Genomic DNA, 86753 nt, shown 5'->3' on the forward strand with positions numbered 1-86753 from the left:
TCTACAGCTCGACGTCTGCGAGCAGTTACAGTACAGTGTTAATATAGTGTTCTGTCAACGGAATGGCGATCACGGCTTGCTCGACATCGGCGTACTTGGGGAGCGTCAAGTGTGAACACTAGACGACGCCCGCCTCCTGTGCACGCATCGAAGGATCCCAGGCCCACCGAGCCGGGCTGTGAACATAGGCGATTACCGGCGCGTTGGTGGCGAACACCGCCTGCGTTGCAAACGCATGATGGCTGACTATGACGGCGTCGAGATCCTGCAGATCCAGACCACGGAAGGCGCGGGGTATCAGCGGAGTCAGCGGGGCGTACGAGCGCCTCGACAGCAGGCCGTAGTACCGGTCCACCCACGTGGTCCGCGGGGCCTTCGAAAGGCCACTCGGTACGCCGCTGGGCCGCGCAAGCGCCGCGAAGACCTCTGCGCTCGGCCACTGTTTTGCCAGCTGCTCGACGACGTGCTCCGAACCGGCGACCTCGGTGAAGCGCTCGTGCACAAGGGCAATACGTTTTTGGGGCATACTTCGCCTTTCGCGCTACAGGTATCGCGGCACTTCGAAGGAGGGTGGCAGCGGCGCCGGGCTGTGCACAGCGCGGCGTGCCGCCCGCCAGGAGCTCCTCAGCCAGCGCTTCTTGAACAGAAAGGTCAACGGAGGCAACACCTCGGGTGCTTCACGCCGAGCGGCGGCGAAGTCGAAAGCAGCTCGCGCATGCGGACCACGGCGGAGGCTCTGCGCGACGCCGAACCAGTACGCATAATCCCCTAGCTTCTTGGTCGCCATCGCCGCCAAGTCGTCGGCGGCCGGCAGCGCGGCGCCGCCTTGTGAAAAGAAGGATTCGAAGGCCTTTTCGTGCTCTTCGAAATCGCGGATCGGCTGTCGGGCAAACGCAGTCGTCAGCTGCGCCTCGTGCATCCGGCGGATACCCAACACCCGGTTGGTGCTTGCGACGTCGCCGAACATCGCCAACCGCAGGTACATCTCGAAATCGAAGGTACGAACCAGGCTCTGCGTGAAATGCCCGGCACGCTTCTGCGCCGACGTGCGCGCTATCACAGCGGGGGCGCCGATATCGCAGAACGAGTCCCAGCATGTTCTCCGGATGAATTCCCTGCCCTTGGTGATCTTCCAACGCGTGGTTGTCGCATCGCATCGACCCGGATCGAGAAGTCCGTCGACCAGTCTGCTTTCCACCCCGTAGAGAAACGACGCCTCACGATGTTCATCCAGGAAAGCGGTGCCAAGCGCAAGCGCTCCGGCGGCAAGCAGATCGTCGGCATCGAGAAGCACGAAGTAGTCGGCTTCCGCCCAATCGACGGCGCGATTGCACGAGTGGTGCATACCGCGATTGCGGTCGTTGAATATCAGAGACACCCTGTCGTCGTCGGCAGCAAGCTCGCGTGCGATATCCCGACTGTCGTCAGTCGACGCGTTGTCGATGATCAGCAGTCGTAGCCCGTCGACGTCCTGGGAAAGCACGCTCATGGCGCTATCGCGGAGGAACGATCCGTACTGATAGCAGGGAATGGCGACGTCGACGGTGGTCATGACACTGTCACCGGCCGGTCGACCGCCTGTCCGCATCGAATGAATCGAAATGGTGCAAACAAGATCTTCCTCCCTCCACGTGTACTTGAGCTTACGCCTGGCGCGTCCCGGTATCTAGTTGCTACAGTAACGTCATCGACCAGTCCGATGTGCACGTCTACGATGATCTTTTACGGCTCGGTCTAGGTCTGGCAACGAAACGAGGGTAGCTCAAATGGCCATATTCCGCACATTTTCGAGGGGGAGCTCCGATGCTTAGCAATGCATCAGCCCTTATCAAGCGGTTGACGACGCCGCTGTGGCGCGCTGCGCTGGTCGGGATACTTCTCGGTGCGCTTGCCGGCGGACTGGCTTTCCAAACAGAGCGCCAGACCGAAGTAACCGCACTGATCCGCCTTTACCAACCCCTCGACCCCGACCAGATCATCACCAACAGTGCCCCCTCCGCCGAAACACAGCAGAGCTATGTCTCCGGGGAGATCGCCTACCTGAACTCGCAGGGGTTCGCATATGCGGTGGCAAAGCAACTCGGCGGTCCTCCGCCAGGCGGCATCACCGCAGTTCAAGACACTCAATCCGCTGTCGTCAACATGTCGGCCATCGAGCCCGATTTCGCTGCGGCACAACGGGTCATCGACGCCGGCATCGACGTATACCGCAATCACCTCCAAGAGCAGAGCCGCGATCGAAGCCAGGCAGCGATGCGTGCGATCGACGAGGTAATCGACCAATTGCAGGCTGCGCCTGGTGCAACACCCGACCAATCCCAGAACGATTGGTCGCAGGTGGACGGCAACTCGGCGGCCGAAACGTCGTCGACCGAGTCGGATATCGCCGCCCGCGTCCAACAACTCCAGGCTCAACGTGCGGTCATCGACGTGCAAACCCGCAGGGGCGCACCATTCCAGGTGGTGCAACCTGCAACGGCGACCGATGATGACGGCATGCCGAGTTGGTGGCTCGGCGCGATGGGCGGTGGCCTGCTCGGCGGCCTCGTCGCAATCGCAGGCGCAACCGCATGGCGCAGGCGGGAAGGCGTCATGACCACGACTACAGCGGTGGAGGCCCACATCGAGCGCGTTCTGCTCCCGGCCGTTCGGGTGGACCGACTAGATAAGTCAAGCCACTCGTACACCCAGCTTGCCCGGTCGTTGTATGCCCAGTTGCCGAGCCCGCGTTCGGGGTGCATCGTTCTCATGGGCGCCTCCGCACAGTCGGGAACCGCAGACGTCGCCGCACTCATCGCGGCGGCCGTCGAAGAGCATGAGCCTGTACGCGTCGTTCACCTGGCTGACGGGTCAGCGGCGATGTACTCTCTCCAGTCGCCGCTGGGGCTGGGCGCCGAGGCGGCGACGATCATCGACGGCGGCTCCGTCGACTCGTCGCCTACGTTGCTCGAGGCGGCGAGGATGGCGGATCAGATCATCGTCGTCGCGATGCTTGGCCACGATGTGCTCGAAAGTGTCAAGGTCGCAGCGCATTTGGCGGGTCGCAGTGGTGTGCCGGTATCGGCGATCTGCACGACCGGCCGGCCAACGCCGACGACAGCGGCCATCGAGGTGAGCGGACGTCGTCGCCACACCATCGTCACGCCGTCAAGCGGCACGCTTCAGCAGTCGTGAGCGGCGGCCGGGCTGCGATTGACGAATGCAGTCGGCGACCACATTCGCGGAGTTCTCCCAGGAGAACCTGCGCGCATTGGCAGCGCCGCGTCGCCGGAGCTCATCGGCCAGTTCATCGTCATTCTCGAGTCGATCGAGCGCTTCGATGAGTGACCGGTTGTCGTCAGGGTCGAAGTAGAGCGCGCCATCCCCACACACCTCGGGAAGAGACGCCGCATTCGAGCTGATGACCGGACACCCGAGGACTTGAGCTTCGAGCGGCGGCAGGCCGAAGCCTTCATACTTCGAGGGAAATACCAATGCTCGCGAATTGCGGTAAAGCCAAGCCAATTCGTCATCGCTGAGGCGGCCCGCGATCACCGCGACGCCGTCCATTGATTGTGTTTTCGCGAATACCTGACTGTCACCGGCAACGCCAACCACCACAGTGGTACGGCCCGATTCGGCCAGGGCTACGACCGGGCCGATGAGGTTCTTGTGCCGAGCCAGCGTCCCGACCACCAGATAACGGTCGCCGTCGTGCTCGAGGTCGGGCCGGATCGGGTCTCCCGACAACAACGAGTCGGCCGCGCACGGTGCGACGAGGAAGCGGTCCACGGAGACACCAAGCACATCGGCCAGTTCACCGGCGCTGAAATGCGACACAGTGATGAGTTGCCGGGCGGTACGGGCAAGTATCCAGTACATCACGGTGTAAAACGCCACGAACGCCGGGCGGAACGTCCGCCGATAGCGAAACGTCGTGGCGTCGTGCATCGTTACCAGTTGCCTTCGCTTGAGTATCGGTGCCGGACCCGCGAAGTTGAGCAACAACTTGCCCATTGTCGCGATGGGAAGGTAGATCTGTTCGAACAGTTGACCGCTCAGCGGTGCGCGACGCACCTCTATGCCGTCCGTTCGCATCCAGTCTGGTACGGCCGCCCCGGCCGGAACGTGCACGACCATCTGGAGGTGACGCCCTTGCGCGAGCGCACGCACCATTTCGCCAGCGTACCGCTGGGTGCCGGTTAGATTCTGCGCCAACCATTTTCCGTTGACGTGGGTTTCGTGGTTCATGGTTTTCCTCAGTCGACGGATATGGGATTGCCGTCCTGGGTCCACCCCGACACGGTGAGGCTTCCTCCAGGTACATCGGAATACAGCGGTGGCACCGCAGATCCCCGGATATCGATGTGATCGAGCGTTACGCTTTCCACGCTGCCTGCCTCGGCGATGACCCCGACGTCGCGTTGGGCAACACCGGGCGTAGCGGCAATCGCGACATCTGAGATCTGGACGCCACGAACCGCTTCGCCTGCGTTCTCCGACGTGATCAGGATTGCGCCTTGCACCACATCGGAGTTCGTATTGGCGCCGGTTACGGTTCCACCCGAGATCGAAACCGATTCGACGGAATGGGTGAAGTAGGGATCGCCTTCTGTGGCAACATAAATGCCTGCGGCGTTGGTGTTCGCCACCTGGAAGTCGCGCAGGGAGATGTTACGTCCGCCGACCACTGAGATGCCCCGTCCCCATCGCGTGGACGCGACGTTGACCCGACTGATCTGGACGCCGTCACATGGGGCGCCGTCGTTACGATAGGAAACGACGGCGACACCGTCATCACCGGTCGCAGCGGTGCGGACATTGTCGATCACCCCATTACTGCTCCCGCCGGTGACATGGACTCCGTCAGCTCGAGTCCCGGTTATGGTGACATCGTCAATTCTGAAATCGCGTGCCCGATAGACGAATACACCAGCGGCGGCGGATCCGGTTATCGAGACATTGGAGATGGTGTCCCCGTTTCCGGAGATAACCACCTTGTGCTGGTCGATGTCCGACCAGCGTTTACCTTCGGTCCCCGCGGTGAGCGTGAGGTTCGTCAACTGCACTCCGTCGGCGAGGATTTGGAGTGCCGATGTGGCGTCGTTCGTCGCGTGCAGGGTCGCGCCGTTACCATCTATGCGGACGTTCGGTACGCGAAGCTTCAGTACGCCGCTATGGGAGTACATCTGCGGGCTGAGCTCTAACAAACCACCGGCAGGCACCGCGTCGAACTGGGCCTGCAACGTTGCGGTGCTGTCCGCGTCGGGATGGGCCCCGCCCGCCATCGCAACGCCCAGCGCGACGACCACCGCAAAGCTGATGGCGACGACAATTCTCTTCCATCGCCGACTCAACCGTCTTGTAAGCGATCTCGACTCGCGGGTATCAGGTGCCATCTCTGGCTTTCGCTTCACTCTTCGAAACAAGCAGTGCAACGATGAGCAGGCCGAACCACGCGTAGGTGGTTCTCCCCTGCGCCCAGTACAGGTAGCGCGGCATCTCCAACAGACCCACGAAGACAACGGGGTAGAACATCAAACCGAAGGCATCACCACGGCAGAAGCGGCGGTAAAGGTAGCCGGCGATCAAGCCGACCACGAGGAAGTAGATGAGGCCGCCTACGACACCGTAATCGATGAAGGGTCCGACGTAGCCGCTTTGGTTGTTGAACTCCGGGCTCCCGAACTGATAAAGCATCGAGTCGTACAGGGAGCTGGGTGTCCCGCGATTGTAGGGCTCGGCGTGACCGCCGAGGCGCACATAAAGATCCGCCTGCTCGATCCCCGGAGCTGCCCAGAATGCCTCAATTGTGTCGTACGGCAGCCTATTCGGCCAGTCTAGATGTTGCAAAACGAGGTGACCGTTGTTCAGCGCGGTCGCATAGTATCCGGCGAATCGACTCAAGACGAAGTCGAGATAGGACTCCGAAGTATGCGTACGAAAATATGTCCAGGACCTGGAGTACTCGAACAAGCCGAATATCGCGATGACGGCGACGAGGCCGACCGGTGGCATGAAGCGAAGTACTCGCCTGCGCCAGCCCTGTTTCACAGATAGACTGGCCGCGACGACCACCGTGATCGGGACGACCAACTCGAGGATCGCCAGGCGTTCGTCGAAGTAGAAGGCGCGTAGCGAGGCGAGGACGACGACGGCGAGCAGCTTGTACAGCTCGATCCGCGAAAACGCTTTCGTCAGCAGAATCGCCGAGACTACGACCGCCGCTATTCCGAACTGTGTCAGCGTGGTGACGCCCGGGATGGTGCCGACTATGTCGCGAATCCCCAGTCCTTCACCGTAAGTCGAGGTGAGGTCGAATGGGTTGAGGCCCGCGCGGACGATGGCGAAACCAAAGGCCGCGTAGCCGATCAGCGTCAGGGTCGTCAGCACGGTGCTGCTTCTTCGCAACAGCCTCACCGAGCTGCCGGACAGGCCAGGCCATTCCACCGTCGGTGGCTTGTATCTCGGTATGGCCGCGATAGCCACCATGGCGCCGAACGCGATGGCGACCGCACCCGATCCGAAGAGCCACAACGTCTCCCACGTAATCGATTTCGGGGTGCGCCACAGGCTGCGGAACTCGCGATCACTCAGCAACACGGTTGGCGCGATCGACGCCGACGCCACGACGAGCGAGATTACCACTGGCGATAACCACCAGACACCCGGCTCGAGCGGTGCCGACGAAGGCGGGTCCTTGCGCACGTCGGCGATTACGGCGGTCACGATGTCACGCTCGATGTCGGTGTGCCTGCGTCGGTGACATCGATGTCAGGTGCGCTGTCGGTGCCCGCACCGGAGTCGTGGAAGAGGTCACGCGCCGCAAGGATGATGTGCCGGTGTGCGCGTGGCGCGCGTCCAAGCGCCCGGCGCGCCGTATTCCATTGGGCGACAGCCATAACGGCAATGCTCACCGATGTCACCATAGCCAGGGCGGTCGGGCCCGCGAGCAGCGCGGCAACGATAGCGGTGGGAAACGCAAACCCCAGAACCACAATCGCGGTTCGCGCCGCGGCGGTGATCGACCCGCTGACGATCAGCAGCGTGATGCTGCGTTTGAACGACGCGTCGACGATTCCCCCGACTGCGAGGATGAGGAGGAACGTCGCTGCCGGCGCCATCGAAGAGTCGTACGCGGTCTCGACCACGAATCGCCCGAAAACTGTGAGCAGGGCGACGAATACAAGCACGATAAACGCGTTCAGCGTCGCGGAATTGGAGAGCATTCGGACGACCTCGTCCTTCTTGCCCGCAGCCCACAGGCGAGACGCAGGCGCGGCGACAGCCAACCCCGTCAGCGCCTCCAGTATGGTGACCTGCATCGCGAGTGTGACCGCAGCCGCGTACTGGGTCGCAACGGTCGGACTGAACAGCGCGGTCGCCAACCATATCGTTCCCTGCAGCATGAGGAACTCAGCCAGATCGAGACTGAACAGCTGTGTACCTTCCTTGGTCGCCGTCCGCAGGGTCGCGAATCCTCCTGAGATATCGAAGTACGAGATGTCCTTGCGGGCGTGCACAACGGCGATGGCAAGCTGGACGGTCGCGACGGCCAGATATGTTCCCAGAACGGCGAAGAGCGACTTGTGGTGCAGCCCGAACACCAACGCCACGACAAACGGCAGGGCGATGACGCTGCGGATGTAATGCATTGTCGCCACCGACGCGTGCACCCGGCCGGTCGCGGTGAAGATGTCGCTGATCATCAGTCGGGTCGTCTCGACGATGATGAGCAATGTGGTCATCACGAACGCGGGGAAGAAGGACGCATGGCCGAACAACCCGTTCAGCCCGATGACGGCGATGATCGGTGCGGTGACACACGACAACAGAAATGTGGCCTGCAGGTGGGTTCCGGTGATTTTTCGCCGAACCTGTGGATCCGGCTCCATCGCGACGAGCCGAATAACGTTTGGCCCCATTCCAAGACAACCGATCTTGGCGCCGAACGACAACGACGCCAAGATCGCGAAGAATGTCGCCGCTTCGTGGGCTTCGAGGCTTCGAACGACGACGACCGTCATCAAGAGCATCGATGCCATCCCGGCCGCCGCCGCCGCCACACGCAAGACGAACCCCCGCCGTAGTTCGCCGCCCGCACTCAATTTGGTACTCACTGTGCGGCCAATTCCGATGATGCGGCGACGTGCCATCGACCGTCGAGTTGCGGGTACCGGCGACGGACTTCCGCGCCGATCTCAGGGATGGTGACCAGCACAGTGTCCGGATTTGCGGCGATGAGTTCGTCTGGCGAAATGATGGGAATATCCGTGCCCGGCATTCGGCGTCCTTGTTTGGCGGCCGACGCGTCCGCAACCGCGGCGATGCGCCCCCGGTCTACGCCGGCAGCCGCGAACAACGTCACCGCGCGTGAGGCGGCACCGTAGCCGTACACGGTCCGGCCCGCGGCTTCTTGCGCGTCCAGCCAGTGGCGCAGAGAGCTGATCTCACTTTCCGACGCACGTTGAAGACGACCCACCACAGACGGGTCGGTGATGCCGAACTCGCTCTCGGACCGAAGAATTCGGGTTACATGATCGTCCGGATCGACACGGCCGTGGACAGCGGCGATCATGACCGTTCCGCCATAGAGGTCGAATGACCACGCAGTTGCGACGCTGAATCCGACCGTGCCGAGCAGCTGGGTGAGGGCCGACAGAGAGTAGTAGACGATATGGCCATGCCTCAGTGCATTCCACTGTCCCTGAGTGACTATCGCCATGAGGGAATGGAATTGAAGGAGCAGCACGCCGCCGGGGGCGGTCGATCGAGCGCGCAGTTCGAATGCTGCCCGCTGATCGTCGTCGTGCATGATGCCGAAACAGTCGAGTACGACATCTGCGACTTCGGCTTCACCGAAGCCACGGTCGTGCAAGAGGGGCAACCAGGTTCCTCCGTGGGGGCTGCCGAACTCACGCACCGTCCTGCCACGCAGCCAACCTGCGTCGGCGGCGCACCCGACCGCCGCTACGGCTTGATCACGGAGTGCCTGCGGTTCGATCCCTCTGGGCTCGTCGCCAACGCTGACGTCTTGACCGAGCTGGGCGAGGCCGCACACGGTGCAGAGTTCCATCTGCAACGGCGGCAGCGACTCGGCCGAGCTTGTCGGTTCGTCGCAACCAGGAAAGTAGTCTGTGGCGGGCAGCCGACCGAGGTCGAGAACCCGATGCATCTCAGTGGCCGCACATCCCCGGCATGTACTCATGACACAATGGATTCGTGCGGTTCGAGCAAACGAAGCTTGACGGTGTACTGCTGATGGCTCCCGAGCCATTCCGAGACGAACGCGGCTTGTTCACTAGGACGTTCGACGTCGAAATCTTCGACAGACAGTTGGGCGACGGTGCGTCCGCTAAGTTCACGCAGGACTCCCAATCCCGCTCTGTGCAGGGAGTGGTGCGGGGGCTGCACGGCAGATCGGGAGCCGGTGAGGCGAAACTTGTTCGGTGCGCGCACGGCGCGGTCTTCGACGTCGTCATCGATGCACGAAGGAGCTCGCCGACCTTTGGCAGCTACGAGACGTTTCTGCTGGACGACGTCGACTTCCGTCATCTGTTCATCCCGGCCGGATTCCTGCATGGCTTCCAAGCACTGACGCCCGTTGCGGACGTGTGTTACAGAATCGATCGACCGCACAATCCATCCGAGGACATCGGCGTGACGCCGTTCGATCCTGACCTTGCGATGCCGTGGCCTCAGCCGGTCTCCACCATCTCCGAACGCGATGCACGTAGCGGTAGCTGGAAAGAACTCGTGTCCCGGTTGATGTGACGGACCAGATAACCTAGCCGCCGTCACCTCGCCGCTCCGGAGAGTTGTCGACGACCCAGTTCCGCCTTGTGCAGCGTGGGGAGCGGAAAGATCAATTCGGCACCCCACTCGCCGATGTAGGCGAGTTGTTCGGTGAGCTCGATCTCGAGATTCCAGGGCAGCGCGATCACCACGTCGGGACGATCCGTCGCGATACGTTGCGTCTCGTGGATCGGAATTCGCGTTCCAGGTGTGAACCTGCCGTGCTTGTACGGGTTTCGGTCGACGATGTACTCGATGAGGTCGGAACGAATCCCGCAGTAGTTGAGCAGCGTGTTGCCCTTACCCGGGGCGCCATAGCCGACCACCCGCTTACCCTGCGCCCGGCAGTCCAGCAAGAACCGCAGTAGTGCATGGCGAATCGCCTCGGTCCGCCTCCGCAGATTCAGGTAGCCGTCGACTTCGTGAAGTCCGGCCGCCTCTTCCATCGCCAATGCCTGATGGACGCGCTCAGTAGGCACTCCGGCGGACGCCGTCGGCCTGGCCCACAGTCGAATTGAGCCACCGTGGGTTTCCAGCAGCTCCACGTCTACCAAGGCAAGATCTCCGATGGCGAGCGCCCGCATGGCGGAATGGACCGTGTAGTACTGAAAGTGCTCGTGATAGATGGTGTCGAATTGTCCGAGCGCGACCAGGTTCTGCGCATGATGCACCTCGATGCTCAGCCAGCCGGTATCGCTCATCAGGGTCCGCATCGCCTTGGTGAAGCCGACCAGGTCCGGAACGTGCGCGTATACGTTGTTCGCGATGACCAGGTCGGCAGGCCCATGCTCCGACCGAATGTGGCTCGCGGTGGTCTCATCGAGGAATGCCGTCACGGTCGGCACACCTCGTTCACGTGCTGCCGCTCCGACATTGACCGATGGTTCGACGCCGACGCACCGCACCCCTGAGGCAACCACGTGCTGCAAGAGATAGCCGTCATTGCTCGCCACTTCGATGACAAACGATCCGTCACCCAGACCCAGTCGCCGATTGGTTCGCTCGACGAACGTTTTTGCGTGCTCGACCCAACTATCCGAGAACGAGGAAAAGTACGCGTATTCGACAAACGTGTCTTCCGGCGTGATCAACGCAGGCAGTTGTAGCAGCAGGCAGTGTTCGCAAAGCCGCAGATGCAGCGGATAGGTCGGCTCGGGGCAGTCGAGCTCCTCTTCGGCGAGGAAGCGTTCACACGGTGGCGTGGCGCCGAGATCCAACACACTGACCAGTTGGTCCGATCCACATAGCCTGCAACGCATCGGACGCTCCGTTCTCCTCGTTCACCGATGGCACCTAGAGGCCGCCTGTCGCAACATTTGCCTGATTAGCTCAAGTGGCGTTGCGCCGCTGCATATCCGCTCTCCGCTGTTGTTATCGTACACAAGCCTGCAGATTAAGCAAACTTCTTGTGTCAACCATTGAGGTCTGGATATGGGCATATCACATGTGCAAGCAAATCGAGGAACATCCCTAGACACAGCCGATATTCGAGATTGGAACGGCGCAGTTGAGCGACAGCGTCTGAACCGCTGCCTACACCAGCGTCCGCAATTTCAGCAATTTTCTAGCCATCTCACAGGACAACGCAGTCTGTGAAGGGCTGGAGTGTATAAGGCGTGCTGTAGCCGATTTGGCAAACCGAGCAACCTGCCTAGTGCTAGTAGGCGCCTTCACGCCGCAGGACCGCACGTGCGGTGCGCCATACGATCAGCAGATCCAGAACGCAGGACCAGTTGTCGACGTATGAATGATCGAGTCTTATTCGCTCGTCCTCCGACAGATCGGACCGACCCGAGATCTGCCATAGGCCGGTGATGCCCGGCTTGACGAGGCCTCGTCGCTGTACGAAGTCCTCCACCGACTCGCCTTCGCCGGGTACGAGCGGGCGTGGGCCGACAACGCTCATCGACCCGCCGAGGACGTTGAGCAGTTGCGGAAGTTCATCGATGCTCGTCGCGCGGAGGAATCGTCCGACGCGGGTGACGCGGGAATCGCAAGCGGATTTGAAGAACACACCGCTGTCATTGGCCGAATGGCGTTCCAATTCTTTTCTCGCGTCGGCATTCACCGACATCGTGCGCAGCTTGAAGATTCGGAACGGCCTGCCATGGTGACCGACCCGCTCCTGCCTGAAGATGATGGGGCCACCGTCGTCGAGTTTGATGGCACAGGCCGCGAGGAGCAGAATCGGCGCCGCGCAGATCAGCGCCGCCGTCGACAGAACCATGTCGAACAACCGTTTCGAGATAGCCGACGGCCCATCCTGTCGCGGTGGGGCAATGTGGAAGAGCGGCAAATTGTCGATTGGTCGCATCTGCACGCGTGGCCCCGCAACGTCGGTGACACCGGGCATGACGATCAAATCCGTCCCGGCCGACTCCAGTTGCCAGAGAAGCTTCTTCATCTTTGTCTGCCCTAGATGCTCGCCCGCTGCCACAGCCAGCGCATCGGCACTGGTCAAATCCATTGCGTTGGTGACGGTTCTCCCGTCGCCGAGAATCGGGATGCGCCCGCTTGGCGTGTCGAGTTCGTCTCCGATTTCACCGACGAAGTCCGGAATGCAGGCACCGACAACTCGATATCCCGTGTCTGTAGACCGCCCGAAACTACGGCAGAGCACGCGTGCAGACTCCGGATTTCCAAACACCACCACGCGCGTGATGAACTCACCGCGAAGTCGCCGCCGCGCCAATCGCTTACGGATGCAATGGCGTCCGATGACCAACGCGACCAAGCCGAGTCCCAGTACGACGCTGACCTGCGCTCGCGGCACACTGACGTCGAGCAGAACGGCCGTCACCGCGAAGATCCCGAAAACCCAGAACGTCGCGAAGATCACCCGTCGGTACTCCTCGGCGCCGATACCGATGAGCGAAATATCCCGGGACCGCTGGGCTTCCAACGCGACAAGCCATCCGATGGCCAGCACCACCGACAGGACCGACGCCTGCGCCGGGTTCATGCCCGCTGCACCGTCGGAGGACGCTACCTGAGGGGCGGCCACGATATGGGCGACCATTGCGACAACAGCGAGAATCAATGCGTCGACGGCGACCACCGTGCGTCGGTGCACCCGCTTCCACTTGTGTGCACGTGCCTTCGCCTGCGGTGCCTCTTCGAGCAGGTCAACCAGGGAGTCGGACTCCGAGCGTTTGAGTAGGCGCAGGTTGCGACGGCTCAGCCGGACAGCCGGCCGATGAAACGTCGAACTATGAGCATCAGGCAATGAGACCGACATCAGATATCACGGCCTTGCTGGACCCAGAAGAGACTGTCATCGACCTGCCCGGTCTTGAGCAGGTACTCGACTTGCTTGAGGCGAGTGTGACCGCGACCGTAGAACGTCTCGGGCTCCATCGCGATGGATTCGAAGACCCGATGCAGCTGCCTGGCGCCCGCCGCGATATCCCACCTCGGATCAAAGTCCGGGAACGCCTCGCGAATCTTGGCGAAGGCTACCCGGTAGCTGCGTTGATCACCGCTCGGCGGGCCGAAAGACAGTTCACAACCAGGAAATTCATCGGCCACCGCCTCGGCGATTTCGCGTACGGTCCAATTGTTCTGATCTGAGCCGACGTTGACGACGAGTGCGTGCGCCACTTCCCGAGGCGCTCGCAACGCGCAGCTGATCGCCTTGGCGATGTCCAAGCCGTGCACGAGCGGTCGCCACGGTGTTCCGTCGCTCGTCATGGCGATCTTGTGCTCGACCCATGCCAACCCGCACAAGTTGTTCAGCACGATGTCGAACCGCATCCTCGGCGACGCGCCGAATGCCGTCGCGTTGCGGAGAAAGGTCGGCGAGAACTCGTCGTCGGCCATCGCGGTCAGATCCCGCTCCACCATGGCCTTGCACTTGGCATAGGCCGTGAGCGGATTGAGCGGGCTGGTCTCGTCGACAGTGCCTTCCGCAACCCCGTAGACACTGCACGACGACAGGTAGATGAACCGCGAGACGCCTGCGCGTTTGGCGCACTCGGCCAAATGCACGCTGCCTGCGTGGTTGATGTCGTATGTGACATCAGCGACCAGATCGCCGAGCGGGTCGTTGCTCAATTCGGCCATGTGAACCACTGCGTCGAAGCCGCGGAGGTCTTCGGCCTTGATATGGCGGATGTCACTGTTGCGGGTCAGGGGAACTGAGCCAGCAGGTCCCTCGCCTGGAATGGCGAGGTGCGGTGGGCAGAGCCAGCCGGTCCGGTAGAAGCCCGTGTCGAGGCCGACGACATCGTGGCCCTCGGCCATCAGTTGTGGTGTGAGCAGGGATCCTAGGTAGCCGTCGGATCCGGTGACGAATATGCGCATTTTCTCGCTTCGTTCAGAGGGTTTCTGACACCGATGAGGCGGAACGGCCGAAACGAAGGAGGCTCTTCTCAACGACGAAGGCCTCCGCGTAGCGACTGTGGCACTGCACGCCCCTCACTCGCATGAGCCCGAGAAAGGCTTCCCGGTCGAACCAATGACGGTCGAGCTGCGACTGATAGCACTCGTGCAGCACGTCGGATTTTCGTACCGCCGTCGAAGACGCAACCGGCGAGTACACCGCCGGGGTAGGTAGGTCGGACTCCCACTTGACGATCTCGTAACCCAGAATCAGATGGTCCCGAAACTCGGTCGGAATGAGTTCGGCGATCAGTCGGTGGTCCTGGTGAGCATCGCGGCGCTGCGGGCCGATTACCAGCTCTGGTTCGCATGAGCGGCGAAAAGTCGCGAGGAGTCCTTTGACGTCACCCCAGTGGTGAGGCAGCTCGCCGTCGGGGAGATCCGCGACAGTCAGCCGGACTTCGGCCTCACCGCACATCGCCGCGAACGCATTCTTCTCCTCGACTTCCCGCTCGGTTCCGCCGCCGGTGAGCACCAAACCGTTCACCACGATCTCCGGGTGCTCGCGGGTGAGCTCCAGCAGCGTGGCACCTGCCCCGATCGCGATGTCGTCGCAGTGCGCACCGATCAGCGCGATGCTTGTGAGCGGCGTGACCGGCAGGTCGATCATGATGCGGCTTTCACCAATTCGGCCGACTCCCAGACCGCCCAGGGTCGGATCCCGTTGACGTAGTCGGCATCCAGCTCGGCGCGTTCCTTGAACGTGTCGGCGGGCTTCCAGAAGCCGTCGTGTCTGTATCCGATCAGGCGGCCCGTGCCGGCCAGTGCATGGCAGGCGTCACCGACCAGGTCGCCGTTCTCGGGTATCAGGTCGATGACGTCTTGCTTGAGCACGAAATACCCGCCGTTGACGCCGACAGGAAATTGGCTCAGCGGCAGAATCTCCTTGACCTCACCGGTAGACGCGAGATCAACACAGTGGAACGACGACTGGGGAGGGACCACGAGCATCGACGCCGATGCATCCGCGGCGATCGTGTCTTCGATCATCGTGTTGAGCGGCGCATCGGTGAGGACGTCGGCGTAGTTCGCGAGGAAAAACTCGTCATCGCCGAGGTGGCGGCGGACGCGCCGGAGCCGCTCGCCGATCGGGGACTCCAGACCGGTGTCCACGAAAGTTATGCGCCAATCGGAGATGTCGGAATCCGCCAACTCGACGCGACCGTCGCGCAGCACGAAATCGTTGGATTCGGTCTCCCGATAGCTGAGGAAGAAGTCCTTGATCTTCTCGGCGCCGTAACCGAGGCACAGGATGAAATCGCGGTGACCATAGTGGGCGTAGTACCGCATGACGTGCCAGAGCAACGGCCGCGGGCCGACCATCTGTAACGGCTTCGGTATGACGTCACCCTCGGCGGTTCGCATTCGCATGCCGTAGCCGCCGCAAAACAACACAACCTTCATCCGACGCTCCTTCGTTGACGTGCATTGGCAGAACCAGCGGAGCCGGTGAGGGGGACACCGACTCCGCCGGTTCTCGTGTCGCGCCATGAGCAGTTGACGCGGCTGGTTGGAATCGACCGCAGGGGGTGGTGGTGTGCGCCGATCCGCGGTTCGTGGTGCGGCATCGCCCCCTCTCGCTCGGCGGGTGCGGCCGGTGTGTCGTGGTTTTCAACGACTACGCAAATTTCTATGAGTTAGCTGTCGATTGACGGGTGGCGAACACGTTGTCCATGGAGTTAGGAAGCTACCACTCGTACTTTCGCATCGCAAGGCGAATCTAGCAAATAACTTGACCTACGCAGGTGCGCAGCGGTGGGTGACCTGGCCCACACCTGGGTCCCGCGTCGTCATTACTGCCTTCTACCTGGCTATTTATTTGTTCGACACCACCTCGTCTGGCCATTTTTTAATTGACTTCTCCGTCAAGATAGACATCATATTGCAGATCTAGCAATATTTCTTGCGACCAGAGTTGATGTTCGCTCTGCGGGTCGACGGAACCCGTAGACACTCAGCTAGTGCATCGCGCTGGAAACAAGGGCAAACCCGGATGCCAGTTTCCTGGTTATCGATCGCGAACAGAACACGCCGGCTTGGTCGCGCCGTCATCGAATCTGCCACCCGCGAACGAGCGCGGTGGCCAGGATTTCGGACTGTCAGCCCGGTTGCAGCGTCAGCCGAGAATCAGACCTGAAGTGGGCACACCGGTGCCTGCGGTGACGAGGATATGCTCAACATCGTCTATCTGGTTCACCGACGAACCACGCAGTTGCCGGACGCCTTCGGCGATGCCGTTCATGCCGTGGATGTAGGCCTCGCCTAGCTGACCGCCGTGTGTGTTGATCGGCAGCCTGCCGCCGACTTCGATCGCGCCGTCGGCGATGAAGTCCTTGGCCTCGCCCTTTCCGCAGAAGCCCAACTCCTCCAGCTGAATCAGCGTGAACGGAGTGAAGTGGTCGTAGAGGACCGCGGTCTGGATATCCGTCGGCTGCAGCCCGGATTGCTCCCACAGTTGCCTGCCGACAAGACCCATCTCGGGCAGCCCCAACTCGGGGCGGTAATAGCTGACCATCGAGTACTGGTCCGGGCTCGAACCCTGCGCTGCGGCCTCGATAACCGCGGGCCGGTGCTTGAGATCCTTCGCCCGCTCCGCCGACGTTATGACCAGGGCGACCCCGCCGTCGGTCTCCTGACAACAATCCAGGAGCCGCAGCGGCTCGGCGATCCACCGCGAATTCTGGTGGTCCTCGATGCTTATCGGCTTCTCGTAGAAGTACGCCTTCGGGTTCTTGGCCGCGTGCTTGCGGTCGGCCACCGAGACCACGCCGAAGTCCTTGCTCGTAGCGCCGGACAAGTGCATGTATCGCCTGGCGATCATCGCCACCTGCGCCGCGGGCGTGGACAGGCCATGCGGATACGAGAACGAGTTGTCCACACCCGTGGAGTCGGCGTTCTCCACCAACCGCAGTTGCACCTGGCCGAACCGCTGCCCCGACCGCTCGTTGAAAGCCCGGTATGCGACAACGCAATCCGCGACTCCGGTGGCCACGGCGATCGCCGCCTGCTGCACCGTCGCACACGCCGCGCCACCGCCGTGGTGGATCTTCGAGAAGAACTTCAGCTCGCCGATGCCGGTGGCGCGCGCAATCGCGACCTCGGTGTTGGAGTCCATCGTGAACGTGACCATGCCGTCCACGTCGGCAGGCGTCAGACCCGCATCGCCGAGGGCGTCCAGTACGGCTTCCGACGCCAGACGCAATTCGCTGCGGCCGGAGTTCTTCGAGAAGTCGGTGGCACCGATCCCGACGATCGCCGCCTTGCCGGACAGCTGACCGGTTCCCATCAGGCGTTCCCTCCGATGGTCAATGTCCCGGTCGCGATCACGTGGTTGCCAAGGCTGTTGCTGCCAACGACTTTGACGGTGATCAGGCCGTCTTCAACGGCGCTCACCTCGCCGTTGAACGTCACCGTGTCGTACGCGTACCAGGGCACCCCGAGTCGCAGTTTGATCGACTTGATGATCGCGGTCGGGCCTGCCCAGTCGGTGATGTAGCGCTGCACCAACCCGGTGTCGGTGAGGATGTTGACGAAGATGTCCTTGGATCCCTTGGCCTGCGCCTTGTCACGGTCGTGGTGGACATCCTGATAGTCACGCGTTGCGATGGCCGTCGACACGATGAACGTCGGATCGCCGTACAGCGACAGCTCCGGCAGCTTTGTGCCCACCTCGATTTCCGGAGCCGCTTGGCCGGCGACATCAGATGGAGTTGCGCTCATGCGTCAGGCTCCCATGCATACAGTGTCCAAGCCGGTCCGTTATCCCCCTCGGGGAAGTCGATATACGTTGCGCGGACACGCATTCCAACTGCGACTGTCGCGGGGTCGACGTTTCGGAGCTCGCCGAGCATCCGAACCCCTTCTTCGAGTTCGACCAGCGCAATGACAAACGGCAGTGTGCGGCCGGGCACCTTCGGTGCGTGGTGGGTGACGAAGCTGAACACCGTGCCCTTGCCGCTGGCGACGACATAGTCGGTCGGCACCTCTTTGTCCTGCCACAGCGCGGGCACCGGCGGGTGCTGCAGGCTGCCGTCCCCTCGCCGCTGGATGCGTAGCTCATGCGCGTTGACGCCGTCCCAGAAGAACTTGGTGTCGCGAGAGGATGCCGGCCGCATCATCGCGTCGGCGTCGAGGTCCTCGGGAACCGCCGCCGCTTGCGGCTGGTCAGCGTCTGCAGGCCTGAACTTCAGGATGCGCCAGTCCATTTCGGCGACGTCCTCGTCGCCCACCTGCCAGGTGATCCGCTGGCTGACGAAGTAACCCTCGCCGAGGGCAGTGTTCTTCGGGCCGACGACATCGGTCAACTCGGCGACGACGCTGACGTCTTCTCCCGGCCGCAGATAGCGGTGGTAGGTCTGATCGCAGTTGGTCGCGACGACACCGACAAAGCCTGCTCCGTCGAACAATTCCATGATCGGCCCGATGGGGTCATCGCCGGGGCGATTGCCGCCGAGGCCCATCATCGTCCACACCTGGATCATTGCGGGCGGCGCGACGACACCAGGGTGGCCGGCCGTCTTCGCGGCCTGCTCGTCGATGTAGATGGGGTTGTCGTCACCGATGGCGTCGACCCAGTGCCGAATCATCGGTTGGTTCACCGGATCACGACCGACCCGCGGCTTGCTGCGCCCGGCCGCCTTGATCTGTTCGACGGCCTTGTGGATGTCGTCCGGATTCACCTGGGTACCCTCGGCACCTTCAGCCCCGAAGCCGCGATCATCTCGCGCATCACCTCATTGACTCCGCCCCCGAACGTGATCACCAGATTGCGTTTGGTCTGGCTGTCGAGCCACTCGAGGAGTTCGGCCGTATCCGGGTCCGCCGGATTACCGTGCGCTCCGACGATCTCCTCGGCCAGTCGTCCCGCATACTGAATACGCTCGGTGCCAAAGACTTTCGTTGCGGCCGCATCGGCGACGTCGATTGTCTCGCCGGACGCCGCCACCTGCCAGTTGAGCAGTTCATTGATACGCCACATCGCTTTGATCTCGCCGAGTGAGCGCTTGACGTCGTCGTGGTCGAGCGGGGTATCCCCGTTACTTCCCGGCTTGGACGCCCAGGTGTGGATGCGGTCGTAAAGCGCCGCAAACCGCCCTGCCGGTCCAAGCATCACCCGCTCGTTGTTCAACTGGGTGGTGATAAGGCGCCAGCCGCCGTTCTCCTCGCCGACGAGCATGTCGGCAGGCACCCGGACATCGTTGTAGTAGGTGGCGTTGGTGTGGTGCGCACCGTCGGACAGGATCATCGGAGTCCACGAGTAGCCGGGATCTCGGGTGTCCACGATGAGCATCGAAATGCCCTTGTGTTTCGCGGCTTCCGGATCGGTGCGACACGCCAGCCAAACATAGTCCGCATCGTGTCCGCCGGTGGTGAACACCTTTTGGCCGTTGACGATGTACTCGTCGCCGTGGCGGACCGCGGTGGTGCGCAGCGATGCCAGGTCGGTACCCGCCTCAGGTTCGGTATAGCCGATCGCGAAGTGGACCTCGCCCGCGAGGATGCCGGGCAGGAACTTCTTCTTCTGCAGTTCGGTTCCGTACGCCTGCAACGTCGGGCCGACGGTCTGCAGCGTGACCGCGGGCAAGGGCACGTCGGCGCGGTGCGCCTCGTTGACGAAGATCGACTGCTCGATCGGCCCGAAGCCAAGGCCGCCGAACTCCTTGGGCCAGCCGACGCCGAGCTTGCCGTCATTGCCCATTCGCTTGATCACCGCGCGGTAGGCCTTGCCGTGCCGGTCCTTCTCCATCTCCGCGGCCTCTTCGGCCGTGATGAGATTCGAAAAGTACTCGCGCAGTTCGCCTTGCAGCTGCTTCTGCTCGGGGGTCAGTTCGATGTACATCCCTAACTCCCGTCGCTTCGCTCGCCCAGCGCGGCTCCCACCAGATCCAGACGGTGTGACGGGCCGCCGAGCAGGCGAACCAGGTCCTTGATCGTCGAGTAATAGCGGTCCATCGGGTAGGCGATGTCCATACCCATGCCGCCGTGCAGGTGATGGCACAACTGCATCACCGGCGGCGCCTGTGAGGCGAGCCAGTAGCCGAGCACATCGGAATCCTCATCGGCGTTCAGCCCCTCGGAGAGGCGCCAGACCACCGAGGTAGCAGCCAATGTCAGGGTGCGAGAGGCGATGTACACCTCGGCCAGCTGCGCCGCCACGGTCTGGAACGTCGAAAGCGGCTTTCCGAACTGCTCGCGGTTGGCGACGTAGTCGGCGGTCAGCCGTAGCGCACCGGCGACGAGCCCCGACGCGAATGCGCCGATGCCGGCGAGCACCAGCTGGTTGACCCGCGTCGCCTGCGCGCCCGCCAGGACGTCGTCGTCGGAAACAGCGACATCGGAGAACGCAACCACGTATTCGTCGGAGTGGTTGGATGTCGGCGTCTGGGTGGCCTGCACTCCGTCGGCCTGCGACGACACCACCACGACCCCGGTATCGGCCGTCACGACGATCCAGTCCGCCTGCGCCGCATACGGAACGCCGATCTTGGTGCCGTTGAGCCTGCCGCCTGCGAGCTTGGCGGCCGGTTTGTCCGGCAACGCTGCGCCGGGTTCGTTGAGGGCCAGCGTCACGATGGATCCCTTGGCTACACCGGCCAGGTAACGGTCCTGCTGCGGCTCGGATGCGAGATCCAGGAGCACGGCGGTTGTGCCGAGAGCAGCCAACGCCGGACCGGCGGTGCCGTGCCTGCCGATCTCGGTGAGCGCCGTCGCGAGCTCGGGCAGTCCCACGCCGTCACCACCGAGGCGATCCGGCACGCCCAGTGCCGTCACACCGCCCGCGACCAACGCGTCCCAGCTGTTGTCACGCTGCAGAACCGAGGTGACGACGTCGGCGACTGCCTGCTGCCCTTCGTCTGGGCTGAAGTCCACCCGAATCCTCCTTGATTCGTCAGTGAGCGACGGGACACGTTCCCGTGTAGTCAACCTGCCAGTGCTTGATGCCGTTCAGCCACCCCGACTTGAGCCGCTCTGGTTCACCGGTCGGCTTGAGATCCGGCATGTGGTCGGCGACTGCGTTGAAGATCAGATTGATCGTCATCTTGGCGAGGTTGGCGCCGATGCAGTAGTGCGCCCCGGTGCCGCCGAACCCGACATGCGGGTTGGGGTTTCGCAGGATGTCAAAGGAATGCGGGTCGGTGAACACCTCGTCATCGAAATTGGCTGAGCGGTAGGACATCACCACGCGCTCACCCTTCTTGATCTCCACCCCGCCGAGTTCGACGTCGGAGAGCGCGGTGCGCTGGAACGCCGACACCGGCGTCGCCCAGCGGACGATCTCGTCGGCGGCGGTCTCGGGACGTTCCTTCTTGTACAACTCCCACTGGTCGGGGTTCTGCGAGAACGCGATCATGCCGTGGGTGATCGAGTTACGCGTGGTCTCGTTGCCCGCGACCGCGAGCATCACGACGAAGAAGCCGAACTCGTCGTCGCTGAGCTTCTCGCCCTCGATATCGGCCTCGATCAGCGTCGTGACGATGTCGTCGGTCGGGTTCTTCGACCGCTCCTCGGCCATCTTCATCGCATACGTGATGAGCTCGAACGACGACATCGCGGGGTCGACGTCGGCGTACTCCGGGTCTTCGCCTGCGGTCATCTCGTTGGACCAGCGGAACAGCTTGTCGCGGTCCTCTTGGGGTACGCCGAGCAGTCCCGCGATCGCCTGCAAGGGCAGCTCGCAGGACACCTGCTCGACGAAGTCGCCCGATCCCTCGGATGCGGCGGTCTCGGCGATCGTCTGGGCGCGGGTGCGCAGTTCCTCCTCGAGGCGTCCGACGGCTCGCGGGGTGAAACCGCGCGAGATGATCTTGCGCAGGCGGGTGTGCTGCGGCGCGTCCATGTTCAGCAGGACGGCCTTCTGCAGATCGATCGCGTCGCGGGTCATCCCCTGCGGCCAAGTCGGAATCGCGCCGTCGGGTGAGCTGCCGAAGATGTCGTTGCGCTTGGACACCTCTTTGACGTCGGCGTGTTTGGTCACGAGCCAATAGCCTTTGTCGCCGAAGCCGCCGGTACCGCCGGGCACGTCGACCCAGTGGATAGGCTCAGACTTGCGAAGCTCGGCGAGCTCCTCGACAGGCAGACGCTCGAGGTTCAAGGTCGCGTCGAGGAAGTCGAAGTCAGGGCTGACGGGGCATGAACTAGGGCCAGGCATAGCAAAGCACTCCTCAATTGCAACGTGTTCTAGTGCCAGTAAAACATGCCCTCTCCGCAGATCAAAGGCTCGGGTGTAACGCAGCTTGTCAGAGTAATGAAACGTGTTCTAGCCTGGCGGGATGGGTAACCCTGTCATCGTTGAAGCCACCCGCAGCCCGATCGGCAAGCGAAATGGATGGTTGTCCGGCCTGCATCCCACCGAGCTCCTCGGTGCGACGCAGAAGGCGCTCGTGGACAAGGCCGGCATCGACCCCGGCGAGGTCGAGCAGCTGATCGGCGGCTGCGTGACGCAGTTCGCCGCGCAGTCCAACAACATCACCCGGGTCAGCTGGCTGGTCGCGGGCTTGCCCGAGCATGTCGGCGCCACCACCGTGGACTGCCAATGCGGAAGCGGGCAACAGGCCAACCATTTGATCGCCGGGCTCATTGCGACAGGCGCCATCGACGTCGGCATCGCCTGCGGCGTCGAGGCGATGAGCGCGGTCGGGCTTGGCGCCAACGCGGGGCCCGACCGCTCGGTGCTGCGGCCGGAGTCGTGGGACATCGACCTGCCCGACCAGTTCACCGCCGCTGAGCGGATCGCCAGCCGCCGCGGCATCACCCGCGAGGACATCGACGAGTGGGGCTTCCAGTCGCAGAGCAGGGCCAAGCAGGCCTGGGCCGAAGGCCGGTTCGACCGTGAGATCAGTCCCATCGAGGCGCCGGTGCTCGACGAGCAGAAGCAGCCGACGTCCGAGCGGGCATTCGTGAGCCGCGACCAGGGGCTGCGCGACACCACGCTGGAAGGCCTTGCGTCGCTGAAGCCGGTGATCGACGGTGGCATCCACACCGCGGGCACGTCGTCGCAGATCTCCGACGGCGCCGCGGCGGTGTTGTGGATGGACGAGGACAAGGCAAGGGCGCTGGGCCTTCGGCCACGGGCGCGGATCGTCAGCCAGGCACTGGTGGGCGCCGAGACGTACTACCACCTCGACGGGCCAGTGCAGTCAACGGCCAAGGTGCTCGAGAAGGCCGGGATGAAGATGGGCGACATCGACATCACCGAGATCAACGAGGCGTTCGCGTCCGTTGTGCTGTCGTGGGCGCGGGTGCACAACCCGGACCTGGACAAGGTGAACGTCAACGGCGGCGCGATCGCGCTGGGCCATCCGGTGGGCAGCACCGGCAGCAGGCTGATCACCACCGCGCTGCACGAGTTGGAGCGCACCGACAAGAGCACCGCGCTGATCACGATGTGCGCGGGCGGCGCCCTGTCCACCGGCACGATCATCGAGCGGATCTAGTGACCGAGACCCGCGTCTTCACCGAAGCCGAGCGGATCGCGGCCGCCCAGGCGTACATCGACGCGCTGGTGAGCCACGAGGCGAACAGCGTGCCGTTCGCGCCGGACTGCACACGGATCGAGGTCGGCCTGAAGACGGGGTTCTCCGGAGATCATTTGCGGCGCAGCCTCAACGGCGGCCCGCAGTACCGGGTCATCAAGTCGGCGACGACGCCGGAGTACACCGTCGACGGAGATCAGGTGAGGGCGCGGTTCGACTTGACGACGAAGCCAACGCTGGCCGGACGGCGGGTGGGCGCCCACATCGACGAAACGTTCGACATTCCCGCCGCTGACGGACTCATTCACCAGATCCGGGCAAGCATCCGCCCGTTTCTGATCACGTCCTAGGATCGTGCGGGTGGACCTGCACTTCTACTTCGATCCCGTCTGCCCGTTCGCGTGGATGACCAGCAAGTGGGTACGGCTCGTCGCCGCACAGCGCGACTACCAGGTGGACTGGCGGTTCATCTCGCTGCGAATCCTCAACGCGCACATCGACTATGACGCGCACTTTCCACCCGAGTACGAGGCCGGGCACACGGCAGGCCTGCGGCTGCTGCGGGTTGCCGCCCGAACGCGGGCCGAACACGGCCGGGAGGCAGTCGGGCCGCTGTACGAGGCGATCGGCACCCGGCTGTTCGACACCTCGCGGGAGATCGATCCCCTCTCGGGCGCCGACCAAGGCGCACGGCGCGTGTTGGAGCCGCTGCTGCGCGACGTCGGCCTATCCGTCGAGTTGGCCGACGCGCTCGACGACACGTCGCTCGACGACGAGATCCGCGCGGAGACCGAGGAGGCGCTGGCCCTGACGGGTCGTGACGTCGGCACCCCGATCCTGCACTTCCAGCCGCCCGGAGGCACGGCGTTCTTCGGCCCGGTGATCAGCCGGCTGCCGAGTCCCGACGACGCCGGCAAACTGTGGGATCATGTCATCGGGCTTGCCGAGTTCGGCGGCTTCGCCGAACTCAAGCGCAGTCTGCGCGAACGGCCTCAGCTGGCCAGCTTTGGTGTCGACACCGAAGCCGTTGGCAAACAAGAGGATTGGCACGCCGGAAGCCGACGTCTCAAGAAGTAGCAGCGGCCGCTACCGGCTCCTGCGTGCCGCGCCGTAGCACCAGGTTCACGCCGACCGCCACCGCCAACAGGGCCGCTCCAATGACGATCGTCGTCGGGTGCAGATAGAGCAGCAGTGCCGCCGCGGGTGCGCACAGCACCCGTTCCGGCCAGCCCGCACGCCGGATCAACCAGCCGCCGGTGACGACCGCGAGTGCCGCCACCCCGAGCGCGGAAACCGCTGCGGTCCAGGCCATGTCGCCGATCGAACGGAGGCCGAGCAGGCCCTCGCCGTTGTCGGTCAGCACAAACGCGAACGGTACGAGGAAAGCGGGCAGCGTGTACTTCCACGCCTGCATCATGGTGGGTATCACCCTGCCGCCGGTGATCGCGGACGCAGCGACGGACGCCAGCGCTGTCGGTGGCGTCACCTCCGACAGCACCGCGAAGTAGAAGACAAACATGGCGACCGCCGGAGCCGCGACGCCGAGGTCTTGCAGCGCAGGCCCGACGATCACCCAGCTGATCACGAACGATGCGGTCACCGGCACTGCCAGCCCCAGCACCGCCACCGCCAGCGCGGCGAACACCGCGGTGAAAGCGAGTACCAGAGCGGGGTTTTCGGTGATCCCCCTTGCTGTATTGACGAGAATCGAGTTCAGCTGCAGGCCGAGGCCGGTTCTGCTGATCATCGCCGCGATCACGCCTGCGGCGGCGCAGACGGTGGCGACGGCGAGCACTCCTCGGACGCCGTTGCCGAGCGCCCGATAGAGCCTGCCCGGGGTCAGCCGGTGTTCTGAGTCCAGGAACGACAGCGCGATCTGGATGAAGATCGCGTAGACCACCGCACGCACGGCAGAGATGTCCATCGCGAGGAAGACCACGATGAGCACCAGCGAGATCAGGTGGTATCCGAACCTGCCGAGAATCCGCCAGCCGGACTGCTCGCTGATCTCGACTTCACGCGTGCCGTAGCGCCTGGCATCGATCTCGACGGCCAGCAGAATGCCCAGGTAGTACAGGATGGTCGGCACGACCGCCCACACCAGCACGGTCAGATAGGGCACACCCAGGTACTCCGCGATGATGAACGCCGCAGCCCCCAACGTCGGCGGCGACAGGATCGCGCCGATGCCCGCGGCCGCCAACATGCCGCCCGCGTTCTCCCTCGGGTAGCCGGCACGGCGGAGGATGGGCCATGTTACCGAACCGAGGCTGACCGTCGTCGCGGTCCCCGACCCCGATACCGTGCCGAGGAGGAATCCGGCCAGGGTGACGGTCCGGCCCGGCGCTGCCCGAGACCTCCGGAATGCCGCGAGTGACAGGTCGATGAAGAACTTGCTGGCGCCCGACGCGTCAAGCACCGCACCGAAAATGGTGAACAGCACGATGTAGGTGGCCGCGACGTCGAGCGGCACACCGTAGAGGCCGGTCGACTGGATGAACGACGCGCTGATGATCTGGTCCCAGTTCACTCCGGCGTGCGCGATCGCCGCGCCTTGCGGCAGATAGCCGCCGTAATAGGCGTAGGCCAGGGCGACCAGGCAGACGATGGGCAGCGCCAGGCCGGTCGTTCGACGGCAGGCCTCGAGCACCAGCAGCAAGACCAGGGTGCCCACCGCGACGTCGATCATTGCGGGGGTGCCCTGCCTGCCGAGGAACTCGTCGAATCCGCCTCCGCCCCCCGCGATTTCGAAGGGAAGTATCGGGTACAGGCAGGCCACAAGGGCGATCGCGGCAAGCAGCCAGTCCACCAGCGTCGGATTCCCGACCGGAACTTCTTGTCGATCGTCGTGATCGTCGTCTTCGGAGTCAGTCGTTTTGCGGCGCAACCGGATACCGGATCGGTAGCACAGCAGGGTCAGTGGCAGCACCGCCGCCAGGAAGTAGATGAGGGATACCTGGTTGCCCTGCGCCAGCGGGAAGAAGACCTGATAGATCGCGGACACGCCGATCAGGACACATGCGGCGGTGACCGCATGGCTCACCCAGCCGGTCAGCTCGCGGGCGGGCTTCTCTTCTTCGTAGGCTGCCGCTGCCGCAGGCGCTGTCTTGGTCGCGGTATCTCCGGCCGGCTGTGGCCGGCCGTCGTCGTCTTCGCGCTCGGTCAGCTCTTCGCGCCGAGTTCGTCGAGTGCCTTCTTGGCACCCGGATGCAACGGAACGGGTTCGGTCTGGCGGGCCGTTTCCAGGTTGATACCATCGGCCGCCTTGTTCACCTTGACCAGTTCGGCCTTGTTCTCGAACAGCGCCTTGGTGACGACACATGCGGTGTTGCCGTCCATATCGTCTTTCACCAGAAGCAGATTCGGCACCACCACCGTCGGCACATCTTCGGGCGTCTGGTACGTCGCGGCCGGAATGACGCCCTGCTCGTAGATCGTGTTGATCTCCTTGAGTTTGTCCAAGGTGCCTGCGACGTCGATGAACTTGACGTTGCCGCGCTGGCTTGTGAAGAGGTCGGTGATACCACTGGTCGGCAGCCCGCCCGACCAGAACATCGCATCGATCGAGCCGTCCTTCATGCCTTCGACGGTCTTGCCCAACTCGGTGCGTTGCGCCTGGATGTCCTTTGCAGGGTCGAGCCCGGCCGCTTGGAGCATGCGGTTGGCGATCACCTCGGTGCCGGAATTCGGCGCCCCGGTGGACACCCTCTTGCCCCGCATATCGGCGATCGAGTTGATCCCGGAGTCGGTCCGCGCAACGACCTGGGTGTAGTTGGGGTACAGCCGGGCCAGCGCCGCGATCGGCTGCGGCTCGTCGAAGGATTCCTTGCCCTCTGCCGCGTCGGCCGCTGTGTCGGCAAGCGAGAAGGCGACCTGGTGGGTTCCGGCCACCAGCTGCTGGATGTTCTGCAAAGACGCCGATGTCTCCGCCGCGGTGGCCTTCAGTTTTCCGCCACTGCTCTTGCCGATCGCTTCGGCGAGCGCGCCGCCGAGGCTGTAGTAGACACCGGTGGTGTTTCCGGTCGCGATGCTCAGCCGGGTGTCGGAATCGACCGTGCACGTCGTCGGCTCCTGGGCGGCTTCGCCGCCCTCACCACCTCGTTGTCCACCACATCCGGCCAACACCAACAGCATTACGCCGGCCACCACCGGCAGTGTGATCCGTCTCACTTGATCATGATGACCGGCACAGCGACTTTTCAAACGCTCTTCAGGGAATCAGCACAACCTTTCCCGTCGCGTGGCCCTGCTCGACGAGCGCCATGGCTGCCTGCGCGTCCGACAGTGGCCGGATGTCGGTGACGTAGGGGTCGAGCATGTTGGTCTGCACCAAGCGGGCCAGTTCGGTGAGCACCGCGGTGCTCCGGTCACGCACGAGCTCGAAGCCCCCCAGCTCGAGTGCCAACGGTTTGTCGGCCAGCGACGTCAGGCGGGATCGATTGCCAAGGAGCGCCGCGATTGTCCGCAGGGCATCTCCTCCCACCATGTCGAGGACGGCATCGATCCCTTCGGGTGCCGCCGCACGCACCCGCTCCTCGACGCCCGCGCCGTAGGCCACCGGAATCCCACCGAACCGAGCCACCAACTCGTGCTTGGCCGGACTCGCCACCCCGACCACGCGCAGCCCGCGTGCTTTTGCCAACTGCACCGCGGGCACGCCCACCCCGCCGCCCGCGCCGTTGACCAACACCGTGGAGCCCTCCGGCAGCCCGAACCGGTTCATGGCGTCGTATGCGGTCGCCGCCGCGACGGGCAGCGCTGCGGCGGCCTCCGGGCGCACTGCGTCAGGACGTCGTGCGGTGAACGAGGCGATTGTCAGCGCCTGCTCTGCCCAACCACCGACCATGTCAGGACAACCGCCGAAAACCTCGTCGCCAACCACGAATTCGGATACCCCAGCCCCCACCGCTTCGACGGTCCCCGCCACTTCCCACCCCAGCACCGTCGGGCCGTGGTGGCCGTAGGAGCCCTCGCGCACCCTCCAGTCGCCGGGATTCACGCCCGCTGCCCGAACCCGTAGGCGCAATTGGTCGCGACCGGGTTGCGGGACTGGGACATCGAGGAAGGCCTGCTTGTCAGGTCCGCCGATCTCGGTGAAGCCGTACGCGCGCATCGGCTACCAGTGTGCGCCTGTCAGGCCCCGAACACCGGCACCGGCGGGCGCGCCTTGGCCAGCAGGTCGTGGACCACCGGGCCCAACTCCGCCGGATCCCAGCGGGCGCCCTTGTCCACCTCGGGTCCGTGTGCCCAGCCCTCGGCGGCGCGGATGATGCCGCCCTCGACCTCGAACATCCGGCCGGTGACATCACGTGACTCGACACTGCCCAACCACACCACCAGTGGCGAAATGTTCTCGGGCGCCATGGAATCGAAGTCCTTGTCCTCGGTCGACATCATGTCGGCGAAGACCGTCTCCGTCATCCGGGTACGGGCGGACGGCGCGATCGCGTTGACGGTGACGCCGTAGCGGCCCATCTCGGCGGCGGCGACCAACGTCATGGCGGCAATGCCGGCCTTCGCGGCGCTGTAGTTCGCCTGACCGACGCTGCCCTGAAGACCGGCACCCGAACTGGTGTTGATGATGCGGGCGTCGGGGGTGTTTCCGGCTTTCGACTGTGCACGCCAGTACGCGGCCGCGTGGCGCATCGTCGCGAAGTGACCCTTGAGGTGCACCGCGATCACCGCGTCGAATTCCTCTTCGCTGGTGTTGGCGAACATCCGGTCGCGCACGATGCCCGCGTTGTTCACCAGGACGTCGAGTCCACCGAAGGTGTCGACGGCTGTTGCAATGAGGCCCTCGGCCTGCGCCCAGTCGGCGACGTTGGCGCCGCTGGTGACGGCTTCGCCTCCCGCAGAGGTGATTTCGTCGACGACGCCCTGCGCTGCGCTGCCACCCCCCGCGGGCGAACCATCGAGGCCGACGCCGATGTCGTTGACCACGACGCGCGCCCCCTCGGCGGCGAACGCCAGCGCATGCGCGCGCCCGATGCCGCCGCCTGCGCCCGTCACGATGACTACGCGGCCGTCGAGCAGTCCCATATGTGTTGTCTCCTTGGTTATTTGATGTCGGCAGTTGTGGTTGCCAGGTAATGCGGCGGTTCGCCGCCGCCGTGTACCTCCAGCGAGGCTCCGCTGATATAGGACGCGGCGTCGGATGCGAGGAACGCCGCGGCCCAGCCGACGTCGGCCGGTTTCGCGAGCCTGCCGAGCGGCACGTTGCGCGAAATGGCCGCGATGGAATCCGCATCGCCGTAGAACAGTTCGGACTGCTCGGTCTCCACCATGCCGACGACCACCGAGTTCACCCGCACCTTCGGCGCCCATTCGACGGCCAGCGTGGCGGTGATGTTCTCGAGGCCCGCCTTCGCGGCACCGTATGCCACGGTCCCCGGCGTCGGCCGCCTGCCGCTGACGCTGGCGATGTTGACGATCGTCCCGCCCCGCTCCTGGCTCTGCATCACGGCGTTCGCGTGGGTCGAAACCGACAGCGGCCCTAGCAGATTGAGCTCGATGATCTTGCTGCTGAACTTGGCCGACGCCTCCCCAGCGGGTACGTAGGGCGACCCGCCTGCGTTGTTGACCACCACGTCGAGGCGGCCGTGCTTGGCGACGATCGCGTCGATGAGTGATTTCACCGATTCGTCGTCGCGAACGTCGCACGGGCGGAATTCATACGGCGACCCCTCGACCGGCCGACGCGCACACGTCACGACGGTCGCGCCCTGGTCGGCGAAGACGGCGCTGATGCCGGCCCCTACCCCTCGCACACCGCCGGTCACCAGGACGATCCGGCCGTTCAGTCGCAGGTCGATGCCCGTCACACCAGCACTGTCAGCCGCGTCGGTCACTGTGCTAGCGTACCAAGCAAGTGCTTGCTTAGGTAGCCGACCCCATGCAGGAGTCAATGATGACCATCACCACCAAGTCGGTCGAGCCGGGCATCGTCTCGGTCACCGTCGACTACCCGCCCGTCAACGCGATCCCGTCGCGCGGGTGGTTCGAACTCGCCGACGCGATCACGGCTGCGGGCCGCGACCAGTCCACCCACGTCGTGATCCTGCGCGCCGAGGGCCGCGGCTTCAACGCGGGCGTCGACATCAAGGAGATGCAGAAAACCGAGGGCTATAGCGCGCTGATCGACGCGAACCGCGGCTGCTTCGAAGCCTTCCGCGCGGTGTACGAGTGCGCGGTGCCTGTGGTTGCCGCCGTCAACGGGTTCTGCGTCGGAGGTGGAATCGGCCTTGTTGGCAACGCCGACGTGATCGTCGCCTCCGACGACGCCACCTTCGGGCTGCCCGAGGTGGAGCGCGGCGCCCTCGGTGCGGCCACCCACCTGTCGCGTCTGGTGCCACAGCACATGATGCGCCGCCTGTTCTTCACCGCAGCGACCGTGGACGCCGCGACCCTGCACCACTTCGGGTCGGTGCACGAGGTGGTGCCGCGTGCCGATCTCGACGAGTCGGCGCTTCGGGTCGCGCGCGACATCGCCGCGAAGGACACCCGGGTGATCCGGGCGGCCAAGGAGGCGCTGAACCTCATCGACGTGCAGAAGGTCAACTCCAGTTACCGGATGGAGCAGGGCTTCACGTTCGAGCTGAACCTGTCCGGGGTGTCCGACGAGCATCGCGACGCGTTCGCCGGGACTGACAAGGGATCCAAGTGAGCGACAAAAGAACAACTTTGGACGAGGCGGTCGCCACCGTCGAGAGCGGCATGACCATCGGCATCGGCGGCTGGGGGTCGCGGCGCAAGCCGATGGCGTTCGTTCGTGCGCTGCTGCGCACCGACGTCACCGACCTGACCGTGGTGACCTACGGCGGCCCCGACGTCGGGCTGCTCTGTTCGGCGGGCAAGGTCAAGCGGGTCTACTACGGATTCGTGTCGCTGGACTCGCCGCCGTTCTACGACCCGTGGTTCGCCAAGGCACGCACCAGCGGTTCGATCGAGTCTCGCGAGATGGACGAGGGCATGTTGCGGTGCGGCTTACAGGCTGCGGCGCAACGGCTTCCGTTCCTGCCGATTCGCGCCGGCCTCGGCAGCGACGTGCGCGCGTTCTGGGGTGACGAGCTGAAGACCGTGAAGTCGCCGTACCCGACCGACGGCGGCTACGAGGAACTCGTCGCGATGCCTGCGCTGAACCTCGACGTGGCGTTCGTGCACCTCAACATCGGCGACCAGCGGGGCAACGCCGCCTACACCGGCATCGACCCGTACTTCGACGACCTGTACCTGATGGCCGCGCAAAAGCGCCTGCTGTCCGTCGAGAGAGTGGTGCCGACCGAGGAGCTGGTGAAATCGGTTCCGCCGCAAGCACTGCTGATCAACCGGATGATGGTGGACAGTGTCGTCGAAGCGCCCAACGGTGCACACTTCACCACCGCCGAGCCCGACTACAAGCGCGACGAGAAGTTCCAGCGGCACTACGCCGAAGCAGCCGCGTCGGACGAGACATGGCAGGAGTTCGTCAGCACCTACCTGTCCGGAAGCGAAGCCGACTACCAGGCGTCGGTGCGCAAGTTTCAGGAGGCGTCGAAGTGAACTCGGTATCCCGCGCAGAGGTGTGTGCCGTCGCGTGCGCCGAACTGTTCCGCGACGCGGGCGAGATCATGGTCAGCCCGATGGCGACCATGGTGTCGGTCGGCGCACGGCTGGCGCGCCTGACGTTCTCCCCCGACATCGTGCTCACCGACGGCGAGGCCCGACTGCTGGCCGATACGCCTGCGATCGGCGCGGCGGGAGCGACCGAAGGCTGGATGCCGTTCGGGCGGGTCTTCGAGACGCTTGCCTGGGGCCGTAGGCATGTCGTGATGGGCGCAAACCAGGTCGACCGGTACGGCAACCAGAACCTATCGGCGTTCGGCCCTCTGCAACACCCGACCCGGCAGATGTTCGGCGTGCGCGGCGCGCCGGGAAACACCATCAACCATGCGACGAGTTACTGGGTCGGCAACCACTCCAAGCGGGTGTTCTGCGACAACGTCGATATCGTGTCCGGGATCGGTTGGAACAAGATCGACCCCGACAACCCGGCATACCGGTTCGTCAACGTCTTCGGCGTGGTGTCCAACCTCGGCGTGTTCGACTTCAACGGCCCCGACCACACCATGCGGGCGGTGTCGCTGCACCCCGGTATCGATGCCGACCAGGTCCGTGAGAACACCTCCTTCGAGGTGCACGGCCTGGACGAGGCGGAGGAGACGCGACTTCCCACGGCCGACGAACTCGCATTGATCCGCGAGGTGATCGATCCCAAGTCGCTGCGGGACAAGGAGATACGCGCATGACCAGACTCCGAACACCGCTGACCGAGCTGGTCGGCATCGAGCATCCGGTGGTTCAGACCGGCATGGGCTGGGTGGCGGGAGCGCGGCTGGTCTCGGCGACGTCCAACGCGGGTGGTCTCGGCATCCTCGCGTCGGCGACGATGACGCTGGACGAACTGCAGACCGCGGTCACCAAGGTGAAGGCCACGACGGACAAGCCGTTCGGCATCAACATCCGGGCCGACGCGGGCGACGCCGTCGACCGGGTGGACCTGTTGATCCGGGAGGGCGTCAGGGTGGCGTCGTTCGCGCTTGCGCCCAAACCGGAGCTGATCGCCAAGCTCAAAGAGGCCGGCGTGGTGGTGATCCCGTCGGTCGGGTTGGCCAAGCATGCGAAGAAGGTCGAGGGCTGGGGTGCCGACGCGGTGATCGTGCAGGGCGGCGAGGGCGGCGGCCATACCGGTCCGGTGGCCACCACGCTTCTGTTGCCGTCCGTGCTCGACGCGGTCGACATCCCGGTGGTGGCGGCCGGCGGATTCTTCGACGGCCGCGGACTTGCCGCTGCGCTGTCCTACGGTGCCGCGGGCGTCGCGATGGGAACGCGCTTCCTGTTGACGTCGGACTCCACCGTGCCCGACGACGTCAAGCGACGGTATCTGGACGCCGGCCTTGACGGGACCGTGGTGTCCACCCGCGTCGACGGCATGCCGCACCGGGTGCTGCGGACCGGGCTGGTGGAGAAGCTCGAAAGCGGCTCGCGGCTGCGCGGTTTCAGTGCCGCGGTGCGCAACGCCGCCAAGTTCAAGAAGATGTCGAAGATGTCCTGGCGGTCGATGATCAGCGACGGGCTCGAGATGCGGCACGGCAAGGAGCTCACCTGGTCGCAGGTGGTGATGGCTGCCAACACACCGATGCTGCTGAAAGCCGGTCTGGTCGAAGGCAACACCGATGCGGGCGTACTCGCGTCGGGTCAGGTGGCAGGCATCGTCGACGATCTGCCATCCTGCGCGGAGCTGATCGAAACGATCGTCAACGACGCGGTCAAACACCTGCAGGCGGCGGCCGCACTCGTCGAGTAGTACTCGCGTCTGCCCGGAAGGGGCAGTCGATCACCTCAACCAGGCCCTACACGCCCTCCTCCCTAGTGGTGCTGTTACCTCCGCGCACCGGGCCTCGGGAGCGGGACGATCTTGATCGTCGGCGGCTTGTGGTCACCCCTGACGTTCTTGATCTCGTCCGTCCGTTCAAATCCTTTCCTACCGTTCAAATCCCTTCCTAGCGAGAAGACTGCACCCAGACTGCTGATACTCGTCGTGAAGCTAATAACTTCACTTCCTAATATTGAAGTTATACTCTTCACATGGCGACGATGAAGGATATAAATTCATCGAGACTTCGGGCGACCCTCATCGGCGACGTCGTGGGTTCACGGTCCGTAGCCGACCGCGCAGGCGTGCACCGGCTGATGAACCAGGCCTTGCGAGACCTGGCCGGCCAAGCGCTCGACCCCCCCGCCTTCACGGTCGGCGACGAATTCCAGGGCGCGTTCACAGGCGTCGGTCTGGCCATCGACGCGGCGCTGTCGCTGCGGTTGGCCGTCGCATCCGAGATCGATGTGCGGTTCGGCATCGGCTGGGGTGACGTGACCATGCTCGACGAGACCGCAGGCATCCAGGACGGACCCGGTTGGTGGGCCGCCCGTGAAGCCATCGAATGGACGGCATCGGCTCAGCGCCAACCCGGACTGGCGCTGGTACGGACGTCGTTTCGGGCCGCCGCCGACACCAGGACCGACGTCGACGCGATCAACGCCGCGCTGATTTGTCGGGACCAGCTGCTTGGATCGTTGGACGACCGATCGACACGGATTGTGAAGGCACTGTTGAGCAACCGGACCAAAAAGGACATCGCCGCGGCCGAGGGCATCAGCCCGTCGGCGGTGTCGCAGCGCTCCGGCCGCGACGGTCTTGACCTGATCGTGGTGGCGTCGGAGTACCTGCGGGACGTGCCGTGAGTGCCATCGCGGTGATGCTCATCGCGATGGGCGTCGCCGATGCTGTCCGGCGACTGACCCGCCCCGTTTGGGTGCCTGCGGTGGTAGCGCCCGCCGCGGTGGCGGTCTGTGCCGCGCTGTCGGGGCTGTGGCACCGCGGCGACGTCGTGTTGTTGGCGATCGCTGCCGCCGCGGGCGTCGGCTGGGTCCTGCTTGGTGCCCGAGCTGAACGATCCGGCGAACACGAGGGCGCGCCGCTGGCGGTGTTCGGGCTTGCGCTCGCGGCCCTGATCCTGTTGTCCGGCTGGGCTTCCGACGTCGACGGTCTCGTCGGGCGGTGGTCGGCGTGGGTCGAGGTACCCGGCATCGGCGATGTCGGCCCGAACCGGCTGCTGATGATCGTCGGCGCAGTGCTGCTGCAGTTCATCACCGGCAACCAGTTGGTGCGGCTGGTGCTCGGCTCCGTCGGCGCCGTGAAACCCGAAGGGCAGCCGCAGCCGTCGGACAGGCTCAAGGGTGGCCGCCTGCTCGGGCCGATGGAACGAACACTCATCTTCGGGCTCGGTCTGGCTGGTCAGCTTGCCGCGGCCACCGCCGTCGTCGCCGCCAAGAGCATCATCCGGTTCCCGGAGATCAACGCCGCCAAGGCCCGCGAAAACGGGAACATCGGCATCGACGCCGTCACCGAGTATTTCCTTGTCGGCAGCTTCGCCAGCTGGATCATCGCACTCGGCGGGCTGGCGCTCGCGCAGTAGCGCACTACATCGACTCGAAGTCGAAACAGATGTGCTCCTCGGTGACCTTGCGGTTGTACGCCACGACGTCCTTGTGGATGGGGTGCTCCTCGTAGGCGTCGAGATCTTCACGGGTGTCGAAGGTGACGCGCATGCAGATGTCGAAGCCCCGCGAACGGGCTCCGAAATTCCGGCCGAGCGAGAACTCGCGCACACCGGGAACATGCTGCAGCTCACCGAGTTTCGCGAACAGCTCCTTTTCGCCCTCGGGGTCGAGGTTCGGCGCCTTGAACGCGATCATGTGGTCGATCACGGGATGAACACCACCTTCATCGGTTTGCCCTGGCGGCTTCTGAGCATGTCGAAGCCGGCCTGTATCTCGTCCAGCGGGAACCTGTGGGTGACGAGGCGCTCGCCGCTGATCAGACCGGCGGCCGCGAGCTGCAGCGCGCGGCCGACCGCCTGCCTACCTTCGCCTCTGGATGTGACGATCGAGATCTCTTCACGGTTGGCGAAACCCAGGTTGAAGGAAATCGGGTCCTTGTAGAACGCCAGGATCAGCAGCTTCCCGCCTCGGCGCAGCATCTCGAGACCCTGGTTGGGCGTGGCCGGATCGCCGGACGATTCGATCACCAAGTCAGCACCGCGCCCACGGGTCAGCCGTCGCACCTCCTCGACGGGATCGTGGGTCACCGAATTCACCACGTCGGTGGCGCCCAGCGCCGCGGCGAGATCGAGACGCTCCTGCCGAGTGCCGACCACGATGACGCTCGTCGCGCCGAGTGCTCGCACCGTCTGAGCGGTCATGATGCCAACCGGTCCTGGGCCGATCACCACAACAGTGTCACCGGCAACCAGTCCGCCGGCGCGATCCAGCCCGTACACGGACGTGCCCGCCGTGGAGACGAGGACCGACTCCTCCCAGCTGAGATTGTCAGGCAGCGGATAAACGCAGCTGACATTGTGCACGACGTATTCGGCGAATCCACCATCGCGGGTGAATCCCGTTGCACTATGGCCCTTTTCATGGTCACCATAGTTCTCGCATGCGGTATAGGAGCCGGTCAGACAGTTGCGGCACCGGCCGCATCCGTGATGAACGTGGATTGCGACGCGCTGTCCGATGTCCACCTCGTCGACGCCCGCACCACGGTCGACCACCGTTCCGGTCCACTCGTGGCCCGGCGTGAACGACCCGAAGGGCGGCTGACCGGGGAAAGGGTCCGTCTGGATCGCGACGTCTGTTCCGCACGCGCCGCACATCGCCACCCGCACCAACACCTCGTCGTACGCGGGGCGGGGCACGGGCTTCTCGACGACGCGTAGGTCGCTTGGGCCGAACAGGACGGCTGCGCGCATGACGTCGGGAATCTCCACCACGCAGCCTTCCTACTTTATAAAGTGTAGAAAACACTACCGCAGCAACCGCCGGGCGGCGGTTCAATGCCGGTGATTGCCCCGATGGGCCGCGAGCACGTCGAAGCCGAAGTCGCTGTCCGGGCGACGCCATACCGAGTGCGCGTGGTTGGCGCCACGCTGTGTGTTGTCGTACTCCACGAGCAGCTCGGGCCCGTGGATGCGGTAATAGTGCGGTTCGCCTGCGGCCAGCGGGCCTGCCCAGCCGAAGTGGACGCCGTCCAGCGACTCCGGGGTGCGCGACAGTACACCGTCGGGCGCCCGTGACTCGTAGGAGGCGACGAGTTGGTACAGCAGCGCCTGTTGGTCAGAGGTCATGTCAGCGGCGGCCAGCCCGCTGGGGGCCGCCCGGATGGCGAGCCTGTCGTGGTCGTCGGCCTGATATCCAGAAGCGGCTTCGGCGTTCTGGTCGATGAGCTCGGCGATCTGTCTCATGCGCGGATCGTCGAGCAGGCCGCCCCACAACCGGCCTTCGTTCATGTGGATCATCTCGGCGGGCACGGTCAATCGGGCACGGTTGCCGCTGATGATGTCGCTTGGCGCGAAGGGGTGTAACAACGCCTGCCGCAGCTGAGCTTCGGTCAATGTCCCGGCCAATGACCTGGCCGCCTCTTCCACCGCGCGCAGCGGTGCGAGTTCGCCGCCGCCCAGCAGTGCAGAGCGGGCCGGGTCCGCACCGATGAAGCAGGGCGTGGCCGAAACGAGCCGGCCGCCCTCGATGACGTAATTGAGCGAGACGTGGTGGCCTCCGAAGCGCCACCCCCACCGGTCGGCACCCGGTGCGCCGAACAGTCGCAGCCAGTACAGGCCGGGGTCGCGGCCCCGTTCGCGGCCCCAGTCACGCTGAAATCCCTCGACCCGATCGAGGATGTTCTCCAGGCCGATGACTGCCGCGACGGTGTTGTAGGCCGCCTCGGAGAGACCCCCGGCTACCAGTTGCATGGTCAGCCGCTGCTGGGTCGGGCGCTGTGCACCGATCGGCAGGCCACCGTGATCCGTCGGGGTGTAGAACCAGGTGGTCCGGTCCTTGTCATCCCACGCGCGGACGAGGGCAGCGCGCTGCCGCGGGTCGCAGGAGTCCAGAAGCGTTGCGGCCAGCTCGTTCATGGAGCCGCCGACCTGCAGCGCCGCAGCGGTGTCTACCGGAAGTCGGGGCACGATAATGTATTCTATAGAAGGGGAAAATCGCTGGTCACCCGCACGCGAGGAGGACAAGCGGGCTCACGACGAAATGAGGGTCCATGACTGTCGCCGCACCGCGAACCGCCCACGCCTACGCATACGACGCGCTGCGCAACAGAATCCTCACCGGCGAGCTTGCCCCCGGCGCGCCGCTCATCCAGGCCAATCTCGCCAAGGACCTCGGCGTGAGCATGACGCCGGTGCGTGAGGCGCTGCGTGATCTCGCCACCGAGGGCCTGGTGACCCTGCTCGCACACAAGGGGGCGGCCGTCACCACGCTCGACCTCGCGGACGCGAAGGAAATTCACACGATCCGGCTCAAACTCGAGCCCGACGCCACCCGGCTCGCCGTCGATCATGTGACGCTGGACGTGCTCAACCGCGCCGAGGAGCTCTACGCGGACATGTCGGAGACCGCGGACCACCGCTGGGTCGTGTGCAACCGCGAGTTCCACAAGATTCTGTTGTCGCCCGCGCCGGCACCGCGGTTGGTGGGGATCCTCAGCTCCCTGCTCGAGGCCGCTGCGTTGTATGTCCCGCTGGCGATCAGCCACCGCGTCGGACCCGATCCGCAGGTCGAGCACCGCGCCATCCTCGACGCGTACCTGCGCCGCGATCCCGAGGCCGCCGCCCACGCCGTGGCGGCCCACATCCAGTCGAGCATTCACTCTCTGGAGTTCGACACGAACGCGTCGGAGACGTGACTGTCCGCTGGGGCATCATCGGAATCGGCAAGGTCGCCGACATCGCCATCGCTCCGGCCATCGGGGCAGACGATAAGGGCAGTCTCGCAGCCGTTTGCAGCCGCAGTCTCGACCGTGCGACGGCGTTCGCCGCCAAGCACGGCGCGACCGCGGCGTACGAGGACTACGCGCAGATGCTGGCCGATCCGGACGTGGACGTCGTCTACATCGCGTCGCCGAACGGCCTGCACGCAGAGCACGGCCTTGCCGCTCTCAAATCCGGCAAACACGTCCTGGTCGACAAGCCACTGGCGCTCGACATCGCCGAAGCGAGATCGATGGTCGACGCGGCCGCAGATGCAGACGTGTTGCTGGGCACGGGATTTCATCTTCGACACAAGGCGACCGCGCGGGCCGCACGGGACGCGATCGCCGCGGGGCGGCTAGGTGGGGTGTTCTACGCCGAGATGGCCTGCGGCGCAGGCAAGGGCCTGTACCCATACGACACCTGGCGCGCCGATCCGGCGCTTTCCGGCGGCGGCACCCTGCTGCACCAAGGTGTGCACGCGGTCGACCTGGTCGCCTACCTGTGCGACCAACCCGTGGTCGAGGTCACCGCCATGTTCGACAAACCCGGCGCCGAGGACGTGTTCGTCGGCAGCTGCCGGCTGGCAGACGGAACCCTGGCGAACATCGCGTCACACAGCCTGCGGATGGGCACCCGGCCCGACTGGACGGTGTTCGGCACCGGCGGTTGGCTCGATGCCCGCGGCGGAACCAGCCCGGCCCCCGACGACACCCTTGACCTGCATGACGACGAAGGCACCAGCAGGCTGGCGACTTCGACGTCGCCGGCCTACGTGACCGAGGTCGCCGACTTCTCTGCGGCCGTCGCATCCGCGACCGAACCGATCGCCAGTGGTGTCGACGGCCTGCGAGCAGTGGCCGTCGCCGACGCGCTCTACCGGGCGGCCGACGAGCGCCGAAGCGTGACGGTCGAGATCCTTTAGAGCCGCTCGATGATCGTGACGTTGGCGGTGCCGCCGCCCTCGCACATGGTCTGCAGGCCGTAGCGCCCGCCGGTGCGTTCGAGTTCGTTGAGCATGGTGGCGAACAGCTTCGCGCCGGTGGCCCCCAACGGATGGCCGAGCGCTATCGCGCCGCCGTTCGGGTTGACCTTCTCCGGGTCGGCCTTGATCTCCTTGAGCCACGACATCACCACGGGGGCGAACGCCTCGTTGATCTCCACGGTGTCGATGTCGTCGATCGACAGACCCGTCTTCTCCAGCGCATACCTCGTCGCTGGGATCGGTCCGGTGAGCATGAACACCGGATCGGCGCCGCGTGCACTGACGTGGTGGATGCGCGCCCGCGGCTTCAGGTTGTGCTCCTTGACCGCCTGCTCGGACGCCAGCAGCACCGCGCTGGCGCCGTCGGAGATCTGGCTCGCCATCGCGGCGGTCAGTCGGCCGCCGTCGACGAGGGTTTTGAGGCCCGCCATCTTCTCCAGCGACGTGTCGCGCGGTCCCTCGTCGGTGACGAAACCGTCGACGGGAATGATCTCGTTCTCGAAGTGCCCGGAGCGGATCGCCTCCTGGGCACGCCGGTGGCTGGCGAGCGCGTACTCCTCCATCTCCTCACGCGAGATGTTCCATTTCTCGGCGATGAGCTCTGCACCGCGGAACTGTGAGATCTCCTGGTCGCCGTAGCGGTGCAACCAACTCTTGGACTCGTTCGTCGGTGACGTGAACCCGAACTGTTCGGCGACGGTCATTGCCGAGGAAATGGGAATCTGGCTCATGTTCTGCATGCCGCCGGCCACGATCAGGTCAGCGGTGCCGGACATGATCGCCTGTGCGCCAAAGGAAATTGCCTGCTGACTGGAACCACATTGCCGATCCACGGTGACACCGGGCACTTCCTCGGGGTATCCGGCGGCAAGCCACGAAAGCCTCGCGATGTTGCCCGCTTGGGGTCCGATGGCGTCGACACAGCCGGCGATCACATCGTCGACCGCACCGGGATCGACATCCACCCGATCGAACAGACCGCGCCACCCTGCGGCCCCGAGATCAACGGGATGGACGCCGGCCAGCGATCCGTTTCGCTTGCCGATCGCGGTGCGTACGGCGTCGATGACATATGCCTGAGACGTTGCCGCCATTACTTGTCTCCTTTTGCTGTTTCGGCGGTGATGCCGCCGAGGACGATCGAAAGATATTGACGGCCGACCTGCTCGGCAGTCAGTGGTCCGCCGGGCTGATACCAGCGGACCGACACCCAGGTGGTGTCGCGGATGAAGCGGTACACCAGGTCGACGTCGATGTCGGGACGGAAATAGCCCTCCTCGACACCCTGGTTGAGCAGGTCCAGCCACATTTTGCGTTGCTGCTTGTTGCGCTCCTCCACATAGGAGAACCGCCCCTCCCCCGACAGCCGCTTGGCCTCGTCCTGGTAGATGACGACCTGCGCATGCCGGTCCTCGATCGCCTCGAACGACGCCATGAAGAGGCCCTTGAGTCGCTCGAGCGGATTCGGCTCGGTGGCGACGATCTCCTGATAGCGCGCGAAGAGCCAGTCGAGGAAGCCACGCAGAACCTCGTCGACCATCTCCTCCTTGGAGGAGAAGTGGTGATACAGGCTGCCCGACAGGATTCCCGCGGAGTCGGCGATATCGCGCACGGTGGTGGCGCGCAGCCCACGCTCGGCGAACATCGTCGCGGCGAGGTCCAATAGCTCGTCGCGACGGCTCACTGCTGCCTTCTCCACCAGTAGAGGATAGCAACCAAGCGCTTGCTAGGTAACGATTGCCCTACCCGCGCCCCTCACATCTTTGACCCGCGAGCAGACCGTTTACACGCTGGCAACCCAGCGAGACGGCAATTCCCATAATTTATAGGATCTATCGTTCTATAGTTTATTTCGGCAGCCAGAAGCCGGCGGCTGCACGGCCTGCCCAGGTGATTCGTCAACGAAGACGGTGGCAGCCGCCCGGCGGTGATCGCAGGAGGTCCGTCCATGCACAGGAAGACAACGTCGCTTTTGGCTCTGCTCGGCGCCGGCGTTCTGCTCGCGTCCGGCTGTAGCGGCCCCGGAGACGACTCGAAGTCAGCCGAAAGCGGGGAGGACGGCGTCATCCGGTTCACCTTCTCACCCGACCCGGCCTGGGACTGGATCCAGGATCAGGGAATTCTCGAGGAGATGGAGAAGGATTCGGGGTTCCGGATCCTGCAGACGGTGACGTGGGATGAGTACGGACAGTTCGCGGGCGGGCACGCCGACGTCGTCTCCATCGGTACCTACGAACTGCAAAACCTCGAGCAGGAGACCGGCGTCGAGACGGTCACGTTCGGCAAGTTCAACAAGGCCAAGGACGTGATGATCACGGCGAACCCGCAGTGGGAAACCGTGTCGGACATGCCGAAGGGCTGCAAGATCGCCGCGGAGTCGCCGGTCGGCAACACACTGATTTGGACGGCGCTCATCAAGCAGATGGACAACCGCACGCTGGCCGAGAACGGCGACGATCTCAACCTGGTCAGTGCCGATTACCAGGTGATCCCCGAACTCGTGCTGAACAACGAGGTGTGTGGCGCGTTCGCCGATCCCACCCAGTCCATCCCGGAGTTCGCCTCCGGCAAATTGAACATCATGTACGACGGCAGGTCCGCGTCCGAACTCTTCGGCGAGACAATGGAACCCGGTCACCAGGGTGTGATGAGCAACCTGTTCACCGCACGCAAGGAGTGGTACGACTCCCATAAGGAGGAGGCCGCGTTCTTCCTCAAGGTCTGGCAGCGCGCCATGGACGAATGGGCCAAGAACCGCGACGAGATCATCGACGAGTACCCGCAGCATTTCGCGGTGAAGAACGAAGAGGAAGCCAAGTGGATGAAGGGCTACTTCGCCAACACCTTCGACTGGTTCGTCGACTCGCCGTATCTCACCCAGGAGTGGATCGACAAGGAAAAGAAGATCTTCCAGCTCCTGAAAGACGCCGGCGTGGCCCCTGCCGACCAGCCCGATCCCGAGATGGTCGTCATCGAGCCGTCCAAGTCCTGACGGCACCTTGATGTCACTGGCGCCGTCGACGCGTCGGCTCCTCGCCTCGCAGGTCTACTCGCTCGCGGGGATCGCGACCTTCATCGGGATCTGGGCGTACGCGGCCTCGCGGATGGAGCGCTACGTTCTGCCCTCGCCGTGGACTGTCGGCAAGCGGATGTGGGAGCTTGCGGCCTCGGGGGCCGTGCTGACGAATTTTGCCGACAGCCTGTGGCGCACGATCCTGGGCTGGACGGTGGCGGTCGTCGCCGGCACGGCGATCGGGGTTTTGATGGGCCGCTTCCGGTATGCCAGGGCGTTCTTCCACGACCTGATCTACCTCGCCGCCAACGTGCCGTTGATCGTCTACGCCATCGTGGCGATCATCGTGTTCGGTATCAGCGGGATGGGGCCGACCTCGGTGGTGATCCTGTTCGTGCTGCCGGGGATCGCGTTGAACGTCGCGGCGGGGATGATGTCGGTCGATCCTGATCTGGTCGGAATGAGCAAGGCGTTCAACAGAAGTCGGTTGGATCTCGCGAAGCACGTGATCATCCCGACCGTCATGCCGTTCGCGTTCGCGGCGGGCAGGGTGTCGTTCGCCGACTCGTGGAAGCTCGCCGCACTGGTCGAAACGTTCGGCGGGTCAAGCGGTGTGGGCTATCAGATCGGTCGGTCCTATCACATGTTCTCGGTGCGCGACGTGCTGGCGTGGATGTGCTTCTTCGTCATCTTCGTGGTCCTGCTCGAGCGGCTGGTATTGATCAACGCCGAACACCGGCTGTTCCGGTGGCGAGCAGACTCGCCGCAGCGGACGAGGCGCTGGCGGGGTGGCACAAAGACACCCGCGAGGGGGGCGCCTGCAGGCACCGCCGCCGAAGCGAAAGTGGCGACGCCGTGAGCACCGCAACGGCCACGTTCCGCAACCGGTTGGGCTGGCTCACCTCCGACCGGGCGGCCCGCTACACCGCCCGGCTGCTGATGTTGGTGCTGTGGCAGGCCATCGGCGTGCTGTCCACCCGAATTCCCACCCCGGTGGGGACATTCGAGTTCCTGGTCGACGAGGCGATGCGCGGCGAACTCTGGGTGCACCTCACGTGGACGCTCCGCCGCGCGGCGATCGCGTTGTCGGTGGTGCTGGTGCTTGGTGTTGCGATCGGCTGGGCGATGGGTTGGTGGTGGCGTGTCGGTGCGTACTTCCGCGACGTCGTGACGATCATGTTGGCGCTGCCCGCCTTCATCTGGGCACTGCTGGCCGCGATGTGGTGGGGCTTTTCGGAAGTCGGCCCGATCGTCGTGCCGGTGCTGGCCGCCACCCCGATGCTCGTCGCATCGACATACGAAGGCGCCAAGTCGCTCCCGAAACCACTGATCGAGATGTCGTCGGCTTACCGCATTCCGAAGGCACGGTTCTTCGGCTGGATGGTGCTGCCCGCGATGTCGCCGTATATCTTCGCGGGATTCCGGTACGCGGTGCTGGCCGGCTGGGGCGCGTTGTCGCTAGTCGAGTTCTTCGCGAGCAACTGGGGCGCCGGCTATCGCGCCGCATTCTGGTACGACGCAGGCAATTTCGACGGGTTGATGGGTTGGGGTCTGATCGAGATCATCGTCATCCTCGCCGTCGACCGATTGGTGCTCGAACGCCTCGCCCGCCGCTCGCGACGCTGGCAGGAAGGAACCGAAAGATGGTGAGTGCATGGCGACGCTGATCGCCGACCACGTCAACAAGGTCTACGAGGCGACTACTCCAGGCCAGACCGCCACGCATGCCCTCGACGACTTCGGCTTCGAGGCATCGGGCCATACCTTCATCTGCCTCGTCGGGCCGTCCGGCTGCGGCAAGAGCACATTCCTCAACCTGGTCTCCGGCGTGGAGAAACCGACATCGGGTTCGGTCACGGTGACAGCAGAAGGCAAGAGCGCCAGAATCGGCTACGTCTTCCAGGACCCACGGCTGCTGCCATGGCGGACCGTGCTCGACAACATGATCTACGTACACGACGACGGCGACCGCAAGACCCGTCGAGAGCGCTGCATGCGGTTCTTGGAGATGGTCGACCTGGCCCACGCCGCGGACAAGTACCCTGCGCAGCTCTCCGGCGGAATGCGGCAGCGCATCGGCATTGCCCGCGCGTTGTCCATCGAGCCGGACCTGCTGCTGATGGACGAGCCGTTCAGCCATCTGGATGCGATCACCGCCCGCACCCTGCGCACCGAACTGCAACAGCTGTGGCAGGCGTCGGGCGCGACCGTCCTGTTCGTCACCCACGACGTCAACGAGGCGGTACAGCTGTCCGACCGGATCTTGATGATGAACAAGGGCGGCACGCTGTATGCCGACATCCCGATCAACCTTCCGCGTCCGCGGCTGATGACCGACCGCGAGGTGGTCACCCAGCAGGCCGACGTCCTGGCCCTGTTCGAACAGATGCGTGCCGAACCTGTCGGCGCCGAAGAAGAAGGAGCGAACCACTAAATGCTGCGCCACTCAGCCTTTTTCATGTTCCGCGATGACACCACTCTCGAGCAGGCCGTCGAGATGATGAAGGGCCTGGCGTACATGCGGTTCGCCTGCCCGAGCGTGCGCGCCCTCGACTTCGGCCTCGACGAGTTCGGCGGCTCCGGGCTGCTGCGCGAGGAGAAGCCGTGGAAGCGTCAACCCCGTTGGCGCAGCCGTAGACTCGGGCCGCCGGTGAGCTACGACATCGCTCTGCACCTGGACTTCGACGACCAGGCAGGCATGGACGACTACAACGACGACGACGTGCACCACAACGTCGCGGTCTACAACGCGTCGATCTGCCGGGGCGAGGAAACGGCACGGGTCGACTGGTGGTATGACGGCCCTCCGTTGATCACCAAGAACTCCTACAAGCACTCCGCGATGTTCATCTGGGCCGACGAGTCCGACGAGGCATCCCGGGCCGCGGCACTCGACGCCGTGAAGGCGCTCGAGGGCACGCCCGAGGTGCAGCAGGTCACCATCGGCAAGAACATCGGCACGCTGACGACCGATTTCGACGGAATCATCGATATCCGCTGCGCAGACAAGGATGCAGCCACCAGGCTGATAGCCGGCGAGGAGTATGCGCAGGCCATGAAACAGCTCGGCGAGGTGACGCAGTACGAGTGGATGGCCCGGGTGACCCACCTCATGCACGGTCTGTGAGCGATTCAGGAGGCACCATCAGCTCGATCATCGACGTCCATGCCCACGTAACGCCGCGCTGCTTCAGCGACGTCGTGCTCGGCGGCAGTGACTGGCACGGAATGACATCCGACGACGGTGAGCTGCACAACCCGATGAACCGATGGGGTATCGACCAGCGCATCGAGGCGATGGACGCCGACGGCATCGACGTGCAGCTGACCTCGCCGACGGACGTCTTCTACCAGTACCACCAGGACCCCGTCGTCACCGCGACGATCGCCGCTGCGGTGAACGACGAAGTGGCCGAGATGGTTCGGGCCCGCCCGACCCGGATCGCCGGCCTGGCGACGGTGCCGATGCAGGACACCGACCGCGCCGTCGCGGAGCTCACCAGGGCGATTCGTGACCTCGGGCTGCGTGGCGTGATGATCGACGACCACGTCAATGGCATGACCTATGACGATCCACGCTTCGACGCGTTCTGGGAGGCGGCGGCCGAACTGGGTGCGCTGATCTTCGTCCACCAGTACGCGCCCACATCCGTCGAGGCCCGCATCGACAAGTTCTTCTTCTTCAACTCCATCGGCAACCTGGTCGATCGGGCAATCACCTTCGGCGCGCTGGTCTACGGCGGCGTGATGGATCGCCATCCACAGCTCAAGGTGTGCCTCGGACACAGCGGCGGTTACACGGCCTTCGCGCTGGACCGCATGGACCAGGGCTGGCGGGCGTTCCCGTCGATGCGGGGCGCAACGACCGGACCGCCGAGCACCTACGCGCGTCGGTTCACCTACGACGCGGTGACCTATGAGGCGCGCACATTGCGCTTCCTCGTCGACGTGGTCGGCGCGGACCGGGTGGTGCTCGGCACCGACTGGCCCGCCCCCATGCGGGTTCTCGAACCAGTGACCCGGTTGACCGCGATCGGCGTCCTTACACCCGACGAAGTCGAGTCCATCCTGCGTGGCACCGCAGCGATGCTGTTGGGCGACCCCACTAGCAGAGAGGCCGAATAGCGTTGGCCGTCATCGATGTTCATTCACACGTCACCCCGCCCAGCTTCCGCGAGGCGGTCTTGGACGGCGGCACATGGCACACGCTGACCAACGCGATCGGCGAGCTCGAGATCCCGGAGTTCTCCATCGCTCCGGAAGACCGGATCGCCAAGATGGACGCGGCAGGCATCGACATGCATGTGCTCACCGTCAACAACGACTTCTACCGCTACGAGCTCGATCCGGGCCTTACCCAGGAGATCGCCCGCGCCTGCAACGAAGAGATCGGTCAGATGATGGCCGACCATCCCAACCGGTTCACCGGCCTTGCCACCGTGCCTATGCAGGACGTCGAGCGGGCGGTCACCGAAATGGAACGCGCGATGTCCAAGCTGGGCTACCGCGGCATCACGATCAACGACCACGTCAACGGCGTCACCTTCGACAACCCGCGGTTCTACCCGTTCTGGGAGGCGGTGGAATCCCTCGGTGCTGTGGTGTTCTTCCATCAGTGCGGACCCACCCTTGTCAAGGCACGAACCACTCGCTACGCGTTGCCCAACAGCATCGGCAACCTCGTCGACCGCGCCGTCACATTCGGCACGCTGGTCTTCGGCGGAATCATGGACCGCTACCCCGGCCTCAAAATCTGTCTCGGACACGCGGGCGGATACGCGCCGTTCGGCGTTGCGCGGATGGACAAGACCTGGCGCGCCGCCGATATGGAGGTGCCGGAGTTCGCCGATGCCAAGCTGCCCGTGCCGCCGAGCGAATACCTGAACCGGTTCTACTACGACTCCTGCACGTACACCGAGGGGACGCTGCGATTCCTCATCGACGCCGTCGGGATCGACCGGGTGGTGCTTGGCACCGACTATCCCGCGCCGATGGTGCAGGAGGACCCGGTCGGGTGGCTGGAGAAGATGGCAGGCATCAGCGATGCGGAGCGTACGGCGATCCTGGAAACCAACCCGGCGAGCATGTTGGGCCTCTAAGTCAGGCGCGCTGGCTCGATACCGAAATTACCTCTCCGGTCAGATAACTGGAGTAGTCGCTGGCAAGGAACGCAATCGTGGCCGCGACCTCCCACGGTTCGGCGGCCCGGCCGAAGGCCTCCCCCTCCGACAGCCGATCGAGCAGATCCGACGAACTCGTCTTCTCCAGGAACTTGTGGCGCGCGATGCTCGGCGACACGGCATTGATCCGCACGCCGTGCTCGACGGCTTCGATTGCGCTGCAGCGGGTCAGGGCCATCACGCCCGCCTTCGCCGCGGCATAGTGCGACTGCGAATGCTGGGCCCGCCAGCCGAGCACGCTGGCGTTGTTGACGATCACGCCGCCGTGGCCGGCGTCGCGGAAGTACCGCAGTGCGGCACGGGTCGCCCGCATCACCGACGTCAACGTCACGTTGAGCACCCGGTCCCATTCGTCGTCGGTCATGTCGATGACCGGGGTCTGGCCGCCGAGGCCTGCGTTGTTGACGAGCACATCGAGGCGCCCCAACCGCGCGGTCGTCGACGAGATGAGCGCATCGACCTGCGCGGTAGACGTCACATCGCAGACCACGCTCTCCACCCGGCCAAGGCCGAGCCCCGCCAACTGGTCCCGGGTTTCACCGAGGCGCCGCTCGTGGTGGTCGGAGACGACCACGTCGGCGCCCTCGGCCAGCGCGCGGCGCGCGACTGCCGACCCGATGCCGGTGCCGGCCGCCGCCGTCACAACGACCACCTTTCCGGTCAGAAGTCCATGCCCGTCAATCTCTTTGGGCGCTTCGGCAAGACTCATACACGTCTCCTCTTCGCGCGGGCGCTCATCGGCCTTTGACCTCACGCGGTAAGCCGAGCACGCGCTCGGCGATGATGTTGCGCTGGATTTCGTTCGACCCGCCGTAGATGGTGTCGGCGCGGGTGAACAGGTACAGATGCTGCCACTCGTCGAACTTGCCGCCCTCTGCCACCAGACCTGCCTTACCGACGATATCCATCGCCAGCTCGCCGAGATCACGATGCCAATTGGCCCACAACAACTTTGACACCGAATCTTTTCCGGCGGCCTGCCGGCCCCCCTCCACGTCCATGGTGGCGAGCGCGTAGGACCGCATGGTGCGCAGGCCCACCCACGAGCGGGTGAGGCGCTCTCGGATAACCGGATCGTCGACGGCGCCGGTCTCCTTGGCCACGTCGGCCAGGTTGGAAAGTTCACGCGCGTAACGGATCTGCTGCCCAAGCGTCGACACGCCGCGCTCGAAGGTCAGCGTCCCCATCGCCACCCGCCAGCCGTCGCCGGGCTGACCGACGACGAGGTCTGCGTCGGTGCGGGCGTCGTCGAAGAACACCTCGTTGAAATCAGCCGTCCCCGTCAGCTGCACAATCGGGCGTACCTCGACTCCGGGCTGATCGAGCGGAACCAGCAGATACGAAAGGCCGGCGTGTCGCTTCGAGCCCTTCTCTGTGCGAGCCACCACGAAGCACCACTGCGAGAGGTGCGCCATCGACGTCCACACCTTCTGGCCGTTGATCACCCACTGATCGCCGTCGAGTTCGGCGGTGGTCGAAACGTTGGCCAGATCGCTCCCTGCGCCGGGCTCCGAATAGCCCTGGCACCACAGTTCGGTCACGTTGAGGATGTTCGGCAGGAAGCGCTTCTGCTGCTCCGGCGTGCCGTAGGCGATCAGCGTCGGCCCGAGCAGTTCCTCGCCGAAGTGGTTGACCTTGTCGGGGGCGTCGGCCTTGGCGTACTCCTCATAGAAGGCGACGCGGTGCGCAACCGAAAGGCCGCGGCCGCCGTGCTCTTCGGGCCAGCCCAGACACGTCATGCCCGCAGCGGCGAGATGCTTGTTCCACGCCAACCGGTCTTCGAACGCCTCATCCTCGCGACCCGGCCCGCCGAGACCCTTGAGCGCGGCGAATTCACCGACGAGATTGTCGGCGAGCCAGTCGCGGACCTCGGCCCGAAACTCATGGACCTCCATCATCCCTGTAGGCTAACCTACCAAGCACTTGCTTTGTTGGAGGAGCGTCGATGAAGACCGATCTGAGGACCATTCCGCAGGTCCTGGACCGGATTGCCGACCAATTCGCCGACCACGAAGCCCTGATAGCGGGCGATCGGCGGCTCACCTTCGCGCAGTTGCGCCGCGAGGTGCGGGGAGCCGCCGCCGCGATGATCGACCTGGGCGTTGCCGCCGGGGACCGCGTCGCGATCTGGTCGCCGAACACCTGGCACTGGGTGGTCGCATGCCTGGCCACCCACTACGCGGGCGGCGTCGTCGTCCCCCTCAACACCCGCTACACCGCAGGCGAAGCCGCCGACGTACTGGCCCGCACAGGGGCGCCGCTGCTGGTCGCGGCCGGCGAGTTCCTCGGCGCCGACAAGACCGCCAACCTGGACCGGACCGCGCTGCCCGACCTGCGGCACATCGTGCGAGTCCCGATCGACAAGGACGACGGCAACTGGGCCGAGTTCGTCGCCCGCGGGTCTGATCTGGACGCGGTCGAGCGCCGCGCGGCGGCGGTCAGGCCAGACGACGTCAGCGACATCCTTTTCACCTCCGGCACCACCGGCCGCAGCAAGGGCGCGCTATGTGCGCACCGGCAGTCGCTGGACGCTCCCGCGGCGTGGGCGGCGTGCGGGCAGGTCACCAGCGCCGACCGCTACCTCTGCATAAACCCGTTCTTTCACAACTTCGGCTACAAGGCGGGCATCCTGGCCTGCCTTCAGACCGGGGCAACGCTGATACCGCAGCTCACATTCGACCCGGAGAAGGCGATGGCCGCGGTGGCCGAACACCGGATCACCGTGCTTCCCGGGCCCCCGACGATCTACCAGAGCCTGCTCGACCATCCCAGGCGCGGCGACTACGACCTCAGCTCGCTGCGATTCGCGGTCACCGGCGCCGCGACGATCCCGGTGGTGCTGATCGAACGCATGCAGTCGGAATTGGACATCGACATCGTGCTGACGGCGTACGGGCTGACCGAGGCCAGCGGGTTCGGCACGATGTGCCGCCCCGACGACGACGCCGTCACCGTCGCCACCACGTGCGGGCGCCCGATAGCCGACTTCGAGCTGCGCATCGACAACCCAGCCGACGACGGCACGGGCGAGGTGCTGCTGCGCGGACCCAACGTGATGCTCGGCTACCTCGACGATCCCGAGGCGACGGCCAACACCGTCGACGCCGACGGCTGGCTGCACACCGGCGACGTCGGCCGCGTCGACGAGGCCGGGAATCTGAAGATCACCGACCGGCTCAAGGACATGTACATCTGTGGCGGGTTCAATGTCTACCCCGCCGAGATCGAGCAGGTGCTCGCACGCCTGGACGGGGTCGCCGAGGCCGCCGTCATCGGGGTGCCCGACGAACGGTTGGGCGAGGTCGGCAAGGCGTTCGTCGTCAAGCTGCCCGGCGCCGAACTCGACGAGGCGGCCGTGATCGCTTACACCCGTGAGCATCTAGCGAACTTCAAGACCCCGCGATCGGTGGCTTTCCTCGACGTACTGCCGCGCAACCCGGGAGGCAAAGTGGTCAAACCGCAACTGCGAGAGTCCATCTGATGGACCTGGCTTTCGACAGCAAGACAGAGGAGTTCCGGACCGAGGTTCGCGACTTTCTCGCCGCCAACAAAGAACACTTCCCGACCAAGTCCTATGACACGGCAGAAGGCTTCGAACAGCACCGGCGTTGGGACAAGGTGCTTTTCGACGCGGGCCTGTCGGTCATCGCGTGGCCGGAGCGCTACGGCGGCCGCGACGCCACGCTGCTTCAGTGGATCGTCTACGAGGAGGAGTACTTCCGGGCCGGGGCGCCCGGTCGCGCCAGCGCCAACGGCACCTCGATGCTGGCTCCGACGCTGTTCGCGCACGGCACCGAGGAACAACTCGATCGGGTGCTGCCGAAGATGGCCAGCGGCGAGGAGATCTGGGCGCAGGCCTGGTCGGAGCCGGAGTCGGGCAGCGACCTGGCGTCGCTGCGCTCAACCGCGACCAAGACCGACGGCGGCTGGAAGCTCAACGGACAGAAGATCTGGAGTTCGCGGGCGCCGTTCGGCGACAGGGCATTCGGACTCTTCAGGTCTGATCCCGAAGCCGAGCGGCACAAGGGGCTGACCTACTTCATGTTCGACCTGAAGGCTGACGGGGTGACGGTGCGGCCCATCGCCCAACTCGGCGGCGACACCGGGTTCGGGGAGATCTTCCTCGACGACGTCAGCGTGGCCGACCACGACGTGATCGGCGAGGTGCACGACGGCTGGCGCGCCGCGATGAGCACCTCGAGCAACGAGCGCGGGATGTCGCTGCGCAGCCCCGCGCGGTTCATCGCGCCCGCCGAGCGACTCGTCGAGCAATGGAAGACCAATCCAGATCCCGTCTTCACCGACCGGGTCGCCGATGCGTGGATCAAGGCGCAGGCGTACCGTCTGCACACCTTCGGAACCGTGACGCGGCTCGCCAACGGCGGCGAGCTCGGCGCCGAGTCGTCGATCACCAAGGTGTTCTGGTCGGATCTCGATGTCGCCCTTCACCAGACGGCGCTGGACATGCGGGGCGCAGACGGCGAGCTGGTGGACTCCTGGACAGAGGGCCTGCTTTTCGCGCTCGGCGGTCCGATCTACGCGGGCACCAACGAAATTCAGCGCAACATCATCGCCGAGCGCCTGTTGGGCCTGCCCCGAGAACCCAAGGGCCAGAAATGAACTTCGAGATCGACGAACAGCAGCGAGACTTCGCGGCGAGCATCGACGCCGCGCTCGGCTCCGCAGGCGTTCCCGCTGCAGTGCGCGCATGGGCCGACGGCGACACCGGCCCCGGCCGCAAGGTGTGGTCCACACTGGCCGACCTCGGCGTGACGGCGCTGCTGGTGCCCGAGCAGTTTGATGGCATCGGCGCACATCCCGTCGACCTGGTCGTCGCGGCTGAACGCCTCGGGTACTGGGGCGTCCCCGGCCCGGTTGTCGAATCCGTCGCGGTGGCACCGATTCTGCTCGCCGACGACGAACGTTGCGGTGCGCTCGCGTCCGGTGAGTTGATCGCCACGGTCACCTTCCCACCGCATGTGCCACGCGCCGTCGACGCCGACTCCGCAGGGTTGATTCTCGTCGCGGGCGACGGTGAGGTGCGCGACGGCAGCGCGGGCAGTCGACACGACTCGGTCGACCCCGCACGCAAGCTGTTCGACGCGGCGGCTTCCGGCGACGCCCGAAAGGCTGACACCGCAAAGTCTTTCGAGTACGGTGTGCTCGCTACGGCAGCGCAGCTGGTCGGTGCGGGCCAAGCCATGCTGGACGCCTCGGTGGCATACGCGAAACAGCGCAGCCAGTTCGGCAGGACGATCGGGTCATATCAGGCCATCAAACACAAGCTTGCCGACGTGCACATCGCCGTCGAGTTGGCCAGGCCGCTGGTCTACGGTGCGGCCCTGTCGCTGGCAGACGGCTCGCCTGACACGGCACGCGATGTCAGCGCGGCGCTCGTCGCGGCGGCCGACGCCGCGCTGCTGTCTGCCCGCTCGTCACTGCAGACCCACGGCGCCATCGGCTTCACACAGGAGCACGACCTGTCACTTCTGCTGTTGCGGGTACAGGCGCTGCGGTCGGCGTGGGGTGATCCGACATGGCACCGCCGCCGGGTATTGGAGGCCTTGTGATGAGTCAAGAACGCGAACTACTGCGTGAAACCGTCGCGGCGTTGGTCGACAAACACGCGTCTCCCGCCGCGGTGCGCCAAGCCATCGAGTCGGAGCGCGGCTACGACGAGTCGCTGTGGAAGCTGTTGTGCGAGCAGGTCGGAGCCGCCGCTCTGGTGGTGCCCGAGGAACGGGGCGGCGCGGGAGGAGAGCTCGCCGACGCCGCCGTCGTCCTCGAGGAGCTGGCCAAGGCGCTGACGCCGACGCCGCTGCTGGGCACCACGCTTGCCGAGCTCGCACTGCTCTCCGCCGACGAGCCCGACGCCGATGCGCTGGAAAACCTTGCCGAAGGCACCGCGATCGGGACCGTTGTCTTCGATCCCGGCTTCGTGATCAACGGCGCCGTCGCCGACATCGTCGTCGCCGCCGACGGCGAGAAGCTCACCCGCTGGACCACGTTCACGTCGACACCCGTCGACACCATGGACCTGACCCGGCCGTTGGCACGGTTGCGGCCGCAGGACACCGCCGACATCGGCGCCGACCCCGGCCTTGCCGACACCGCTTCGATCCTGGTTGCCGTCGAGCAGATCGGCGCGGCGGCGAAATGCCTCGACCTGACCGTCGAATACACCAAGGACCGGGTCCAGTTCGGCCGCCCGATCGGCAGCTTCCAGGCGCTCAAGCACCGGATGGCCGACCTCTACGTCGCGGTGCAGTCCGCGCGCGCCGTCGTCAACGACGCCGTCGCCGAACCCTCGCCCACGTCGGCGGCGCTGGCCCGGTTCTCGGCCAGCGAGGCGTTCACCAAGGTGGCCGCCGAAGCCGTGCAGATGCACGGCGGCATCGCGATCACCTGGGAGCACGACATCCAGTTGTATTTCAAGCGCGCGCACGGCAGCGCGCAGCTGCTCGGGCCGCCGCGGGAGCATCTGCGCAGGCTCGAATCCGAGGTGCTCTGACCCGGCAGTCCGCCTGCGTCAGCTCTTGCCGATACCTGCGCCCGCGAGCCACTTCTTGGCGATATCAGACAGGTTTGTGCCGTCAGCGGCCTCTGCGTTCATCGAGATGAGGTCGTCGGTGGTGAGTTTGGCCGAGACCGCGTCGAGGGTCTTCTTGATCGCATCGTTCTGTTTCGCCGACTTGATCAGCGGAACAACGTTCTCCGCAGCGAATAGGTTCTTGTCATCGTTAAGGGCCACAAGATTATTCGCGTGCAGACCAGGATCCGTGCTGAACAGGTCGCCGGCCTGAATCTGTCCGTTGGTGAGCGCCGTCATCGTCAACGTGCCACCCGCGTCGAGACTGACGAAATCCTTGAAGTTGAGACCGTAGATATCACGCAGACCGACCACGCCCTGGGTCCGTGTCTTCCATTCCGGCGGGCCGCCGAGCACCAGTTCACCGGCGACGGGTTTCAGATCCGAGATCGACTTGAGCTTGTATTTGTCGGCGGTGGCCTGTGTCACGGCCACGACATCCTTGTCCTCGGCCGGAGACGGTGTCAGCATGCCGATGCCTTCTGGCAGCTTCTTGACGAGTTCGCCGGACACCGCGTCCGGCGTCGCGGCGGTCGACTTGGGGTCGAGATAACTCAGCAGGGCACCGGTGTATTCGGGAACGAGGTCTATTGAGCCGTCCTTGAGCGCCTGGATGTACACCTCGCGGCTGCCGATGTTGAACTGCTCCTTCGTTTGCACGCCCGCCGCCTGAAGTGCCTGTGAATAGATGCTGGCGATCAATTGGCTCTCGGTGAAGTCGGCCGAGCCGACGATGACCTGCGAACCCTCCGATCCGCCGGTGTTGCCGCCACCGGACAGCGGATCGCTGCCGCCGCCACCACAGGCGGTCAGCACGAGAACGGAGGCGGCCGCAAGGGCCGAAAGGATGCTGCGCTTCTTCATGTGTCTTTCTCCTGTTGGGTGAACGGCGCCGGTCGGCACCTAGGTGGCAGGCTCGAGTACCGCGGTGGCAAGCGGTGTGCTGTCCTTGGCGGCCACCCGCCGGAGACCGGGCGAGATGATAATTCGGCCGGCCCAAGCGAAAGTGAACTCGAGGACGATGGCGAGAACGGCGACAAGTATTGCGCCGCCTGCCATTTCGGCGAAGCTCGCATTCGCTCGGCCATCGAGGATGAAGCGACCGAGGCCCTGCAGCCCGAGATACGCGGCGATGGTGGCGGTCGAGACTATCTGCAGAGTCGACGCCCGCACACCGGACACCATGAGCGGAAGCGCACAGGGAAGCTGGACGCGCATCAGGATCTGGCGCTTGGTGAAGCCCATGCCGCGGGCAGCGCCGACGGCATCCGGGTCGGCGTTCTGGATGCCCGCGTAGGTGCCGGTGAGGATCGGCGGAACCGCCAGCAGAACCAGCACGATGATGGTGGGCAGCACGTACACGAGCTTTCCCGCGGCCACCGGCGAGATGATCAGGAAGAGCAGGACGAGCAGGCCGAGCGACGGCAGCGCGCGCAACGCATTCGCAAAACCCGCGACCAATGCCTCCCCGCGACCGGTGTAGCCGATCACGATTCCAAGCGGCACCGCGATCGCCAGGGCGATGAGCAGCGCGACAGCGGAATACACGAGGTGGTAGCCGACCTGTGCCGGGATGCCTGCCGAGCCCGTCCAGTTGCCGGGGTCGGTGAACCAGCCGACGATGTTCATGAGGTGACCGTCCTTTGCCGCCAGGGCGTGAGGAGCTTGTTGCCCACGAGGATCAGTCCGTCGAACACGACGGCCAGCACGACGCAGAGCACGACGCCGACAATGAGCGGGGTGAACAGCCGAAGCTGAAAGCCTTGCGTGAACAGCGATCCCAGCTGCGGAATGCCCAGCAGCGCAGCCATGGTGACAATGCTGACGTTGGACACCACCGCCACCCGCAGTCCTGCCGCGATGACGGGCACGGCGACGGGCAGCTCGACCAGCAGCAGCCGTTGCCAGCCGCGATACCCCATCGCCTCCGCGGCCGCGACGGTGTCGTGGGGCACCGAGGCAAGTCCGTCTGCTACGACTCGGACCAACAACGCCACCGTGTAAAGCGTCAGTGCGACAACGATATTCACGGGGTCGAGGATCTTCGTACCCAATACCACCGGCAGGATGATGAACAGGGCGAGCGAAGGGATCGTGTAGAGCAGGCCAGCGGTTCCGACGATCGCCGCATATCCGCGCCCCGATCGGTGCGCCCACCAGCCGAGCGGTAACGCGACAACCAGTCCGAGGATCGTCGGCACCAGGGTGAGCCACGCGTGGCTGATGGTCAGGCTGACGATGCGGTCGATGTTCGACGAGATCCAGTTCATGCCGCCAACCGCGCTTCCTTGGCTCGCCTGATGGCGTCGATGATGTCGTGGTCGGTCGCGGTGCCGATCAGCGCACCGGATTCGTCGGTGACCACGCAGCGACCGCTGGGGCTCGACAGGGCCGAGTTCAACAGGTCGCGCAGAGGGTCGCGCCGAGATGCAGACGTGCCGCTGAGGTTGATGTCGCTGGCTGTCACGGAATCGCCTCGCACGCTGTCGCTGTCGACCCAGCCGATCGGCACCTTGTTGGCGTCGACCGCCAGCACCCACCGTCCGTTTCCTGACGGCATATCCGAAACGCGCTGCCCGACCGTAATCGTCGGCTCGTCGGACAGCTGCAGCAGGCTGTCGCAGTTCTCGAAGCCCAGCGCCCGGTAGCCTCGCGCCGATCCGACGAAATCGGCGACGAACGTGTCGCTCGGTGCGGCGAGCAGCTCGGCAGGCGACGCGGCTTGTGCGAGCGTGCCGCCCTGGCGTAACACCACAACTTGATCACCCAGCTTGAGCGCCTCGTCGATGTCGTGTGTGACCATCACGATCGTTTTGGAGATGTCGGCCTGCAGACGAAGGAATTCATCCTGCAGCTGACTTCGAACGATCGGATCCACCGCACTGAAGGGTTCGTCCATCAGCAGGAAGGGCGGGTCGGTCGCGAGTGCCCGCGCCACCCCGACCCGCTGTTGCTGTCCCCCGGACAGCTGCCATGGGTACCGCTTTGCGAACTTGGCGTCGAGCCCGACCCGCTCAAGGAGTTCCATTGCCGCCGAACGGGTTTCCTTCTTGCCGCCGCCGAGCAGCCGCGGAAGCGCCGCGACGTTGTCGACGACGGTGCGGTGCGGGAACAGGCCCGCATTCTGGATGACGTAGCCGATCCGCCTGCGCAGCGTCACCCGGTCGAGTGTCTGGGTGTCGACTCCCTCGAGTTGGATGGTGCCCGACGACGGCTCAATAAGGCGGTTGACCATCCGCATGGACGTGGTCTTCCCGCAGCCCGACGGGCCGACCAGCGTGGTGATCTTTCCGGCAGGGGCGGTGATGGTGAGATTGTCCACCGCGACAGTGCCGTCGGGATACACCTTGGAGACGTTGTCGAACGTGATCATGACTGTCCTTCTGGGAGGGTTGATTTCGATGCACGACTCAGCCGGGCGGAGACATCCTCCGTCGCGCGCATCAACATCCGGCCGTATTCCGCGGCCTGTTTTTTGGTGAGCCGGTAGCTCGGAATCACCAGGCTCATCGCGGCAATGATTCGTGCTTCCGAATGGAGCGGAGACGCGATCGCCGTGACGTCAGCCTCGACCCCGCGCTCGACCACCACGTATCCGACATCGGGAACTCGGCCGCGAAGCACTCGGCCTGCCGCCGATTTTTCGAGCGGCACCGTTCGGCCGACCCAGCTGGTGTGCCGGACGGAGTGGGTTCCCTCGACGATCCCGATGTACAGGGCGGTCGCGCCGTGCCCTTCGACAGAAAGGTATGCGGACTCGCCCGTTTCGGCGACGAGCTTCTCCATCGTCGGCTTCGCGAGATCGACGAGCGACTCGTTGGACAATGCCTGCGCCCCGAGCTGGATCAGACGCGTGCCAGGCCGATACATGCCGCCCGACTCATCCCGGCTGATGAATCCGGTGGTCTCCAGCGTGCGCAGCAGCCGCAATGCGGTACTCGGGGCCAGATCGCAATCCCTGGCACTGTCAGCAAGATTGGCGCCGCCTCTCTCGCAGATGGTCGCGAGCAGCGCGAGCGCGCGCTCGACTGTCCGCGTCGACGGTTCGGCCACTGCGACCTCCTCTCGCTGGGCTGAAAGCTACGAGGGCGTTGTTCCGGCGAGTTCCATTAAGTAAAAATCAATTTTCATCTAGCGGCAAGACCTAATTTTGGCGATGATAGATCCACCTCGCCCGTCGGCGATAGCGAAGAAGGAGAAATTCATGCTCGACCTCGACGGATCCGCGACCATCGCGGACGTGGTGCGCCTCGCGGACCGTCGCGACCATGTCTCGGTATCGCCTGCGACTTTGGCGGCGGTCGGACGTGCCCACCAGATCGCGGCGGAGCTCAGCACGCGGTATGACATCTACGGCCGAACAACGGGCGTAGGCGCGAACCGCGCTGCTCAGGTGCCTACCGGCGATTCCGACTACGGCATGCGACTGCTTCGCAGCCACGCCGTAGACGCAGGGGATCCGCTCGACGATCGAACGGTTCGAGCGATGCTAGCTGTCCGGCTCATCCAGCTGTGTGTGCCTGGCGCGGGACTCGATCCCGCCATCCTTCGTGGCTTGGAGACGATGCTCAACGAAGACGCCCTACCCGAGCTTAGGCAGTACGCGTCGATCGGAACCGGCGACCTCGCACCTCTGGCAGGCACGGCACTCACGTTGATCGGAGAGCGGCCCGCATCCAAGCCGTTGACACCGATGACGCCGTGGGGCGCCGACAGCGCGCTGCCCTTCATGAGCAGCAGCGCTCTGACAATCGGGCGCGGCTGTCTGGCGATGGAGGAGCTTTCCCGCCTCGAACACGCATCGAGCGCGATCTACGCGCTGAGTTTCCTTGCGCTCGACGGCAATCCTCAAGCCCTTTCGTCGATTGCGGCTCGGGCGGCGGCGGCGCCCTATGCGGAAGCGGTTGCCGACCGCCTTCGCGAAATTCTCACGACGAAGGGCCGGCCAGACTCGCGTCCCGCCCGCATTCAGGACCCATACGGACTTCGGGTTTACCCGGTCGCGCAGGCGAGTTTGGTGGCGTCGTTGCATTCGCTCGAGGGGCAGCTAGAGCGGACGCTCAACACCGCGCAGGAAAATCCGCTCTTTGATATCGAGAACGAATCCGTGATCCATCACGGATCGTTCTATCAGGCGTCGCTGTCGCTTGAACTCGACGGGACCACGCTCGGGCTGGCCCTGACCGCACCGATCACGCATTCTCGAATCAGATTGCTCAATGATCCGGATACCAACGGCGGCAATGCCTTCCTGGCCGCAGATGCGGACGGATCATCCGGTCTGATGATGGTCGAGTACGTCGCCGCCGGTGCGATCGCCGAGATCCGTAACGCAGCGCAGCCTGCCTCTGCGGGCACCCTCGTGTTGTCGCGCGGTGCGGAGGAGGATGCCACCTTCGCTTCCCAGGGCGTGCAACAACTCGAGCGGTCTATCGCCGCCTACCGGGTTCTGCTGTGCTGCGAGCTCGTCGGCGCGGTCCGGCTGTTGCGCCAGCGCGGCCTCGACACGCGGTTCGGCGGGGTCGTCGGCGAAACGCTTGTGTTGGCGGACGTGCTGCCGCGCAATGACGAGGACCGTGATCTCCGCGGCGATATCGCGCTGGCCGAGTCCGTGCTTGACAGCATCGGACGACTCGTTGCGGGGGAACCTGCGTCTGGGGGTTAGCCTCGACCGAATGAGCGTCTCTCTTCGCGCCGGGATCCCGCCGTTCTATGTGATGGACGTGTGGCTGGCCGCCGCCGAACGTCAGCGCACGCACGGCGACCTGGTGAACCTGTCGGCAGGCCAGCCGAGCGCAGGAGCCCCCACTGCGGTGCGCACCGCGGCCAAAGCCGCGCTCGACAACACAGTGCTCGGTTACACGGTCGCGCTCGGCATCCCCGAACTGCGCACGGCGATCGCGGGCTCCTATCAATCCCGGCACGGGCTGCTCGTCGATCCCAATGACGTGGTGGTGACCACCGGCTCGTCGGGCGGGTTCCTGCTGGCATTCCTGGCCTGTTTCGACGTCGGTGACCGCGTCGCGATCGGCAGCCCCGGATATCCGTGCTACCGCAACATCCTTTCGGCGCTCGGCTGTGAGGTCGTCGAGATCCCGTGCGGCCCCGAGTCCAGGTTCCAGCCAACCGCGCAGATGCTCGCGGAAATCGATCCGCCTGTGCAGGGTGTGATCGTCGCGAGCCCGGCCAACCCGACCGGCACCGTGATTCCCCCCGACGAGCTGGCGGCGATCGCGTCGTGGTGTGCGGAGTCGGGCGTTCGGCTGGTCAGTGACGAGGTCTATCACGGCCTGGTGTACGAGGGCGCTCCTGACACCAGCTGCGCATGGGAGACATCGCGGGAAGCCGTTGTGGTGAACAGCTTTTCGAAATACTTCGCGATGACCGGCTGGCGGCTGGGCTGGCTGCTGGTGCCGCAGGAGCTGCAACGTGCGGTGGATTGCCTGACCGGCAACTTCACCATCTGCCCGCCCGTGCTGTCGCAGATCGCCGCGGTTTCGGCGTTCACGCCGGAGTCGATCGCCGAGTCCGACGCGCTGCTGCACCACTATGCCGCCAACCGGCAACTGCTGCTGACCGGGCTTCGACAGATCGGCATCGACCGGCTCGCACCGACCGACGGCGCGTTCTACGTCTACGCCGACGTCTCGCACCTGACCGGCGACTCGCTGTCGTTCTGCTCCAAACTGCTGGCCGACACCGGCGTCGCGATCGCGCCGGGCATCGATTTCGACACCCAGCGCGGCGGTTCGTTCGTCCGGCTGTCGTTCGCCGGCCCGACCGGCGACATCGACGAGGCACTGCGTCGCATCGGCGAGTTTGCCGGACGGTCTGGATAGGAGCGCGCGCGCCGCCGAAACTTGTGATCGGTAGGCCATCGCCCTTGTCTAATTGTTACGAGGCCGACGACGGCCCAATGACATAGGACAGGAGACGGCTATTATCCGTACCATCGTTGGATTGGCGGCCGCCGCCGTGGTGACCGCCGGTCTGGGCCTTGGCGGCGGTGTCGCCCAGGCTGACGACGGTGGTTGGGGCCCACCGCACCACTGGTGCCCGGGAGAAGAACCCGTGCCTGCAACCGGTAATCACGTCACCGACCCACTGAATTGGGACTGGAACGTCTGTCACACCTACTACTACTTGTGGCCGGGAATGGGCAACGTCTCCAACATGATCTGGGACGGCGAGAATCCCCCGCCCAAACCTGGACCGCCGGTGGCCGTGTACTGCGATCCGGTTGGGTTCTTGCAGAACTGCCGGATTGACAACCACCCGTAGACAGCCCTCGAACCTAGCGTGCGCTCCAGCCACCGTCCATGGTGTAGGAGGCGCCGGTCACCATTGCGGCGTCCGGCGATGCGAGCCAACCAACCAGGGCTGCAACCTCTTCCGGCTCGAGGAGCCGTTTTATCGCGCTCTCCTTCAAAAGGACGTCCTCGGTGACCTCCTGCTCCGGGATGCCGTGGGTGCGGGCCTGGTCGGCGATCTGCTTGGTCACCAACGGCGTGCGCACGTACCCCGGATTGACACAGTTGCTCGTCACCCCGTGCGGGCCACCCTCGAGCGCGGTCACCTTGGACAGTCCCTCGAGTGCGTGCTTGGCCGTCACGTAGGCGACCTTGTACTCCGAGGCACGCAGGCCGTGCACCGACGAGATGTTGATGATGCGCCCGAAGCCGTTGTCGTACATATGCGGCAGCGCGCCCCGGATCAGCAGGAAGGGCGCCTCCACCATGAGGGTGAGCATGAACCGGAAGCGGTCGGGCGGAAATTCGGCGATGGGGCTGACATGCTGGATCCCCGCATTGTTGACCAGGATGTCGGTCTCCAGCTGCAACTGCTCCAACGCGGAAGCGTCGGAAAGATCTATGGGCCAGGCCTTTCCACCGACTTCATCCGCAACGGACTTGGCGCCGACATCGTCGAGGTCCGCGACGGTCACAACGGCTCCACGCGCGGCAAGCTCGCGGGCGCACGCCGCGCCGATGCCGCTCGCCCCACCGGTGACGACGGCGGTGCGCCCTTCGAGCGACGTCACCGAACCCCGGCCTTCGCCAGGTCGTCGCGGTCGGCCTCGTCGAGGGATTCGAGGTCAAGCCCGTTGGTCTCGCGCAGATAGAACACCGCGACGAGCGTGATCGCCGCAGAGGTGGCCAGGTAGATCGCGATCGGCACCCAGGAGTCGTAGATCTGCAGCAGCTTGACGGAGATGGCAGGCGCCGCGGAGCCCGCGACGATCGAGGTGACCTGATAGCCAAGTGACACACCGGAATACCGCATCCTGGTCGGGAACATCTCGGCCATGATCGCCGGTTGCGGCGCATACATCAGCGAGTGGATGACCAGACCGATGACGATGGCGGCGATGATCAGCAGATAGTTGGCGCTGTCCATCATCGGGAACGCAAAGAAGCCCCAGGTGGCCGCGAGCACGGTGCCGACGAAGTAGACCGGCCTGCGGCCGACCCGGTCGGCCAGCCTGCCAGCCAGTGGAATGGCGACGAAGTGCACGGCGTGCGCGACGAGCATGTAGCGCAGGATCGCGTTGGTGTCCACGCCGACATGAACCTTGAGGTAGGTGATCGAGACGATGACGACCAGGTAGTACATGACGTTCTCGGCGAACCGCAGGCCCATCGCGGTGAACACTCCACGCGGATAACGCTTGAACACCTCCACGACGCCGTAGGAGACGGCCTTGACGCGCTCTACTTCCTCTTGTGCCGCAACGAAGATCGGCGCATCGCTCACCTTGGTCCGGATGTAGTAACCGATGAGCACCACCACCGCGGACAGCCAGAACGCGACCCGCCATCCCCAGGACAGGAAGTCCTCCTCGGACAGCGTTGCGGTCAGCACCCACAGCACGATCGTCGCGAGCATGTTGCCGACGGGCACCGCAGCCTGCGGCCAACTGGCCCAGAAACCCCGACTCTTGTTCGGGCTGTGTTCGGCCACCAGCAGCACGGCGCCGCCCCACTCACCGCCGACCGCGAATCCCTGAAGGAAGCGCAGGACCACCAGCAGCACCGGCGCCCAGATGCCGATCTGGTCAAGGGTCGGCAGGCAGCCCATCAGGAACGTGACGACGCCGACGAGCAAGATGGCGAACTGCAGCAGTTTCTTGCGTCCGTACTTGTCGCCGAAGTGCCCGAACACCACGCCGCCGAGTGGGCGGGCGATGAATCCGACCGCATAGGTCAGCAGCGCGGCAAAGATGGCGCCGTATGCGCTGTCGCTCGCCGGGAAGAACACCTTGTTGAAGACCAGCGTGGCCGCGGTGCCGTAGAGGAAGAACTCGTACCACTCGACGACGGTGCCCGCCATCGAGGCCGCCACGACGCGCTTGAGTCCGGTCGGGGCCGACAAGGAATCGCCGGTCATGGGTAGCTCCTTCACATGTGACGTGGGACACAGACCTGTGTGAGTATTCATGCAGGTACCCAAACCTGCAATGGCCAAAACTGCAGGAAGTATCTGCGAAAATGCAGATGTGCCGCCCTCCATGACCCCGCCCTCGGGTCGACGGCCGAGCGCCGACGACCTCCTCGTGTTGCTGGCCGTCGGCCGGTCCGGCCGCTACACCACGGCCGCAGAGGAACTCGGTCTCAACCACACCACGATCTCGCGCCGCATCGCCGCGCTCGAGGAGTCGATCGGCGGGCGGGTGCTGGCCCGCGTCGCGGGCGGCTGGGAATTGACCGACCTCGGGCGGGAGGCGCTCGCGGCCGCCGAGGCGGTTGATTCGGCGGTGCGCTCGCTGTCCACCGACGCCCACGGCTCGCGGGGACTCGAAGGGGTGGTCCGAATCTCGGCGACCGACGGTTTCAGCGCATACATCGCTGCGCCGGCTGCAGCGCAGGTGCAGCGCAGGCATCCGAAGGTAGCCGTGGAGATCGTGGCGGCCACCCGGCGCGCCACCCAGCAGCGCTCCGGACTCGACATCGAGGTGGTGGTGGGTGAACCGCAGGTGCACCGGGCGGAGGCGATCCGGCTCGGCGACTACTGCCTCGGGCTGTACGGGGCACACGAGTACCTGACCGAACACGGTTCGCCGCAGAGCATCGAAGATCTTGCGCGCTATCCCTTGGTCTACTTCATCGACTCCATGCTCCAGGTCGACGACCTCGACCTGGCGCCGAGTTTCGCCCCTGCCATGCGCGAATCGGTTACGTCGACCAATGTCTTCGTCCACGTCGAGGCCACCCGCGCCGCCGCGGGCATCGGCCTGCTGCCGTGCTTCATGGCCGACCGACACGACGATCTCGTCCGGGTGTTACCGGAAGCTGTTGTCGTCCAGTTGAGTTATTGGCTCGTCGCGCGACCAGAGACGCTTCGACGACCCGAGGTGGGCGCCGTGGTGGCTGCGATCCAAAATCGGATGGCCGACCAACACGACGTACTGCTTGGCGCCCCATGAAAAAGAGGGCACCCCGCTTGGGGTGCCCTCTTGTCAGCTTGCGACCGGTTACGGACTGCTCCGCACCGTCGTGTCAGGACGCGACACGTTCGGCCTCTGCTGGATGTCGTTCAGCCAGTCGAGGTGGTCGACACCCTGCGACGGGCCGGTGAAGACCACGTCCACGGCGTTTCCCGGCACGGTCGCCTGAGCCGGCGCGGCAAAGCCGAGCACGGCGGCAACCAAACCGCTCGCGAGGATTGTGGCAAACCCGAACTTCTTCATTTAGTGCCTTCTTCTTTCTTCTCTGTGGGGTTCGGGCCTTGTGGGCCCGGACTCCGCGTTACCGGCTTCCGTGGGGGTCTCCCACTCCGGTATGTCTTACAAAACGACGAGGTCAAGGGTTTAATTCCACTGGCGCCATTTGATCGACAGCCGGCACGAATCGGACTGGCTGCCGCGCCCAAAGAGGGCGGGCCGGATCTCACGCGAGCAGTCCGTGTGCGGTGAATCACAGCTAAACTCATCGCCATGCCGTTCATCGATCATCCGAAGGGTAGGGCCTACTACCGACACTGGGCGGCGCAGGAACCGCGCGCCGTCGTCGTCTTCCTGCACGGCTTCGGTGAACACACCGGGCTCTACCACCGGTACGGCTTTGCGCTCAATGCCGCCGGTATCGACCTGTGGGCGGTCGACCAGTTCGGCCACGGACTCAGCCCAGGCGCACGCGGCGATTTCGGGTCCATCGCCGACAGCTCGGATCTCGCCGATACATTGACCGAGCTCGCGGAGCGCGAACGTCCCGGGCTGCCGCTGATCGCTGCGGGCCATTCGTTCGGCGCGGTGGTGACCTTGACAAGGCTGCTCGATCAGCCAGACCGCTACCGCGCGGGTGTCATCTCGGGGGCGCCATTGGTGCCGATTCCGGAGTTGCTAGACACGGACAGCTCGTTCGATCTGGATCCGCAGTGGCTCTCCCACGACCCGTTCTACCTGGACTCGCTCGAAAACGATCCGTTGGCCTTCGTCGATGCCGACGGCGCGCCGTTGGCGCGGGCGCTCGACACCGCATGGGACCGGTTCGGCAAGGATCTTCCGGGGTTGACGGTGCCCACCCTTGCGGTGCACGGCGTCGGTGATCCGATCGCACCGGTCGGCCCTGTCGCTGCCTACGCCGAGCAGATAGAACCGCTGCAGCTCAAGGAGTTTCCCGGCGGGCACCACGACATCCTCAACGACACCATGCACCGCGAGGTGGCGGCCACGATCATCGAATTCATCGGCGAGAGAGCCTGACGGAGCCTATCCCGCGAAGAAGTCCCCGAGCAGTCGCGCGACCCGATGCGGGACGCCGCGGTTGTCGGCCGCGGTGTGTCCGGTGCCCTTGAGCTCGACCCGTCCGGCATTCGGCAGGCGTCGAGCAAGCGCCTCCAGCCCGAGGCGAAGTGGATGCGCGCTCTTCTCACCGCCCAGCAGCAGCACCTCCGATCGCAGCTCGCCAATGCGTGGGTTCACCAGCGTGACGGACTCCCGTTGTAGGACTCCGTCCAGCCGCATCGTTGGTATGAGGCCGAGCAACGGGATGTCGCCAGACGGGTGTTGCTTCGCGTCCTTCTCGAGTGCGATGCGCAGCAGCGGGGTCAACACCCAGCGCGGCACGAGCATCAGGGGTGACCGATCGCCGGTGCCTTTGAGCACTTCAACCATCCCGGCAGCGGGGCCCGAAGTCGCCATCGCATGTTCGAACCTCGGAAACCACTTCGCCGGGTCGGCTCCGTCGAGAGTCAACGGCGGCTCATACAGTGCGAGCTTTTCGATGCCCGCGTACTGAATTGCGGTGTACAGCGCGATGATTGCGCCGGAGCTCAGCCCGAAGACACGACGTGCCTCGACCGTGCGCATCAACGCGTCGAGGTCCTCGGCCTCGCGGGCCAGCCCGTAACCCTCTCCGGCCGGCACCTCGGGCCTGCGGCCGCGCCGATCCGGGATATAGGCGGTGTAGCGGGAACCCAGCATGTCTGCGAGCCGCGCGAAGTTCTGCGCCGCCTGCATTCCGCCGTGGACAAGAACGACGGGGGTGGCCCCGTCGCCTATCACGCGATGAGTTACCACGGTTCCGTCCGCTGACACCACTGACCCGCTGCAATACTTCACGAAAGCTCCCTCCGCCGGGGTCTGGGTCGCCTAGAGCCAGGTGTCGTCGGTGGTGGCGGTGAGGAACGCCTCGAGATCGTCGCGCCAGTGCGCAGGCGTGTTCTTGTCCGGTTCGATTCCGGTGTACTGGCCGCGGTAAAACAGCAGCGGCCGCGGCTTCTTGTGCGGCACATCGGTCAGCGAGTGCACAGCGCCGAAGACGACGAGGTGGTCGCCGCCGTCGTGCACCAAGTGCACCGTGCAGTCGATGTGCGCGAGCGTGCCCTTGATCACCGGAGAGCCCAGATTAGATGGGCCCCAGTCGATCCCGGCGAACTTGTCGGGTTCCTTGGAACCGAACCGCGCGGATACGTCCTTCTGGTTCTCATGCAGCACGTTGACGCAGAACTTGCCAGACGCCTCGATGGCCTTCCAGGAGCGGGATACCTTGGTCGGGCAAAACAGGACCAGCGGCGGTTCAAGGGACAGCGCGGCGAACGACTGGCAGGCGAAGCCGATCGGCGCGCCGTCGTGCATCGTGGTGATCACCGTGATGCCGGTGCAGAACTGCCCGAGCACATTTCGAAATGTGCGAGGGTCCATCGGCTCGGCGGACACTGCTCCTACTACTTGAAGCCGATGCTGAAGTCATGCCCCCACAGGCTGACCGCGGTGCTCTCCCGCGCCACCCAGTCGTCGTCCTCGACTTGCAATCCCTCGCAGCCGAATTCGATGTCGAACCCGCTGGGCGTCTTCATGTAGAAAGACAACATCTTGTCGTTCACGTGCCTGCCCAGCGTCGCCGACATCGGCACTTTGCGGCGCAGCGCACGGTCGAGACAGAGCCCGACGTCATCGGCTTCGCCCACTTCGACCATCAGGTGCACGATGCCGCTCGGCGTCTCCCCCGGCATGAAGGCCAGGCTGTGGTGACGCGGGTTGACGCCGAAGAATCGCAACCAAGCGGGCGGGCCGTCGGCGGGCCTGCCGACGAGCTGCGGTGGCAGCCGCATCGAGTCACGCAGGTAGAAGCCGAGTACGTCACGGTAGAAGTGCAGCGACTCGGCATCGTCGCGCGTGGTCAGCACGACGTGGCCGAGGCCCTGCTGCTCGGTGACGAACTTGTGGCCGTAAGGGCTGACGACGCGGCGGTGCTCCAACGCGACTCCGTGAAAGACCTCGAGGGTGTTGCCCGAGGGGTCCTCGAACGTGATCATCCCGTCGACGCGACGGTCGGCGAGCTCTGCTGTCGACGCCTCCTTGTACGGCGTTCCCTCGACGTCGAGACGGTTGCGGATCTCCTGCAGCGCGGCGGCATTGGCCGTCTCCCAGCCGGATTGAAGCAGCCGGTCGTTCTCGCCGGGGATGATCACCAGGCGGGCCGGGAACTCGTCCATCCGAAGGTAGAGCGCACCTTCCGTCGCGCCGGAGCCCTCGACCATGCCGAGCACCTTCAGGCCGTACTCGCGCCACGCCGCGACATCGGTGGCCTCGATGCGCAGGTAGCCCAGAGATTTGATGCTCATGACCCACCTCCAAGAAAATCAACAGTGAGCTTGTTGAACTCGTCGAACTTCTCCAGCTGTGCCCAATGTCCGCACTGCCCGAACACATGCAACTGCACACGCGGAATCTGCTTGACCGCGACGAGCGCGCCGTCGAGCGGATTGACGCGGTCCTCGCGGCCCCAGATCAACAGGACCGGCTGACGCAGCTTGTAGACCTCGCGCCACATCATGCCGAGCTCGAAGTCGGGCCCCGCGAACGACTTTCCCATGGCTTTCGTCGCGGCAAGCGACTCGGGCTGGCTGGCGATCGCGAACCGCTCGTCGACCAGTTCCGGCGTGATGAGGTTCTGATCGAACACCATGATGCGCAGGAACTTCTCGATGTTCTCGCGGGTCGGCTCTCCGGCGAATTTCCCGAGCAGCTTCACGCCCTCGGTGGGATCGGGGGCGAACAGGTTGACCGAAAGGCCGCCAGGGCCCATCAGCACCAGCCTGCCCGCCCGCTTCGGGTTGTCGAGTGCGAACCGTACCGCGGTGCCTCCGCCGAGCGAATTACCAACCAGCGCAGCACGTTCGATATTGAGGTGATCGAACAGGTTGAGCAACGCCGTGGCACTGTAGCGGTTGTACTGCTCGTGTTCGGTGTGCTTGTCGGAATGCCCGTATCCCGGTTGGTCGACGGCGAGCACGTGGAAGTGTCGCGCCAGCACCGGAATGTTCTTGGAGAAGTTCGACCAGCTTGACGCACCTGGGCCGCCGCCGTGCAACAGCACGATCGTCTGCTCGTTGCCGATGCCGGCTTCGTGATAGTGCAGCCGCATGTCCTCGCGGACCTGCGCGTACCGCGAGGTCGACTCGAACGTGAGCTCTTGCTGTTGAGCGGCTTCGGCGGCGAACGACGTCATCAGACCATCGTGTCCTGGGGCGGCAGCCCGAACTCGTTGTTCCCGAAGATCAGGTAGGCGCGTTCCGGATCGTTGGCCGCGTGCACGCGGCCTGCGTGCGCGTCCCGCCAGAACCGTTGCACAGGAGCGTCGTTGTTCAACGCGGTCGCACCCGACGCCTCGAACAGCCGGTCGATGGAGGCGATGGCGCGTCCGGTGGCGCGCACCTGGTCGCGGCGGGCCCGGGCGCGCAGCTCGAACGGAATCTCCTTGCCGTCCTTCAGCAGCGCGTACTCGTCGCCGACGTTGCCGATCAGCTGCCGCCACGCGGCGTCGATGTCGCTTGCCGCCTCGGCGATGCGCACCTTCGCGAACGGGTCGTCCTTGGCCTTCTCACCTGCGAACGCGGCGCGCACCCGCTTGCCCTGATGCTCGACGTGGGCATCGTAGGCGCCGTACGCCATGCCGACGATCGGCGCCGAAATCGTGGTGGGATGCACAGTCCCCCAAGGCATCTTGTAGACCGGAGCGGTGTTGGTCTTCAGGCCGCCCGCCGTGCGGTCGTTCATCGACTTGTACGAGAGGAACCGGTGCGTTGGCACGAAGACGTCCTTGACCACCAGCGTGTTGCTGCCGGTGCCCTTCAAGCCGACCACGTGCCACACGTCGTCGATGCGGTACTCGGTGCGCGGGATCAGGAAGCTGCCGAAGTCGACCGGCTTGCCGTCCTTGATCACTGGGCCGCCGACGAACGTCCACGTCGCATGGTCGCAACCCGAAGACCAGTTCCACGAGCCGCTGACCAGGTAGCCGCCGTCGACCACGTGGCCCGCGCCCATCGGTGCGTACGACGAGGAGACGCGCACGGTCGGGTCCTCGCCCCACACCTCTTCTTGCGCCTGCTGATCGAACAGGGCGAGGTGCCAGTTGTGCACGCCGACGATCGAGCTGACCCAGCCGGTCGAGCCGCACGCCGTTGCGATGCGACGCACCGCTTCGTAGAACGCCGTCGGATCACACTGCAGGCCACCCCACTGCTCGGGCTGGAGCAGCTTGAAGAAGCCGACCTCGTCGAGTTCGGCGACCGTCTCGTCGGGCAGCCGCCGCAGATCCTCGGTCGCCTGCGCCCGCTTGGCGATCAGCGGCAGCAGATCGTCGATGCCGGCTAGGACCGACTGCACGTCACGCTGTTCAATGGACGTCACTGATTTGCCTCCCGAGAGAACGGACCTGGCGATGAGCGCTTGTGCGAAGTGGGGACCCCACCCGAAGGGTAGGGAACAAATCGCTAGACAAGATTAGAACACGTTACGATTTGTGTCGAGCAGCGCATTGCTGCGGCAGCTGGACCTGCACACATGCATTTCTGTAACATGTTCTAGTTATGGGCCCCTTGGCTGGAGAGGAAGGGCAACCGCGTGACGGACGAGCCGCTCGGTAGCCACGTGCTGGAACTGCAGGTGGCCGAAGTCGTCGTCGAGACCGACGACGCGCGCTCGCTGGTGTTCAAGGTTCCTGACGGTCCCAAGGACCCTGAGATCCCCGCCGACCGGCTGCGCTATGCGCCTGGGCAGTTCCTCACGTTGCGGGTGCCGAGCGACCGCACCGGATCGGTGGCGCGCTGCTATTCGCTGTGCAGCTCGCCGTACACCGGCGATCCGATGACCGTCACCGTCAAGCGCACCGACGGTGGCTACGCGTCGCACTGGCTGTGCGACAACGCCCACCCCGGCATGCGCATCCACGTCCTTGCCCCGTCGGGCACCTTCGTCCCCAGGACGCTGGACACCGACTTCCTGCTGCTGGCAGCCGGCAGCGGCATCACGCCGATGATGGCGATCTGCAAGTCGGCGCTCGCCGAAGGCAGCGGCCGCGTCGTGCTGATCTATGCCAACCGCGACGAGAACTCCGTCATCTTCGGCGCCGCCCTGCGGGAGCTGGCCGCCAAGTACCCCGACCGGCTGACGGTCGTGCACTGGCTGGAATCCGTGCAGGGCCTGCCGAGTGCGGCCGCGCTTTCCGCGCTCGCGGCGCCCTACACCGGCCACGACACCTACATCTGCGGGCCGGGGCCGTTCATGGCGGCCGCGGAGGAGGCGATGAAGAGCGCGGGCGCCGCCGCCGACCGGATCCACATCGAGGTGTTCAAATCGCTCGAGTCGGACCCGTTCGCCAAAGTGGTGATTGCGGAAGACGACAGCGACGAGGGGCCAGCCACCGCCGTCGTCACACTCGACGGGGTGACGCACGAGGTTCGGTGGCCGCGCAACGCGAAGCTTCTCGACGTGCTTCTCGACAAGGGCCTCGATGCCCCGTTCTCCTGCCGCGAGGGCCACTGCGGGGCCTGCGCGGTGCTGAAAAAGAGCGGTGACGTCGAGATGGACGTCAACGACGTGCTCGAGCAGCAGGATCTCGACGAGGGGCTGATCCTCGGTTGCCAGGCACGGCCGCGATCGGATTCGGTGGAAGTCACCTACGACGAATAAGCGTCGGGCTAACATTCGCCGCACGCAGACGGGAGCACACATGAAGCGGCTTGCAGCAGCAAGCGCGGCGACACTGCTGATGGCGGTGCTCACACATCCCGCCTCGGCAACGGCCGCGTCCAACACCGCGACCACATCGATCCCCGTCGACCCGGCGACCCAGATCGAGATGCACGTCACCGCCAATTGCGATGCGGCGCAAGCGCGATGCTTCTTCAACACCACCGCCAACCTGTTGACACCCGACGGCCCGACCGGATTTCCCGGCGACACCTGGGCGCGACAGACGATCACGCTTCGCAGCTCGGACCGCCAGGTGTGGCAGGAAGCCTCCTACAGCGCCCCCTCGGGCAATCCGCGAGAGGTCAAGGGCGCCAACCACGACAACGTGCTGTCGAAGATGTACAAGGCGGTCACCAACGCCGAAATCTCGGTGACCTATTTCGGCGGCGGACCGATCGAGCGATTCCAGGCCGACGGCGACTCGGTGCCGACCGACTGGATCACCGGGAAGCCGAACACGACGGCCCCGTTCTTCGCGTGCTCGCAGATCCAGGTGGTCTACGGCGGGGTGAACCTGACCACGCCGACCGCCTGCGCGCAGACCACGTTCAGCTAGTGCTGCCTGCAGGCGGCACCCACCTGCGGACCGCCGCACGAGCGCGCTCGAACACCGCCGAGTCTCCTTGCAGTATGAAGGTCACACTGGCAGACACCAGGACCGCGTTGAGCTCGAAGGCGAGCTGGGCCGGGTCGTCGTCCGGCTCGAGTTCGCCGACGTCCATCGCTTTGCGGGCAAGGCGGGCCAGAAGTTCGATCCAGTCCCGCTGCTGCGCGGCGACCGCATCGCGCGCCGCGCCTGCCCGCGTGCCGACGTCGGCGGCCGCCACCGTGAAGAAGCATCCGCCGGGGAACACCCGCCGCTCGATGTGAGACAGATACGCGTCGCAGGCCGCGTGCAGGCGCCGGATGCCCTGCGGCGACTCGAGCGCGGGCACGAACACCTCCGCGACGAACGTCTCCCGCGCTGAGGCGATGGTCGCCAACTGCAGATCCTCTTTCGAGCCGAAGTGTGCATAAAGACCGCTCTTGCTCATCCCGATCGCTGTCGCGAGCCCGCCGATGGTGAGGCCGTCCAGCCCGTCGACCGTTGCAAGGCGCGCGGCCCGCTCGAGGATTGCCGCCTTCGTACGCTGCCCCTTCGGCCGCGGCTTCACGCTGACGAGCGTAAAGGCACGACCGTGCTTTTCGCCGCAGCGACGGGCCGGGGGGTTTAGCGCGGCAGGCCGAGCAGCCGTTCGCCTGCCATCGTGAGCAGGATCTGCTCGGTGCCGCCCGCGATGGTCAGGCAGCGCACGTTGAGGAAGTCGTGCACAGGCTGGTTGGAGACAACACCGGCGCCCTCGGACAGATCCATCCGGAACTCCGACAGCGCCTGCCGGTACCGCACGCCGATCAGCTTGCGCGCGCTGGCCTGCGGCCCCGGATCGGCGCCCCCGACCGCCAGCTGCGCGATGCGCTGGTCGAGCAGCGAGCCGACCTGCGCGGCGACGATCAGCCGGCCGAGCCGGTCCTGCAGCGTCGGGTCCAGCTCGAGTGTGGCCACCGTGCGCAGCACCTCCTCCATGGGATTGCCGAGCGCCGTGCCGTGCGCCATCGCGACCCGTTCGTTTGCCAGCGTGGTGCGGGCCAGCCGCCAGCCGTCGTTGACCTCGCCGACCACCATCTCGTCGGGCACGAAAACGTCGTCGAAGAACACCTCGTTGAACAGGTCTTCGCCGGTGATCTCCCGCAGCGGGCGGATGTCGATGCCCGGCGTCGCCATGTCGATGATGAAGTACGTGATGCCCTTGTGCTTGGGCGCGTCGGGGTCGGTGCGCGCCAGGCACACACCGAACTGTGCCCAGTTCGCCCGCGACGTCCAGACCTTCTGCCCGGTGAGCTTCCAACCCCCCTCGGCGCGGACGGCCTTCATACGCAGCGACGCGAGGTCTGAGCCCGCGCCCGGCTCGCTGAAGAGCTGGCACCAGAACAGCTCGCCGCTCAGCGTCGGCGGCACGAACCGCTCGATCTGCTCGGGGCTGCCGTGCTCGAGGATCGTCGGCGCCGCCCACCAACCGATCACCAGATCGGGGCGCTCGACACCGGCGGCGGCCATCTCACGATCGATCAGCAGCTGCTCGGCGGGTGAGGCGGCCCTGCCGTATGGCCGCGGCCAATGCGGCGCCTGCAGCCCCGCCTCCGCGAGCGCGATCTGTCGCTTCTCGACGGGCTGCGCCGCGACATCGGCGACCGCCGCGGCGATCTCGGGCTGCAGGTGCTCGACGGAGGCCAAGTCGATGTGCAGTTCGCGGCGGACACCCTGCTGCGTGAGCACGGCGACCCGGCGCAGCCAGCGCGACGCGCCGCCGAGGAACTGCGAGATGCCGTACGCCCGACGCAGATACAGATGAGCGTCGTGCTCCCAGGTGATCCCGATGCCGCCGAGCACCTGGATGCAGTCCTTGGCGTTGGCCTTGGCGAATCCGATGCTCGCCGCGGCTGCCACGGCCGCGGCGATCGACAGCTGCGGATCGTCGGCGTCATTGGCGGCGTTGGCCGCGTCACCCGCGGCCACCGTGACTTGCTCGGAGCGCAGCAGCATCTCCGCGCACATGTGCTTGACGGCTTGGAAGCTCCCGATCGGCTTGCCGAACTGCTCGCGAACCTTCGCGTATTCGGCGGCGGTCTGCAGTGTCCAGCGTGCCAACCCGGCGGCCTCGGCGGCCTGCACCGTCGCGGCGAGGTCCTCGACGCGTCGCCTCGACACCGGCAGAACCTCGGCGGGCGCACCGGCCAGTACGACGCGGGCCAGTGGCCTGGAGAAGTCGGTGGGCGTCAACGGTTCGACGGTAACCCCGTCGGCGGTGGCGTCGACGAGTAGGAACTCTTCCCCTGCGGGCAGAAGCAGCACCCCGTCGGCGTCGGCGCCAAGCACGTATTCGGCAGTACCCGACGCCAGGCCGCCGTCGTATGTCAGCTCGGCGTTCAGCGCGAGGCCCGCGGTGCGCTCGCCGGACGCCAGTGCCTCCAGCAACTCAGCCTGCGAACTCGGCACCACAAGTGTGGCAACCGCGGTGGTGGCGATCGGACCCGGCACCAAAGCGGCGGCGGCCTCGTCGACCATCGCGCACAGATCGTCGACGGTGCCGCCCGCTCCACCGGCTTCCTCCGGTAAGGCGACGCCGAAGATGCCGAGTTGAGCCAGGCCGGCGTACGGCGCCCGCCAGGCGCTCGGATCGCCCTTTTCGATGTCGCGGGCGGCCTTGACGGCATTCGACCCCGCCGCCCAGCTACGGACCAGTTCACGCGCGGCAAACTGCTCGTCGGTGACGGTCGCTGACGCCTGCGACATTTGAGGACTCCTATGCCATCGCGTGAGAAGGGCCTGCTTCTCACTAGAACGTGTTCTAATAGTGCCAGTCTTGGACCGTCAAGTCGAACGCCATTACAGCAGGACACGTCGGTGCCGCATGGCCGCTGAGGTGAGAAAAGAGGGATCGGCATGCGTATCGTTTCCACCGAGACCGCATGATGAAGGAGCCGTCACAACCGATGTCGTTGCCAGCACCAACCAACCCGTCCTCGGGGTCTGAATCGCGACCGCCTCAGGTGATGCCGGTGTCCGTCCTCGCAGAGTCCGAACTCGGCTCAGAGGCTCAAAGGGAGCGCCGCAAGCGGATACTCGACGCCACCCTCGCCATCGCTTCCAAGGGCGGCTACGAGGCCGTCCAGATGCGTGCCGTCGCGGAGCGCGCCGATGTCGCCGTCGGCACCCTGTATCGCTACTTCCCGTCAAAGGTGCACCTGCTGGTGTCCGCGCTCGGCCGCGAATTCGAACGCATCGACGCCAAGACCGACCGCGCGACGCTCGCGGGCGGCACGCCCTATCAGCGGCTGAACCTCATGGTCGGCAAGCTGAACCGGGCGATGCAGCGCAACCCGCTGCTGACCGAGGCGATGACGAGGGCCTTCGTGTTCGCCGACGCATCGGCCGCAGGTGAGGTCGATCACGTCGGCAAGCTGATGGACTCGATGTTCGCGCGCGCCATGAGCGAAGGCGAGCCGACCGAGGACCAGTTCCACATCGCGAGGGTCATCTCGGATGTCTGGCTGTCCAACCTGCTGGCCTGGCTCACCCGCCGGGCGTCGGCCACCGATGTGAGCAAACGGCTCGACCTTGCGGTTCGTTTGCTCATCGGCGACGGGGAGCACCCTAAGATCTAGCGGGTGACGCAGGAGTTGCCGGCCGAGCTGAAGCGCGCCCTCGCGACCATCGCTCGGGTTCCCCGTGTCCTCATCGCCTGCGACTACGACGGCACCATGGCTCCGATCGTCGCCAACCCCGACGATGCGCGTCCACTCACCGCATCCGCCGCGGCGATGCGCGAGCTGGCGGCGCTGCCGTCGACCATTGCCGCGGTGATCTCCGGGCGGGCACTGCGCGACCTGGCCACGCTTTCCCGCATGCCCGCCGAAGTGCACCTCGTCGGCAGCCACGGCTCGGAGTTCGACACCGGCTTCGTGCATGCCATCGACGACGATGCAAAGGCGCTGCTGAGCAAAATCAAAGACGCACTCGGCGCCATCGCCGCGGAGTACCCCGGCGTGGCGATCGAGATCAAGCCGGCCAGCATCGCGCTGCACGTGCGCAACGCCGAACCGGCGGACGCGGACGAGGCACTCAAGAAGGCGCAGGCCGTATCGCAGGCTTGGGATAACGCCCAGATCACCAAGGGCAAAGCGGTTCTCGAGTTCGCGGTGATCCAGACCGACAAGGGTCAGGCGCTCGACATCCTGCGCCACCAGCAGGGCGCATCCGCCGCGGTGTTCTTCGGCGACGACGTCACCGACGAGAAGGCGTTTCGCCGGCTGCACGGCCCGGACGTCGGGGTGAAGGTCGGTCACGGCGCCACGCTGGCCGACCACCGGATCGACTCGCCGGAGGACGTCGCGCTCGCCCTCACCTTCCTGCTCGAGTGCCGCCGAACCTGGCTTCTCGGTGGCCATTCGACGCCCATCGAGCGGCTGACCATGATGTCCAACGGCCGGACCATCGCACTGCTGACGCCCGAGGCCGACGTGGTGTGGATGTGTCATCCGCAGGCCGATTCGTCGGCGGTGTTCTCCAGGCTGCTCGGCGACGCGAACGCCGGCCATTTCGAGATCAGCCCGCAGCGGGACTCGCTGCCGTTGAGCCAGCGCTACGTCGACGGCACGATGACCGTCGAAACCCGTTGGGCCAGCCTGCTGGTGACCGACTATCTGTCCCACGACGTCGGCGCAGGCCGCACCGATCTGATCCGGGTGATCAGCGGGCAGGCCAAGGCCCTTGTGTCGTTCTCACCGCGGCCCGAGTTCGCCCAGGCGCCGGTGCACCTGCGCGTCGACGACGGCGGGCTTCGGGTTTCCGCGACCAACGACCCGATGGTTTTGCGCGCGCCCGGCGTCGACTGGGAGATCGTGGCGGACGGCGTCCACGAGACGGCCCGTGCGGTGGTGGACCCGTCGCAGGGTCCCGTGGTTCTCGAATTGCGCTGCGGCACCGAGGACTTGTCCGAAAGCCCGGTCGACGAGGATTCACGACGCGAGCGCGCCGAAGGCCACTGGCGGAACTGGGTGCAGACGTTGACGCTGCCCCTACTGAATCAGCCACTGATGAAGAGGTCGGCGCTGACGCTGCGCGGCCTCGTGCATACCGACACCGGGGCGATCATGGCCGCGGCGACGTCGTCGCTGCCGGAGGAGATCGGTGGCGTCCGCAATTGGGACTACCGCTACTGCTGGATCCGCGACGCCGCGATGACGGCGGCCGCACTGGTCTCGCTGGGATCCACCGACGAGGCCGAGGGATATCTGAATTGGCTGCACGGTGTGATCGAGACGATGCACGGGCCGGAGCGGCTGCATCCGCTCTATGCGCTCTCCGGCACGATGCTCGGCCCGGAGGCGGTTATCGATTCGCTGCCCGGTTATGCGGGCTCGCGCCCGGTGCGGGTGGGCAATGCCGCGAATGCCCAAGTGCAGCTGGATGTGTTCGGCCCGGTGGTGCAGCTGATATCCGACCTGGTGCACAAGCGGGTGCAGAGCGGGAGGGCCGACGCGCTGACCGACGCCGACTGGAGCCTGGTCTGCGAGATGGTAGTCGCTGTCGAGAGCCGTTGGGCCGAGCCGGATCACGGCATCTGGGAGATCCGCGGCGCACCGAGGCACCATGTGTACTCGAAGGTGATGTGCTGGCTGACCGTCGACCTGGCCGTGAAACTGGGCAAGGAGTTCGGCCGCGAGGCACCTCCGGGATGGGCAACCCTGCGCGATGTCATCTCTCAGCAGGTGCAGGACCGCGGCTGGAACGACGAGGTGCAGTCTTACACCGCGGCCTACGACGGCACCGACCTGGACGCCGCGACGCTGCACATCGGCCTGTCCGGGCTGATCGCGCCGTCCGACCCCAGGTTCGCCGCCACCGTCGTGGCAACGGAGTCCGAGTTGCGCAGCGGCGCAACCGTTTACCGATACCGCAGCGACGACGGTCTACCCGGGACTGAAGGCGGCTTCCATTTGTGCGCCGCATGGCTGGTCGAGGCATACCTGTTGACCGACCAGCGGTCGCAGGCCGAGGCGCTGTTCGACCGCATGGTCACCGCGGCGGGGCCGACCGGCCTGCTGTCCGAGGAGTACGACCCCGTCGCCGAACGGGCACTCGGTAACCATCCGCAGGCCTACAGCCACTTGGGGTTGTTGCGCTGTGCCCAACTCCTCGGCGCCTGAGTCAGACCGGCGGACCCGAGGTGCGGCCGCGGATCAGTTCCGTGTCGAGCACGTCGATCACCGGCAGACCTGAGCGCGGCGGGTTGTGCAGCAGACCGCCTGCACGGCGACCCTTCTCCATGCTCGGCTGTTTCACCGTCGTCAGGCCGCGGCGCAGCGCCTCGGGCACTCCGTCGAAACCGGTCACCGTCATCTGACCCGGCACGTAGATGCCGCGTGCCCGCAGGTAATCCATCGCCGAGACCGCCAGCACGTCGGCGGTGCAGATCAGCGCCGTGATGCGCGGGTTGGCCTCCAGAGCCACCTCGGCGGCGACCCCGCCCGAAGTCGGTTGGTGCTCATAGCTTTCCACCACCGTCAGCGATCTCGGATCCAGTCCCGCGCCGATCATCGCGTCGTACACCCCGTCGATCCGTTCCCGTTGCACGTGGAAGTGCGGAGTCTGCAGCCGATCCGGATTCGCCACCACCGGCTTGCTGCCGCCGGGCGGACGCTCCCTGCCCAGCCGCATCGTCAGCACGCCGATCTCACGGTGGCCAAGCTCCACAACGTGTTTGGCGAGCTCGGCCATGCCAGCCCGGTCGTCGATGCAGACCCGGGATGCGCCGGGGACATCTCTCGGCTGGTCGACGACCACCACCGGCAGATGGCGTTGAAGTACCACCTGTAGATACGGGTCGTCGTCGGACGCCGAGTAGACCACGAAGCCGTCGACACCCGCCGAGAGCACCGCGGCCGTCCCGTCACTGACGCTTCGGTTCGGCCCGACCGCCACAAGCAGCAGTCCCTGGCCCGCGTCCTCGCACGACTCGGCGAGCCCGGCGACGAAGTCCAGCGCCGCGGGATCGTTGAACGAATAGTTCAGTGGTTCGGTCATCACCAGGCCGACCGCGCCTGCCTTGCGGGTTCGCAACGAGCGGGCCACCGGGTCCGGCCCCGGGTAACCGAGGCGCTTGGCCGTCGCGAGAACACGGTCGCGGAGGTCGGCCGACAGCTGGTCGGGGCGGTTGTAGGCGTTGGAGATCGTGGTCCGGGAGACCTTCAGCTCGGCCGCAAGGGAAGCAAGCGTCGCCCGGCGCCGTGGCGTGGGGCTCCTGGACATGCCGGTGACGTTATCTGACGTTGCAGTTCGCGTAGCCACACCTGTTGCGTTAGAGTTATTGGAAACGGTTTTCATTTGTATTAGGAGGACATCGGTGGGCAAATCGGCGATCAGGTTCGCGGTCGGACTGACGGTGGCCGCACTCGCCGCCGCGGGATGCAGCCAGGACGCGCCGGGCCACGACCGCGATGCGGTCAGCATCGTGGCCTCAACCGACGTATGGGGCAGCGTGGCGAGCGCCGTCGCTGGAACGCACGCGTCGGTCAAGTCGATCGAGTCGGGGCCATCCGCTGACCCGCACTCGTTCGAAGCGACTCCCGCCGACATCGCCGAGATATCCGACGCGTCACTACTGGTCTACAACGGCGGCGGCTACGACCACTGGGTGGACGACGTGATTGCGGCCGACCCCGAAATCGACGCTGTCGACGCCTACTCACTACGCGGCACCAATGGACCCGACAACGAACACGTCTTCTACGACCTCAGTATCGCCAAGGCCGTCGCCGACGAGATCGCAAAGCGCCTTGCCGATATCGACTCGGCGCATGCGGACGAATACCGCAGCAATGCATCACAATTCGGCAAGCAGGCCGACGACATCGCGGCGTCCGAACGGGCGATCGGCAAGGCCCACCCGTCGGGTTCGGTCGTCGCGACCGAGCCGGTGGCGTACTACATGCTGCGCAACGCAGGTATCACCGACCGAACCCCGCCCGGCTTCGCCAGCGCGGTGGAGGAGGGCGACGACCCGGCACCCGCCGACGTCGCCGCGATGCTCGACCTGATCAACAGCCATCAGGTGTCGGTGCTGCTCTTCAACTCGCAGACCGAGACCGCGGCCACCAAGCAGATCCAGGAGGCAGCGCGGCGTGCGTCGCTTCCGGTGGTCACAGTCACCGAAACGCTGCCGCAGGGTGTGGACTACCTGACGTGGCAGCGCGACACCGTCGACCAACTCGCAGGTCAGTTCGACAAGTCGGCACAGGCGAATCGATAGCGACTTGACAGCAGCTGACGTCGCCGTCGACCTGTTGGGTGGCCGCCTCGCGTTCGGCGACCGGGTGCTGTGGGACCAACTCGACCTCACGGTCCAGCCGGGCGAATTCATCGCGGTGCTCGGGCCGAACGGGACCGGCAAGACCTCATTGCTGAAGGTTCTCCTTGGCGAACTACCGCTGAGTGCCGGCACCGTCACGATCGCAGGCAGACCGGTCACCAAGGGCAGCAACCTGATCGGATACGTACCGCAGCACCGGGCCGTCGATCGTGGTCTGACCCTGCGCGGAAGCGACCTCGTCGGGCTCGGCGTCGACGGCCACCGCTGGGGTATGACGAGCCTGCGCCCCGCCCAGCGGACACAGCGGCGCGCCGCCGTGCATGCGGCTCTACAGCAGGTGAACGCCGACCGGCTGGCCGGTGTGCCCGTCGGCGTGATGTCCGGCGGCGAACTGCAACGGGTACGGATCGCCCAAGCGCTGGCAACAGATCCTGTCCTGCTGCTGTGCGACGAGCCGCTGCTCAACCTCGACCCGGCCAACGCACGACTGGTCTCCGAACTGATCGATCGGCGGCGACGCGACGCCGATACCGCCGTGCTGTTCGTCACTCATGAGGTGAATCCCGTTCTGCCGTATGTAGATCGGGTGCTCTACCTGGTCGACGGACGGTTCCGGGTCGGCACCGTCGACGAGGTGATGACGTCGGACACGCTCTCGGAGTTGTATCGCGCCGACATCCAGGTGGTGAAGGTGCACGGCCGCTACGTCGTCGTCGGCGCGCACATCGACCATTCCGGCCACACGAGCGGGCACAGCCATGAATGACCGACTCGCCGACGTGTTCGCGCAGCTGTTCGCCTTCGACGTCACCGCCGACCTGCTCAGCCGCGACTTCGTGCAGAAGGCGTTGTTGGCCGCGGCCCTGCTGGCACTCGTCGCGGGGCTGGTCGGGCCGTTCATCGTGATGCGCCAGATGTCGTTCGCCGTGCACGGATCGAGTGAATTGTCCTTGACCGGAGCCTCTTTCGCGCTTCTGACCGGGCTGAACGTCGGTCTCGGCGCACTCGTCGGCAGTGCGTTGGCCGCTGTGTTGTTCGGCTTTCTCGGTCAGCGCGCCCGCGAGCGTGACTCCGCGATCGGAGTCGTGCTGGCATTCGGGCTTGGCCTGGCGGTGCTGTTCATTCACCTGTACCCGGGCCGCACTGGTACCAGCTTCGCCCTGCTGACCGGACAGATCGTCGGCGTCGGCTACTCGGGGCTGGCGCTGCTGGCGGTGGTCACCATCGTCGTGATCGTCGTGCTGGCCGTCTGTTACCGGCCGCTGCTGTTCGCGACGGTGGACCCTGAGGTGGCGGCGGCGCGCGGCGTGCCGGTCCGCGCGATGGGCATCGTGTTCGCCGCGCTGGTCGGCGTGGTGGCCGCGCAGGGCGTGCAGATCGTCGGTGCACTGCTGGTGATGTCGCTGCTGATCACGCCCGCGGCGGCGGCCGCGCGGGTCTTCGTCTCACCCGCGGCCACGATCGCGGCCTCCGTGGTCTTCGCCGAGATATCGGCCGTCGGTGGCATCGTGGCATCGCTGGCGCCCGGTGTACCGGTGTCGGTGTTCGTCACGACGATCTCGTTCGCGATCTTCCTGGTGTGCTGGCTAATCGGCAGCCGCCGCACGCGGGGCTACTAGCCCGTTTCGACGGGACGCGTCGGGTCAGAAGACCATTCGGACCACGACCCGGGGAACAGCGCCGCATCGATGCCGAGCGTCGCGAGTGCGGCAACCACCACCGACGCCGTGACGCCCGAGCCGCAGTAGGCGCCGACGTCGTCGACATCGCCGAACAGCTGCGCGAGATCCTTCTCCTCGAGGAACGTCCCGTCCCCGGCGAGAAAACCGGTGCTCGGCGCATTGCATGCGCCGGGAATGTGTCCCGCTACCGGATCGATCGGCTCGACATGGCCGAGGAACCGCTCCGGCGCCCGCGCATCGAGCAGGGTGTCGGCGGCCATCACCGTATCGGCCGTCAGGGTGGGCAGCGCACCGGCGTACAAATCCTCGTGAGGCACCGCCACGTCGCCCGGCTCGGGCGTCACCGGTCCGCTCTCGAGTGCGCCTGTCCATGCCGCCAGCCCCCCGTCGAGGATGCGGACGTTCTCGACACCCGCGGCGCTCAACACCCACCAGGCGCGCGCCGAACCCGCCCTGTTCCAGTCGTCGTAGACGACGACAGGTACGCCGTTGCGAATCCCCCACCGACGCCCGGCAGCCTCGACCGCGAGGCCCGACGGCAATGGGTGACGCCCCCGCCCCTCCACCGAGTGGTCGCTGAGCTCATCCTCCAGCGATACGTACACCGCCCCGGGTATATGGCCTCGTTCGTGGGCATCGCGCCCGTCCGGCTCGGTCAGCTGCCACCGGACATCAAGGATCGTCACCGGATCACCCGCAGCCAGCAGCGCCGCCAGTTCGGTCGCGGTGATCAACACCTCGTCACGCCGTCGTCGGTCCACGTATCCAGCCTGCCATTAGGCTGGCGACATGGCCTCCGTCGACCTCAACGCCGACCTTGGGGAGAGCTTCGGGACGTGGCAGCTCGGTGACGACGACGCGATGCTCGGCCTGGTCACCAGCGCCAACGTCGCGTGCGGATTCCACGCGGGCGACCCGGCGACCCTCAGTCACAGCTGCGAGGAAGCCGCAAAGCAGGGGGTCCGGATCGGCGCCCAGGTCGGCTACCCCGACCTCGCAGGCTTCGGCAGACGCTTCATCGATGTCGCGCCCTCCGACCTCATCGCCGACATCATCTATCAGATCGGTGCGCTTCAGGCGCTCGCCCGCGCGGCCGGTTCCGGTGTCGCGTACGTGAAACCGCATGGGGCGCTGTACAACGCGATCGTCAACCACAGAGACCAGGCCCGCGCGGTCGCCAAGGCCGTGCACACCGTCGACCCGACCCTGCCGGTGCTCGGATTGGCGGGATCGGTCTTCTTCGAAGAGGCGGACCGACTCGGCCTGCGCACCGTGCCCGAGGCGTTCGCCGACCGCTCATACCGGCCCGACGGACAGCTGGTCTCCCGGCGGGAACGCAACGCCGTGCTGCACGACCCCGCCGAGATCGCCGACCGGGTGGCGTCGATGGTGCAGTCGGGGCGCGTCGTCGCCGTGGACGGATCGACGATTGCCGTCACCGTCGAATCGGTTTGTGTACATGGCGATTCGCCGGGAGCCGTGCAGATCGCGACCGCAGTGCGGGACCGCCTGGTGAACGAAGGCGTCGCACTGACGGCGTTCGTCTGATGCGGCTCAAGCCGGGCCGACCCGATTTAGCGAACTACACAAAGTTTTTCGACGTTCCCGCTGCCGGTGCCGACGCGCCGCTTTCCGTGAGCTGGGCCGGTGTCACCACGTTGCTTGTCGACGACGGCTCATCGGCGTTGATGACCGACGGCTTCTTCTCCCGGCCCGGGCTTGCCGCCGTCGGCCTCGGTCAGATCGCCCCGTCGGCCCCCCGCATCGATGGCAGCCTCGAGCGGTTGGGGGTGCGCCGACTGGAAGCCGTCCTTCCCGTCCACACCCATTTCGACCACGCGATGGACTCGGCGGTGGTCGCGCAGCGGACCGGCGCACGAATCGTCGGAGGGAAGTCGGCGGTACAGGTCGGCATAGGCGGCGGGCTGACCGAAGACCGCCTGGTCGTCGCGACCCCTGGTGAGCCCATCACGCTCGGCGATTACCAGGTCACGCTGGTTGAGGCGGAACACTGTCCGCCAGACCGATTTCCGGGTGTGATCACCGCGCCCGTCACGCCGCCGGTGAGGACGTCGGCCTATAAGTGCGGCGAGGCGTGGTCGACGCTCGTGCACCACCTGCCGTCGGATCGGCGGCTGCTGGTCATCGGCAGCGCGGGCTTTGTGCCAGGCGCACTCGCCGGACACCGGGCCGAGGTGGTGTATCTGGGTGTCGGGCAGCTGGGTATCCAGCCCGAGCGCTACCTCGTCGACTACTGGGCCGAGACGGTGCGGGCCGTCGGAGCGCGCCGCGTCGTGCTGATTCACTGGGACGACTTCTTCCGACCGCTGACCAAGCCGCTGCGCGCCCTTCCCTATGCCGGAGACGACCTCGACGTCTCGATGCGGGTGCTCACCGCGCTCGCCAACGACGACGGCATAGCGCTTCATCTGCCGACGCTCTGGGAGCGCGCCGACCCGTGGAGCTGACCCTCGCGCTCGTGGCGCTGGCGGTTGTGCTGGCGTTCGCGATGGTCAAGCCGCGAGGCTGGCCGGAGGCCGTAGCCGCAGTGCCTGCGGCCTCACTCCTGATCGCGTTCGGTGTGGTGCCGCTGCGGGATGCGGCGCACGAAGTCGAGCAGCTACTCCCGGTGGTCGGCTTCCTTGCGGCCGTGCTCGTGCTGGCGCAGCTGTGTGACGACGAGGGCCTGTTCCGGGCGGCGGGCTCGGCCATGGCCAGGTCGGCCGACGGCAATTCCCGGCGACTGCTGGCCAGGGTGTTCGTCATGGGTGCCGTGACGACCGCCGTGCTGAGCCTCGACGCCACCGTTGTGCTGCTCACCCCCGTGGTGCTCGCGACGACGCGCACGTTGCGGGTGCCTGCAAGGCCGCACGCATATGCCACCGCGCATCTGGCCAACACCGCGTCGCTGCTGCTGCCGGTGTCCAACCTGACCAATCTGCTGGCGTTTGCTGCCGCCGGGCTGTCGTTCGTGCACTTCACCGCGGTGATGGCGCCCTCGTGGTTGGCTGCTGTCGCCGTCGAATTCTTTTTGCTGCGTTGGCTTTTCGCGCGCGATCTCGCTGTGAAGCCGCACCCCGAGCCGACCACGGACCCGGTGCGGTTTCCGGTGTTCGTGGTGGTGGTGCTGTCGGCGACGTTGATCGGGTTCGCCGTCGCCTCGCTGCTCGGCTTGTCTCCGGCGTGGGCCGCGCTCGCCGGTGCCGTCGTCCTCGGCGTGCGGGCGCTTGCCCGGCGCGAGACATCTGTCGGCCGTATCGCCGCCGCGGCCGACGTGCCGTTCCTGGTATTCGTGTTGTGCCTCGGAGTGGTGGTCAAGGGCCTCATGCTGCACGGCCTCGAATCCGCGATGCGCGGGGTGCTGCCGAATGGCAACACGTTGCTCGCGCTGCTCGGCATTGCGGCCATCGCCGCGGTGTTGTCCAACATCGTCAACAACCTGCCCGCGGTACTGGTGCTGCTGCCGCTGGTGACCGCGTCGGGACCGGCAGCGGTGCTGGCGATGTTGCTCGGCGTCAACATCGGGCCGAACCTGACCTACGTGGGTTCGCTGGCGAATCTGCTGTGGCGCAGCGTCGTGCGCCGGGACATGCCCGCCGGGTTCCGCGAGTTCAGTCGGATCGGGTTGATCACGACGCCGGTGACGCTCGTCGTCGCCGTGCTCGGGTTGTGGGTGGGCGTCGCGCTGTTCGGCGTTTAGCGGCGCATCCGGAGTCGGTTATCCACAGTCGTAATTTCATCCACAGGTAGCGGTTGACCTGGTGGGTTTTGTCGCAGTTCTCGATATCTTCGAAAGTATGTTCGGATCGGAGTTCGCGGCGGCCAGCGATGCAGACGTCATCGCCGCGATCGAGGATGGGGTGCGCCAGGAGGCGATCGCCGGTGCGCGCCGGCTGGCCGCGATCGCCGAGTTGACCCGCCGCCGCGTCGACG

Annotated in this window: 85 protein-coding genes and 1 pseudogene; 39 read left to right on the forward strand and 47 right to left on the reverse strand. The window is 65.4% G+C overall.

Features of this window, described 5'->3' with window-relative positions:
- Nucleotides 1-127: 127 nt before the first annotated feature.
- Nucleotides 128-526, reverse strand: a pseudogene (locus D6M19_RS26330) (glycosyltransferase); the annotation flags it as partial.
- Between the two features lie 15 nt (nucleotides 527-541).
- Nucleotides 542-1552: a glycosyltransferase family 2 protein gene (locus tag D6M19_RS26335; protein WP_164478700.1), complete on the reverse strand. Its 1011-nt coding sequence runs from the start codon at nucleotides 1550-1552 to the stop codon at nucleotides 542-544.
- A gap of 251 nt (nucleotides 1553-1803) precedes the next feature.
- Here D6M19_RS26335 and D6M19_RS26340 point away from each other — a divergent pair, with 251 nt between their 5' ends.
- Nucleotides 1804-3174 (forward strand): hypothetical protein, encoded by a 1371-nt coding sequence (locus D6M19_RS26340; protein ID WP_123028234.1) that lies wholly within the window; start codon nucleotides 1804-1806, stop codon nucleotides 3172-3174.
- Here the strand turns inward: D6M19_RS26340 and D6M19_RS26345 are convergent.
- From D6M19_RS26345 to D6M19_RS26365, 5 genes are all read right to left on the reverse strand, one after another.
- Nucleotides 3148-4155 (reverse strand): glycosyltransferase family 4 protein, encoded by a 1008-nt coding sequence (locus D6M19_RS26345; RefSeq protein ID WP_234835054.1) that lies wholly within the window; start codon nucleotides 4153-4155, stop codon nucleotides 3148-3150. The two genes, D6M19_RS26340 and D6M19_RS26345, sit on opposite strands and share 27 nt — an antisense overlap.
- A gap of 83 nt (nucleotides 4156-4238) precedes the next feature.
- Nucleotides 4239-5291: a right-handed parallel beta-helix repeat-containing protein gene (locus tag D6M19_RS26350; protein WP_234835055.1), complete on the reverse strand. Its 1053-nt coding sequence runs from the start codon at nucleotides 5289-5291 to the stop codon at nucleotides 4239-4241.
- 76 nt (nucleotides 5292-5367) lie between these two features.
- Nucleotides 5368-6627, reverse strand: a complete 1260-nt coding sequence (locus D6M19_RS26355; RefSeq protein WP_234835059.1) for an O-antigen polymerase — start codon at nucleotides 6625-6627, stop codon at nucleotides 5368-5370.
- A gap of 77 nt (nucleotides 6628-6704) precedes the next feature.
- Nucleotides 6705-8099: a lipopolysaccharide biosynthesis protein gene (locus D6M19_RS26360; protein WP_123028237.1), complete on the reverse strand. Its 1395-nt coding sequence runs from the start codon at nucleotides 8097-8099 to the stop codon at nucleotides 6705-6707.
- On the reverse strand, nucleotides 8096-9187 hold the full coding sequence (locus tag D6M19_RS26365; protein ID WP_123028238.1) for a transferase: 1092 nt from the start codon (nucleotides 9185-9187) through the stop codon (nucleotides 8096-8098). The genes D6M19_RS26360 and D6M19_RS26365 overlap by 4 nt, the downstream gene beginning before the upstream one ends.
- Before the next feature lie 14 nt (nucleotides 9188-9201).
- Here D6M19_RS26365 and D6M19_RS26370 point away from each other — a divergent pair, with 14 nt between their 5' ends.
- On the forward strand, nucleotides 9202-9753 hold the full coding sequence (locus tag D6M19_RS26370) for a dTDP-4-dehydrorhamnose 3,5-epimerase family protein (protein ID WP_123028239.1): 552 nt from the start codon (nucleotides 9202-9204) through the stop codon (nucleotides 9751-9753).
- A gap of 23 nt (nucleotides 9754-9776) precedes the next feature.
- Here D6M19_RS26370 and D6M19_RS26375 read toward each other — a convergent pair whose 3' ends face one another.
- From D6M19_RS26375 to D6M19_RS26425, 11 genes are all read right to left on the reverse strand, one after another.
- Nucleotides 9777-11033, reverse strand: a complete 1257-nt coding sequence (locus D6M19_RS26375) for a class I SAM-dependent methyltransferase (RefSeq protein WP_123028240.1) — start codon at nucleotides 11031-11033, stop codon at nucleotides 9777-9779.
- Nucleotides 11034-11431: 398 nt separating this feature from the next.
- Entirely contained in the window at nucleotides 11432-13012 is a 1581-nt protein-coding gene (locus D6M19_RS26380) for a sugar transferase (protein WP_123028241.1), read from the reverse strand.
- The gene (locus tag D6M19_RS26385) at nucleotides 13012-14076 is read right to left on the reverse strand and encodes an NAD-dependent epimerase/dehydratase family protein (RefSeq protein WP_123028242.1); all 1065 of its coding nucleotides are present in this window, start codon (nucleotides 14074-14076) and stop codon (nucleotides 13012-13014) included. The genes D6M19_RS26380 and D6M19_RS26385 overlap by 1 nt, the downstream gene beginning before the upstream one ends.
- Nucleotides 14077-14089: 13 nt before the next feature.
- Nucleotides 14090-14764 carry a PIG-L deacetylase family protein gene (locus tag D6M19_RS26390; RefSeq protein WP_123028243.1) on the reverse strand — a complete coding sequence of 225 codons (675 nt, stop codon included), beginning with the start codon at nucleotides 14762-14764 and terminating at the stop codon, nucleotides 14090-14092.
- On the reverse strand, nucleotides 14761-15558 hold the full coding sequence (locus tag D6M19_RS26395) for a glycosyltransferase family protein (protein ID WP_123028244.1): 798 nt from the start codon (nucleotides 15556-15558) through the stop codon (nucleotides 14761-14763). Before D6M19_RS26395 ends, D6M19_RS26390 begins: the two co-directional genes overlap by 4 nt.
- 712 nt (nucleotides 15559-16270) lie before the next feature.
- The gene (locus tag D6M19_RS26400) at nucleotides 16271-17440 is read right to left on the reverse strand and encodes a 17-hydroxy-3-oxo-4-pregnene-20-carboxyl-CoA lyase (RefSeq protein WP_123028245.1); all 1170 of its coding nucleotides are present in this window, start codon (nucleotides 17438-17440) and stop codon (nucleotides 16271-16273) included.
- Nucleotides 17440-17874, reverse strand: coding sequence for a MaoC family dehydratase (locus tag D6M19_RS26405; RefSeq protein ID WP_123028246.1), 435 nt, complete (start codon nucleotides 17872-17874; stop codon nucleotides 17440-17442). Before D6M19_RS26405 ends, D6M19_RS26400 begins: the two co-directional genes overlap by 1 nt.
- Nucleotides 17871-18833: a bifunctional MaoC family dehydratase N-terminal/OB-fold nucleic acid binding domain-containing protein gene (locus tag D6M19_RS26410; RefSeq protein WP_123028247.1), complete on the reverse strand. Its 963-nt coding sequence runs from the start codon at nucleotides 18831-18833 to the stop codon at nucleotides 17871-17873. Before D6M19_RS26410 ends, D6M19_RS26405 begins: the two co-directional genes overlap by 4 nt.
- The gene (gene fadE29 / locus D6M19_RS26415; protein ID WP_123028248.1) at nucleotides 18830-19993 is read right to left on the reverse strand and encodes an acyl-CoA dehydrogenase FadE29; all 1164 of its coding nucleotides are present in this window, start codon (nucleotides 19991-19993) and stop codon (nucleotides 18830-18832) included. Before fadE29 ends, D6M19_RS26410 begins: the two co-directional genes overlap by 4 nt.
- A gap of 2 nt (nucleotides 19994-19995) precedes the next feature.
- On the reverse strand, nucleotides 19996-21024 hold the full coding sequence (locus tag D6M19_RS26420; protein ID WP_123028249.1) for an acyl-CoA dehydrogenase family protein: 1029 nt from the start codon (nucleotides 21022-21024) through the stop codon (nucleotides 19996-19998).
- Nucleotides 21025-21043: 19 nt separating this feature from the next.
- Nucleotides 21044-22303, reverse strand: coding sequence for a cytochrome P450 (locus tag D6M19_RS26425; RefSeq protein ID WP_123028250.1), 1260 nt, complete (start codon nucleotides 22301-22303; stop codon nucleotides 21044-21046).
- A gap of 121 nt (nucleotides 22304-22424) precedes the next feature.
- Between D6M19_RS26425 and D6M19_RS26430 the strand changes: the two genes are divergently transcribed.
- The 3 genes from D6M19_RS26430 to D6M19_RS26440 are packed head-to-tail and all read left to right on the forward strand — an operon-like array spanning nucleotide 22425 to nucleotide 24704.
- Nucleotides 22425-23588 (forward strand): steroid 3-ketoacyl-CoA thiolase, encoded by a 1164-nt coding sequence (locus D6M19_RS26430; protein ID WP_123028251.1) that lies wholly within the window; start codon nucleotides 22425-22427, stop codon nucleotides 23586-23588.
- A complete protein-coding gene (locus D6M19_RS26435; RefSeq protein WP_123028252.1) occupies nucleotides 23588-23977 on the forward strand; it encodes a DUF8021 domain-containing protein in 390 nt (129 codons plus the stop codon). The genes D6M19_RS26430 and D6M19_RS26435 overlap by 1 nt, the downstream gene beginning before the upstream one ends.
- 55 nt (nucleotides 23978-24032) lie before the next feature.
- Nucleotides 24033-24704, forward strand: coding sequence for a mycothiol-dependent nitroreductase Rv2466c family protein (locus D6M19_RS26440; RefSeq protein WP_234835060.1), 672 nt, complete (start codon nucleotides 24033-24035; stop codon nucleotides 24702-24704).
- Here D6M19_RS26440 and D6M19_RS26445 read toward each other — a convergent pair.
- From D6M19_RS26445 to D6M19_RS26465, 5 genes are all read right to left on the reverse strand, one after another.
- Nucleotides 24694-26670: a TRAP transporter permease gene (locus D6M19_RS26445; RefSeq protein ID WP_327389826.1), complete on the reverse strand. Its 1977-nt coding sequence runs from the start codon at nucleotides 26668-26670 to the stop codon at nucleotides 24694-24696. The two genes, D6M19_RS26440 and D6M19_RS26445, sit on opposite strands and share 11 nt — an antisense overlap.
- 119 nt (nucleotides 26671-26789) lie before the next feature.
- Entirely contained in the window at nucleotides 26790-27761 is a 972-nt protein-coding gene (locus D6M19_RS26450) for a TAXI family TRAP transporter solute-binding subunit (RefSeq protein ID WP_123028310.1), read from the reverse strand.
- A gap of 76 nt (nucleotides 27762-27837) precedes the next feature.
- A complete protein-coding gene (locus D6M19_RS26455) occupies nucleotides 27838-28740 on the reverse strand; it encodes an NADP-dependent oxidoreductase (RefSeq protein ID WP_123028254.1) in 903 nt (300 codons plus the stop codon).
- Nucleotides 28741-28760: 20 nt separating this feature from the next.
- Complete coding sequence (locus D6M19_RS26460) at nucleotides 28761-29666, reverse strand: SDR family oxidoreductase (RefSeq protein ID WP_123028255.1); 906 nt, start codon at nucleotides 29664-29666, stop codon at nucleotides 28761-28763.
- A gap of 17 nt (nucleotides 29667-29683) precedes the next feature.
- On the reverse strand, nucleotides 29684-30475 hold the full coding sequence (locus D6M19_RS26465; RefSeq protein ID WP_123028256.1) for an SDR family oxidoreductase: 792 nt from the start codon (nucleotides 30473-30475) through the stop codon (nucleotides 29684-29686).
- A 59-nt stretch (nucleotides 30476-30534) separates the two neighbouring features.
- Between D6M19_RS26465 and echA20 the strand changes: the two genes are divergently transcribed.
- The 6 genes from echA20 to D6M19_RS26495 all read left to right on the forward strand — a co-directional run bounded on the left by echA20 (nucleotide 30535) and on the right by D6M19_RS26495 (nucleotide 35638).
- Entirely contained in the window at nucleotides 30535-31290 is a 756-nt protein-coding gene (echA20, locus tag D6M19_RS26470) for a (7aS)-7a-methyl-1,5-dioxo-2,3,5,6,7,7a-hexahydro-1H-indene-carboxyl-CoA hydrolase (protein WP_123028311.1), read from the forward strand.
- Nucleotides 31287-32165, forward strand: coding sequence for a cholesterol ring-cleaving hydrolase subunit IpdA (gene ipdA / locus D6M19_RS26475; RefSeq protein WP_123028257.1), 879 nt, complete (start codon nucleotides 31287-31289; stop codon nucleotides 32163-32165). Before echA20 ends, ipdA begins: the two co-directional genes overlap by 4 nt.
- Entirely contained in the window at nucleotides 32162-32911 is a 750-nt protein-coding gene (gene ipdB, locus D6M19_RS26480; protein WP_123028258.1) for a cholesterol ring-cleaving hydrolase subunit IpdB, read from the forward strand. Before ipdA ends, ipdB begins: the two co-directional genes overlap by 4 nt.
- Nucleotides 32908-33969 carry a (3aS,4S,5R,7aS)-5-hydroxy-7a-methyl-1-oxo-octahydro-1H-indene-4-carboxyl-CoA dehydrogenase gene (gene ipdC / locus D6M19_RS26485; protein WP_123028259.1) on the forward strand — a complete coding sequence of 354 codons (1062 nt, stop codon included), beginning with the start codon at nucleotides 32908-32910 and terminating at the stop codon, nucleotides 33967-33969. Before ipdB ends, ipdC begins: the two co-directional genes overlap by 4 nt.
- A gap of 281 nt (nucleotides 33970-34250) precedes the next feature.
- The gene (locus D6M19_RS26490) at nucleotides 34251-34904 is read left to right on the forward strand and encodes a SatD family protein (protein ID WP_123028260.1); all 654 of its coding nucleotides are present in this window, start codon (nucleotides 34251-34253) and stop codon (nucleotides 34902-34904) included.
- The gene (locus tag D6M19_RS26495; protein ID WP_123028261.1) at nucleotides 34901-35638 is read left to right on the forward strand and encodes a hypothetical protein; all 738 of its coding nucleotides are present in this window, start codon (nucleotides 34901-34903) and stop codon (nucleotides 35636-35638) included. The genes D6M19_RS26490 and D6M19_RS26495 overlap by 4 nt, the downstream gene beginning before the upstream one ends.
- A 4-nt stretch (nucleotides 35639-35642) precedes the next feature.
- Here D6M19_RS26495 and D6M19_RS26500 read toward each other — a convergent pair whose 3' ends face one another.
- The 3 genes from D6M19_RS26500 to D6M19_RS26510 are packed head-to-tail and all read right to left on the reverse strand — an operon-like array spanning nucleotide 35643 to nucleotide 38191.
- Nucleotides 35643-35930 (reverse strand): Dabb family protein, encoded by a 288-nt coding sequence (locus D6M19_RS26500; protein ID WP_123028262.1) that lies wholly within the window; start codon nucleotides 35928-35930, stop codon nucleotides 35643-35645.
- The gene (locus tag D6M19_RS26505) at nucleotides 35927-36997 is read right to left on the reverse strand and encodes a zinc-dependent alcohol dehydrogenase (RefSeq protein ID WP_206428646.1); all 1071 of its coding nucleotides are present in this window, start codon (nucleotides 36995-36997) and stop codon (nucleotides 35927-35929) included. Before D6M19_RS26505 ends, D6M19_RS26500 begins: the two co-directional genes overlap by 4 nt.
- Nucleotides 36998-37057: 60 nt before the next feature.
- Entirely contained in the window at nucleotides 37058-38191 is a 1134-nt protein-coding gene (locus D6M19_RS26510) for a DUF3500 domain-containing protein (protein WP_206428647.1), read from the reverse strand.
- A gap of 83 nt (nucleotides 38192-38274) precedes the next feature.
- On the opposite strand from D6M19_RS26510, the gene D6M19_RS26515 reads away from it, so the two are divergent.
- Nucleotides 38275-38919, forward strand: a complete 645-nt coding sequence (locus D6M19_RS26515) for a GntR family transcriptional regulator (protein WP_123028263.1) — start codon at nucleotides 38275-38277, stop codon at nucleotides 38917-38919.
- Entirely contained in the window at nucleotides 38916-39908 is a 993-nt protein-coding gene (locus tag D6M19_RS26520; protein ID WP_123028264.1) for a Gfo/Idh/MocA family protein, read from the forward strand. The genes D6M19_RS26515 and D6M19_RS26520 overlap by 4 nt, the downstream gene beginning before the upstream one ends.
- Here D6M19_RS26520 and fadA6 read toward each other — a convergent pair.
- Both fadA6 and D6M19_RS26530 read right to left on the reverse strand, forming a co-directional pair.
- Nucleotides 39905-41062, reverse strand: coding sequence for a steroid 3-ketoacyl-CoA thiolase FadA6 (gene fadA6 / locus D6M19_RS26525; protein ID WP_123028265.1), 1158 nt, complete (start codon nucleotides 41060-41062; stop codon nucleotides 39905-39907). The two genes, D6M19_RS26520 and fadA6, sit on opposite strands and share 4 nt — an antisense overlap.
- Nucleotides 41062-41613: a TetR/AcrR family transcriptional regulator gene (locus tag D6M19_RS26530; RefSeq protein WP_234835062.1), complete on the reverse strand. Its 552-nt coding sequence runs from the start codon at nucleotides 41611-41613 to the stop codon at nucleotides 41062-41064. The genes fadA6 and D6M19_RS26530 overlap by 1 nt, the downstream gene beginning before the upstream one ends.
- A 303-nt stretch (nucleotides 41614-41916) precedes the next feature.
- Here D6M19_RS26530 and D6M19_RS26535 point away from each other — a divergent pair, with 303 nt between their 5' ends.
- From D6M19_RS26535 to D6M19_RS26560, 7 genes are read left to right on the forward strand one after another with little or no spacing between them, the layout of a single operon-like run.
- Nucleotides 41917-42960 (forward strand): ABC transporter substrate-binding protein, encoded by a 1044-nt coding sequence (locus D6M19_RS26535; protein WP_164478701.1) that lies wholly within the window; start codon nucleotides 41917-41919, stop codon nucleotides 42958-42960.
- Nucleotides 42961-42970: 10 nt separating this feature from the next.
- Nucleotides 42971-43840, forward strand: coding sequence for an ABC transporter permease (locus D6M19_RS26540; RefSeq protein WP_123028268.1), 870 nt, complete (start codon nucleotides 42971-42973; stop codon nucleotides 43838-43840).
- Nucleotides 43837-44631 (forward strand): ABC transporter permease, encoded by a 795-nt coding sequence (locus tag D6M19_RS26545; RefSeq protein ID WP_123028269.1) that lies wholly within the window; start codon nucleotides 43837-43839, stop codon nucleotides 44629-44631. The genes D6M19_RS26540 and D6M19_RS26545 overlap by 4 nt, the downstream gene beginning before the upstream one ends.
- Before the next feature lie 4 nt (nucleotides 44632-44635).
- Nucleotides 44636-45415, forward strand: coding sequence for an ABC transporter ATP-binding protein (locus D6M19_RS26550; RefSeq protein ID WP_123028270.1), 780 nt, complete (start codon nucleotides 44636-44638; stop codon nucleotides 45413-45415).
- On the forward strand, nucleotides 45416-46108 hold the full coding sequence (locus D6M19_RS34375) for an antibiotic biosynthesis monooxygenase family protein (RefSeq protein ID WP_164478702.1): 693 nt from the start codon (nucleotides 45416-45418) through the stop codon (nucleotides 46106-46108).
- Nucleotides 46105-47106, forward strand: a complete 1002-nt coding sequence (locus D6M19_RS26555) for an amidohydrolase family protein (RefSeq protein WP_164478703.1) — start codon at nucleotides 46105-46107, stop codon at nucleotides 47104-47106. The genes D6M19_RS34375 and D6M19_RS26555 overlap by 4 nt, the downstream gene beginning before the upstream one ends.
- A 2-nt stretch (nucleotides 47107-47108) precedes the next feature.
- On the forward strand, nucleotides 47109-48080 hold the full coding sequence (locus D6M19_RS26560; RefSeq protein WP_164478704.1) for an amidohydrolase family protein: 972 nt from the start codon (nucleotides 47109-47111) through the stop codon (nucleotides 48078-48080).
- 1 nt (nucleotide 48081) lies between these two features.
- Here D6M19_RS26560 and ipdF read toward each other — a convergent pair whose 3' ends face one another.
- Nucleotides 48082-48870 (reverse strand): (5R,7aS)-5-hydroxy-7a-methyl-1-oxo-2,3,5,6,7,7a-hexahydro-1H-indene-carboxyl-CoA reductase, encoded by a 789-nt coding sequence (gene ipdF / locus D6M19_RS26565; RefSeq protein ID WP_123028273.1) that lies wholly within the window; start codon nucleotides 48868-48870, stop codon nucleotides 48082-48084.
- A 25-nt stretch (nucleotides 48871-48895) separates the two neighbouring features.
- Nucleotides 48896-50059, reverse strand: coding sequence for an acyl-CoA dehydrogenase IpdE1 (gene ipdE1 / locus D6M19_RS26570; RefSeq protein ID WP_123028274.1), 1164 nt, complete (start codon nucleotides 50057-50059; stop codon nucleotides 48896-48898).
- 47 nt (nucleotides 50060-50106) lie between these two features.
- On the opposite strand from ipdE1, the gene fadD3 reads away from it, so the two are divergent.
- Genes fadD3 through ipdE2 form a run of 4 tightly spaced genes read left to right on the forward strand, consistent with a single transcriptional unit; the run spans nucleotide 50107 to nucleotide 54672 of the window.
- The gene (gene fadD3 / locus D6M19_RS26575) at nucleotides 50107-51642 is read left to right on the forward strand and encodes a 3-((3aS,4S,7aS)-7a-methyl-1,5-dioxo-octahydro-1H-inden-4-yl)propanoate--CoA ligase FadD3 (RefSeq protein WP_123028275.1); all 1536 of its coding nucleotides are present in this window, start codon (nucleotides 50107-50109) and stop codon (nucleotides 51640-51642) included.
- Nucleotides 51642-52781: an acyl-CoA dehydrogenase family protein gene (locus tag D6M19_RS26580; RefSeq protein WP_123028276.1), complete on the forward strand. Its 1140-nt coding sequence runs from the start codon at nucleotides 51642-51644 to the stop codon at nucleotides 52779-52781. The genes fadD3 and D6M19_RS26580 overlap by 1 nt, the downstream gene beginning before the upstream one ends.
- The gene (locus D6M19_RS26585) at nucleotides 52778-53731 is read left to right on the forward strand and encodes an acyl-CoA dehydrogenase family protein (protein ID WP_123028277.1); all 954 of its coding nucleotides are present in this window, start codon (nucleotides 52778-52780) and stop codon (nucleotides 53729-53731) included. The genes D6M19_RS26580 and D6M19_RS26585 overlap by 4 nt, the downstream gene beginning before the upstream one ends.
- The gene (ipdE2, locus tag D6M19_RS26590; RefSeq protein ID WP_123028278.1) at nucleotides 53731-54672 is read left to right on the forward strand and encodes an acyl-CoA dehydrogenase IpdE2; all 942 of its coding nucleotides are present in this window, start codon (nucleotides 53731-53733) and stop codon (nucleotides 54670-54672) included. Before D6M19_RS26585 ends, ipdE2 begins: the two co-directional genes overlap by 1 nt.
- A gap of 18 nt (nucleotides 54673-54690) precedes the next feature.
- Here ipdE2 and D6M19_RS26595 read toward each other — a convergent pair whose 3' ends face one another.
- The 5 genes from D6M19_RS26595 to D6M19_RS26615 are packed head-to-tail and all read right to left on the reverse strand — an operon-like array spanning nucleotide 54691 to nucleotide 58803.
- Nucleotides 54691-55614: an ABC transporter substrate-binding protein gene (locus tag D6M19_RS26595; protein WP_123028279.1), complete on the reverse strand. Its 924-nt coding sequence runs from the start codon at nucleotides 55612-55614 to the stop codon at nucleotides 54691-54693.
- Nucleotides 55615-55653: 39 nt separating this feature from the next.
- The gene (locus D6M19_RS26600) at nucleotides 55654-56379 is read right to left on the reverse strand and encodes an ABC transporter permease (RefSeq protein WP_123028280.1); all 726 of its coding nucleotides are present in this window, start codon (nucleotides 56377-56379) and stop codon (nucleotides 55654-55656) included.
- The gene (locus tag D6M19_RS26605; protein ID WP_123028281.1) at nucleotides 56376-57020 is read right to left on the reverse strand and encodes an ABC transporter permease; all 645 of its coding nucleotides are present in this window, start codon (nucleotides 57018-57020) and stop codon (nucleotides 56376-56378) included. Before D6M19_RS26605 ends, D6M19_RS26600 begins: the two co-directional genes overlap by 4 nt.
- Nucleotides 57017-58123, reverse strand: a complete 1107-nt coding sequence (locus D6M19_RS26610; RefSeq protein WP_123028282.1) for an ABC transporter ATP-binding protein — start codon at nucleotides 58121-58123, stop codon at nucleotides 57017-57019. Before D6M19_RS26610 ends, D6M19_RS26605 begins: the two co-directional genes overlap by 4 nt.
- Entirely contained in the window at nucleotides 58120-58803 is a 684-nt protein-coding gene (locus tag D6M19_RS26615) for an IclR family transcriptional regulator (RefSeq protein WP_123028283.1), read from the reverse strand. Before D6M19_RS26615 ends, D6M19_RS26610 begins: the two co-directional genes overlap by 4 nt.
- Nucleotides 58804-58954: 151 nt before the next feature.
- Here D6M19_RS26615 and D6M19_RS26620 point away from each other — a divergent pair, with 151 nt between their 5' ends.
- The 3 genes from D6M19_RS26620 to D6M19_RS26630 all read left to right on the forward strand — a co-directional run bounded on the left by D6M19_RS26620 (nucleotide 58955) and on the right by D6M19_RS26630 (nucleotide 62031).
- Nucleotides 58955-60415: an aromatic amino acid lyase gene (locus tag D6M19_RS26620; protein ID WP_123028314.1), complete on the forward strand. Its 1461-nt coding sequence runs from the start codon at nucleotides 58955-58957 to the stop codon at nucleotides 60413-60415.
- Between the two features lie 10 nt (nucleotides 60416-60425).
- The gene (locus D6M19_RS26625) at nucleotides 60426-61589 is read left to right on the forward strand and encodes a pyridoxal phosphate-dependent aminotransferase (protein WP_123028284.1); all 1164 of its coding nucleotides are present in this window, start codon (nucleotides 60426-60428) and stop codon (nucleotides 61587-61589) included.
- A gap of 121 nt (nucleotides 61590-61710) precedes the next feature.
- A complete protein-coding gene (locus D6M19_RS26630) occupies nucleotides 61711-62031 on the forward strand; it encodes a hypothetical protein (RefSeq protein WP_123028285.1) in 321 nt (106 codons plus the stop codon).
- A gap of 13 nt (nucleotides 62032-62044) precedes the next feature.
- Here D6M19_RS26630 and D6M19_RS26635 read toward each other — a convergent pair whose 3' ends face one another.
- On the reverse strand, nucleotides 62045-62791 hold the full coding sequence (locus tag D6M19_RS26635) for a 3-hydroxybutyrate dehydrogenase (RefSeq protein WP_123028286.1): 747 nt from the start codon (nucleotides 62789-62791) through the stop codon (nucleotides 62045-62047).
- On the reverse strand, nucleotides 62788-64137 hold the full coding sequence (locus D6M19_RS26640; protein ID WP_123028287.1) for an MFS transporter: 1350 nt from the start codon (nucleotides 64135-64137) through the stop codon (nucleotides 62788-62790). The genes D6M19_RS26635 and D6M19_RS26640 overlap by 4 nt, the downstream gene beginning before the upstream one ends.
- 70 nt (nucleotides 64138-64207) lie before the next feature.
- On the opposite strand from D6M19_RS26640, the gene D6M19_RS26645 reads away from it, so the two are divergent.
- A complete protein-coding gene (locus D6M19_RS26645; protein WP_234835056.1) occupies nucleotides 64208-65173 on the forward strand; it encodes a LysR family transcriptional regulator in 966 nt (321 codons plus the stop codon).
- A gap of 48 nt (nucleotides 65174-65221) precedes the next feature.
- Here D6M19_RS26645 and D6M19_RS26650 read toward each other — a convergent pair whose 3' ends face one another.
- The gene (locus D6M19_RS26650) at nucleotides 65222-65437 is read right to left on the reverse strand and encodes a hypothetical protein (RefSeq protein ID WP_123028289.1); all 216 of its coding nucleotides are present in this window, start codon (nucleotides 65435-65437) and stop codon (nucleotides 65222-65224) included.
- Between the two features lie 246 nt (nucleotides 65438-65683).
- Here D6M19_RS26650 and D6M19_RS26655 point away from each other — a divergent pair, with 246 nt between their 5' ends.
- Nucleotides 65684-66451: an alpha/beta fold hydrolase gene (locus D6M19_RS26655; RefSeq protein ID WP_123028290.1), complete on the forward strand. Its 768-nt coding sequence runs from the start codon at nucleotides 65684-65686 to the stop codon at nucleotides 66449-66451.
- A 6-nt stretch (nucleotides 66452-66457) separates the two neighbouring features.
- Here D6M19_RS26655 and D6M19_RS26660 read toward each other — a convergent pair whose 3' ends face one another.
- From D6M19_RS26660 to hsaA, 5 genes are read right to left on the reverse strand one after another with little or no spacing between them, the layout of a single operon-like run.
- Nucleotides 66458-67309, reverse strand: coding sequence for an alpha/beta fold hydrolase (locus D6M19_RS26660; RefSeq protein WP_164478705.1), 852 nt, complete (start codon nucleotides 67307-67309; stop codon nucleotides 66458-66460).
- 30 nt (nucleotides 67310-67339) lie between these two features.
- Nucleotides 67340-67906: a 3-hydroxy-9,10-secoandrosta-1,3,5(10)-triene-9,17-dione monooxygenase reductase subunit gene (hsaB, locus tag D6M19_RS26665; RefSeq protein WP_123028292.1), complete on the reverse strand. Its 567-nt coding sequence runs from the start codon at nucleotides 67904-67906 to the stop codon at nucleotides 67340-67342.
- Between the two features lie 8 nt (nucleotides 67907-67914).
- On the reverse strand, nucleotides 67915-68814 hold the full coding sequence (gene hsaC, locus D6M19_RS26670) for an iron-dependent extradiol dioxygenase HsaC (RefSeq protein ID WP_123028293.1): 900 nt from the start codon (nucleotides 68812-68814) through the stop codon (nucleotides 67915-67917).
- Nucleotides 68811-69701 (reverse strand): 4,5:9,10-diseco-3-hydroxy-5,9,17-trioxoandrosta-1(10),2-diene-4-oate hydrolase, encoded by an 891-nt coding sequence (gene hsaD / locus D6M19_RS26675; protein WP_123028294.1) that lies wholly within the window; start codon nucleotides 69699-69701, stop codon nucleotides 68811-68813. Before hsaD ends, hsaC begins: the two co-directional genes overlap by 4 nt.
- Nucleotides 69701-70885, reverse strand: coding sequence for a 3-hydroxy-9,10-secoandrosta-1,3,5(10)-triene-9,17-dione monooxygenase oxygenase subunit (gene hsaA, locus D6M19_RS26680; RefSeq protein WP_123028295.1), 1185 nt, complete (start codon nucleotides 70883-70885; stop codon nucleotides 69701-69703). Before hsaA ends, hsaD begins: the two co-directional genes overlap by 1 nt.
- Nucleotides 70886-71098: 213 nt before the next feature.
- Between hsaA and D6M19_RS26685 the strand changes: the two genes are divergently transcribed.
- Nucleotides 71099-72166: a ferredoxin--NADP reductase gene (locus D6M19_RS26685; protein ID WP_123028296.1), complete on the forward strand. Its 1068-nt coding sequence runs from the start codon at nucleotides 71099-71101 to the stop codon at nucleotides 72164-72166.
- A 40-nt stretch (nucleotides 72167-72206) separates the two neighbouring features.
- Nucleotides 72207-72785, forward strand: coding sequence for a hypothetical protein (locus D6M19_RS26690; RefSeq protein ID WP_123028297.1), 579 nt, complete (start codon nucleotides 72207-72209; stop codon nucleotides 72783-72785).
- On the opposite strand, the gene D6M19_RS26695 is transcribed toward D6M19_RS26690, so the two are convergent.
- Together D6M19_RS26695 and D6M19_RS26700 are read right to left on the reverse strand one after the other, a co-directional pair.
- Nucleotides 72778-73383 carry a TetR/AcrR family transcriptional regulator gene (locus D6M19_RS26695; RefSeq protein WP_123028298.1) on the reverse strand — a complete coding sequence of 202 codons (606 nt, stop codon included), beginning with the start codon at nucleotides 73381-73383 and terminating at the stop codon, nucleotides 72778-72780. The genes D6M19_RS26690 and D6M19_RS26695 overlap by 8 nt on opposite strands.
- 56 nt (nucleotides 73384-73439) lie before the next feature.
- Entirely contained in the window at nucleotides 73440-75560 is a 2121-nt protein-coding gene (locus D6M19_RS26700; protein ID WP_123028299.1) for an acyl-CoA dehydrogenase family protein, read from the reverse strand.
- A 200-nt stretch (nucleotides 75561-75760) separates the two neighbouring features.
- On the opposite strand from D6M19_RS26700, the gene kstR reads away from it, so the two are divergent.
- Together kstR and otsB are read left to right on the forward strand one after the other, a co-directional pair.
- A complete protein-coding gene (gene kstR / locus D6M19_RS26705; protein ID WP_123028315.1) occupies nucleotides 75761-76432 on the forward strand; it encodes a cholesterol catabolism transcriptional regulator KstR in 672 nt (223 codons plus the stop codon).
- Between the two features lie 3 nt (nucleotides 76433-76435).
- A complete protein-coding gene (gene otsB, locus D6M19_RS26710) occupies nucleotides 76436-78976 on the forward strand; it encodes a trehalose-phosphatase (protein WP_123028300.1) in 2541 nt (846 codons plus the stop codon).
- A gap of 1 nt (nucleotide 78977) precedes the next feature.
- Here the strand turns inward: otsB and D6M19_RS26715 are convergent, their stop codons facing one another.
- Entirely contained in the window at nucleotides 78978-80078 is a 1101-nt protein-coding gene (locus D6M19_RS26715; RefSeq protein ID WP_123028301.1) for an Rv3575c family transcriptional regulator, read from the reverse strand.
- 94 nt (nucleotides 80079-80172) lie between these two features.
- Between D6M19_RS26715 and D6M19_RS26720 the strand changes: the two genes are divergently transcribed.
- From D6M19_RS26720 to D6M19_RS26730, 3 genes are read left to right on the forward strand one after another with little or no spacing between them, the layout of a single operon-like run.
- Nucleotides 80173-81078, forward strand: a complete 906-nt coding sequence (locus D6M19_RS26720; RefSeq protein ID WP_234835057.1) for a metal ABC transporter solute-binding protein, Zn/Mn family — start codon at nucleotides 80173-80175, stop codon at nucleotides 81076-81078.
- Nucleotides 81079-81082: 4 nt separating this feature from the next.
- Nucleotides 81083-81904 carry a metal ABC transporter ATP-binding protein gene (locus tag D6M19_RS26725; protein ID WP_123028303.1) on the forward strand — a complete coding sequence of 274 codons (822 nt, stop codon included), beginning with the start codon at nucleotides 81083-81085 and terminating at the stop codon, nucleotides 81902-81904.
- Nucleotides 81897-82757, forward strand: coding sequence for a metal ABC transporter permease (locus D6M19_RS26730; RefSeq protein ID WP_123028304.1), 861 nt, complete (start codon nucleotides 81897-81899; stop codon nucleotides 82755-82757). Before D6M19_RS26725 ends, D6M19_RS26730 begins: the two co-directional genes overlap by 8 nt.
- On the opposite strand, the gene D6M19_RS26735 is transcribed toward D6M19_RS26730, so the two are convergent.
- Entirely contained in the window at nucleotides 82754-83581 is an 828-nt protein-coding gene (locus tag D6M19_RS26735; RefSeq protein ID WP_234835058.1) for a sulfurtransferase, read from the reverse strand. The two genes, D6M19_RS26730 and D6M19_RS26735, sit on opposite strands and share 4 nt — an antisense overlap.
- A 28-nt stretch (nucleotides 83582-83609) precedes the next feature.
- On the opposite strand from D6M19_RS26735, the gene D6M19_RS26740 reads away from it, so the two are divergent.
- From D6M19_RS26740 to D6M19_RS26750, 3 genes are read left to right on the forward strand one after another with little or no spacing between them, the layout of a single operon-like run.
- Nucleotides 83610-84368: a LamB/YcsF family protein gene (locus tag D6M19_RS26740; RefSeq protein ID WP_123028305.1), complete on the forward strand. Its 759-nt coding sequence runs from the start codon at nucleotides 83610-83612 to the stop codon at nucleotides 84366-84368.
- Nucleotides 84368-85288: an MBL fold metallo-hydrolase gene (locus tag D6M19_RS26745; RefSeq protein ID WP_123028306.1), complete on the forward strand. Its 921-nt coding sequence runs from the start codon at nucleotides 84368-84370 to the stop codon at nucleotides 85286-85288. Before D6M19_RS26740 ends, D6M19_RS26745 begins: the two co-directional genes overlap by 1 nt.
- A complete protein-coding gene (locus D6M19_RS26750) occupies nucleotides 85279-86520 on the forward strand; it encodes an SLC13 family permease (protein ID WP_123028307.1) in 1242 nt (413 codons plus the stop codon). Before D6M19_RS26745 ends, D6M19_RS26750 begins: the two co-directional genes overlap by 10 nt.
- The last annotated feature ends 233 nt before the right edge of the window (nucleotides 86521-86753 follow it).

This window comes from Mycolicibacterium stellerae, assembly GCF_003719305.1.
GTDB lineage: Bacteria > Actinomycetota > Actinomycetes > Mycobacteriales > Mycobacteriaceae > Mycobacterium > Mycobacterium stellerae.

What these genes read in the sequence shown, in the direction of transcription:
- D6M19_RS26335 (WP_164478700.1), bottom strand. Translation starts at nt 1,552, where the DNA reads ATGACCACCGTCGACGTCGCCATTCCCTGCTATCAGTACGGATCGTTC.
- D6M19_RS26340 (WP_123028234.1), top strand. Translation starts at nt 1,804, where the DNA reads ATGCTTAGCAATGCATCAGCCCTTATCAAGCGGTTGACGACGCCGCTG.
- D6M19_RS26345 (WP_234835054.1), bottom strand. Translation starts at nt 4,155, where the DNA reads ATGGTGCGTGCGCTCGCGCAAGGGCGTCACCTCCAGATGGTCGTGCAC.
- D6M19_RS26365 (WP_123028238.1), bottom strand. Translation starts at nt 9,187, where the DNA reads ATGAGTACATGCCGGGGATGTGCGGCCACTGAGATGCATCGGGTTCTC.
- D6M19_RS26375 (WP_123028240.1), bottom strand. Translation starts at nt 11,033, where the DNA reads ATGCGTTGCAGGCTATGTGGATCGGACCAACTGGTCAGTGTGTTGGAT.
- D6M19_RS26380 (WP_123028241.1), bottom strand. Translation starts at nt 13,012, where the DNA reads ATGTCGGTCTCATTGCCTGATGCTCATAGTTCGACGTTTCATCGGCCG.
- D6M19_RS26385 (WP_123028242.1), bottom strand. Translation starts at nt 14,076, where the DNA reads ATGCGCATATTCGTCACCGGATCCGACGGCTACCTAGGATCCCTGCTC.
- D6M19_RS26390 (WP_123028243.1), bottom strand. Translation starts at nt 14,764, where the DNA reads ATGATCGACCTGCCGGTCACGCCGCTCACAAGCATCGCGCTGATCGGT.
- D6M19_RS26395 (WP_123028244.1), bottom strand. Translation starts at nt 15,558, where the DNA reads ATGAAGGTTGTGTTGTTTTGCGGCGGCTACGGCATGCGAATGCGAACC.
- D6M19_RS26400 (WP_123028245.1), bottom strand. Translation starts at nt 17,440, where the DNA reads ATGGGAACCGGTCAGCTGTCCGGCAAGGCGGCGATCGTCGGGATCGGT.
- D6M19_RS26405 (WP_123028246.1), bottom strand. Translation starts at nt 17,874, where the DNA reads ATGAGCGCAACTCCATCTGATGTCGCCGGCCAAGCGGCTCCGGAAATC.
- fadE29 (WP_123028248.1), bottom strand. Translation starts at nt 19,993, where the DNA reads ATGTACATCGAACTGACCCCCGAGCAGAAGCAGCTGCAAGGCGAACTG.
- D6M19_RS26425 (WP_123028250.1), bottom strand. Translation starts at nt 22,303, where the DNA reads ATGCCTGGCCCTAGTTCATGCCCCGTCAGCCCTGACTTCGACTTCCTC.
- D6M19_RS26430 (WP_123028251.1), top strand. Translation starts at nt 22,425, where the DNA reads ATGGGTAACCCTGTCATCGTTGAAGCCACCCGCAGCCCGATCGGCAAG.
- D6M19_RS26440 (WP_234835060.1), top strand. Translation starts at nt 24,033, where the DNA reads ATGACCAGCAAGTGGGTACGGCTCGTCGCCGCACAGCGCGACTACCAG.
- D6M19_RS26450 (WP_123028310.1), bottom strand. Translation starts at nt 27,761, where the DNA reads ATGCTGTTGGTGTTGGCCGGATGTGGTGGACAACGAGGTGGTGAGGGC.
- D6M19_RS26455 (WP_123028254.1), bottom strand. Translation starts at nt 28,740, where the DNA reads ATGCGCGCGTACGGCTTCACCGAGATCGGCGGACCTGACAAGCAGGCC.
- D6M19_RS26460 (WP_123028255.1), bottom strand. Translation starts at nt 29,666, where the DNA reads ATGGGACTGCTCGACGGCCGCGTAGTCATCGTGACGGGCGCAGGCGGC.
- echA20 (WP_123028311.1), top strand. Translation starts at nt 30,535, where the DNA reads ATGACCATCACCACCAAGTCGGTCGAGCCGGGCATCGTCTCGGTCACC.
- ipdC (WP_123028259.1), top strand. Translation starts at nt 32,908, where the DNA reads ATGACCAGACTCCGAACACCGCTGACCGAGCTGGTCGGCATCGAGCAT.
- D6M19_RS26490 (WP_123028260.1), top strand. Translation starts at nt 34,251, where the DNA reads ATGGCGACGATGAAGGATATAAATTCATCGAGACTTCGGGCGACCCTC.
- D6M19_RS26515 (WP_123028263.1), top strand. Translation starts at nt 38,275, where the DNA reads ATGACTGTCGCCGCACCGCGAACCGCCCACGCCTACGCATACGACGCG.
- fadA6 (WP_123028265.1), bottom strand. Translation starts at nt 41,062, where the DNA reads ATGGCGGCAACGTCTCAGGCATATGTCATCGACGCCGTACGCACCGCG.
- D6M19_RS26530 (WP_234835062.1), bottom strand. Translation starts at nt 41,613, where the DNA reads ATGTTCGCCGAGCGTGGGCTGCGCGCCACCACCGTGCGCGATATCGCC.
- D6M19_RS26535 (WP_164478701.1), top strand. Translation starts at nt 41,917, where the DNA reads ATGCACAGGAAGACAACGTCGCTTTTGGCTCTGCTCGGCGCCGGCGTT.
- D6M19_RS26540 (WP_123028268.1), top strand. Translation starts at nt 42,971, where the DNA reads ATGTCACTGGCGCCGTCGACGCGTCGGCTCCTCGCCTCGCAGGTCTAC.
- D6M19_RS26550 (WP_123028270.1), top strand. Translation starts at nt 44,636, where the DNA reads ATGGCGACGCTGATCGCCGACCACGTCAACAAGGTCTACGAGGCGACT.
- D6M19_RS34375 (WP_164478702.1), top strand. Translation starts at nt 45,416, where the DNA reads ATGCTGCGCCACTCAGCCTTTTTCATGTTCCGCGATGACACCACTCTC.
- ipdF (WP_123028273.1), bottom strand. Translation starts at nt 48,870, where the DNA reads ATGAGTCTTGCCGAAGCGCCCAAAGAGATTGACGGGCATGGACTTCTG.
- ipdE1 (WP_123028274.1), bottom strand. Translation starts at nt 50,059, where the DNA reads ATGATGGAGGTCCATGAGTTTCGGGCCGAGGTCCGCGACTGGCTCGCC.
- fadD3 (WP_123028275.1), top strand. Translation starts at nt 50,107, where the DNA reads ATGAAGACCGATCTGAGGACCATTCCGCAGGTCCTGGACCGGATTGCC.
- D6M19_RS26580 (WP_123028276.1), top strand. Translation starts at nt 51,642, where the DNA reads ATGGACCTGGCTTTCGACAGCAAGACAGAGGAGTTCCGGACCGAGGTT.
- D6M19_RS26585 (WP_123028277.1), top strand. Translation starts at nt 52,778, where the DNA reads ATGAACTTCGAGATCGACGAACAGCAGCGAGACTTCGCGGCGAGCATC.
- ipdE2 (WP_123028278.1), top strand. Translation starts at nt 53,731, where the DNA reads ATGAGTCAAGAACGCGAACTACTGCGTGAAACCGTCGCGGCGTTGGTC.
- D6M19_RS26595 (WP_123028279.1), bottom strand. Translation starts at nt 55,614, where the DNA reads ATGAAGAAGCGCAGCATCCTTTCGGCCCTTGCGGCCGCCTCCGTTCTC.
- D6M19_RS26600 (WP_123028280.1), bottom strand. Translation starts at nt 56,379, where the DNA reads ATGAACATCGTCGGCTGGTTCACCGACCCCGGCAACTGGACGGGCTCG.
- D6M19_RS26605 (WP_123028281.1), bottom strand. Translation starts at nt 57,020, where the DNA reads ATGAACTGGATCTCGTCGAACATCGACCGCATCGTCAGCCTGACCATC.
- D6M19_RS26610 (WP_123028282.1), bottom strand. Translation starts at nt 58,123, where the DNA reads ATGATCACGTTCGACAACGTCTCCAAGGTGTATCCCGACGGCACTGTC.
- D6M19_RS26620 (WP_123028314.1), top strand. Translation starts at nt 58,955, where the DNA reads ATGCTCGACCTCGACGGATCCGCGACCATCGCGGACGTGGTGCGCCTC.
- D6M19_RS26625 (WP_123028284.1), top strand. Translation starts at nt 60,426, where the DNA reads ATGAGCGTCTCTCTTCGCGCCGGGATCCCGCCGTTCTATGTGATGGAC.
- D6M19_RS26640 (WP_123028287.1), bottom strand. Translation starts at nt 64,137, where the DNA reads ATGACCGGCGATTCCTTGTCGGCCCCGACCGGACTCAAGCGCGTCGTG.
- D6M19_RS26645 (WP_234835056.1), top strand. Translation starts at nt 64,208, where the DNA reads ATGGCCAAAACTGCAGGAAGTATCTGCGAAAATGCAGATGTGCCGCCC.
- D6M19_RS26650 (WP_123028289.1), bottom strand. Translation starts at nt 65,437, where the DNA reads ATGAAGAAGTTCGGGTTTGCCACAATCCTCGCGAGCGGTTTGGTTGCC.
- D6M19_RS26655 (WP_123028290.1), top strand. Translation starts at nt 65,684, where the DNA reads ATGCCGTTCATCGATCATCCGAAGGGTAGGGCCTACTACCGACACTGG.
- hsaC (WP_123028293.1), bottom strand. Translation starts at nt 68,814, where the DNA reads ATGAGCATCAAATCTCTGGGCTACCTGCGCATCGAGGCCACCGATGTC.
- hsaD (WP_123028294.1), bottom strand. Translation starts at nt 69,701, where the DNA reads ATGACGTCGTTCGCCGCCGAAGCCGCTCAACAGCAAGAGCTCACGTTC.
- D6M19_RS26690 (WP_123028297.1), top strand. Translation starts at nt 72,207, where the DNA reads ATGAAGCGGCTTGCAGCAGCAAGCGCGGCGACACTGCTGATGGCGGTG.
- D6M19_RS26700 (WP_123028299.1), bottom strand. Translation starts at nt 75,560, where the DNA reads ATGTCGCAGGCGTCAGCGACCGTCACCGACGAGCAGTTTGCCGCGCGT.
- kstR (WP_123028315.1), top strand. Translation starts at nt 75,761, where the DNA reads ATGTCGTTGCCAGCACCAACCAACCCGTCCTCGGGGTCTGAATCGCGA.
- D6M19_RS26715 (WP_123028301.1), bottom strand. Translation starts at nt 80,078, where the DNA reads ATGTCCAGGAGCCCCACGCCACGGCGCCGGGCGACGCTTGCTTCCCTT.
- D6M19_RS26730 (WP_123028304.1), top strand. Translation starts at nt 81,897, where the DNA reads ATGAATGACCGACTCGCCGACGTGTTCGCGCAGCTGTTCGCCTTCGAC.
- D6M19_RS26740 (WP_123028305.1), top strand. Translation starts at nt 83,610, where the DNA reads ATGGCCTCCGTCGACCTCAACGCCGACCTTGGGGAGAGCTTCGGGACG.
- D6M19_RS26745 (WP_123028306.1), top strand. Translation starts at nt 84,368, where the DNA reads ATGCGGCTCAAGCCGGGCCGACCCGATTTAGCGAACTACACAAAGTTT.